This is a genomic window from Agromyces cucurbitae, assembly GCF_058349945.1.
On record NZ_JBYRES010000001.1, the window covers coordinates 1,168,446 to 1,278,086 of the forward strand.

108 protein-coding genes (1 of these 108 cut by a window edge) are annotated in these 109,641 nt (G+C 72.0%); 56 read left to right on the top strand and 52 right to left on the bottom strand.

What is annotated here, in order from left to right; genetic code table 11:
* Positions 1-19: 19 nt before the first annotated feature.
* Together AC3RJ6_RS05370 and AC3RJ6_RS05375 are read right to left on the bottom strand one after the other, a co-directional pair.
* On the bottom strand, positions 20-697 hold the full coding sequence (locus tag AC3RJ6_RS05370; protein WP_491425855.1) for an SRPBCC domain-containing protein: 678 nt from the start codon (positions 695-697) through the stop codon (positions 20-22).
* A 16-nt stretch (positions 698-713) separates the two neighbouring features.
* A complete protein-coding gene (locus tag AC3RJ6_RS05375) occupies positions 714-1,139 on the bottom strand; it encodes an ArsR/SmtB family transcription factor (protein WP_491425857.1) in 426 nt (141 codons plus the stop codon).
* Between the two features lie 69 nt (positions 1,140-1,208).
* Here AC3RJ6_RS05375 and AC3RJ6_RS05380 point away from each other — a divergent pair, with 69 nt between their 5' ends.
* Together AC3RJ6_RS05380 and AC3RJ6_RS05385 are read left to right on the top strand one after the other, a co-directional pair.
* On the top strand, positions 1,209-1,793 hold the full coding sequence (locus AC3RJ6_RS05380; protein ID WP_491425858.1) for a uracil-DNA glycosylase family protein: 585 nt from the start codon (positions 1,209-1,211) through the stop codon (positions 1,791-1,793).
* A 137-nt stretch (positions 1,794-1,930) separates the two neighbouring features.
* The gene (locus AC3RJ6_RS05385) at positions 1,931-2,572 is read left to right on the top strand and encodes an NAD(P)-dependent oxidoreductase (protein ID WP_491425860.1); all 642 of its coding nucleotides are present in this window, start codon (positions 1,931-1,933) and stop codon (positions 2,570-2,572) included.
* On the opposite strand, the gene AC3RJ6_RS05390 is transcribed toward AC3RJ6_RS05385, so the two are convergent.
* The gene (locus AC3RJ6_RS05390) at positions 2,566-3,186 is read right to left on the bottom strand and encodes a dihydrofolate reductase family protein (protein WP_491425861.1); all 621 of its coding nucleotides are present in this window, start codon (positions 3,184-3,186) and stop codon (positions 2,566-2,568) included. The two genes, AC3RJ6_RS05385 and AC3RJ6_RS05390, sit on opposite strands and share 7 nt — an antisense overlap.
* A 92-nt stretch (positions 3,187-3,278) precedes the next feature.
* Positions 3,279-4,076, bottom strand: coding sequence for an SDR family NAD(P)-dependent oxidoreductase (locus AC3RJ6_RS05395; protein ID WP_491425863.1), 798 nt, complete (start codon positions 4,074-4,076; stop codon positions 3,279-3,281).
* A 62-nt stretch (positions 4,077-4,138) separates the two neighbouring features.
* Here AC3RJ6_RS05395 and AC3RJ6_RS05400 point away from each other — a divergent pair, with 62 nt between their 5' ends.
* Positions 4,139-4,768, top strand: a complete 630-nt coding sequence (locus AC3RJ6_RS05400; RefSeq protein ID WP_491425864.1) for a TetR/AcrR family transcriptional regulator — start codon at positions 4,139-4,141, stop codon at positions 4,766-4,768.
* A gap of 35 nt (positions 4,769-4,803) precedes the next feature.
* Here AC3RJ6_RS05400 and AC3RJ6_RS05405 read toward each other — a convergent pair whose 3' ends face one another.
* Complete coding sequence (locus AC3RJ6_RS05405) at positions 4,804-5,211, bottom strand: VOC family protein (protein ID WP_491425865.1); 408 nt, start codon at positions 5,209-5,211, stop codon at positions 4,804-4,806.
* Between the two features lie 95 nt (positions 5,212-5,306).
* Complete coding sequence (locus AC3RJ6_RS05410; RefSeq protein ID WP_491425866.1) at positions 5,307-7,061, bottom strand: L-aspartate oxidase; 1,755 nt, start codon at positions 7,059-7,061, stop codon at positions 5,307-5,309.
* 71 nt (positions 7,062-7,132) lie between these two features.
* Between AC3RJ6_RS05410 and AC3RJ6_RS05415 the strand changes: the two genes are divergently transcribed.
* On the top strand, positions 7,133-8,077 hold the full coding sequence (locus AC3RJ6_RS05415; RefSeq protein WP_491425867.1) for a LysR family transcriptional regulator: 945 nt from the start codon (positions 7,133-7,135) through the stop codon (positions 8,075-8,077).
* Positions 8,078-8,149: 72 nt separating this feature from the next.
* On the opposite strand, the gene AC3RJ6_RS05420 is transcribed toward AC3RJ6_RS05415, so the two are convergent.
* Positions 8,150-9,946 (bottom strand): acyl-CoA dehydrogenase family protein, encoded by a 1,797-nt coding sequence (locus AC3RJ6_RS05420; protein ID WP_491425868.1) that lies wholly within the window; start codon positions 9,944-9,946, stop codon positions 8,150-8,152.
* Positions 9,947-10,113: 167 nt separating this feature from the next.
* On the opposite strand from AC3RJ6_RS05420, the gene AC3RJ6_RS05425 reads away from it, so the two are divergent.
* From AC3RJ6_RS05425 to AC3RJ6_RS05440, 4 genes are read left to right on the top strand one after another with little or no spacing between them, the layout of a single operon-like run.
* Positions 10,114-10,890 carry an electron transfer flavoprotein subunit beta/FixA family protein gene (locus AC3RJ6_RS05425; RefSeq protein ID WP_491425869.1) on the top strand — a complete coding sequence of 259 codons (777 nt, stop codon included), beginning with the start codon at positions 10,114-10,116 and terminating at the stop codon, positions 10,888-10,890.
* A 10-nt stretch (positions 10,891-10,900) separates the two neighbouring features.
* Complete coding sequence (locus AC3RJ6_RS05430; RefSeq protein ID WP_491425870.1) at positions 10,901-11,887, top strand: electron transfer flavoprotein subunit alpha/FixB family protein; 987 nt, start codon at positions 10,901-10,903, stop codon at positions 11,885-11,887.
* Positions 11,888-11,893: 6 nt separating this feature from the next.
* Positions 11,894-13,534, top strand: coding sequence for a cytochrome b/b6 domain-containing protein (locus AC3RJ6_RS05435; protein WP_491425871.1), 1,641 nt, complete (start codon positions 11,894-11,896; stop codon positions 13,532-13,534).
* 1 nt (position 13,535) lies between these two features.
* Positions 13,536-14,120 carry a TetR/AcrR family transcriptional regulator gene (locus tag AC3RJ6_RS05440; protein ID WP_491425872.1) on the top strand — a complete coding sequence of 195 codons (585 nt, stop codon included), beginning with the start codon at positions 13,536-13,538 and terminating at the stop codon, positions 14,118-14,120.
* A 19-nt stretch (positions 14,121-14,139) separates the two neighbouring features.
* Here the strand turns inward: AC3RJ6_RS05440 and AC3RJ6_RS05445 are convergent, their stop codons facing one another.
* The gene (locus AC3RJ6_RS05445) at positions 14,140-15,282 is read right to left on the bottom strand and encodes an acyl-CoA dehydrogenase family protein (protein WP_491425874.1); all 1,143 of its coding nucleotides are present in this window, start codon (positions 15,280-15,282) and stop codon (positions 14,140-14,142) included.
* A gap of 215 nt (positions 15,283-15,497) precedes the next feature.
* On the opposite strand from AC3RJ6_RS05445, the gene AC3RJ6_RS05450 reads away from it, so the two are divergent.
* Positions 15,498-16,430: a lytic transglycosylase domain-containing protein gene (locus tag AC3RJ6_RS05450; RefSeq protein ID WP_491425875.1), complete on the top strand. Its 933-nt coding sequence runs from the start codon at positions 15,498-15,500 to the stop codon at positions 16,428-16,430.
* Positions 16,431-16,444: 14 nt separating this feature from the next.
* Here the strand turns inward: AC3RJ6_RS05450 and AC3RJ6_RS05455 are convergent, their stop codons facing one another.
* Positions 16,445-16,870, bottom strand: coding sequence for a MarR family winged helix-turn-helix transcriptional regulator (locus AC3RJ6_RS05455; RefSeq protein WP_491425876.1), 426 nt, complete (start codon positions 16,868-16,870; stop codon positions 16,445-16,447).
* Between the two features lie 76 nt (positions 16,871-16,946).
* Here AC3RJ6_RS05455 and AC3RJ6_RS05460 point away from each other — a divergent pair, with 76 nt between their 5' ends.
* The gene (locus AC3RJ6_RS05460) at positions 16,947-17,420 is read left to right on the top strand and encodes a peroxiredoxin family protein (protein WP_491425877.1); all 474 of its coding nucleotides are present in this window, start codon (positions 16,947-16,949) and stop codon (positions 17,418-17,420) included.
* Positions 17,421-17,576: 156 nt separating this feature from the next.
* Here the strand turns inward: AC3RJ6_RS05460 and AC3RJ6_RS05465 are convergent, their stop codons facing one another.
* A complete protein-coding gene (locus AC3RJ6_RS05465; protein ID WP_491425878.1) occupies positions 17,577-18,386 on the bottom strand; it encodes an SDR family oxidoreductase in 810 nt (269 codons plus the stop codon).
* A 53-nt stretch (positions 18,387-18,439) separates the two neighbouring features.
* Here AC3RJ6_RS05465 and AC3RJ6_RS05470 point away from each other — a divergent pair, with 53 nt between their 5' ends.
* Positions 18,440-19,096, top strand: coding sequence for a TetR/AcrR family transcriptional regulator (locus AC3RJ6_RS05470; protein WP_491425879.1), 657 nt, complete (start codon positions 18,440-18,442; stop codon positions 19,094-19,096).
* A gap of 6 nt (positions 19,097-19,102) precedes the next feature.
* Here AC3RJ6_RS05470 and AC3RJ6_RS05475 read toward each other — a convergent pair whose 3' ends face one another.
* On the bottom strand, positions 19,103-20,167 hold the full coding sequence (locus AC3RJ6_RS05475) for a cell wall-binding repeat-containing protein (protein WP_491425880.1): 1,065 nt from the start codon (positions 20,165-20,167) through the stop codon (positions 19,103-19,105).
* An 81-nt stretch (positions 20,168-20,248) separates the two neighbouring features.
* A complete protein-coding gene (locus tag AC3RJ6_RS05480) occupies positions 20,249-20,929 on the bottom strand; it encodes an HAD family hydrolase (protein ID WP_491425881.1) in 681 nt (226 codons plus the stop codon).
* A 167-nt stretch (positions 20,930-21,096) separates the two neighbouring features.
* Here AC3RJ6_RS05480 and AC3RJ6_RS05485 point away from each other — a divergent pair, with 167 nt between their 5' ends.
* Positions 21,097-22,479 (top strand): MFS transporter, encoded by a 1,383-nt coding sequence (locus tag AC3RJ6_RS05485; protein ID WP_491425882.1) that lies wholly within the window; start codon positions 21,097-21,099, stop codon positions 22,477-22,479.
* Positions 22,480-22,559: 80 nt separating this feature from the next.
* On the opposite strand, the gene AC3RJ6_RS05490 is transcribed toward AC3RJ6_RS05485, so the two are convergent.
* The 3 genes from AC3RJ6_RS05490 to AC3RJ6_RS05500 are packed head-to-tail and all read right to left on the bottom strand — an operon-like array spanning position 22,560 to position 24,402.
* Positions 22,560-23,237, bottom strand: coding sequence for a YdeI/OmpD-associated family protein (locus tag AC3RJ6_RS05490; RefSeq protein WP_491425883.1), 678 nt, complete (start codon positions 23,235-23,237; stop codon positions 22,560-22,562).
* A gap of 34 nt (positions 23,238-23,271) precedes the next feature.
* Complete coding sequence (locus AC3RJ6_RS05495; RefSeq protein WP_491425884.1) at positions 23,272-24,015, bottom strand: formylglycine-generating enzyme family protein; 744 nt, start codon at positions 24,013-24,015, stop codon at positions 23,272-23,274.
* Between the two features lie 9 nt (positions 24,016-24,024).
* Positions 24,025-24,402, bottom strand: a complete 378-nt coding sequence (locus AC3RJ6_RS05500) for a DUF2255 family protein (protein WP_491425885.1) — start codon at positions 24,400-24,402, stop codon at positions 24,025-24,027.
* A gap of 82 nt (positions 24,403-24,484) precedes the next feature.
* Between AC3RJ6_RS05500 and AC3RJ6_RS05505 the strand changes: the two genes are divergently transcribed.
* The 4 genes from AC3RJ6_RS05505 to AC3RJ6_RS05520 all read left to right on the top strand — a co-directional run bounded on the left by AC3RJ6_RS05505 (position 24,485) and on the right by AC3RJ6_RS05520 (position 30,549).
* Positions 24,485-25,039: a bifunctional nuclease family protein gene (locus AC3RJ6_RS05505; RefSeq protein ID WP_491425886.1), complete on the top strand. Its 555-nt coding sequence runs from the start codon at positions 24,485-24,487 to the stop codon at positions 25,037-25,039.
* Positions 25,040-25,074: 35 nt separating this feature from the next.
* Positions 25,075-25,875, top strand: coding sequence for an alpha/beta fold hydrolase (locus AC3RJ6_RS05510; RefSeq protein ID WP_491425887.1), 801 nt, complete (start codon positions 25,075-25,077; stop codon positions 25,873-25,875).
* Positions 25,876-26,028: 153 nt separating this feature from the next.
* Positions 26,029-29,985: an MSCRAMM family protein gene (locus AC3RJ6_RS05515; protein WP_491425888.1), complete on the top strand. Its 3,957-nt coding sequence runs from the start codon at positions 26,029-26,031 to the stop codon at positions 29,983-29,985.
* A gap of 66 nt (positions 29,986-30,051) precedes the next feature.
* Positions 30,052-30,549 (top strand): recombinase family protein, encoded by a 498-nt coding sequence (locus AC3RJ6_RS05520; RefSeq protein WP_491425889.1) that lies wholly within the window; start codon positions 30,052-30,054, stop codon positions 30,547-30,549.
* 66 nt (positions 30,550-30,615) lie between these two features.
* On the opposite strand, the gene AC3RJ6_RS05525 is transcribed toward AC3RJ6_RS05520, so the two are convergent.
* A complete protein-coding gene (locus tag AC3RJ6_RS05525) occupies positions 30,616-31,494 on the bottom strand; it encodes a hypothetical protein (RefSeq protein WP_491425891.1) in 879 nt (292 codons plus the stop codon).
* Complete coding sequence (locus tag AC3RJ6_RS05530; RefSeq protein ID WP_491425892.1) at positions 31,484-32,047, bottom strand: RNA polymerase sigma factor; 564 nt, start codon at positions 32,045-32,047, stop codon at positions 31,484-31,486. The genes AC3RJ6_RS05525 and AC3RJ6_RS05530 overlap by 11 nt, the downstream gene beginning before the upstream one ends.
* Before the next feature lie 314 nt (positions 32,048-32,361).
* Between AC3RJ6_RS05530 and AC3RJ6_RS05535 the strand changes: the two genes are divergently transcribed.
* Complete coding sequence (locus AC3RJ6_RS05535; protein WP_491425893.1) at positions 32,362-33,735, top strand: flavin monoamine oxidase family protein; 1,374 nt, start codon at positions 32,362-32,364, stop codon at positions 33,733-33,735.
* Between the two features lie 231 nt (positions 33,736-33,966).
* On the opposite strand, the gene AC3RJ6_RS05540 is transcribed toward AC3RJ6_RS05535, so the two are convergent.
* The 4 genes from AC3RJ6_RS05540 to AC3RJ6_RS05555 all read right to left on the bottom strand — a co-directional run bounded on the left by AC3RJ6_RS05540 (position 33,967) and on the right by AC3RJ6_RS05555 (position 36,781).
* Complete coding sequence (locus tag AC3RJ6_RS05540; protein WP_491425894.1) at positions 33,967-34,647, bottom strand: TetR/AcrR family transcriptional regulator; 681 nt, start codon at positions 34,645-34,647, stop codon at positions 33,967-33,969.
* 13 nt (positions 34,648-34,660) lie between these two features.
* Positions 34,661-35,950: a diaminobutyrate--2-oxoglutarate transaminase gene (gene ectB, locus AC3RJ6_RS05545; protein WP_491425895.1), complete on the bottom strand. Its 1,290-nt coding sequence runs from the start codon at positions 35,948-35,950 to the stop codon at positions 34,661-34,663.
* Between the two features lie 83 nt (positions 35,951-36,033).
* Positions 36,034-36,324, bottom strand: a complete 291-nt coding sequence (locus AC3RJ6_RS05550) for a DUF4287 domain-containing protein (protein ID WP_491425896.1) — start codon at positions 36,322-36,324, stop codon at positions 36,034-36,036.
* Positions 36,325-36,385: 61 nt separating this feature from the next.
* Positions 36,386-36,781, bottom strand: a complete 396-nt coding sequence (locus AC3RJ6_RS05555; RefSeq protein WP_491425897.1) for a cupin domain-containing protein — start codon at positions 36,779-36,781, stop codon at positions 36,386-36,388.
* 132 nt (positions 36,782-36,913) lie between these two features.
* Here AC3RJ6_RS05555 and AC3RJ6_RS05560 point away from each other — a divergent pair, with 132 nt between their 5' ends.
* Positions 36,914-37,903: an ArsR/SmtB family transcription factor gene (locus AC3RJ6_RS05560; protein WP_491425898.1), complete on the top strand. Its 990-nt coding sequence runs from the start codon at positions 36,914-36,916 to the stop codon at positions 37,901-37,903.
* 10 nt (positions 37,904-37,913) lie between these two features.
* Here AC3RJ6_RS05560 and AC3RJ6_RS05565 read toward each other — a convergent pair whose 3' ends face one another.
* Both AC3RJ6_RS05565 and AC3RJ6_RS05570 read right to left on the bottom strand, forming a co-directional pair.
* A complete protein-coding gene (locus AC3RJ6_RS05565; protein ID WP_491425900.1) occupies positions 37,914-38,891 on the bottom strand; it encodes a hypothetical protein in 978 nt (325 codons plus the stop codon).
* A 70-nt stretch (positions 38,892-38,961) separates the two neighbouring features.
* Entirely contained in the window at positions 38,962-40,326 is a 1,365-nt protein-coding gene (locus AC3RJ6_RS05570; RefSeq protein WP_491425901.1) for an FAD-binding oxidoreductase, read from the bottom strand.
* Positions 40,327-40,403: 77 nt separating this feature from the next.
* Here AC3RJ6_RS05570 and AC3RJ6_RS05575 point away from each other — a divergent pair, with 77 nt between their 5' ends.
* Positions 40,404-40,934: a GNAT family N-acetyltransferase gene (locus AC3RJ6_RS05575; RefSeq protein WP_491425902.1), complete on the top strand. Its 531-nt coding sequence runs from the start codon at positions 40,404-40,406 to the stop codon at positions 40,932-40,934.
* Positions 40,935-41,006: 72 nt separating this feature from the next.
* Here AC3RJ6_RS05575 and AC3RJ6_RS05580 read toward each other — a convergent pair whose 3' ends face one another.
* Both AC3RJ6_RS05580 and AC3RJ6_RS05585 read right to left on the bottom strand, forming a co-directional pair.
* A complete protein-coding gene (locus AC3RJ6_RS05580; protein ID WP_491425903.1) occupies positions 41,007-44,216 on the bottom strand; it encodes a glycosyl hydrolase family 95 catalytic domain-containing protein in 3,210 nt (1,069 codons plus the stop codon).
* Positions 44,217-44,348: 132 nt separating this feature from the next.
* Positions 44,349-45,269 (bottom strand): LysR family transcriptional regulator, encoded by a 921-nt coding sequence (locus tag AC3RJ6_RS05585; protein WP_491425904.1) that lies wholly within the window; start codon positions 45,267-45,269, stop codon positions 44,349-44,351.
* A 69-nt stretch (positions 45,270-45,338) separates the two neighbouring features.
* Between AC3RJ6_RS05585 and AC3RJ6_RS05590 the strand changes: the two genes are divergently transcribed.
* Positions 45,339-47,108 (top strand): aminotransferase class I/II-fold pyridoxal phosphate-dependent enzyme, encoded by a 1,770-nt coding sequence (locus AC3RJ6_RS05590; protein WP_491425905.1) that lies wholly within the window; start codon positions 45,339-45,341, stop codon positions 47,106-47,108.
* Positions 47,109-47,118: 10 nt separating this feature from the next.
* Here AC3RJ6_RS05590 and AC3RJ6_RS05595 read toward each other — a convergent pair whose 3' ends face one another.
* The 4 genes from AC3RJ6_RS05595 to AC3RJ6_RS05610 are packed head-to-tail and all read right to left on the bottom strand — an operon-like array spanning position 47,119 to position 51,925.
* Positions 47,119-47,694 carry a GNAT family N-acetyltransferase gene (locus tag AC3RJ6_RS05595; protein WP_491425906.1) on the bottom strand — a complete coding sequence of 192 codons (576 nt, stop codon included), beginning with the start codon at positions 47,692-47,694 and terminating at the stop codon, positions 47,119-47,121.
* 56 nt (positions 47,695-47,750) lie between these two features.
* Entirely contained in the window at positions 47,751-49,739 is a 1,989-nt protein-coding gene (locus tag AC3RJ6_RS05600) for a cell wall-binding repeat-containing protein (RefSeq protein ID WP_491425907.1), read from the bottom strand.
* A gap of 50 nt (positions 49,740-49,789) precedes the next feature.
* Positions 49,790-50,911 carry a DNA glycosylase AlkZ-like family protein gene (locus AC3RJ6_RS05605; RefSeq protein WP_491425908.1) on the bottom strand — a complete coding sequence of 374 codons (1,122 nt, stop codon included), beginning with the start codon at positions 50,909-50,911 and terminating at the stop codon, positions 49,790-49,792.
* Positions 50,912-50,920: 9 nt separating this feature from the next.
* Positions 50,921-51,925 carry an Lrp/AsnC family transcriptional regulator gene (locus AC3RJ6_RS05610; protein ID WP_491425909.1) on the bottom strand — a complete coding sequence of 335 codons (1,005 nt, stop codon included), beginning with the start codon at positions 51,923-51,925 and terminating at the stop codon, positions 50,921-50,923.
* A 134-nt stretch (positions 51,926-52,059) separates the two neighbouring features.
* Here AC3RJ6_RS05610 and AC3RJ6_RS05615 point away from each other — a divergent pair, with 134 nt between their 5' ends.
* The 4 genes from AC3RJ6_RS05615 to AC3RJ6_RS05630 all read left to right on the top strand — a co-directional run bounded on the left by AC3RJ6_RS05615 (position 52,060) and on the right by AC3RJ6_RS05630 (position 57,009).
* On the top strand, positions 52,060-53,310 hold the full coding sequence (locus AC3RJ6_RS05615; protein ID WP_491425910.1) for an amidohydrolase: 1,251 nt from the start codon (positions 52,060-52,062) through the stop codon (positions 53,308-53,310).
* Between the two features lie 47 nt (positions 53,311-53,357).
* Positions 53,358-54,737: a DUF3100 domain-containing protein gene (locus tag AC3RJ6_RS05620; RefSeq protein ID WP_491425911.1), complete on the top strand. Its 1,380-nt coding sequence runs from the start codon at positions 53,358-53,360 to the stop codon at positions 54,735-54,737.
* A 29-nt stretch (positions 54,738-54,766) separates the two neighbouring features.
* Positions 54,767-56,185, top strand: a complete 1,419-nt coding sequence (locus AC3RJ6_RS05625; RefSeq protein ID WP_491425912.1) for an L-serine ammonia-lyase — start codon at positions 54,767-54,769, stop codon at positions 56,183-56,185.
* A gap of 329 nt (positions 56,186-56,514) precedes the next feature.
* Positions 56,515-57,009, top strand: coding sequence for an FBP domain-containing protein (locus AC3RJ6_RS05630; RefSeq protein WP_491425913.1), 495 nt, complete (start codon positions 56,515-56,517; stop codon positions 57,007-57,009).
* A 12-nt stretch (positions 57,010-57,021) separates the two neighbouring features.
* On the opposite strand, the gene AC3RJ6_RS05635 is transcribed toward AC3RJ6_RS05630, so the two are convergent.
* Complete coding sequence (locus AC3RJ6_RS05635) at positions 57,022-57,510, bottom strand: hypothetical protein (RefSeq protein WP_491425914.1); 489 nt, start codon at positions 57,508-57,510, stop codon at positions 57,022-57,024.
* Positions 57,507-58,154 (bottom strand): TetR/AcrR family transcriptional regulator, encoded by a 648-nt coding sequence (locus AC3RJ6_RS05640; RefSeq protein WP_491425915.1) that lies wholly within the window; start codon positions 58,152-58,154, stop codon positions 57,507-57,509. The genes AC3RJ6_RS05635 and AC3RJ6_RS05640 overlap by 4 nt, the downstream gene beginning before the upstream one ends.
* 192 nt (positions 58,155-58,346) lie before the next feature.
* Here AC3RJ6_RS05640 and AC3RJ6_RS05645 point away from each other — a divergent pair, with 192 nt between their 5' ends.
* The 3 genes from AC3RJ6_RS05645 (at position 58,347) to AC3RJ6_RS05655 (ending at position 60,824) form a co-directional block, all read left to right on the top strand.
* Positions 58,347-59,717, top strand: coding sequence for an NAD(P)/FAD-dependent oxidoreductase (locus AC3RJ6_RS05645; RefSeq protein WP_491425916.1), 1,371 nt, complete (start codon positions 58,347-58,349; stop codon positions 59,715-59,717).
* A gap of 29 nt (positions 59,718-59,746) precedes the next feature.
* Positions 59,747-60,115: a cupin domain-containing protein gene (locus tag AC3RJ6_RS05650; protein ID WP_491425917.1), complete on the top strand. Its 369-nt coding sequence runs from the start codon at positions 59,747-59,749 to the stop codon at positions 60,113-60,115.
* Positions 60,116-60,245: 130 nt separating this feature from the next.
* A complete protein-coding gene (locus tag AC3RJ6_RS05655; RefSeq protein WP_491425918.1) occupies positions 60,246-60,824 on the top strand; it encodes a VanZ family protein in 579 nt (192 codons plus the stop codon).
* Positions 60,825-60,901: 77 nt separating this feature from the next.
* On the opposite strand, the gene AC3RJ6_RS05660 is transcribed toward AC3RJ6_RS05655, so the two are convergent.
* Positions 60,902-62,479: a PucR family transcriptional regulator gene (locus AC3RJ6_RS05660; protein WP_491425919.1), complete on the bottom strand. Its 1,578-nt coding sequence runs from the start codon at positions 62,477-62,479 to the stop codon at positions 60,902-60,904.
* A 139-nt stretch (positions 62,480-62,618) separates the two neighbouring features.
* Here AC3RJ6_RS05660 and lysA point away from each other — a divergent pair, with 139 nt between their 5' ends.
* The 5 genes from lysA (at position 62,619) to AC3RJ6_RS05685 (ending at position 67,309) form a co-directional block, all read left to right on the top strand.
* Complete coding sequence (gene lysA / locus AC3RJ6_RS05665; RefSeq protein WP_491425920.1) at positions 62,619-63,929, top strand: diaminopimelate decarboxylase; 1,311 nt, start codon at positions 62,619-62,621, stop codon at positions 63,927-63,929.
* Between the two features lie 45 nt (positions 63,930-63,974).
* On the top strand, positions 63,975-64,907 hold the full coding sequence (locus AC3RJ6_RS05670; RefSeq protein ID WP_491425921.1) for an ABC transporter substrate-binding protein: 933 nt from the start codon (positions 63,975-63,977) through the stop codon (positions 64,905-64,907).
* Positions 64,904-65,902, top strand: coding sequence for an amino acid ABC transporter permease (locus tag AC3RJ6_RS05675; protein ID WP_491425922.1), 999 nt, complete (start codon positions 64,904-64,906; stop codon positions 65,900-65,902). Before AC3RJ6_RS05670 ends, AC3RJ6_RS05675 begins: the two co-directional genes overlap by 4 nt.
* A complete protein-coding gene (locus tag AC3RJ6_RS05680; RefSeq protein ID WP_491425924.1) occupies positions 65,899-66,708 on the top strand; it encodes an amino acid ABC transporter ATP-binding protein in 810 nt (269 codons plus the stop codon). The genes AC3RJ6_RS05675 and AC3RJ6_RS05680 overlap by 4 nt, the downstream gene beginning before the upstream one ends.
* A gap of 187 nt (positions 66,709-66,895) precedes the next feature.
* On the top strand, positions 66,896-67,309 hold the full coding sequence (locus AC3RJ6_RS05685; protein WP_491425925.1) for a DUF4231 domain-containing protein: 414 nt from the start codon (positions 66,896-66,898) through the stop codon (positions 67,307-67,309).
* 27 nt (positions 67,310-67,336) lie between these two features.
* Here the strand turns inward: AC3RJ6_RS05685 and AC3RJ6_RS05690 are convergent, their stop codons facing one another.
* The 3 genes from AC3RJ6_RS05690 to AC3RJ6_RS05700 form a co-directional block, all read right to left on the bottom strand.
* Positions 67,337-67,804, bottom strand: coding sequence for a VOC family protein (locus AC3RJ6_RS05690; RefSeq protein ID WP_491425926.1), 468 nt, complete (start codon positions 67,802-67,804; stop codon positions 67,337-67,339).
* 102 nt (positions 67,805-67,906) lie between these two features.
* Complete coding sequence (locus tag AC3RJ6_RS05695) at positions 67,907-68,578, bottom strand: hypothetical protein (protein ID WP_491425927.1); 672 nt, start codon at positions 68,576-68,578, stop codon at positions 67,907-67,909.
* Positions 68,575-69,264, bottom strand: coding sequence for a TetR/AcrR family transcriptional regulator (locus AC3RJ6_RS05700; protein WP_491425928.1), 690 nt, complete (start codon positions 69,262-69,264; stop codon positions 68,575-68,577). Before AC3RJ6_RS05700 ends, AC3RJ6_RS05695 begins: the two co-directional genes overlap by 4 nt.
* 102 nt (positions 69,265-69,366) lie before the next feature.
* Here AC3RJ6_RS05700 and AC3RJ6_RS05705 point away from each other — a divergent pair, with 102 nt between their 5' ends.
* The 4 genes from AC3RJ6_RS05705 to AC3RJ6_RS05720 all read left to right on the top strand — a co-directional run bounded on the left by AC3RJ6_RS05705 (position 69,367) and on the right by AC3RJ6_RS05720 (position 71,578).
* Entirely contained in the window at positions 69,367-70,410 is a 1,044-nt protein-coding gene (locus AC3RJ6_RS05705; RefSeq protein WP_491425929.1) for an NAD(P)-dependent alcohol dehydrogenase, read from the top strand.
* 121 nt (positions 70,411-70,531) lie between these two features.
* Positions 70,532-71,005 (top strand): SRPBCC domain-containing protein, encoded by a 474-nt coding sequence (locus tag AC3RJ6_RS05710; RefSeq protein WP_491425930.1) that lies wholly within the window; start codon positions 70,532-70,534, stop codon positions 71,003-71,005.
* Positions 71,002-71,319, top strand: coding sequence for an ArsR/SmtB family transcription factor (locus AC3RJ6_RS05715; protein WP_491425931.1), 318 nt, complete (start codon positions 71,002-71,004; stop codon positions 71,317-71,319). The genes AC3RJ6_RS05710 and AC3RJ6_RS05715 overlap by 4 nt, the downstream gene beginning before the upstream one ends.
* Positions 71,320-71,416: 97 nt before the next feature.
* On the top strand, positions 71,417-71,578 hold the full coding sequence (locus tag AC3RJ6_RS05720; RefSeq protein WP_491425932.1) for a DUF8730 family Cys-rich protein: 162 nt from the start codon (positions 71,417-71,419) through the stop codon (positions 71,576-71,578).
* A 34-nt stretch (positions 71,579-71,612) separates the two neighbouring features.
* Here the strand turns inward: AC3RJ6_RS05720 and AC3RJ6_RS05725 are convergent, their stop codons facing one another.
* The 3 genes from AC3RJ6_RS05725 to AC3RJ6_RS05735 all read right to left on the bottom strand — a co-directional run bounded on the left by AC3RJ6_RS05725 (position 71,613) and on the right by AC3RJ6_RS05735 (position 75,680).
* Positions 71,613-72,929: a nucleotide disphospho-sugar-binding domain-containing protein gene (locus tag AC3RJ6_RS05725; protein WP_491425934.1), complete on the bottom strand. Its 1,317-nt coding sequence runs from the start codon at positions 72,927-72,929 to the stop codon at positions 71,613-71,615.
* 110 nt (positions 72,930-73,039) lie between these two features.
* Positions 73,040-75,124 (bottom strand): galactose-binding domain-containing protein, encoded by a 2,085-nt coding sequence (locus AC3RJ6_RS05730; RefSeq protein WP_491425935.1) that lies wholly within the window; start codon positions 75,122-75,124, stop codon positions 73,040-73,042.
* Positions 75,125-75,227: 103 nt separating this feature from the next.
* Positions 75,228-75,680, bottom strand: a complete 453-nt coding sequence (locus AC3RJ6_RS05735; protein WP_491425937.1) for an Lrp/AsnC family transcriptional regulator — start codon at positions 75,678-75,680, stop codon at positions 75,228-75,230.
* 101 nt (positions 75,681-75,781) lie between these two features.
* On the opposite strand from AC3RJ6_RS05735, the gene AC3RJ6_RS05740 reads away from it, so the two are divergent.
* Both AC3RJ6_RS05740 and AC3RJ6_RS05745 read left to right on the top strand, forming a co-directional pair.
* Positions 75,782-76,462: a LysE family translocator gene (locus tag AC3RJ6_RS05740; RefSeq protein ID WP_491425938.1), complete on the top strand. Its 681-nt coding sequence runs from the start codon at positions 75,782-75,784 to the stop codon at positions 76,460-76,462.
* 82 nt (positions 76,463-76,544) lie between these two features.
* Entirely contained in the window at positions 76,545-77,615 is a 1,071-nt protein-coding gene (locus tag AC3RJ6_RS05745) for a winged helix DNA-binding domain-containing protein (RefSeq protein WP_491425939.1), read from the top strand.
* A gap of 9 nt (positions 77,616-77,624) precedes the next feature.
* Here the strand turns inward: AC3RJ6_RS05745 and AC3RJ6_RS05750 are convergent, their stop codons facing one another.
* The gene (locus tag AC3RJ6_RS05750) at positions 77,625-78,299 is read right to left on the bottom strand and encodes a CatA-like O-acetyltransferase (protein ID WP_491425940.1); all 675 of its coding nucleotides are present in this window, start codon (positions 78,297-78,299) and stop codon (positions 77,625-77,627) included.
* A 106-nt stretch (positions 78,300-78,405) separates the two neighbouring features.
* Here AC3RJ6_RS05750 and AC3RJ6_RS05755 point away from each other — a divergent pair, with 106 nt between their 5' ends.
* The 3 genes from AC3RJ6_RS05755 to AC3RJ6_RS05765 all read left to right on the top strand — a co-directional run bounded on the left by AC3RJ6_RS05755 (position 78,406) and on the right by AC3RJ6_RS05765 (position 81,914).
* Positions 78,406-79,386 carry a PfkB family carbohydrate kinase gene (locus AC3RJ6_RS05755; RefSeq protein WP_491425941.1) on the top strand — a complete coding sequence of 327 codons (981 nt, stop codon included), beginning with the start codon at positions 78,406-78,408 and terminating at the stop codon, positions 79,384-79,386.
* Entirely contained in the window at positions 79,383-80,135 is a 753-nt protein-coding gene (surE, locus tag AC3RJ6_RS05760; RefSeq protein WP_491425942.1) for a 5'/3'-nucleotidase SurE, read from the top strand. The genes AC3RJ6_RS05755 and surE overlap by 4 nt, the downstream gene beginning before the upstream one ends.
* 186 nt (positions 80,136-80,321) lie before the next feature.
* Positions 80,322-81,914 (top strand): ABC-F family ATP-binding cassette domain-containing protein, encoded by a 1,593-nt coding sequence (locus AC3RJ6_RS05765; protein ID WP_491425943.1) that lies wholly within the window; start codon positions 80,322-80,324, stop codon positions 81,912-81,914.
* A gap of 142 nt (positions 81,915-82,056) precedes the next feature.
* Here the strand turns inward: AC3RJ6_RS05765 and AC3RJ6_RS05770 are convergent, their stop codons facing one another.
* Both AC3RJ6_RS05770 and AC3RJ6_RS05775 read right to left on the bottom strand, forming a co-directional pair.
* Positions 82,057-83,574, bottom strand: coding sequence for a multicopper oxidase family protein (locus AC3RJ6_RS05770; RefSeq protein ID WP_491425944.1), 1,518 nt, complete (start codon positions 83,572-83,574; stop codon positions 82,057-82,059).
* Positions 83,558-84,058 carry a hypothetical protein gene (locus AC3RJ6_RS05775; RefSeq protein ID WP_491425945.1) on the bottom strand — a complete coding sequence of 167 codons (501 nt, stop codon included), beginning with the start codon at positions 84,056-84,058 and terminating at the stop codon, positions 83,558-83,560. Before AC3RJ6_RS05775 ends, AC3RJ6_RS05770 begins: the two co-directional genes overlap by 17 nt.
* Positions 84,059-84,255: 197 nt before the next feature.
* Between AC3RJ6_RS05775 and AC3RJ6_RS05780 the strand changes: the two genes are divergently transcribed.
* Genes AC3RJ6_RS05780 through AC3RJ6_RS05800 form a run of 5 tightly spaced genes read left to right on the top strand, consistent with a single transcriptional unit; the run spans position 84,256 to position 88,670 of the window.
* Positions 84,256-86,313 carry an ATP-binding protein gene (locus AC3RJ6_RS05780; protein ID WP_491425946.1) on the top strand — a complete coding sequence of 686 codons (2,058 nt, stop codon included), beginning with the start codon at positions 84,256-84,258 and terminating at the stop codon, positions 86,311-86,313.
* Positions 86,306-87,019, top strand: a complete 714-nt coding sequence (locus AC3RJ6_RS05785; protein ID WP_491425947.1) for a response regulator — start codon at positions 86,306-86,308, stop codon at positions 87,017-87,019. Before AC3RJ6_RS05780 ends, AC3RJ6_RS05785 begins: the two co-directional genes overlap by 8 nt.
* Before the next feature lie 32 nt (positions 87,020-87,051).
* Positions 87,052-87,588 (top strand): dihydrofolate reductase family protein, encoded by a 537-nt coding sequence (locus tag AC3RJ6_RS05790; protein WP_491425948.1) that lies wholly within the window; start codon positions 87,052-87,054, stop codon positions 87,586-87,588.
* 31 nt (positions 87,589-87,619) lie between these two features.
* Positions 87,620-88,537: an aminoglycoside phosphotransferase family protein gene (locus tag AC3RJ6_RS05795; RefSeq protein ID WP_491425949.1), complete on the top strand. Its 918-nt coding sequence runs from the start codon at positions 87,620-87,622 to the stop codon at positions 88,535-88,537.
* 4 nt (positions 88,538-88,541) lie between these two features.
* Positions 88,542-88,670, top strand: coding sequence for a hypothetical protein (locus AC3RJ6_RS05800; RefSeq protein WP_491425951.1), 129 nt, complete (start codon positions 88,542-88,544; stop codon positions 88,668-88,670).
* A 426-nt stretch (positions 88,671-89,096) separates the two neighbouring features.
* Here the strand turns inward: AC3RJ6_RS05800 and AC3RJ6_RS05805 are convergent, their stop codons facing one another.
* Positions 89,097-91,457 (bottom strand): glycoside hydrolase family 84 protein, encoded by a 2,361-nt coding sequence (locus tag AC3RJ6_RS05805; RefSeq protein ID WP_491425953.1) that lies wholly within the window; start codon positions 91,455-91,457, stop codon positions 89,097-89,099.
* Between the two features lie 388 nt (positions 91,458-91,845).
* Between AC3RJ6_RS05805 and AC3RJ6_RS05810 the strand changes: the two genes are divergently transcribed.
* The gene (locus AC3RJ6_RS05810) at positions 91,846-93,087 is read left to right on the top strand and encodes an ROK family transcriptional regulator (RefSeq protein ID WP_491425954.1); all 1,242 of its coding nucleotides are present in this window, start codon (positions 91,846-91,848) and stop codon (positions 93,085-93,087) included.
* Positions 93,088-93,122: 35 nt separating this feature from the next.
* Here AC3RJ6_RS05810 and AC3RJ6_RS05815 read toward each other — a convergent pair whose 3' ends face one another.
* Positions 93,123-94,094: a hypothetical protein gene (locus AC3RJ6_RS05815; RefSeq protein WP_491425955.1), complete on the bottom strand. Its 972-nt coding sequence runs from the start codon at positions 94,092-94,094 to the stop codon at positions 93,123-93,125.
* A gap of 265 nt (positions 94,095-94,359) precedes the next feature.
* Here AC3RJ6_RS05815 and AC3RJ6_RS05820 point away from each other — a divergent pair, with 265 nt between their 5' ends.
* The gene (locus AC3RJ6_RS05820; RefSeq protein ID WP_491425956.1) at positions 94,360-95,547 is read left to right on the top strand and encodes a T6SS phospholipase effector Tle1-like catalytic domain-containing protein; all 1,188 of its coding nucleotides are present in this window, start codon (positions 94,360-94,362) and stop codon (positions 95,545-95,547) included.
* Here the strand turns inward: AC3RJ6_RS05820 and AC3RJ6_RS05825 are convergent.
* The 3 genes from AC3RJ6_RS05825 to sigJ form a co-directional block, all read right to left on the bottom strand.
* Entirely contained in the window at positions 95,528-96,856 is a 1,329-nt protein-coding gene (locus AC3RJ6_RS05825; RefSeq protein ID WP_491425957.1) for a ComEC/Rec2 family competence protein, read from the bottom strand. The genes AC3RJ6_RS05820 and AC3RJ6_RS05825 overlap by 20 nt on opposite strands.
* Positions 96,843-98,726: a hypothetical protein gene (locus tag AC3RJ6_RS05830; RefSeq protein ID WP_491425958.1), complete on the bottom strand. Its 1,884-nt coding sequence runs from the start codon at positions 98,724-98,726 to the stop codon at positions 96,843-96,845. Before AC3RJ6_RS05830 ends, AC3RJ6_RS05825 begins: the two co-directional genes overlap by 14 nt.
* 135 nt (positions 98,727-98,861) lie before the next feature.
* The gene (sigJ, locus tag AC3RJ6_RS05835; protein WP_491425959.1) at positions 98,862-99,725 is read right to left on the bottom strand and encodes an RNA polymerase sigma factor SigJ; all 864 of its coding nucleotides are present in this window, start codon (positions 99,723-99,725) and stop codon (positions 98,862-98,864) included.
* 79 nt (positions 99,726-99,804) lie between these two features.
* Here sigJ and AC3RJ6_RS05840 point away from each other — a divergent pair, with 79 nt between their 5' ends.
* The 6 genes from AC3RJ6_RS05840 to AC3RJ6_RS05865 all read left to right on the top strand — a co-directional run bounded on the left by AC3RJ6_RS05840 (position 99,805) and on the right by AC3RJ6_RS05865 (position 104,692).
* Positions 99,805-100,245, top strand: coding sequence for a nitroreductase family deazaflavin-dependent oxidoreductase (locus tag AC3RJ6_RS05840; RefSeq protein ID WP_491425960.1), 441 nt, complete (start codon positions 99,805-99,807; stop codon positions 100,243-100,245).
* Between the two features lie 303 nt (positions 100,246-100,548).
* The gene (locus AC3RJ6_RS05845; RefSeq protein WP_491425961.1) at positions 100,549-101,172 is read left to right on the top strand and encodes a carboxymuconolactone decarboxylase family protein; all 624 of its coding nucleotides are present in this window, start codon (positions 100,549-100,551) and stop codon (positions 101,170-101,172) included.
* Complete coding sequence (locus AC3RJ6_RS05850) at positions 101,169-102,044, top strand: RNA polymerase sigma-70 factor (RefSeq protein ID WP_491425962.1); 876 nt, start codon at positions 101,169-101,171, stop codon at positions 102,042-102,044. Before AC3RJ6_RS05845 ends, AC3RJ6_RS05850 begins: the two co-directional genes overlap by 4 nt.
* A gap of 113 nt (positions 102,045-102,157) precedes the next feature.
* Positions 102,158-102,649, top strand: coding sequence for a nitroreductase/quinone reductase family protein (locus tag AC3RJ6_RS05855; protein WP_491425963.1), 492 nt, complete (start codon positions 102,158-102,160; stop codon positions 102,647-102,649).
* Between the two features lie 4 nt (positions 102,650-102,653).
* Positions 102,654-103,550 (top strand): TerC family protein, encoded by an 897-nt coding sequence (locus tag AC3RJ6_RS05860; protein ID WP_491425964.1) that lies wholly within the window; start codon positions 102,654-102,656, stop codon positions 103,548-103,550.
* A 134-nt stretch (positions 103,551-103,684) separates the two neighbouring features.
* On the top strand, positions 103,685-104,692 hold the full coding sequence (locus tag AC3RJ6_RS05865; protein ID WP_491425965.1) for a right-handed parallel beta-helix repeat-containing protein: 1,008 nt from the start codon (positions 103,685-103,687) through the stop codon (positions 104,690-104,692).
* 15 nt (positions 104,693-104,707) lie between these two features.
* Here AC3RJ6_RS05865 and AC3RJ6_RS05870 read toward each other — a convergent pair whose 3' ends face one another.
* The 3 genes from AC3RJ6_RS05870 to AC3RJ6_RS05880 are packed head-to-tail and all read right to left on the bottom strand — an operon-like array spanning position 104,708 to position 106,917.
* Complete coding sequence (locus AC3RJ6_RS05870; protein WP_491425966.1) at positions 104,708-105,940, bottom strand: RNA polymerase sigma factor; 1,233 nt, start codon at positions 105,938-105,940, stop codon at positions 104,708-104,710.
* Positions 105,937-106,266: a YciI family protein gene (locus AC3RJ6_RS05875; RefSeq protein WP_491425967.1), complete on the bottom strand. Its 330-nt coding sequence runs from the start codon at positions 106,264-106,266 to the stop codon at positions 105,937-105,939. The genes AC3RJ6_RS05870 and AC3RJ6_RS05875 overlap by 4 nt, the downstream gene beginning before the upstream one ends.
* A gap of 51 nt (positions 106,267-106,317) precedes the next feature.
* A complete protein-coding gene (locus tag AC3RJ6_RS05880; RefSeq protein ID WP_491425968.1) occupies positions 106,318-106,917 on the bottom strand; it encodes a dihydrofolate reductase family protein in 600 nt (199 codons plus the stop codon).
* Positions 106,918-107,121: 204 nt separating this feature from the next.
* Between AC3RJ6_RS05880 and AC3RJ6_RS05885 the strand changes: the two genes are divergently transcribed.
* Both AC3RJ6_RS05885 and AC3RJ6_RS05890 read left to right on the top strand, forming a co-directional pair.
* Positions 107,122-107,916 (top strand): SDR family NAD(P)-dependent oxidoreductase, encoded by a 795-nt coding sequence (locus tag AC3RJ6_RS05885; RefSeq protein ID WP_491425969.1) that lies wholly within the window; start codon positions 107,122-107,124, stop codon positions 107,914-107,916.
* Positions 107,917-108,218: 302 nt separating this feature from the next.
* Positions 108,219-108,569, top strand: a complete 351-nt coding sequence (locus AC3RJ6_RS05890; protein ID WP_491425970.1) for a metallopeptidase family protein — start codon at positions 108,219-108,221, stop codon at positions 108,567-108,569.
* 7 nt (positions 108,570-108,576) lie between these two features.
* Here the strand turns inward: AC3RJ6_RS05890 and AC3RJ6_RS05895 are convergent, their stop codons facing one another.
* The 3 genes from AC3RJ6_RS05895 to AC3RJ6_RS05905 form a co-directional block, all read right to left on the bottom strand.
* Positions 108,577-109,011 (bottom strand): acyl-CoA thioesterase, encoded by a 435-nt coding sequence (locus AC3RJ6_RS05895; RefSeq protein WP_491425971.1) that lies wholly within the window; start codon positions 109,009-109,011, stop codon positions 108,577-108,579.
* Positions 109,012-109,018: 7 nt separating this feature from the next.
* A complete protein-coding gene (locus tag AC3RJ6_RS05900; protein ID WP_491425972.1) occupies positions 109,019-109,501 on the bottom strand; it encodes a hypothetical protein in 483 nt (160 codons plus the stop codon).
* Between the two features lie 76 nt (positions 109,502-109,577).
* Positions 109,578-109,641, bottom strand: the 3' portion of a protein-coding gene (locus AC3RJ6_RS05905) for a PspA/IM30 family protein (protein ID WP_491425973.1). The gene runs 698 nt beyond the window's last position; 64 of the gene's 762 nt are visible here — the last part of the coding sequence; its start codon lies off the right edge, out of view; it ends in the stop codon at positions 109,578-109,580.

The window sequence follows — 109,641 nt, forward strand, 5'->3', positions numbered from 1 at the left end:
TCCGGCGACGCCGGTCCGCTCACTCCATCTCGGGCGCCGGCGCCTCCCCGGTGTACGCCGCGTAGGTGCGATCGGCCGCCCCCTTCGCGACCTCGGCCGCGACCCCGTCGCGTTCGTGGGCGGCTGCCCACGCGTCGGCCGAACGGCGCATGAAGTTCTTGCCCTCGTCGGAGGCGACCCAGGCTGCCGCCTCCTCGGGCGCGATGCCGTCGTCGCCGCCCGAGAAGTGCAGGGCGAGGCCGAGGAGTCCCTGGTCCCACCCGATGCCGGTCGCCGACGGACCGAACTGCTCCCACATGCCGTCGGGCAGGCTCGCCGCCGTGGCGACGTTCTCGAGCTCGAAACGCGTGTGCGAGGCATCCACCTCGATCAGGCGCACGCTCACGACGGCCGGTTCGCCGGGGCCCATGCCCCAGGTGATCGAATAGCCGGCCGCGCCGTCGCGCGGCGGCTCGCAGGTGCGGATCTCGCCGCCCGCGTTGCCCTCCAGCTGGTAGCGGCCGCCGAGGCGCAGGTCGCCCGAGACCGGCAGGAACCAGCGGGGAATGCGCTCGGCGCTCGTCACCGCGTCCCACACGTCGTCGATGGGGGAGGGGTAGGTCTGGGTGAGCAACTGCACGTACGTGCGCTCGCCGTCGACCTCCTTCGTCTCGATGCTGCGCGTGACGGCGTCGAGCTGGGCGTTCACGTCAACCATGTCGGTACTCCTTCGTTCAGTCGTCGTACGGGTCGTTGCCGGTGTCGTTGTGGGGCGGTCGGGCCGGTGCGGATGCCCCTGGCGAGGCATCCGCGGCCGGCTTCGTCGCGGCGGCCTTGCGCTGCGCGAGGCGCCCGCGCGCGAGCTCGGTGCCGAGGGCGTCGAGCTTCGGCTGCCAGAACCGCCGGAAGTGGTCGAACCAGGCGTCGGCCTGCGCGAGCGGTGCGGGGTCGACGGCGTAGAGCCGACGTGCCCCCTCGGGGCGCACGGTGACGAACCCCGACTCGCGCAGCACGCGGAGGTGCTGCGAGACCGCCGGCTGCGAGATGCCGAACTCGGCCTGGATCACCCCGCCGACCTCGCCGGCAGATGACTCGCCGTCGGCGATCAGTTCGAGAATGCGCCGGCGAACCGGATCCCCGAGGACATCGAGCGCGTGCATGATGCCAATATTTGCATCGAGACTTATATAAGTCAAGCATTAAATAATTGGACGTAGTCTGGAGCGACCATGACCGACGAGATCGAGCAGATCCGCGGCGCGATCGCCGCCGACCCCGAGAACGCGCAGTTCACCGCGCTCGGCTGGCTGCCGGTGTTCGCCGCGTCGCCCGAGTCGCGCGTGCTGCTCATCGGCCAGGCGCCGGGGCGGCGCGCGCAGGAGTCGGGCATCCCGTGGAACGACGCGAGCGGCGACACCCTGACGCGCTGGCTCGGCGTCGACCGCGAGACGTTCCACGACCCGAGTGCGTTCGCGATCGTGCCGATGGACTTCTACTTCCCGGGCAAGGCCGCCTCGGGCGACCTGCCGCCGCGGCGAGGAATCGCGGCCAGATGGCATCCGCCGCTCCTGGAGCAGCTCGTGAACCTGCGGCTGACGGTGCTCGTCGGCGCGCACGCCCAGCGTGCGTACCTGCCGGGCCGGCTGCCCACCCTCACCGAGACGGTCCGGCACTGGCGCGACTACGGGCCCGGCGTCTTCCCCGTCGTGCACCCCTCGCCGCGCAACATCGCCTGGCAGCAGCGCAACCCGTGGTTCGAGGCCGAGACGGTGCCCGAGCTGCGCGCCGCGGTCGCCGCCGCGCTCGGCCGCTGACCGGCCATCGGCAGCCGCACGCGACGCATGGCGGTGCGCGGCGACGCATGGCAACGCCGCGCAACACCGGAATTCTGCGCGCCCCGCCGCGTTGAACCCCCTGGATGCCGCCACCGTGGCGGCCGAAGGAGTGAAGCATGGCCCGCATCGTCGTCATCGGAGGCACCGGATACGCCGGAGGACACATCGCCGCGGAGGCCGCCGCCCGTGGCCACGACGTCGTGTCGGTGGCGCGCAACGAGCCGGCCGAGAAGGTCGACGGCGTCGACTACGTGCAGGGCTCGATCCTCGAGCTCGACGGGCTCGCCGCCCAGCTCGACGGTGCCGATGCGGTGATCTCGGCGGTCGCGCCTCGCGGTGACATGACGGATGCGGTGCCCGGCGCGCTCAAGGAGCTCGCCGACCGGTTGACCGGCACCCCCACCCGCCTCGGCGTCGTGGGCGGCGCGATGGGCAGCCTCTCGGCTCCCGGCGGTCCCAGCCTCTTCGAACTCGGCGTGCCCGAGCAGTACCGTCACGAGGCGGCGGTCGGCGTCGAGTCGCTCGACCTGCTGCGGGCGAGCGAACCCGGCCTCGACTGGTTCCTCGTGCACCCGCCGAAGGTCTTCGGCTCGTGGGAGCCCGGCGAGCGCACCGGCTCGTACCGCGACGGCGGCGAGGTCTTCGTGCAGGCCGAGGACGGCAGCTCGTACATCTCGGGCGCCGACTTCGGCATCGCGGTCGTCGACGAGGTCGAGAGCGGCAAGCACCGTCGCGAGCGCTTCACCGTCGGCTACTGATCATGCGCTGACGAGGCGGATGCCGCCGGTTGCGGCTTCACGACGCGGAAACGCAGGTGCGTCGCGGCATCCGTCTCGATCGCCTGGATGCGTTCGAGACGGACGTGCCGATCGAGCCAGGATGCCTCGAAGAGCGGCGTGCCGCTGCCGAAGAGCACCGGCACGATGTGGAGCGAGATCTCGTCCACGAGCCCCTCGCGAAGGTACTGCCGTGCGAGGTCGGCCCCTCCCATGATGCCGACGTCCTTCTCGCCCGCGGTCGCGCGCGCGGCGTCGAGCGCCGAGCGGATGTCGCCGGCGAACGTGTAGACACCGCCATCGGGCACGTCGTCGGGCGTGCTGTGACTGACGACCTGCAGCGGGACGCGGGCCGGCCCGGTCGGGCCGTCGGCCGCCCACCATTTGATCGAGTTGTCGTAGGTGCGGCGTCCGCAGATGACGGCGCCGAGACGTGCGCCCGCCTGCTCGAGCAGTTCTCGATCACGATCACCACCCCCGAAGGCCCAGTCGTGCAGCACCTCCCCACCGATACCCATGCCCTCGTCGGGGGTCATGCCGCTCGCTGCGATGAAACCGTCGAGCGAGATGCTGATGTCGAAGACGACCGTGCTCATGATGTGCTCCTCTCGGGATCGTGCTTCTACTCGGGCGTCGAACGGGCACGACCTCGATCGACACTCGACGGCGACGAGTGAACGAGTGGCGCTCAGCGCGGCGGCCCGGTGACCACCCGGCCGCTCGCCGCGAGCACGACGCGTCGCGGCATGAACCCGACGAGCGCGCTCGTGATCGCGTTCGCGCGGCCGCCGACGACGCTCGGCGGCGTGCGTCGCCGGTCGAGGCGGTTCAGTGCGAGCGACACGACCTGCTCGGGTGTCTGGAATCTGCCGACGGAGGCATCTTCGGTGCCGACGACATCGAAGAACTCGGTTCGCGTCGCACCGGGGCTGACCGTGAGCACGCGCAGCCCCGACTCGCGGGTCTCGTACGCGATGGCCTCGGTGAAGCTCAGCACGAACGCCTTCGTCGCGCCGTAGACCGCCATGTCGGGGCACGGCTGGTACGCCGCGGTGCTCGCGATGTTCACGAGTGCGCCCCGCCCGTCGTGCACGAGGTCGGGCAGGAACTCGCGCGTGATCGCGACGAGCGCGGCGACGTTCACCTGCACCATCTCGGCGATGCGGGCGGCGTCGGCCGTGGCGAGCGGCCCCTTCATGCCGAAGCCCGCGTTGTTGACGAGGGTCTGAATGCGGATGCCTCGGGCCTCGAGCTCTTCGCGGAGCTTCGTCGCGGCATCGGGCCGGGCGAGGTCGAGGGCGATGGGCGTCGCGCGAACGCCGTGCTCGGCCTCGATGCGTGCGGCGAGCTCGCGCAGGCGATCCTCGCGCCGGGCGACGAGCACGACGTCGGCGCCGCGGCCGGCGAGCATCGTCGCGAACGCGGCGCCGAGGCCCGAGCTCGCGCCGGTGATGAGGGCGGTCGTGCGGTGGAAGTCGATGGTCATGTCCGCAAATGTAGACAGTGACAGCATTGTTGTCAATGTCTACTTTCGGATAGGGTGCAAGAGTGACCGAACGCGCGTACCACCACGGCAACCTGCGCCAGGCCCTGCTCGAGCGCGCCTGGGCGACGATCGACGAGGAGGGGCTCGACGCGTTGTCGATGCGCGGGCTCGCGCGCGAGGTCGGCGTCAGCCACGGGGCATCCGCGCGTCATTTCGCCGATCGCACCGCACTGCTCGACGCCGTCGCGATCACCGGTTTCGAGCGCATGAACGCCGCGCTCGCCGAGGCGGCCGCCGGCGAGGCGACCTTCGCCGCGCAGTTGCGCGCCGCCGGCCTCGCGTACATCGGATTCGCGGTCGAGCACCCGGCGATCCTCGACCTCATGTACAAGGCGAAGCACCACCCCGAGGCATCCGATGAGCTCGTCGGACTCGGCCGTGCGAGCATGGCCGCCGTCGTCGCCCTCGTGGCCGCGGCGCAGGCGCGAGGCGAGACCGCGCCGGGCGACGTCGAACGCCAGGCGCTCGTGATCTTCGCCGCGGTGCACGGCGTCGCCGCGCTCGCGACCGACGACCTGCTCGACGGCGTCGACTGGCGGGATGCCGCGCACGCGACCCTCGAGGCCGTGCTCGGTGCGCTCACCGCCGGCGCCGGCGTCGGCGACCCCCGCGGGGCCTCCGCCTCGCGCTGACGACGGCCGGTCGGTGCCGCCGATGCCGGATCGGGTCAGCCTGCGGCGTTCTCGCGGGGCGGGTTGTGCATGAACTCGAGGCGGATGCCGTTGTCCTCCTCGACGAACGACGCGTAGTAGCGCTCGTTGAAGCGCGGGTACGGCTTCGGGTCGCGCACCGCGGTCCAGCCCGCGTCCATCGCGATCGCGTGCAGGCGGTCGACCTCATCGCGCGACTCGACGGCGAAGGCGAGGTGCTGCCACCCCACCCGGCCGTGCCGGTGCGGCCCGGTGCCCGGTTCGCGGGCGGGGAACAGGATCAGCTCCTCCTCGCCCAGGTACCACGACACGCTGCCGTCGCCGTCCTGTCGCGTGCAGCCGAGCGCCTGCATGACGGGGTCGAACTGGGCGATCGAACGGGGCAGGTCCTCGACGCTGAGGCCGAGGTGATCGAAGAGGGCCATCACGCCATCGTATGGGCGGCGACGCGCCCGCCGGACACGGCTGAGGGCGGATGCCGGGGAACGACATCCGCCCTCGCGTCTGGGCTCGCCGGGGACTACTCCACGAGCTTGCCGACCGTCGACACCTCGCGCATGAGCGACGCGATCTCCTCGGGGATCGCCGGGATCGACTCGCGCGTGACGCCGGTCTGCGGCGACCACACGAGGTTCACCTGCAGCGACTCGTCGATCGACGGGTAGTCGCTGCGGTTGTGGCAGCCTCGGGTCTCTCGCCGCTCCAATGCGGCCTCGAGCGTCGCACGCGCCGCGAGCGCGGCCGACTTGAGGTCGAAGGCGTGCGCGAGGTCTTGATAGCCCGCGATGTCGGGGTGCACGCCGATGCCGGCCATGCGCGCCTCGATCGCGTCGAGCTCGGCGAGGCCGGCCCGCAGGCCCTCCTCGTCGCGCACGACGCCCGCGTGCTCGGTCATGGTGTCGCGGATCGCCCGCTGCAGGGCGCGTACGTTCTCGGCGCCGTCCGACGCGAGCAGGTCGGCGATCTCGTCGCGCGCGACCTGCACCGCGGCGGCCGAGCGCCGCTGCGCCGGCAGGGCGGCCGAGTAGGCCGCTGCGGCCTGGCCGACGATGCGACCGAAGACGAGCAGCTCGATGAGCGAGTTGCCGCCCAGCCGGTTCGCGCCGTGCAGGCCGCTGGATGCCTCGCCGATGGCGTAGAGCCCGGGCACATCGGTGCCGTGGTCGTCGGGGCGGACCCAGACGCCGCCCATCGAGTAGTGCGCGGTCGGCGCGATCTCGATCGGCTGCTGCGTGATGTCGAGCATCTGCAGCTCGAGCATGGTCTGGTAGACGCGGGGGAGCCGCTGCATGATGGTCTCGCGGGGCAGGTGCGAGACGTCGAGCCAGACACCGCCGTTGGGGGTGCCGCGGCCCTCCTTGATCTCGGTGTAGCAGGCGAGCGCCACGCGGTCGCGGGTCGAGAGCTCGAGCCGCTCGGGGTCGTACTTGTGCATGAAGCGCTCGCCGAGGCCGTTGGTGAGGATGCCGCCCTCGCCGCGCGCCGCCTCGGAGATGAGCGTTCCGGCCGCGCTCTCGGGCTCGATGATGCCCGACGGGTGGAACTGCACGAGCTCGGGGTCGCGCACCCGGCCGCCCGCCTCGACGGCGAGGCGCCACGAGTCGCCCGTGTTCTCGTCGCGGCGCGACGACGTGCGCCGCCAGATGCGGTTGTGCCCGCCCGCCGCGAGGATGACGGCGTCGGCGTGGATGAGGTACCGGGTGCCGGTCTCGAGGTCGAAGCCGTAGGCGCCGAACACCGCGCCGTCGTCGTTCACGAGGATGCGCGTGACGTAGACGGTGTCGAGGATGGGGATGTCGAGCTGCACGGCGCGGTTCACGAGCGTGCGCTGGATCTCGAGTCCCGTGTAGTCGCCCGCGAACGCGGTGCGGCGGTACGTGTGGGCGCCGAAGAAGCGCTGCGAGATGCGCCCGTCGGCCTCGCGGGCGAACGGCATGCCGTAGCGCTCCAGATCCTGGATGCCGCGGCCCGCGCCTTTCGTGACGGTCTCGACCGTGCACGGATCGGCGAGCAAGTAGCTCTCCGTGAGGGTGTCGGCGGCGTGCTGCTGCCAGCTGTCGTCGGGGTCCATCGTGGCGAGTGCCGCGTTGATGCCGCCGGCGGCGAGCGAGGTGTGGGCGTCGGACTTGGGGCGCTTGCCGAGGGCGAGCACGTCGACGCCGGCCTCGGCGAGCTCGATGGCCGCGCGCAGGCCCGAGCCGCCGGTGCCGATCACGAGCACGGTCGTCGAGATCCGGCGTTCGGCCGGCAGGGCGGTGGTGGTGGGGGTGGTCATGCGAACGACGGTAGGCGTGTCTCGGCGATTACTCCAATGCATATAAGGAGTAGTCACCATGCGCGTAGAGTATGGATGTGAACCTCGAGCAACTGCAGGGCTTCGTCACGGTCGCCCGCTTCGGCAACTTCACCCGTGCGGCCGAAGAGCTCTACCTCGCCCAGCCCACGCTGAGCCGGCAGATCACCGCGCTCGAGCACGACCTCGGTGCCGAGCTGTTCCGTCGTGCCCGCGGCGGGTCGACCCTCACACCGGCGGGGGAGTCGCTGCTGCCGCTCGCGCGCCGCATGCTCGCCGACGCCGAGTCGGTGCGGCGCGAGCTCGCGGAGCTCGCGGGGCTCGAGCGCGGCCGGGTGCGGCTCGGCGCGACGCCGACGCTCTGCATCAGCCTCGTCACCGAGGTGCTGAGCGTGTTCCACGCCGAGCATCCCGGCATCGACCTGCACCTCTCCGAGCAGGGGTCGCGCCGTCTGCTCGACGAGCTCGTGAGCGGCGAGCTCGACCTCGCGCTCATCACGACCTCCGACGCGACGACGGCCGCCGAGCGCTTCGTCACGACGCCGCTGCTCGTCGAAGAGCTCGTGGTCATCTCATCGGCGGCGCTGCCCCCGGTCACGACCGGCGAGGTGATCGGGCTCGCCCAGGTCGCGGCGCTGCCGCAGATCGTGTTCAGCTCGACCTACGACCTGCGGGGCACGACCGACGCCGCGTTCGCGGCCGCCGGACTCACGCCCGACGTCGTGCTCGAGGGCGCCGAGATGGACGCGGTGCTGCGGTTCGTCGAGCGCGGCCTCGGCGTCGCGATCGTGCCGGCGCTCGTGCTCGTCGATCGTCCGGGGCTGCGCTCGGTTCGGCTCGCGTCGCCGACGCTCGCCCGTACGATCAGCCTCGCACGCCCGGTCGACGTCGAGCCGACCGCGGCGGTCGAGGTCATGCAGCGCACGATCGCCGCCACCGCGCAGGGCTTCGCCGCCCGGGCGGGTGCGACGATGCGGCTCGCCGCGCAGCACCCCTGACCGAAGCGCCCCGGAACAACGACGATGCGCCCGCCCCGGAGGGCGGGCGCATCGTCGTGCGGTCGCGACGCGTCAGACGCGAGCCGCGCGGGCCGCAGCGTCGCCGAGCGCGGCGGCGTCGAGCGCGAAGAGGTCGCGCGAGCCGGCGGTCGCCGCACCGACGAGGCCGGCCGCCTGCGGCAGCAGCTGCTCGGCGTAGAAGCGGGCGAGCGGCAGCTGCGTCTCGGCGATGCCGTCGGCGTCGAGGCCGCGGGCGGCGAGCGCCGACTTCGCGAGCAGCCAGCCGCCGACGACGAGGCCCCAGATGCGCTGGTACGGGGTCGAGCCCGAGAGCACCGCGTTGGGGTCGGTCGCGCCCGTGCGCAGCATCCATGCCGTCGTCTGCTCGAGGGTGTCGAGCTGCTCGCTCAGGTGCGAGCGGATCGAGCCGAACTGCTCGCCGGCCGCGGCCAGCTCGGCGTCGAGCTCGCGCATCGTCGCGATGAACTCGAGCGCGGAGGCACCGTCGCGCACCGGGAGCTTGCGGCCCACGAGGTCGGCGGCCTGGATGCCGTTCGTGCCCTCGTAGATCGCGGCGATGCGCACGTCGCGGTAGTGCTGCGCCGCGCCGGTCTCCTCGATGAAGCCCATGCCGCCGTGGATCTGCAGTGCCAGCGAGGTGAGCTCGTTGCCGAGGTCGGTGCCGAACGACTTGCAGATCGGGGTCAGGAGGCCCACGATCTCATTCGCGCGCGCCCGAACGGCGGGGTCGGGGTTGTGGGTCGACTGGTCGACGTAGGTCGCATTGAGCAGCATCATGCGGCGCATCGCGGCGATGTATGCCTTCTGCGTCATGAGCATGCGGCGCACGTCGGGGAAGTCGATGATGGGCGAGTCCTGCGTCGCGCCGATCGCGCGGCCCTGGACGCGCTCCTGCGCGTAGTCGAGCGACTGCTGGTACGCACGCTCGGAGACGGCGAGGCCCTGGGTGCCGACCGAGAGGCGGGCGCTGTTCATCATGACGAACATGATGCGCATGCCGATGTTCTCGTCGCCGACGAGGTAGCCGGTCGCGTCCTCGTACGAGAGCACGCAGGTCGGCGAGCCGTGGATGCCCATCTTGTGCTCGACGCCGACGGTGTGCACGCCGTTGCGCTCGCCGAGCGAGCCGTCCTCGTTCACGAGGAACTTCGGCACGATGAAGATCGAGATGCCCTTCGTGCCGGCCGGGGCGTCGGGCGTGCGGGCGAGCACGAGGTGCACGATCTGCTCGCTGAGGTCGTGGTCGCCGAAGGTGATGAAGATCTTCTGGCCGGTGATGCCGTACGTGCCGTCCTCGCGCTTGACCGCCTTGGTCGTGAGCGCGCCGACGTCGGAACCGGCGTGCGGCTCGGTGAGGTTCATGGTGCCGGCCCACTCGCCCGACACCATCTTCGGCAGCCACTGCTGCTTCTGCTCGTCGCTGCCGTAGTGCAGCAGGGCCTCGATCGCGCCCTGCGTGAGCAGCGGAGCCAGCGAGAACGCCATGTTGGCGGTCATCATGAGCTCCTGCACCGCGAGGCCGATGGTGCGCGGGAAGTTGCCGCCGCCGTACTCCTCGGGCAGCGGCACCGAGCCCCAGCCCGCGTCGACGTACGCCGAGTAGGCCTCCTTGAAGCCGGTCGCGGTCGTCACGGTGCCGTCGGGGTTCAGCGTCGAACCCTCCAGGTCGCCGGCGCGGTTGGTGGGGGCCACGACCTCGGCCATGAAGCTGCCGACCTCGTCGAGCACTTCGGAGACCGTCTCGAGGTCGGCGTGCTCGAATCCGGGCAGCTGCGCGACGGCGTCGTAGTCGACGACGTGCTCCAGGGCGAAGGCGATATCTGCAACAGGGGGTCGGAATGCGGTCATGCCCGCAGCGTAACCTCGCACCTCGCGCGCGGGAGCGCGAACTGTGGACACCCTACGAACCGTCTCATGATGGATGCGGCGAAACTAGCGGCATCCCACAAGAACCACCGCGACCTCGGCAAGCAAGTGCTTGGTTAGGATGGAGCGAACCGTGTCGAAGGAGCGGAATGAAGATCGTCGTCCTGGTCAAAGAGGTGCCCGACACGTACGGGGACCGCAAACTGAACCTGCAGACCGGCCTCGCCGACCGCGGGGCGAGCGAGACGGTGCTCGACGAGATCGGCGAGCGCGCACTCGAGGTGGCCCTCTCGTACGCCGACGCGAACGCCGGCACCGAGGTGGTCGTGCTCTCGATGTCGCCCGAGGCGGCGGCGGCGACCGTGCGCAAGGGGCTCGCGATGGGTGCGTCGTCGGCCGTGCACGTCGTCGACGAGGCGCTGGTCGGGGCCGACCTCGGCCTCACGGCCGAAGTGCTCGCCGCGGCGCTGCAGCGCATCGGGTTCGACCTCGTGATCACGGGCAACGAATCGACCGACGGATCGGGCGGCGTGCTGCCCGCGATGATCGCCGAGCTGCTCGACCTGCCGAACGCGACGAGCCTCAACTCGGTCGAGATCACCGACGCCGAGGTGCGCGGTGAGCGCGCGAGCGACGACGCCACGATGCAGGTCACGGCCCAGCTGCCCGCGGTGATCTCGATCACCGAGCGCCTGCCCGACGCCCGCTTCCCGAACTTCAAGGGCATCATGGCCGCGAAGAAGAAGCCCTTCGAGACGCTCTCGCTCGCCGACCTCGGCGTCGACGCCGACACCACCGACGCCGCGCGCTCGATCATGATCTCGCTCGCCGAGAAGCCCCCGCGCACGGCGGGCACCAAGATCGTCGACGAGGGCGACGCCGGCGAGCAGCTCGCCGACTTCCTCGTCCAGAACCGGCTCGCGTAAGGGGACCGAGATGACTGACTACAAGGCCGACTCGATCCTCGTGCTCGTCGAACTGACCCCCGCGGGTGAGCTCGCCAAGAGTGCCGCGGGCCTCCTCGGCGCCGCGGCCGGCGTCGGCACCCCCGTCGCCCTGCTCGTCGCCGCGCCGGGTGCCGGCGAGCAGGCCGCGGCGGATGCCGCCGCGCTCGGCGCGACCCACGTGCTCGTCGCCGAGCCCGCCGAGGCGGGTGCGCGGCTGACGGTGCCCGCCGCCGACGCACTCGCGGCCGCCGCCGACCTCGTGCGTCCCGATGCCGTGCTCGTCTCGAACTCGATCGAGGGTCGCGAGATCGCCGCACGGTTCGCCGCCCGCTCGCGCGCGGGGCTCGCAGTCGACGCCGTCGCGGTCTCGCGCGACGACGAGGGCGTCGTGGCCCACCACTCGGTCTACGGCGGCGCCTACAACGTCGACTCGGCGGTCACCTGGGGCGCTCCCGTGATCACCGTGCGCCAAGGCGCTGTCGATGCCCGCGCCAAGGGGCAGCCCGCCTCGGTCGAGCGGATCGCGGTCGAGGCCTCGGGTCGCCGCGCGGCCACGATCGAGAGCGTCGAGGCCGCCGTCGTGACGTCGTCGCGCCCCGAGCTGCGCGGCGCCGCGAAGGTCGTCTCCGGCGGTCGCGGGCTCGGCTCGGCCGACCGGTTCGCGCTCGTCGACCAGCTCGCCGACGTGCTCGGCGCGGCGGTGGGCGCCTCGCGCGCCGCGGTCGACGCCGGCTACGTGCCGCAGTCGTACCAGGTCGGCCAGACCGGTGTCTCGGTGTCGCCGCAGCTCTACATCGCGCTCGGCATCTCGGGGGCGATCCAGCACCGCGCCGGCATGCAGACCGCGAAGACGATCGTCGCGATCAACAAGGACGCCGACGCCCCGATCTTCGAGATCGCCGACTTCGGCATCGTGGGCGACCTGTTCACGGTCGTGCCGCAGCTGATCTCCGCGCTCGAGGCGCGGAAGGCGTAACTCGCGATGGCGACGTACGGGCGAACGACACGGCAGGGACTGCCCCGCATTCCCGGCGGCGAGCCCTGGCCCCCTGCCGGCGAGGTCGCGATCGCGACGGTGGCGACGGATGCCGCGGCCGAGGTCGTCGCGACGGCCGCTGCACCGACCGAGACGGCGATGACGGTGCCCGCCGAGACCACCGCGGCCGTGACGCCGGCGGCCGCCCCGACCGCCGCCGTCACGGCGCCGGCGGCTGCCGCAGCATCGACGCGGTCGATCCGGCGCGGCCTGCCGCGCGTACCCGGCGGCGAACCGTGGCCGGCCGCCGCGACGGTGCCGGCGGCCGAAGCCGTCGTCGCGGCTCCCGCGGCGGACCTCGCGCCGGCTGCAGCCGCACCCGCCGCACCCGCCTCGCCGGTCGCCGCAGCCGCCCCCGCGGCGCGCGCGGCCACGACCGCCCCGAGTGCCGGCGGCATCGCCCTGCGTCGCGGACTGCCCCGCACACCCGACGGCGAACCCTGGCCGCCCGCCGGCACGGCACCCGCTCGACCCGAACGCGTCGCCGAGCCAGTCGTCGCCGCGCCCGAACCGGTGGCCGCGCCCGAACCGGTGGCCGCGCCCGAACCCGTCGCGACCCCCGCACCGGCACCGGCACCCGCACCGGCCCCGGCACCGGCGCCGCGCCCCGCACCCGCGGCGCGGCCCCGGCGAGCGGCGCCGGTCGCGGCATCCGCACCGCCCGTCGCCGAACCGTGGCCGAAGCTGTACGGGCCGTTCTCGCGGGCCGAATGGGCTGCCGTACTCGTGATCGGCGGCTTCGGCCTGCTGCTCGCGGGCACCGGCGTCGTGGTCGTCGTGAACTGGCTGCTCGCCACCGCGCCGATGCAGGAGTTCCTCGCGGCCTACCCGGGCGAGTACCACCTGCCCGAGACGGCGCCGATCGGCATTCCGGCGTGGCTCGGCTGGCAGCACTTCTTCAACGTGTTCCTGATCGTGCTCATCATCCGCTCGGGTCTGCAGGTGCGCACCCAGAAGCGGCCGACCGCGTTCTGGACCCCGCGCTGGAACGCGAAGCGCAAGATCAGCCTCGCCCTGTGGTTCCACCAGTCGCTCGACATCCTGTGGCTCGTCAACGGCGTCGTGTTCGTCGTGCTGCTGTTCGTCACCGGGCAGTGGATGCGCATCGTGCCGACGAGCTGGGAGGTCTTCCCGAACGCGATCTCGGCGCTGCTGCAGTACCTCTCGCTCGACTGGCCGACCGAGAACGGCTGGGTCAACTACAACAGCCTGCAGCAGCTCGCCTACTTCGCGACCGTCTTCATCGCGGCGCCGCTCGCGGCGATCACGGGCGTGCGCATGTCGGGCATCTGGCCGAAGAACGCGAAGACGCTCAATCGCATCTACCCGGTCGAGTGGGCGCGTGCCGTGCACTTCCCGGTGATGCTCTACTTCGTGGCGTTCATCGTCGTGCACGTCGGACTCGTCCTCGCGACCGGGGTGCTGCGCAACCTCAACCACATGTACGCGAGCCAGGACGAGGTGAGCTGGACCGGCTTCTGGATCTTCGCCGCGTCGCTCGTCGTGATCGCGGTGGCCTGGATCGCCGCACGGCCGCTCGTGCTGGCGCCCATCGCGCGGCTGTTCGGCAAGGTCTCGGGGCGCTGACGTGGGCGACGGTACGGGCCGGCGCGAGGAGATCATCGCGATCGCGCGGCGCCAGATCGCCTCGCGCGGGTACTCGTCGACGACTGTGCGCGACATCGCCGACGAAGCCGGCATCCTCTCGGGCAGCCTGTACCACCACTTCGCGTCGAAGGAAGCGGTGCTGCAGGAGATCCTGCGCACGTTCATGGACGAGACGCTCGCGCAGTTCGAACGCATCGTCGCGAGCTCGGGCGGCTACCGCAGCCATCTCGACCAGCTCATCGAGCACGCGTTCCTCACGATCGAGGCACGCCCCGACGACGTGCGCATCTACCAGAACGAGACCGGGTTCCTGATGACCCAGCCCGGGTTCGAATTCCTCGTCGACGGTGCGGCGCGCATCGAGGAGCTCTGGCTGGAGCAGATCGTCGCCGGCCAGCGCGACGGCGTCTTCCGCGACACGATCGATCCCCGGCTCGCGTTCCGGTTCATCCGCGACGCGGTCTGGTCGACGGTGTTCTGGTACCGCCCCGGCGGCAGCCACACGGCGGCGAGCGTCAGTGAGAACTACCTCGAGCTGCTGCACTCGGGGCTGCTCGCCGACTGACGACGCCCGGTTCGGCGGCTCAGCGACCGCCGAGCAGGCGCCGGGCGATGATGAGGCGCATGACCTCGTTCGTGCCCTCGAGGATGCGGTGCACGCGCAGGTCGCGCACGACGCGCTCGAGGCCGAAGTCGGAGAGATAGCCGTAGCCGCCGTGCAGCTGCAGCGCGCCGTCGGCCACGGTGAACGCGGCGTCGGTCGCGAACCGCTTCGCCATCGCGCACCTCGCGGTGGCGTCGGGGGCGTGCTCGTCGAGCGCGGTCGCCGCGTCGTGCACCATGAGGCGCGCGGCATGGAGCTCGGTGGCGAGGTCGGCGAGCGTGAAGCGCACCGCCTCGTGCTCGGCGAGCGGCTGCCCGAACGCCTCGCGCTCCTGCACGTGCCGGAGGGCTCGATCGAGCGCCCACTGCGCCCCGCCGAGGGAACAGGCGGCGATGTTCACGCGACCGCCGTCGAGCCCCGACAGGGCGATCGCGAACCCGCCGCCCTCGTCGCCGAGCCGGTGGTCGACGGGCACCCGCACGTCGTCGAGCACGACCTGCCGGGTGGGCTGGGCGCGCCACCCCATCTTGCGCTCGTCGGGTCCGAACGAGAGGCCGGATGCCTCGGCCGGAACGACGAACGCGCTGATACCCCGTGGTCCGGGCTCGCCGGTGCGGGCGAAGACGAGGTACACGGCTGACGAGCCCGCCCCCGAGATGAACTGCTTCACCCCGTTCAGCACGTAGTCGTCGCCGACACGGCGGGCGGACGTCGTGATCGCCGCGGCATCCGACCCGGCCGACGGCTCGGTCAGGCAGTAGCTGCCGCGGGCGACGAGCGAGGTGAGCCCCGGCAGCCAGCGGTCGCGCTGGGCGGGATCGCCGTACCGGTCGATCATCCACGCGACCATGTTGTGGATCGAGAGGTACGCCGCGATCGTGGTGTCGCCCTTGGCCAGCTCCTCGTACACGAGCGTCGCGGTCAGCCGGTCGAGGGCCGAGCCGCCCACGTCCTCGCCGACGTAGACGCCGCCGAGGCCGAGCCGGCCGGCGTGCTCGAGCGCATCCGTCGGGAACGTCTCGGTGCGGTCGCGGTCGTTCGCGAACGGGGCGAGCTCGGCGGTCGTGAACTCGCGCACGGCGTCGACGATCGCGCGCTGGTCTTCGGTGAGTGCGTTCGACATGGCCGCAGCCCTTCTTCGTGCCGACGCGGCCGAGCCTATCCGCTCGCGGTGCGCCGTCGCGAGGGGTGGACGCGGGACGCCTGTGGAGAATTCCGTGCGGGAGTCGCCCGAGGCGCGTACCGTGGGAGGACGGGTCGTGCGGCCGCGCTCGTTCGAGCGGGCCGGCCGACCCTGCGGGCACGACGAACCAACGCCCGAACGGAGTGAACCACCTGATGTCCTGGGACGACGACGCCGACGACTACGGCGGGCACCGCCGGTCGCCCCGTGAGCGACCGACCGGATGGCGCCTCGTGCGCCGCATCGCGATCTCCGCCGGACTCGTCGTGGGGGCGATCGCCGGAGCGGTCGCACTCGTCGTCGGGGTGGTCTACGGCGTGAACGTCATGGGCACGGCCGCGAACCCCGGCGGTTTCGCCGCGCCCGCCGCGTACGGTGCGCGCGTGGCGCTGCCGCCCGTGGCGTCGGCACCCGGCACCGACGAGGGCGATGCCCTCGGACAGGGCGGCGCGGGCACCGGCGTCGGCGAGGGCGACGCTGCGGGTGAGGAGCCGACGGGGCTCTCGAGCTCGGGCGTGGCGCCCCTGCCGTCGGTCGACCCCGAGTGGCTCTCGCGCATCTCGGAGGCGACCGACATTCCCGTGCGGGCGCTCACGGCGTATGCGTTCGCGCACGTCATGCTCGCCGACGAGGCGCCCGGGTGCGGGGTCGACTGGGCGACGATCGCCGCCATCGGCTCGGTCGAGTCGGGCCACGGCAGTCACGGCGACACCTCGCTCGACGAGTACGGCAACGCGCAGCCGCCCATCATCGGCCCGGCGCTCGACGGCGAGGGCGTCGCGAAGATCGACGACACCGACAGCGGACTGCTCGACGGCGACGACACGTTCGACCGAGCGGTCGGCCCGATGCAGTTCATCCCGTCAACGTGGCAGAAGTGGGGGAGCGACGGCAACGGCGACGACATCGCCGACCCGAACCAGATCGACGACGCGGCCCTCTCGACGGCCCGGTACCTGTGCGCTTCGGGCGCGATGACCGGCCCCGAGGGCTGGCGGGCGGCCGTCTACTCGTACAACCACGACAACGACTACGTCGACAAGGTCGCGCGGATCGCGAACGAGTACGCGGCGGCGGCGGTCGGGTAGCGTCGCGAACCCGGCTACGGCCGGAGGAGCTCGGCGAATGCGGCCCGCACCAGGGCGTAGCGCTCGTCACCGAGCGTTCGCGCGTACGAGGCCTCGATCGACGCGACGATGCGCAGGCAGTCGGCGAGCGCTCGCGTGCCCTTGGGCGTCGCGACGATGAGCCGCGCACGCCGGTCGGCCGGGTCGGCGCGGCGAGTGAGGTATCCGCCGCGCTCGAGGTCGTCGACGAGCTCGCCCATCGCCTGCGGCGTCATGCCCGCTTGGGCGGCGAGCTGCGTGAGGCGCAGGCCCGTCTCGTCGAGCGCGCCCAGCAGCACGGAGTGGCGCACGCGCAGGTCGGGGTAGCCCGCCTGCGTCAGCTCGTCGAAGACTGCGGCCTCGAACTCCTTCGCCAGCCGGGCAGCGAGCATTCCGAGTGGAAGCTCGGGCGAATGCGGCATGGACCAACGCTAGCCGAGGAGCATTTCTTCAAGTACCCTGTTGTTCAGGTTGCCTGAATATATGAGGGAGTGCGACATGATCGACGTGGGAACACCGATGCCCGACCTGCTGCTGCTCGACAGCTCGGGCGAACCGCTCCGGCTGCTCGAGGCGAGCGGCGACGAGGGGCTGCTCGTCTTCTTCATGCGCACGAGCACGTGCCCGGTCTGCAACGTGCACGTCGGCGACCTCGTGCGGAAGGTCGAGTGGCTGGCGGCTCGCGGCGTCGCCGTCGTCGTCGCGGTTCCCGAGGGCGTCGCGGAGGCGGCGGCGCTGAAGGAGCGCCGCGGCATTCCGTTCCCGGTCGTGAGCGGCGACGCGACGACGGCGCACGAGTCGGTGGGCCTCGCGAAGCGCGTGTTCGGCTCGATGCAGGAGTCGGGAACCGTGCTCGTCGACGGTCGCGGCATCGTGCGGTACGCGCACGCGTCGGCGCTGCCGACCGGCAGCTACGACCGTCGTGCGATCGAACGCGCCGTGAGCGAGCTCGTCCCGGTCGACCGCGTGTGAACCTCGAGCCGCCGGGCTCGGGGCACGTGCAGCACGGCGGAGCCCTGCGGCCCCGCCCTGGTCGCGATCGCGAAAGCGACCTCGGGCCCGGCGCCTCGCGAGGAGGCGCCGGGCCCGATGGCGTGCCGGCGCGGCGTCATGCCGGGCCGGAGTCGCCTACGCGGCCGGCTTCGGGTCGTTCCACGACCAGATGTCGTCGCCGCGGAGCGTCGCGTCGGCGCCGCCGTCGCAGTAGATCGTCTGGCCCGCCATGTGCGTGTTCTCGACGCTCGTGAGCCAGACGAGCAGGTTCGCGATCGACTCGGCCGGCTGGTGGTAGTTGAGTGGCATCGGCACCGCGGCGTCGACCATCGCGAGGCCCTCGGGGTTGTCGAGCAGGCCCGCGGTCATCGGCGTGATGACGGTGCCGGGCGCGACGGCGTTGAGCGGGATGCCGGAGCCGGCCCACGCCTCGGTGATCGACTCGCGGCGCACCCAGCGCGACAGCGCCCGCTTCGACGACGGGTAGACGAGGTAGCCCACCTCGGGGCCCTGCTCGGCGAGCTTCGCGGCGACCGCGAGCGCGGCGGGCTCGTCGCCCGCCAGTGCGGACTCGACGAGGTCGGGCGCGACGGGCTGCAGCGAGGCCATCGAGGAGACGACCGCGGCGCGCGGCGCCGACGACGCCCGGAGCGCGGGCAGCAGGCCCTCGAGCACCCCGGTGACGCCGAAGAAGTTGACCGACATCGTCACCGGCGCGGGCGCGGAGAGCCCCGCGCACGCGATGACGCCGTCGACGACACCGCCCGACTGCTCGAGCACGGCGGCGACCGCGGCGGCGCGGCCCTCGGCGGTCGAGAGGTCGGCCTCGACGTCGGCGTTGCGGAGGTCGACGCCGATCACGCGGGCGCCCTGCTCGTCGAGCGCGCGCTTCGTGGCGGCGCCGATGCCCGAGGCCGAGCCGGTCACGACGTAGGTGCGAGTCATGATGATCCTTTCCGAGGGTGTGGTCCTATATTTGACACACTACGACAAAAATCATGGAGGCGGCTGTGGATGCTGTAGGGGGAGCGACGCCGTCGGGTGAGGCCAGCACCACCGGGGAGACGGCGCGGGGGCGCGCCCGCGGCCGGCCGAGCGTCGTCGACGTCGATGCGGTCGCCGAGGTCGCGTTCGAGCTCTGGTCGACGCGGGGCTACGGGGCGACGGGGTGGAAGGAGCTCGCCGAGGCCACGGGCGTGAGCGCCCGCACGCTCATGCGCCATTTCGGCACCCGCGACCGGATCGCGTGGGCCGAGGTCGAGGCGGCGAACGAGCGGCTGGCCGACGCGATCGCGGTGCTCCCGCACGACATCCCGGCGGCCGATGCCGTGCGCCGGGTCATCGTCGCGTCGATCTCGCACGACCGGCACATCCGACGCAGCGCGACCGCGTGGTTCCGCTTGATCGCCTCGGAGCCCGAGCTCGCGGCGACCGCGGCGGCGGCGAACCGCGTGTGGACGACGCAGATCGCGACGTTTCTCGGCATACGGCTGCCCGAGGCGTCGCCGGAGGTGTGCCGGGCACTCGCCGCAGCGCTCGAGGCGGCGACCTTCGCCGCGCTCAGTGCGTGGGCAGAGACGGGTGGCGCCGGTGACCCGGCCGACGCCGTCGACCGGGCGCTCGCGTGGATCGGGTTCAATGCACCCCGTGCGTGATGACGACTACTCGAGCGGCACGCGATAGGCGTCGAGCTGCTGCGCGACCCGGTCTGAGACGGCGCCGCGACCTCCCACGATCACGATGTGGCGCGGCTGCAGTCGCCGGAGCTCCGCCTCGATCGACGCGGGGATGGAGTCGCGCTCGACCAGGAGCACCGGGCCCCGCGAGAGTGCGGCGACGGGAGCGATCGCGAGTGCGTCGGGGTAGTCCCGCCCTGACGCGATGTACACCGTGCTGCTGCCGTTCGGGGCGATCTGCTTCGAGACGGCGACGTTCGTCGTGAACCGGTCGGAGCCGGCGATTCGAGTGACCTTGCCCGTGGTGTAGTGACCGAGTGCCGACGCGACGGCGCTCGAGACGGCGCCGGTGCCGCCGAGGATCACGATGCGCCTGGGCTGCAGATCGCGAAGGCGCACCTTGACGCTCTCGGGCAGGTCGTTCGTGCTCGGCACGAGCAGGAGGGGCGAGCGCGAGTGGCCCGCGAGCGGCGCTCCCGCGAGCGCGTCGGGGAATCGCTGGCCCGATGCGATGTAGACGGTGTCGGCCGGTGTCGCATCGCCGTGGAAGAGCTCGGCCGCCGTCGCGTACCGATCGCTGCCGGAGAACCGCATGACATGTCCGCCGACCAGCGCACCGAGCTGCGCGAAGACCGCCTCGGACACGGCGCCCTGGCCGCCCATCACCTTGATCCACGCCGGGCGGAGGCGTTTGATCTCTGCAACGACTTCGGCCGGGACAGAATTCGGGCGAACGAGCAGGACCGGTTCCTCCTCCATGCGCGAAGCGTCTGCGGCTGCGGCGAGCGCGTCGGCGTAGCCCGTTCCGGTCGCGATGAAGAGTTCGCAGGTACGCGGCTCGAAGCCCGCCTTCGAGACGGCGACGGCGGTCGAGTACCGGTCGGCGCCGGCGATCCGCTCGACGGTGTCCGCCACGGCTCGCGGCATCGAGTTGCAGTAGACCTCCTCCGCATCCGCCTCGTTCGCGGGCGTCACGCTCAGCGCAGCCGACGCGAAGGCGAGTACGGCTGCGGCGGCGAGCAGGCGCGGAAGTCGTCGAGGTCGGGTCACGATGCATCCGATCTGGAGGATGCGGAGACGGCCGCACTGCCGAGACGCGGCGAGGGCGCGTCGAGCGATGCTAACACCCCGTCAGGCGCCGACGAGCCCCCGCAGTTCGGCCATGTCGGTGAACACGAGCGACGCGCCCGCCGCGGTGAGCGCGGCGGGGTCGGTGCGGGTGGGGCCGAGCGGCGCGAAGCCGTAGACGGTCGCTCCCGCGGCGATGCCCGCGGTGACGCCGGCGACCGAGTCCTCGACGACGAGCGCCGTGGCGGGATCGATGCCGAGGGACCTGGCGGCGGCGAGGTAGACGTCGGGTGCCGGTTTCGTGCGGGGCTGCTCGAGGCCGCTGAAGATGCGGTCGCCGAAGAACGGGCGCAGCCCCGTGGCATCCAGCTGCAGCTCGACCTTGGCGCGGTCGGCCCCCGACACGCACGCGACGCGCTCGCCGAAGGTCGCGGTGATCGCCGACAGCGCCGGCGCGACCCCAGGGATCGGTGCGACCTCGGTGGTGAGGGCGGCGTCGCGTCGGCGGCGGAACGTGCCGATCCAGCTGTCGTCGATGCGAACCCCGGTGTGCTCGAGGATGACGGGCCACTCGTCGCGCAGCGACCGCCCGAGGAAGTAGCGCACCACGTCGGCCTCGCCGAGCTCCCAGTCGAGCTCGTGGAGCATCTCGCGCAGCACGCGCAGCGTGATGCGCTCGGAGTCGACGAGCACGCCGTCGCAGTCGAAGAGCACGGCCGAGAACCTGGGGGCGGGGGTCGTCACCACGCAAGGATACGTGGGCGCCGCCGGACGTCCGGCCCGCTCGCCTCCCAATCAGATCTGAAATCGTATATGATCTAGCGCAGGTCGTCGACGACCCTTCGTGGCGGCCTCCTCGGCGGGGTGCTCGGCGCACCGCCGGGCCCCTGAACAGACGAAGGAGTCACGCGATGAGCGCACCCGACCAGCCCGGATTCACCCCCACCGGCACGATCGCCCAGGTCGGCGACCGAAGACGAGTCGTCTTCGCGACCGTCGTCGGCACGACCGTCGAGTGGTACGACTTCTTCATCTACGCGACTGCGGCAGGCACCGTCTTCGCACAGTTGTTCTTCGCACCTGCGGGCGAGCAGTTCGCGCAGATCCTGTCGTTCATCACGGTCGGCATCAGCTTCCTGTTCCGCCCCCTCGGCGCTTTCCTGGCGGGCCACCTCGGCGACAAGTACGGTCGCCGCCTCGTGCTGATGCTGACGCTCGTCCTCATGGGGGCCGCGACGACGCTCGTCGGCGTCCTGCCGACCTACGAGGCGATCGGCATCGCGGCGCCCATCCTGCTGATCCTCCTGCGCATCCTGCAGGGAATCTCGGCCGGCGGCGAGTGGGGTGGTGCGGTACTCATGGCCGTCGAGCACGCCCCCAAGCAGAAGCGCGGCATGTTCGGTGCGTCACCGCAGATCGGCGTGCCGCTCGGACTGCTGCTCGCCTCGGGCACGATGGCCCTCATGGCGTTCATCGCACCGGGCGACGCCTTCCTCGCGTGGGGATGGCGCGTGCCGTTCCTGCTGAGCGTCGTGCTCATCCTCATCGGCTACTACGTGCGTCGCAAGGTCGAGGAGAGCCCGGTCTTCACCGAGATCGCTCAGCGCAAGGAGCAGACCCGCATGCCGATCGTGCAGCTGTTCCGAAAGCACCTGCTGCTCGTGATCATCGCCGCGCTCGTCTTCGCCGGCAACAACGCCGTCGGCTACATGACGACCGGCGGTTACATCCAGCGCTACGCGACCGATGAGAAGGGCCCGATCGGGCTCGGGACCGCCGACGTGCTCACGGCCGTGACGATCTCGGCGGTGTCCTGGCTCGTCTTCACCTGGATCGCGGGCTGGCTCTCCGACAAGATCGGGCGGCGCACGACCTACATCATCGGCTGGGTGCTGCAGCTCGTCGGCGTCCTCCTGCTCTTCCCCCTCGTGAACACGGCGAACATCGCGCTGTTGACGCTCGGGCTCGTGTCGCTCACGATCGGCCTCGGCTTCACGTACGGGCCGCAGGCGGCGCTGTACTCCGAGCTGTTCCCAGCCTCGATCCGCTTCTCGGGCGTCTCGATCTCGTACGCGATCGGCGCGATCCTCGGCGGCGCGTTCGCCCCGACCATCGCCCAGTGGCTCGTGCAGACGACCGGCTCGACCGACGCGGTCACGTGGTACCTCGCCGGCATGACGCTCATCGGCCTCGTCGCGACGTTGCTGCTGCGCGACCGCTCGGGCATTCCGCTCGGCCCCGACCACGAGGCCGAACAGGAGAAGAGCCCGATCTACGGGCTCGCGAAGGCCTGAACCGGGCGGGCGGCCGGCTGCCGCCCGTGCACCAGGCACGATCGAGGGGCGGATGCTGCGCGCATCCGCCCCTCGCCGCGTCACGAGTCTTCGGCTGCTGTTGCGGCCCTCGCCGCCTCGGCCGCTCGCGAGACCCACTTCGGCGTCTCGCCGTAGCGCTGGAACGGCACGACCTCGCCGGCGGCGCTGTCGTCGATGAGCTGCTGCAGCCGGCGCTCGCGCGTCGCCGCCTGCTTCGCCTGCAGCACCCAGTGCGTGGTCTGGCGGCGGTACGTCGGGGTGGCGGCGGCGAGGAACGCGGATGCCGCGGGGTTCGCCGCGATGCGGGCGGCCCACTCGGCGGGAAGTTCCTGGTCGGGGTTCTCGTGCGAGTAGATGCCGGTGCGGTCGGCGCGGCGCCGGTTGTACGCGGCGAGGCCCGCCTCGGTCATGAGGCCCTGCGCCGTGAGCTGCTCGACGAGGGCGATGTTGACCTTCGACCAGGTGCTCGACGGCTTGCGCGGCGACCAGCGCTGGCGCACGGCGTCGTCGTCGATGCGCTGGGCGACCGAGTCGATCCAGCCGTAGCAGAGCGCGACGGGCACCGCGGTCTCCCACGTGATGGGGCGATCGGGCACGTGCTTCTTGTAGAGGCCCATCCACAATTCGGTCTCGGTGTCGTGGTTCGCCTCGAGCCACGCGCGGAACTCGTCGGGCCCGGAGAAGAACACCGCGGGCCGTTCTGGCGTGCCGCCGGGCGTGCCGATGCGCGTCGTCATGACCCGAGTCTGTCAGGTACTGCCGACACGGGGCTCACCGCCGCGGCGTCCACCCCGGCGGCAACGGCCCGTCGATCGCCGCGCGTTCGAGGTCGGCCGCGAGCGACCACCCCTGCGCGGCATCTGGATCGTCGAAGCCGCCCCGTGCGACCCGGAAGCCGACATCCTCGTGGTGCATGCCGGGTGCGCCGCCGCGCCGGGTCGACGCGCGCACGTTCCACGCGTCGTCGGCGTAGCCGCCGCCGCGGAACACCCGGTAGTCGTCGTACCGGGCGGGGTCGAGCAGGTCCCAGCACCACTCCCACGCGTTGCCGAGCGTGTCGAACATGCCGTTGAGGTTCGGCAGCTTGAGGCCGACCCGCTGCGGCGACGTCACGCCGTCGGCGGCCGTCCACGCGACGTCGGCGAGCGGGCCGTAGTGCGGGCCCGTCGAGCCCGCGCGGCACCCGTACTCCCATTCGGCCTCGGTGGGCAGGCGGTAGCCGTCGCTCGTCGCGTCCCAGTGCACGTCGAGCCCGTCGAACGCGTACGCGTGCTCGAGCCCCTCCCACTCGGAGAGGGCGTTGCAGAACCGGACCGCCCGCAGCCAGCTCACGTCGGTCGCCGGGCGAAGGGGATGCCGCGCCGTCTCGCCGATCGCCTCGGCGAGCTGCTCCTGGGTGACGGCGAACACGCCGATCTCGAACGGCTCGAGCTCGACCGTCCAGCGCACCTTGCGGCGGGCGTCGTGCAGGCCGACCGTGCCGGCCGGCAGCCGCACCGTCTCGAGGTCGGGCATCACCCGGCGTCAGTCCTCCGCGTCGAGCCGGACGGTCACGTCGTAGCGGTGCTCGCCGACGACCGTCGCGACGATGTTCTCGGCGAAGCGCGCGTACTTGGCGAGGTACGCGGCGTCGAGCTCGCGCTGCACCTCGGGCGCGGCATCCGCGAACCGCACGTCGCGTTCGACGCCGCCGGCGCGGATGCGCCCCGTGCCGCTCGCGATCGCCCGCCGGTACCAGCCCGCCTCCGGGCCGTACGCCGAGCGCACGTAGACGCCGTCGCCCACGCGGGCCGCCCACATCGTGACGAACGGGCGCAGCGTGCCGTCGGGCCGCCGCGAGGCGAGCTCCAGCTCCTCGGCGGCGCCGATGCGCTCGAGTTCGTCGGGGGTCCAGTCGGTCATCGCCGGCTCCTTCGGTCGCGGATGATGTGTCGGCTGGTGTCAGAGCCTACGCTCGGAGGAGGGCCGCGGAACGGAGGCGCACATGATCCAGGTGCGAGTGCTCGGCATCGCGCTCGACCAGTCGGGGCAGCACCTCGTGCTGCTGCGCCCACTCGTCGACGACCCCGACGGTCCCGTGGTCGTGCCGATCTGGATCGGCCAGAACGAGGCGAACTCGATCCTCATCGCGATGAGCGACGAGACGACGCCGCGACCGCTCACGCACGACCTCACGACGACCCTGCTCGGCACGCTCGGCGCGCGGCTCGAGCGCGTCGAGGTGACCCGGCTCGACGAGGGCACGTTCTACGCCGAACTGACGCTCGTCACCCGGCAGGGGCCCCGCATCGTCGACGCCCGCCCCTCCGACGCGATCGCCCTGGCCGTGCGATCTGAGGCCACCATCTGGATCGCCGAACAGGTGCTCGAGGACGCGGGCATCCCGGCCGAGCTCGCCGGCGAGGCGGCCGCCGAGCCCGCCGAGCCGCCGCACTGGGGGGATGCCTCGGGCGGTGCCGAGGCCCAGATCGACGAGTCGAAGCTCGAGGAGTTCAAGAAGTTCCTCGACGACGTCGACCCCGAGGACTTCGAGGGCTGACGACCCTGCGCACGCGGAGCGGCAGAATGGGCCGTATGGATGCCTCGTTGCCCGCCCGAACCGCGATGCCGAAGCCGCAGTACGTCATGGCGGCCGACGGCACCCGCATCGCGACCTACGTCTGGGGCGACGACGACGCCCCGACGGTGCTGTGCGTGCACGGGTTCGCGTCGAGCTGCAAGGACAACTGGGTCGACACCGGCATGGTGCGCGACCTCACCGCGGCGGGGTTCCGCGTCATCGGCGTCGACCAGCGCGGACACGGTGCGAGCGGCACGCCGCACGAGGCATCCGCCTACCGGATGTCGGCATTCGTCGACGACCTCGTGACCGTGCTCGACACCTACCTGCTCGACGGCGTGCGGTATCTCGGGTACTCGCTCGGCGGCCGAGTGGGCTGGCAGCTCGCGGTGCAGGCCCCCGAGCACGTGTCGCGGGCGGTGCTCGGCGGCATCCCCGACGGTCGGCCGCTCGCGCGCCTGCAGATCGACCAGGCGCGCGCCTACGTCGACCACGGCACGCCCGTCGACGACCAGGTCACCCGCAACTACGTCACGCTCGCGGAGCGGGTGCACGGCAACGACCTTCGCGCGCTCATCGCGCTCGCCGAGGGGATGCGACTCGGCGACGCCGACCCCGATCCGGCCGACCCGCCGCGGCAGGAGGTGCTCTTCGCGACCGGCACCGAGGACGCGATCATCGAGCAGTCGCGCAGCCTCGCCGCGGCGACGCCGCGCGGCACGTTCGTGGAGGTGCCGGGCCGGCATCACTTCAACACGCCCGGGTCGCGGGTGTTCCGGCATGCGGCGACGGAGTTCCTCGGCGCGGACGCCTGAACCGCGGTCGCCCGCGGTCGCCGCGGGGCAGGGTGTCGCTTCGGTCGGGTCTTCGATACCGTGGGGTTCGTGCGCACCCCGGGGGGAACGGGCGTTTCGATTCGCGCGACCGTGCGTCGGTCGCGCCGGAGGAGTGCGCGCACCCGGGCCGCGGTGCTCGCCGGAGCGCTGTTCGCCGCGGTGCTCGTGCCCTTCGGGCTCGCGGCCCCCGCATCGGCCGCGACGCTGCAGCCGTCGGGCCTCACGACCGGCATGGTCATCGACGGCACGACGACGCCCGGCTCGCCGCCGAGCACGTTCAACTGGGGCGACTTCATCACCGACGTGCAGCCCGACAGCTCGTTCACCTTCGCCCCGACCGGTGCGTACACGACGATGCAGGGGCTCCAGTCGACCGGCGTGATCCAGGGCGCGTTCGACTGGGACAACAACGCTCAGGCTGCGGCGTGCAACGCCGGCGCCGAACCGACCGGCGCCCCGCCCAGCCAGGGTCCGAACACGAACCCCTGGGTCCCAGGCACGGCCAAGCCCAACGAGAAGGGCGACCTCTGCTCGACCGGGTACGGACTCGAGGTCGTCGTCGACGGCGCCGGAGTGCGGCACGCGATCCTCTACGGATACTGGACGCGCTACGTCGGCAACGGCGAGGTCAGTATCTACCAGCACCTCGAGGGGCCCGGAGCCGGGCGCTGCAACGACGTGCTCATCGAGTTCGACTACGCGTCTTCGGGCACGACCGCGCGCGTGCTGCGCTGGGTGCCGACCGCCGGCGACGACTGCGCGAACGAGCTCGGGGCGGGCACCTGGCAGGCGCAGCCGGGCACTGCCGACTTCACGTGGGCGACCGGCGTCCGGCAGGAGGGCCCGCCGCTCACGAACCAGTACCTCGACACGTTCGGCGAGTTCGCGATCGACCTCAACACCTCGGGCATCTTCGCGCCGACCGAGTGCCGCACGTTCACGGTCGGCGAGATGTTCACCCGCACCGGCAACTCGGCGCAGGCGAACATCCAGGACTTCGCCGACCACGCGCCCGATCGCATGAGCCTCGCGAACTGCGGTGCGCTCACGGTGACGAAGGCGACCGTGCCCGACGAGGTCGTGGCGGGCGACGAGTTCGGCTTCACCATCGCGCGCGACGGCGGACCGGTCATACCCGGGCCGCCGGCCGTCGAGACGATCGTCGACACCGTCGCGGCGGGCCAGACGAAGACGTACCAGGACGTGCTCGCGAGCTCCCAGTACCACCTCACCGAGACCTCGATCCCGCCGCCGTGGTCGCTGCAGTCGATCATCTGCACGGCGATACCGCTCGGCGGCGGTGATCCGCAGCAGTTCGTCATCGACGACCCGTCCGACACCTTCCTCGTCTCGCCCGAGAACACGACCGACTGCCTGATCACGAACGCCGCGGCCGTCGTCACGGTCGAGAAGCAGACGCTGCCCGACGGGTCCGCGCAACAGTTCGGGTTCGACGTGACCGGCCAGGATCCGGTGTCGCTCGCCGACGGAGGACGGCGGTCGTTCGCCGTGCCCGTCGGCGAAGAGGTGACGATCACCGAGGCGGTCGCCGACGGCTGGCTCGCGCCCGACATCGCCTGCGACGTCGACGGGGCCGAGGTCGACGGCCGCTCGGTGACCGTGACGCCCGAGGCCGGCACGAACATCACGTGCACGTTCACGAACACGCAGCTCGGCACCGTCGTGATCTCGAAGGAGGCGCACGGCGTCGACGGCCGCACGTTCGGGTTCACGAGCGACCTGCCGGGCGGCGAGAGCTTCGCGATCGAGGTGCCGAACGGTGACGGGACCCTCTACGAACGCGTATTCAACGACGTGCCGCCCGGCGACTACACGGTCGGCGAAGACCCCGACGCCGAGACGCCGCCGACTCGCCTGGCCGACCTGTCGTGCACCTACGGCGGCACCGACCACACCGGCGACACCGCCGCGCGAAGCATCGGATTCACCGTGCTGCCGGGCGAGACCGTGCGATGCTTCTTCACGAACAGCCTCCCCGGCTCGATCGCCGTGGTCAAGCGCACCATCCCCGTCGAGTACGACCAGCAGTTCGGGTTCGAGTTCGTGCCGGCCGAGGGCGAACCGACCGGGTTCGCGCTCAACGGCGACTCGACGCCGCCGAACGTCGCCCTCAGGTCGTTCGGATCGCTCGAGCCGGGGCGGTACACGATCACCGAGCCCGTCGACGCCGACGGCTGGACGCTCGACGGCGTCGACTGCAACGGGACGACGTGGATGCCGACCGCCGACGGGCGCGGCGTCGACGTCGACCTCGTCGACACCGACACGGCCGTCTGCTTCTTCACGAACCGCGCGGACACGGCGTCGGTCGCCCTCGAGAAGATCGTCGCGGGAGCCGACCCCGCACTCGCCTGGTCGTTCGGGTTCGAGCTCGTGCAGCCCGACGGCACCGTCATCGGCCGCACCGCGACCGACGCCGCCCCCGGCGTGCAGTGGGACGAGCTCGTTCCGGGCGAGGTCTACACGCTGCGTGAAGCGGGAGCAGCGCAGCAGGGCTGGACAAGAGGGCCCGTCGTCTGCACGGGCGTCGACGACCTCGACCCGTCCGCGGCGGGATTCCAGTTCTCGCCGGCGCCGGGCCAGGCCCTCGAGTGCTCGGCCGAGAACATCGCGCAGACCTCGTCGATCACGGTCGCGAAGATCGCGACGGGCATTGGCGTCGATCTCGCGTGGTCGTTCGACCTGCGCATCGACCCGGTGCCCGACGGCGAAACCGATCCGAAGACGGTCGACGGCATCGGTCAGTCGGGCGAGACCGCGACCTGGACGGGTCTCGTGGCGGGCCGCAGCTACTCCATCACCGAGGACGACGCCCCCGGCTGGACGAATCGGCTCTCCTGCACCGGCGTGACCGACGAGCAGCCCGACGTCGCGGGCCTCCAGTTCACGGCGCCGGTCGGGCGGTCGCTCGCCTGCACGTTCATCAACGAGGCCGTCCCCGGCACGGGCACGCTCACGAAGACCGCCCTCGGCGGCGACGGCGACTTCGAGTTCGTGCTCGTCGACCTCGACAACGCGATCGATCCGGTGCCCGTGCCCGTGACCACGAGCGGCGGCACCGCGTCGATCACGCTGCCGTCGATCTTCCCCGGCGTGCGGTACTCGCTCGTCGAGACCGACCGCCCCGACTGGATCGAGGGCCCGCTGACCTGCACGATCGCACCGGGCGACGGCGGCCCGCCGTTCGTGCTCGACGACCTCGGCGAGTTCTCGGTGAACCCCGGCGACGTGGGCGAGTGCACCGCCGTCAACACCGCGCGCGGACGGATCGTGATCGTGAAGGCGGTCGACGGCGCCGACGGGGAGTTCGACTTCACGGGCGACTGGCGCACGCCACCGGAGTTCTCGATCACCACGAGCGACGGCACCGGTGCGGCATCGTTCGACGGCATCGATCCGGGTGGCTACACGGTCGAGGAGCTCTCGACGGACGGGTACGACGCGACGGGCCTCACGTGCGCGGACGGCGACGCCGACGGAACCCCGTCGACCGTCGACGGCCTCGTCGGCTCGATCGAACTCGACCCCGGCGAGACCGTGACCTGCACCTTCACGAACACCGAGCGCGGCGTCATCGTCGTCGACAAGTCGACGACGCCGGCCGGCTCACCGCAGGAGTTCGGATTCGAGTGGGGCCCCGACGGCGGCCAGACCCGGGCGTTCACGCTCACGGATGCCGCGGAGCCGTTCTCGACCGCACCGCTCGAACCCGGCGACTACCGGGTCACCGAGCTCGCGACCGAGGGGTGGGCGCTCGACGGCGTCGAGTGCACCGGGGCTGCGGCGCCGCCGGCGGTCGACGGTGCGAGCACCCTCATCGCGCTCGGGGCGGGCGAGACCGTCGTCTGCACGTTCGCGAACGTGCAGGAGTCGCCGCCCGAACCGCCCGAGCCCCCGCTGCCGCCGAACCCGCCCGCCCCGGGGCCGCCCGGCCCCGGCACGCTGCCGGCATCGGGGGTCGAGGCGCTGTGGCCCGCGCTCACCGCGATCGTGCTGCTCGTGGCCGGTGCTGCCGCGGTCGCGGCCGGCCGGCCCCGGTCGCGGAGGCCGGGGTCGAACCCGAGCTGATCGCGGGGAGCGGCATCTCCGCCGGGGACCCGTGCGGCGGCTCCCGCGACGGTGGGAGCGCGTACGATGATCACCGGACCGAACGGGCAGGAGCGAGGCGAGCAGATGAGCGACGAGAACCCCACGATGGGCGAGCCGTCGACGCACTCGCACTCGCATGCGCACACCGCGATCACCTGTCCCGAGTGCTTCGTCGAGCTGCAGCGCGACGGCGACTGGTGGATGGCACGGCCCGAGGGGTCGCGGCTCGTGGGCCTCGTCATCCAGCGCGACGACATGCCGCCCATCCTCGAGCAGCGCGAAGACCTGCTCGCGTTCGGCGTCGAGATCGAAGACTTCCGCTACCCGGCGCCCGAGAACCTGCTCGAGTCGTGGGAGCAGCGGCTCGCCCGCTTCTTCGGCACGCTGCGCGACGGCGACGTGCTCGTCGTGGCGAACGTGCACTCGCTCGGCCGCGACGTCGACGAAGAGCTGCGCACGCTCGCCGAACTGCGTCGCCGGGGCGTCGTCGTCAAGGTGCTGAGCCACGGGGCACGGCACCTCGCGGGCACCGGGCTCGACTGACCCGGTCGCCGCCACGCCCGACGGCCCGGTGCGAGCCCCGCGCCCGCACGCGGCCCGCCGGATCGCTCAGAAGCCGAACTGCTGGCCGGTCCCGAGGTTGACGGGCGCGGTCACCACCGAGGGGAGGTCGTCCTCCTCCGCACTGTCGGACGCGACGACGGCGTGCGCGTTCGGAACGCCGTCCGCCGAGGGCGCCCCGAGCGTCGGCCCGGTCTCGAGCGCGATGATCTCGATGCTCTCGGGGTAGGGCGCGTACCTCGGCTCGCTCGCCGCGTACGGCGTGAGATCGTCGCCGGGGGAGACGCCGCGCAGCGTGGTGACCGCGACGCCGTCGCCGACCACGGGAAGGGTGAACCCCATCATCACGTTGGTCGGCATGCGGCCCGGCCCTTCACCGAGGTCGTCGCTCACGCGGACGCCCGGCCACACGTAGGCGAGGTACTCCTCGGCGCCCTCCGTCGTCACGGTCGGCTCGGCGCCGAGCACGGCGGTGAGCGTCCCCACGATGAGGCCGGTCTCGTCCTCGTACGAGACCGAGGTCACGATGTCGCCCTTGGCATCCTCGAAGTCGAGGCCCTCGGCGCGGACGACGATCGTCGTCACGGAGGCGAGCGCATCGGCCCCCTCGGTCGGCGGCGGGGTCGGTGCCCGGGTGGCGGCGGGGTCGTCGGGTTCCGGGGTGGACGTGGTGGGCGGCGCGGAGTTCGTCGCCGTCGCCGTCGGCACCGGCCCCGGGCCTGCGAAGGGCGCGGGTGCGCCGGTGAACGCGATGAGCGCGCCGCCCGTGACGAGCGCGATGAGCAGCACCGCCGCGACCATGCTCCCGACGATCCATTCCACCGGGTGCTGCCGGCGCGGTGAGCGCCGGGCCTCGGCCATGAGCCCGCCCTTGGCGGACGCCAGGAGGCGCGCCATCTCCTCGCCGTTCGGTGGTTCAGTTCTCATCGACGGTCACCGCCTTCCTCAAGCGCATCCGACTGCGGGAGACCCGCTGCTTCACCGCGCCGACGCTGAGGCCGAGCTCGGCTGCGGCCTGCGCGTACGGCAGGCCCTCGAGGAGGCAGAGTTCGCAGACGCGGCGATCGACCGGGTCGAGCCGTTCGAGCGCGTCGAGCACCCAGCGCAGCTCCTCGCGCGCCGACTCGCGGGCCTGATCCTCCCTGACGAGCGACGCGTGCGCCGGCATCCACTCGTCGGGCAGCGCATCGGCGGCGCTTCGTGCCTGCTTGCGCCTGGCGTTCGCGGCGACGTTGCGACAGGTCACGAGCAGCCATGGCAGCAACGAGCGGTCGTGCATTCGGATGTCCTGCGCACGGCGCCACAGGACCATGAACGCGTCCTGCACGATCTCCTCGACGTCCATCGGGGTCGACGCGAGCGCCCATGCGTAGCGGGCGACGGTGCCTGCGTGCCGGTCGAAAGCGAGCGACAGCGCGCGCTCGTCGCCACGAGCGATTCGGCTCAGCAGTTCTGCGTCGCCGGGTTCGTCTTCGTCCACGGGGACCTCCTCACAGCAGGAATGTCGCGCGAAGCGGCGAAGGTCACGGCCGACCGGGAGAAATCTGCGGACTCTCTCGCGATTATGCCCGACGCCCGGCACGGCGGCCCGCGAAAATGAACGTGCGACCCGGTGCCCCCGGCCCGGCTCGGCCCGCCCGCCGAACGACCGAACCGCGTAAATGAATCCGTCCCGCTCGTGGCTCACCGGTCGGCACCGACCGCTCCTAGGCTCCTCGCGACGGCCGCGTGCGCGCGCCGCCGTCGAAGGCCCGGGGAACGGGCCTTCCGAAGACTCGATGAGGAGCAGCGAACGTGAGAGAGATCACCCGGGATGTCGTCGTGATCGGCGGCGGGGTCGCAGGACTCGTGACCGCCCGACGACTGGTCGAGGCGGGGAAGTCGGTGGCCCTGCTCGAGGCGCGCGACCGCGTCGGCGGCCGCACCTGGTCGGACACTGTCGACGGCGAGTGGTTCGAGCTCGGCGGCCAGTGGATCTCCGAGGGGCAGGACGCGCTCGTGAGCCTGCTCGACGAGCTCGGCAAGGAGACGTTCCCGCGCTACCGCGAGGGCCGCTCGGTCTACCTCGCACCCGACGGGCGCCGCACTGAGTTCGAGGGCGACGACTTCCCGACCGCGCCCGAGACGGTCGCCGCCATGAACACGCTCATCGCCGCCCTCGACGAGCTCGCCGCCGAGCTCGACCCGGCAGCGCCGTGGGCGCATCCGCGCGCCGCCGAGCTCGACGCGATCGCCTTCAGCGCGTGGCTGCGCACGCTCAGCGATGACGAGGAGGCGATCCGCTCGTTCGACCACTTCATCGCCGGCGGCATGCTCACGAAGCCCGCGCACACGTTCTCGGTGCTGCAGGCCATGCTCATGGCCGCCTCGGCCGGGTCGCTGCACGACCTCGTCGACGACGGGATGCTGCTCGACCGCCGCGTCGTCGGCGGCATGCAGTCGGTCTCGACGCAGCTCGCCGACGAGCTCGGCGACGAGGTCGTGCTGCTGTCATCGCCCGTGCGCAAGCTGACCTGGACCGACGAGGGAGCGGGTCGCGCGGCATCCGTCGTCGCCGAGAGCGACGAGCTGCGGGTGAACGCCCGCTTCGCGGTCGTCGCCGTGCCGCCGAACCTGTACTCGCTCATCCGCTACGAGCCGCACCTGCCGCGCGAGCGCATGGTCGCGCAGCAGCACCAGTCGATGGGTCTCGTCGTCAAGGTGCAGGCCGCGTACGAGACGCCGTTCTGGCGCGAGCAGGGGCTCGCCGGTACGGGCTTCGGCCGCAATGAGTTCGTCTGCGAGGTCTACGACAACTCGACGCACGATTCGACGCGGGGCATGCTCGTCGGCTTCGTCGTCGACGTCGAGGCCGAGCGGCTCTGGGCGATGCCCGACGAGGAGCGGCGTGCCGCGGTGCTCGACTCCTTCGCGGCGTACTTCGGCGACGAGGCGCGCCGGCCCGTCGCGGTCGCCATGTCGGACTGGGGCGACGAGGAGTGGACCCGCGGCGCCTACGCCTGCAGCTACGACCTCGGCGGCCTCAGCCGCTGGGGCCACCTGCAGAACGAGCCCGTCGGTCCGATCTTCTTCGCGTCGAGCGACATCCAGGGCGTGGGCTACCTGCACGTCGACGGCGCGATCCGCATCGGTGCCGACACGGCCGCGCGCATCGTCGAGGCCGGGTAGGTCGGGCCGGGCCCCTCGGGCCGGCGGCCCGGTATCGGTGCGGATGCCGCGGGGCGGCGCCGTACGCCGGCGAGGCATCCACTTCGACGGCGCACCCCAACCCGCCGGCCGGGGTAGACCCGGTCGTCGGATCGCTCTGCAACTCTGCTCCACCACCGATTCTCCGGGGCGTCCCTCCCGTCGGCGCCGCCGCCAGCGTCGCGGTAGGCGCTGGCGTCGCGGCGTGCGGCCCTACGCCCTCGTCCGCCCGGGGTTTCCGTACCGCGCGGCGAGCCCGTCGAGCAGCAGACCGAGCGCGAGCTCGAACGCCCGGTCGGCGACGAGTGCGCGTTCGTCGACGAGCTGCCTGCGGTGCAGCACGTAGGCCTGCGCGACGATGCCGGGCGCCTCGGGCGCGTAGACGTCTTCGGGGCCGAGCGAGTCGATCGCGCCGCCGAACACGAGCTGCTCGATCGCCGAGATCGACGCGAACACCTCGGGCGGCGGAAACCCGGCCGCCTGGAAGCCGACGATCACGCGCTGGTACATCTGCGTCGCCTCGGGGGTGTCGCGGATCGGCAGGTGCGCGTAGATCGCGACGCACTCGCGGTGCGCACGCAGCACGCGCAGGTAGCTCCACGCCCACCGCTCGGTCGCCGCGCGCCACGGCAGCGCACCGAAACCGGAGACGTCGACCTCGCGCACGAGGCGCTCCTGGATCCACGCGAGGATCACCGCGCGGGACGACGCGTGGTTGTAGATCGCGCTCGGCACGACGCCGAGCCGCTCGGCGAGGGCCTGGATCGTGAGCGCACCGGCGCCCCTGCGGTCGACGAGGCGCAGCGCCTCGTCGGTGATGCGCTCGCGGTTCAGCACCGCGACGCGCGGTCGACCGGCGCCGCGCCGCGGTGCTCGAGGCGCGTCGCCGGTCATCGCGTCGGGTCGGTCAGCTCGCGGCGACGGCGGTCGCCGTGACCGCGGCGAGGCTCTCGCGCACGATCGCGAGGCCGCGCAGCAGCTCGTCGTCGGAGATCGTGAGGGCGGGCAGGAACTTGAGCACCTCGTCGAACGCGCCCGAGGTCTCGATGACGAGGCCCCGCGTGAAGGCCTCCTTCGAGATGCGGCCGGCCAGGGTGCGGTCTCCGTCGGCGACGAGGCCGTACATGAGTCCGCGTCCGCGCACCGTGAGGCCGAGCGACGGGTTCTCGACCGCGATGAGCTCGAGCTCGGCGGCGAGGAGCGCCGACTTGCGGGCGACCTCGTCGACGAACGCCGTGTTCGCCCAGTAGGTCTCGAGCGCGACGCGCGCCGACACGAAGGCGAGGTTGTTGCCGCGGAACGTGCCCGTGTGCGCGCCCGGCTTCCACACGTCGACCTCGGGGCGCAGCAGCACGAGCGACATCGGCAGGCCCGAGCCCGAGATCGACTTCGAGACGGTGACGACGTCGGGCACGATGCCCGCGGCCTCGAACGCGAAGAACGCGCCCGTGCGGCCGACGCCCGCCTGGATCTCGTCGAGGATGAGCAGGATGCCGCGCTCGGCCGTGATGGCGCGCAGGCGCTGCAGCCACGGCACGCTCGCGACGTTGATGCCGCCTTCGCCCTGCACCGCCTCGACGATGACGGCGGCGGGCAGGTCGAGGCCCGAGCCCGGGTCGTCGAGCATCTTCTCGAAGAGGTCGAGGGTGTCGACGCCGTCGCCGAGGTAGCCGTCGTAGGGGAGGCGCACGACGTTGTCGAGCGGCTGGCCCGCCGCGCTGCGGTAGTGGCTGTTGCCGGTCGCCGCGAGGGCGCCGAGGCTCAGGCCGTGGAACGCGTTCGTGAACGCCACGACGGTCGGGCGGCCGGTCGCCTGGCGGGCGACCTTGAGCGCCGCCTCGACGGCGTTCGCGCCGGTCGGGCCGGTGAACTGCAGCCGGTGGTCGAGGCCCCGCGGCGCGAGGATGAGCCGCTCGAACGCCTCGATGAACGCGCGCTTGGCCGATGTCGCCATGTCGAGCCCGTGGATGATGCCGTCGCGCTCGAGGTACTCGATGATCGCGCGGGTGAACGCCGGGTTGTTGTGGCCGTAGTTCAAGACGCCGGCGCCGGCGAAGAAGTCGAGGTACTCGCGGCCGTCGGCGTCGACGAGGGTCGAACCGGTCGCCCGGTCGAACACCGTCGGGAACGAGCGCACGTAGCCGCGCACCTCGGACTCGCGGCGGTTGAAGACGTCAAGGTTCGCGGCGTCGCTCATGGCAGGCGGACTCCTCTGCAGATCACGGAAGGCGGTGCATCGAGCCTACGGCCTCGGGCTGGGAGCCATCGACGAAACCGGCGTCACCGGTTCGGGTTCGTCGCCGCGCCGTCGAGCCAGAGCGTCTCGCTGACGTCGCGGTGCACGCCGTCGGTGCCGACGTGCTTCGTGCTGATCTGCGGGCCCTTCGTGATGACGTGCACGAGCGCCATGGCGTGGCCGCGGCCGAGGCCGTAGTCGTCGGCGAGCCACGTGATGATCGGGGTCGCCTTCGTGGTCTCGTCGAAGCCGCGCTCGTGCGCGAGCTCGACGAACTGGCGCGGGGTGAGTCCGGTCTTGGTCTCGATGTTGTCGAGGTAGGCCTGGAACGACATGGTGGATGCTCCTTCGCTCTGGTGGTTCGCAGTGGTCGATGCGGCGCGCGGCGCGGGCGCGTCAGGCCGACTCGTCGGCCCAGGTCTGCACGATCGTCTCGGCGGCGTGGATGCCGATGAGCTGCAGGCGCCCCTCGCCGACGTTCGTGAATCCGTGCCAGACGCCGGCCGGCGCGGTCGCCGTGTCGCCGGCGCGGGCGATGAGCTCGGTGTCGCCGACCGTGATGCGCGCGGTGCCCTCGAGCACGATCCACGTCTCGCTGTAGGGGTGCCAGTGCAGGTCGGCGCCCTGGCCGGGCTCGTTGTCGACGAAGAAGTACGAGATGCGGGCGCCGTGCTCGAGCCCGACGAAGCGGCGCGTGCGGCCCGTGCCGATGCGGAGTTCGTCGGCCGGCACGACGCGGGGCGTCACGGGCGGGGTCGTGGTGGGCGTGAGGGTGATCTCGGCGGCGTTCACGGGGTGCTCCTCGGTTCGGTCGGTTCGGTGTCGGGATGCCGCGGCGCGAGGCTCCCGGTCGGTTCGGGCCGTTCGTCGCTGCGTCTGCGAACAGCCTCCGCCCGAGGCATCCGCAGCCGTTAGAGTTTCGATGTGGATCGAAACTTCGTGGAGTTCCGGCTCGTGCCGGGCGATATCTCGGCGATCCGGTTCGGCGTCTCGCCGGGGCACGAGCTCAGCCACGCCGTGCGGGTGCTGCAGCGGCCCGAGGCGCACCCGCTGCAGTGGGGGTGGCTGCGTGCGGTGCGCGGGCGGGTGCCGCGCGAGGCGTTCGAACTGCTCGCCGTGGTCATCGGCGTCGACGGGTACATGCCCGACTTCCTGACCTCCGAGCCCGGCTGGGACCTCGAGCCCGAGGAGGAGGCGGCCCGGATGCGGGTCGCACCGGTCGAGCCGATGCTCGTCGACCTGCACAAGATGGTCGTGCGGTCGGAGGGGGCGCGGCAGCAGGCGATCCGGCGCATGATCGACGAGCCCGAGCGGGCGCGCGCGATGATCGCCGACGCGTGGAGCGACGTGTGGGCCGCCGTGCTCGCGCCCGTGTGGACGCAGCTCGAGCGGCTGCTGCGCGCCGACATCGCGGTGCGGTCGCGACGGATCGCGACCGCGGGCGTGGGGGCGATGGTCGGCGAGCTGCACCCCTCGGTGAGCTGGAGCGACGACGCCGTGCGCGTCGAGCTGCGGCTGCATCGCGAGGCGCTCGACTGCCGCGGATCGGGGCTCGTGCTCGTGCCGTCGGTCATGTCGTCGTTCGGCTGCATGGTGCTCACCGAGCCGCCGGCGCAGCCGACCGTGTTCTACCCCGCCCAGGGCGTCACCGAGACCTGGGCGCGCGACCCGGCGTCGACGGCCGCGGCGCTCGGGGCGCTCATCGGCCCGGCGCGAGCCGAGATCCTGCTCGGGGCCCACACCGCGCGCACGACCTCGCAGGTCGCCGCCGACACGGGGCTCGCGATCTCGACCGCCTCGCACCACCTCTCGGTGCTGCGCGAGGGCGGGCTCATCACGTCGTCGCGCGACGGCGCCCGGGTGATGCACCTGCGCACGCCGCTCGGCGAGGCGCTCGTCGGGGCGATGCTCTGAGGCGGCAGACCTAGACCGCCGCCGCGTCGACCCAGCGCAGCACCCGCAGGGCCCGCAGCGTGTTCCAGCGGCTCGGCTCGCCCTCGGGGGCGTCGAGCGCGAAGTACACCTCGCCGTGCCAGGGCTGCCCGGCGAGCCAGCGACCGTCGGCGCTGCGCGTGGAGACCAGCAGGTCGACGGCGTCGGCGATGCGGGCGTCGGGCGCGTCGCCCGTCGACCGGAAGTAGTCGAGCGCCCGCAGCACGTCGTAGAACCAGTAGGTGGGGAACGCGAAGTTGCGGTACCGGGGGAGCACGATCTCGCCCGTCGACCGCCGACGGAACAGGTTGCGCTCGAGCAGGTACTCCTCGCCTCGACGGCGCGCCGCGGTGACGGCGGCGAGGTCGGCGGTCGGCGGGGCGGCGTCGTCTCCGGCGGTCGCCGTGCCGGTGCCGCCCACGATCGCCTGCTCGTACCCGAGGAGCCCCTCGAGCACGCAGAGGGTCGAGTCGAACGACGAGCGCTCGGACTCGTCGCGCGGCTCGCAGTTCCAGCCGCCGTCGGGCAGTTGCTCGTCGAGCAGTCGCGCGATGATGCGATCGCTGCCGGCGCCCAGCACGCCGAAGTAGGCACCCGCCGCGAGCACCCCGCCGTTGATGCACTCCTCGACCTCGCCGTGGAAGAACGGCAGGTCGCCCCAGTAGTGCCAGGTGACGCCGTCGCGAACGCGTTCGATCGCGCGGCGCACCGGCGGCGCCTCGGGCTCGGCGCCGAGTCGGCGCAGCGACTGCAGCGACCACATGACGCTGCGCCGATCGCCGTCTTCGCCGTACTCGTCGTCGTTCCAGTACCCGCGCTCGTCTTGGAGGGCGAGCAGGCGCGCGCCCCAGCCCTCGGCGGCGACTCGTCGGCGCTCGGCGGCGGCACCCTCGGGGTCGTCGCGCAGGTCGTGCAGCACCTGCCAGCGGATCGCGGGATCGGAGTCGAGCAGCCAGTCGATGGCGTCCATGCGGTCATCATCGCCGACGCCTCCGACAGCCGCCACCCGCTGCGGAATCCCCGCCATGTCGCGCGGCGGGTCAGCCGAGCGGGCGGTTGCTCCGGATCAGCCCGTCGGGATCGAGGCGGCTCTTCACGCCGGCGAGCCGCTCGAGCACCGCAGGTGCGTAGGCGTCGGCGAGGCTCGTCTGCCCGCCGAGGAAGCTCGGCACCGTGCCCTCGGCCGGGTACCTCGCCGCGAGCTCGCGCAGCGGTGCGAGGGCGGCGGCCGCGTCGACCGCCGCATCGAGGAGCAGCACGCCCGAGCTGAGGAGTCCGGGGGCGTGCACCGCGCCGACGACCGAGAGCTCGGCACCGAGCTCGTCGGCGATCGCGCCGCCCATCGCCCGGATGCTGCAGCGGGTCAGGCCGTGCTCGGCGCCGCGCACGAACGCGTCGACGAAGTCGCGTGCGAAGGTCTCGTCGAGTGGGCCGATCGCGGTGCCGAAGTCGGCGATCGGCGCGGGGTCGACGGGTTCGGCGGCCACCGCCGCGAGCTGGCCGATCGTGAAGGGGGTGAGCGCGTTCGCGATCGGCTCGGCGACGGCGAGCAGCCGATCGGCGAAGCCGCGCCCGGTCGCCTCGTCGCCGACGTGGACGAGGCCGACGGTCGCGACGGTGCGGCCGCGCAGGTGCGGGGGCATGACGGGCAGGTCGGGGAAGCGCATCATGCCGATGTCGAGCCCGAGCCGGGGCTCGTCGTGCGCGAGGGCGAACGCCGCGGTGAGCACGGGCACCGCCTCGTCGGCGGGGAACACGAGGCCGCCGCCGTAGAGCTCCTCGCCGGGGAACAGTTCGAGCTCGATCGCGGTGATCACGCCGAAGAGCCCGCCGCCGCCGCGGAGCGCCCAGAGCAGCTCGCCGTCGTCGGCGTCGGTCACCCGGCGCAACTCGCCCGCCGCGTCGACCAGTTCGACCGCGATGATCGAACGCGCGGTGAGCCCGTACCGGCGGCTGAACATCGACTGGCCGCCGGCGATCGCGAGCGCCACGACGTTCACCTCGGGGTTCGAGCCGGCGAGGCCGATCAGGCCCGTGCCCTCGAGGGCCGCAAGGGCGCGCCCCCAGTTGACGCCGGCACCCGCGCGAAGCACCCGGGCCTCGACGTCGACGTGCAGTTCGTCGAGCCGGCGGGGTCGCACGAGCACGACGCCGTCGAGGTCGTCGGAGGCTCCGTGCCCGTTGGGCTGCGTGGTGACCCCGAGGCCGGCGTCGCGGGCGGCGCGCACGACGGCGCGCACGTCGTCGACGTCGGCGGGCTCGGCGATCGCGGCCGGGCGCTGGTCGACCGAGCGGTTCCACGGGGCGCGCGCGGCGTCGTAGCCGGCGTCGCCGGGCAGCAGCAGCGTGCCGCGAAGCACGGCGCGGAGCGGGTCGAGCAGGGCGGGGTCGTGCGAGGCGGTCATCGGTGTCCCTTCGTCGCGCACAAGCTAGCGCCCACCGCCGACACCGGGCGCGGCGCGGCGGCTGGCAGACTGGCGGCATGCCCCCTGCAGCATCCGTCCGCCCCGCCGTGCCCGCCGACCGCCTCCCCGTCGACCTCGAGATCCGCGGCGACCGCTACACGTTCCGCCGCACTCGTCGCGACGATCTGCCCGGCCTCGTCGCGATGATCGCGGCCGACTCGATCCGCCGCGACGACGAGTACGCCGACCCCGAGCACCTCGGACGCTACGAGCGCGCCTTCGACGCGATCGACGTCGACCCGGCGCAGACGCTCGTCTCCGTCGACGACGCCGACGGCCGGCTCGTCGGCACGATGCAGCTCACGATCATCCCGGGGCTCGCGCGCGGCGGCGCCTTCCGCCTACAGATCGAGGCCGTCCGCGTCGCCGACGACCTGCGCGGTCGCGGGGTCGGCAGCGCGATGATCGGCTGGGCGGTCGACGAGGCCCGCGCGAGCGGGGTGGCGCTCGTGCAGCTCACCTCCGACGCCCGACGCGAGGATGCGCACCGCTTCTACGAGCGGCTCGGCTTCGCGGCATCCCACGTGGGGTTCAAGCTCTTCACCTGATCGTCCGCGAACACGACGGATGCCTCGGGCCGAGCCCGAGGCATCCGTCATCGGTGCTCGTGGACCGAGCCGTCAGTCGGCCGGCCCGAGGTCGCGCATCGCGTTGCCGGCCGTCGGGTTCGCGGGCTTCACCTTGCGGCGATCGCCGTTCACCACGACGGTGACGTTCGACATGTTCGGCGCGCGGTCGGCGACGACGTCGTACGACACGACCTCGCCGTCCTTCCATTCGCAGCTCACCCGGTAGCCGCCGCGAGCGCGCAGGCCGGTGAACGACCCCGATGCCGCCCAGTCGGCCGGCAGCGCCGGCAGCAGCCGGATCGCGCCGTCGTGGCTCTGCAGCAGCATCTCGGCGATGGCGCCCGTGATGCCGAAGTTGCCGTCGAGCTGGAACGGCGGGTGGTTGCACCACAGGTTCGAGAGCGTGTTGTAGGTCAGCAGGCCCCGCACCATGACGCCGGCGCGCTCGGCGTCGCCGAGGCGGGCGAACAGCGCGGTGCGCCACGGCCACGTCCACGAACGACGGCTGTCGCCCGAGACGGTGCCCGCGGTGAACGGCACGCCCTCCTTCTCGCCGCAGCGCGCCTTGAGCGACACGAGGGCGGCCGCCGCGAACTCGGGCGACGACGGCGTGATCTGCCGGCCCGGGTACACCGCGAACAGGTGCGAGGTGTGCCGGTGGATGTCGGTCGGGCTGTCGCGGTCGGCCTGCCACTCCTGCAGCTGGCCCCAACTGCCGATCTTGTTCGGCGCGAGCCGCGACTGCAGGTCGGCGATCGTCGCCCGGTACTCGACGTCGGCGCCGAGCTCCTCGTCGCCGAGCGCGTCGGCGCAGTCGAGGTAGTTCTGGAACAGGTCCCAGATGATCTGCTGGTCGTACATGACGCCGTCCTCGCGGGGGCCGTGCTCGGGCGACCAGCCGTCGGGCGCCACGAGGGTGCCGTCGGGCCGCTCCTTCAGGCGGTCCTGCCAGAACTCGCAGATCTCCTTGATCATCGGGTACGCGACGTCGCGCAAGTACGTCTTGTCCTGCGTGAACGCCCAGTGCTCGTACACGTGCTGCATGTACCAGGCGCTCGCGACCGTGTTCCACTCCCACGAGTTGCCGCCGAAGATGCTCTGCGAGGTGCGCGCCGTCCAGCCGCGGGTGTTCTCGCCGAAGGCGTTGCGGGTGGCGACCCGGCTCGGCACCGCGACCTGTTGCACGAACGCGATGAGCGCCTCGTGCGACTCGGGCAGGTCGGTCGTCTCGGCGCCCCAGTAGTTCATCTGCACGTTGATGTTCGTGTGGTAGTCGCTCGCCCACGCCGGCTGGTTGCTGTTGTTCCAGAGCCCCTGCAGGTTCGCGGGCAGCCCGCCCGGCCGCGACGAGCTCAGCAACAGGTAGCGGCCGAAGTCGTACATCGACTGCTCGAGCGTCGGGTCGGACTCGCCCGCGCCGTAGCGGGCGAGCCGCGTCGTCGTGGGCAGCGCCAGCACCGAGGCATCCGTCTCGCCCCACTCGACCGCCGCACGCGACATGAGCTCGGAGACCTGGGCGACGTGCTCGTCGAGCAGGTCGTCGAAGCTGCGGGCGGCCGCGGCGTCGAGCGCGGCGTCGATGGCCGGCTGCGGCGCGGCGCCGCGCCAGCCGTCGGCGGCGCTCAGCTTGTAGTCGGTGCGCGCATCGAGGAGGAGCGTGATGCTCGACGCCCCGGTCACGCGGAGCCCGGCGCCGTCGGCCGTGACCTCGCCGTCGGTGTCGGCGATGCGCACGGTCGCCGCGTGGCTGAGGTCGTTCGCCATGGTGCCCGCGAAGCCGATGCGGCGTGCTGCGGCGTCGGACGACGCGGGGGAGTTCTCCTGCTCGGAGGCGAGGGTGATCGTGCCCGTCAGCGCGCCGGCGGTGTCGCTCGTGTAGCGCAGCACGACGACGTCGGCCTCGCGGCTCGCGAACGCCTCGCGCAGCACGGTGCCCGCGACGGTCGCGAAGTGCGCGGTGTGCACGCCGACCGTCGGGTCGAGCGCCCGGCGGTAGCCGACCACGTTGCGCTGGCCGCGGGTCGTGTAGCCCGAGCCCGTGAACGCGACGCCGGCGAGGCGGAACGCCCCCGGCGCCGTGAACGTCAGCCGGTACTGCGAGTAGGCCGTCGAGTTCTGGAACGAGAAGCTCTTCGCCTCGCCGCGGCCGCCGAACGCGACGCCCGACCGCGTGTCGAGGGCCTTCCACGTGAGCCCGTCGTTCGAGGCGGCGAGCACCCAGTCGCGCGGATCGGCCTCGGGCGCATCGGGCCCGCTCGTCAGCACGTAGCCCGTGAGCGCCCGCTTCGCGCCGAGCTCGAGCTGCCACGCGGCGCCCGACCCGGCGTCGGCGACCTGCCAGACCGTGGATGCCTCGCCGTCGACGCTGCCCACGAGCGAGTCGTCGTGCCCCGTCGGCGACGAGACGTACACGCTGCCGCCGGCCGCGAGCTCGACGCCGCCCAGTCCGATCTCGGCGACCTGGAAGTGGCTCACGCCCGCCTTCGGCACGAAGTCGACGCGGTAGAAGCGGTAGGCGGTCGCGTTCGGGAACTCGTAGGTCTTCGTCTGGAAGCGCTGCTCGAACGCTGCGCCGGTGCGCGAGTCGAGCGTCGCCCAGGTGCTGCCGTCGTTCGAACCGAGCACTCGCCACTCCTGCGGGTCGCGGGCGGGCACGTCGTTCGCGCTCGTGAAGCTGTACGACGTCACCACGGCGGCCGTCGGCAGTTCGGCCTGCCAGAGCACGTGCGCGGGCGGGCCGTCGATGCACCACTTCGTCTGGCTGTTGCCGTCGTAGCTCTTGTCGACGTCTTCGGCGCCCCAGATCTTGTACGGGCCGCCCGGCGCGGTGACCTTCGGCCGCGCGCCGAACCCGATCGTGAGGGTGCCGAAGTCGCGGTACGAGCCGAACCCGGTGACGCTCGTGTCGTACGCGCCGTCGGGCTTGCCGGCGAGCGCGTTGTCGTAGTCGTTGAGCCCGCCCCAGAGACTCTGCTCGTTGAACTGCACGACCTCTTCGTCGGGGTTGCCGAAGAGCATCGCGCCGAGGCGGCCGTTGCCGATCGGCAGCGCCTGCGTCTCCCAATCGGTCGCGGGGGTGCCGTACCAGAGGGCCTTGGGCGAGAGATCGGGCACCGGGATGCCGCGGCCGGCCGTGGCCATCCGGCCGCCGACGAGCGCGGCCGCGGGCTGGGCGGCGAGGAACTGGGGGACGAGCGGGGCCAGTGCGACGAGCCCGCCGAGCTGCAGGGCGCGACGGCGCGGAATCTCGCGTTGGAGCATCGGGGGAACCTCCGGAGCATCATTGATCTGGTGTTTGACACGGCAGTGCCCGCCGCTCATCACGAAACGGCGCGGCGCGACCCATCCTGCCGGATTAAAGATCGGATGTATAGGGCGGGTTTGCGACGTCAATCATGCAAGCGCTCTCACCATGAGCGCGACGAGCCCGGGGTCGAGCGTCGGCGCCGTCGCGAGCGACACGGTGCGCGAGAGTTCGAGGCCGGGTACCTCGAGCACGGCCAGGTCGCCGCGCACGGGCGGCAGTGCGAGCTCGGGCACGAGGGCGACGCCGAGGCCCGCGGCGACGTACTCGACGACGACGCGGTAGTCGTCGCTGCGCGGACCGATGACCGGGTCGAAGCCCGCTCGCAGCGCCGCGGTGCGGAACGCCGAGTCGATCGGATCGTCGTCGAGCGTGCCGACCACCCATCGGTCGCCGGCGAGGGCGCGGAGCGGCACCCGGTCGGCGTCGGCGAGCGGATGCCCCGTCGGCACGACGAGCGAGAAGCGCTCGGTGAACAGGGGAGTGCTCGCGTAGCCGGGCGCCGCGCGAGGCGTCTCGCCGGGCGCCGAGTAGACGACCGCCGCGTCGAGGTCGAGCCGCACGAGCGCCGACTGCAGTACGTCGAGCTCGGCCTCGGTGACGCGCGCGACGAGCCCCGCCGCGTCGAACTCGGCCACGAGCGCGGGCAGCAGCCGGGCGGCAGCCGTCGGGAACACGCCGAATCGCACCGTGCGCCGGGCGTCGCCGAGTGAGCGGCGCACCTCGTCGAGCGCCCGGTCGGCGCGGTCGACGATCGCGGCGGCGTGGGGCAGCCAGAGCCGGCCCGCCGGGGTGAGCTCGGTGCCCGCCGCCGAGCTCTCGACGACGGCGGCGCCCGTGGCCCGGGCGAGACCCGTGAGGTGGTGCGCGACCGTGGGCTGGCTCCACCCCAGCTCGCGGGCGGCGGCCGCCACCGAGCCGTGCTCGGCGATCGCGCGGAGTGCACGCAGCTGGCGCAGGTCGATCACGTCGGCTCCCGTCGTCGTCGTCGCGGGCTGGCTTGGAGTCAATAGCTGCTATTGATCATTCCAGAACATCAGCTATTCCGTATGGAGTCGAGGCACGGAACGATGGAGGACATGCCCACCCCCTATGCCGACGCCGTCGCCCGCTACGCCGAAGCCGACCGCGCCCGGGTCTACGTGCCCGGCCACGCCGCCGACCCCGCCGCCGCTCCCGGCCTCGCCGAGTGGTTCGGCTCCGACCTGCTGCAGCGCGACGTGCCGCCGCTCCTGGCCGGCATCGACAAGGGGCCGGGCAACCCGCTCGCCGAGTCGCTCGCGCTCGCCGCTCGCGCCTGGGGCGCGCGACGCACCTGGTTCCTCACCAACGGGGCCTCCCAGGGCAATCGCGTCGCCGCGCTCGCGCTCGGCGCGTACCGCGAAGCCGCCGCGCCCGTCGTCGGACAGCGCAGCGCGCACTCGTCGTTCATCGACGGCGTGATCCTCGCCGGCCTCGCGCCGCGATTCGTGGCACCGGCCATCGACGCGCGGCTCGGCATCAACCACGGGGTCTCGCCCGAGTCACTGCGTGCCGCGCTCGCCGAGGTCGACACGCCCAAGGGCGTCTACCTCATCTCGCCGAGCTACTTCGGGGCCGTCGCCGACATCGCCGCGCTCGCCGAGATCGCGCATGCCGCCGGTGCACCCCTCATCGTCGACGCCGCATGGGGCGCGCACTTCGGCTTCCACCCCGACCTGCCCGAGAACCCGCTGCGGCTCGGCGCCGACCTCGTCATCTCGAGCACGCACAAGCTCGGCGGCAGCCTCACGCAGTCGGCCATGCTGCACCTCGCCGACGGCCCGTACGCCGACGAGCTCGAGCCGCTCGTCGAGCGCGCCTTCATGCTGACGCAGTCGACGAGTGCGAGCTCACTGCTGCTCGCCTCGCTCGACCTCGCCCGCGACGCGCTCGAGACCGGGCACGACCGCATCGCCGCGTCGATCGCCGCGGCCGACCGGCTGCGCGACGAGATCCGGGCCCGCGGCCGGTTCGGCATCGTGAGCGACGGCTTCGGCGACTTCGACGACATCGTCGACGCCGACCCGCTGCGCGTCTCGATCGACGTCGCCCGCGGCGGACTGCACGGGCACACCGTGCGCGACCGTCTCGAGCACGAGGGCGTCTCGTTCGAGATCTCGACCGACTCGGCCGTCGTCGCCGTGCTCGGCGCCGGCGTCGTGCCCGACGTCGACCGCATCGTCGAAGCGCTGCACGCGATCGCGCCCGAGGTGGGCGCGAGGGAGGCATCCGCATCGACCGCGGCCGGGGCGACCGCGGTCGAGGCGACCGCCGGCCAGGTGGCGCTGCCCTCGCCCGGCCGGCTCGCGATGCTGCCGCGGGAGGCGTTCCTCGCCCAGGGCGAGGCGGTGCCGGTCGCCGAGGCGATCGGCCGTGTCTCGACCGATGCGCTCGCCGCCTACCCGCCGGGCATTCCGAACGTGCTGCCCGGCGAGGTGATCACCGCCGAGGTCGTCGCGTTCCTGCAGCGCATCGCCGCCACCCCGGGCGGCTACGTGCGCGGAGCCGTCGACCCGTCGCTCGCGACGCTCCGCGTCGTGCGGGCCGACGCCCCCGCCGCCGCCGCCACTGCTGCCGGCGACGCCGACGCCGCCCACGACCACGAGCCGGTCCGCCGGCGCTCGACGTCGCACCTCGACGCCGCCCCCGCCGAGGGGCTCTCCGCGGTGCCGGCCTCGCGTCGCTCGGCCGCACCGTCGCGTTCGGTCGTCGCCGGTGCACAGGTCGTCGCCGGCGCACAGGTCGTCTCGGGCGCTCCGATCGTCTCGGGCGGCCGGGCCGACGTACGTGAACCGGGCGCGGCGCCCGAAGCGGCGCTCGTCGGCTGACGCGCTCCGGTCAGGCGAGGTCGAGCCGCATGATCACGCGGGGGTGGCCGGAGAGCACCGACGTGGTGTCGGAGGCCTTCGTGAACCCGGCCTCTTCGAAGACGGCGCGCGTGCCGACGTAGGCCATCGTCAGGTCGACCTTCTCGCCGCGATTGTCGACCGGGTAGCCCTCGATCGCCGGTGCGCCGTGATCGCGGGCGAACTCGACCGCGCCGGCCAGCAGATGGTGCACGAGGCCCTTCTTGCGGTGCCCCGGTCGCACCCGGAAGCACCAGACCGACCAGACGTCGACGTCGTCGACGTGGGGGATGCGCCGGTTCTTCGAGAAGCTCGTGTCGGCGCGCGGATGCACCGCGGCCCAGCCGACCGGCTCGCCGTCGTCGTAGGCGAGCACGCCGGGAGGCGGCTCTTGCGCGCAGAGCTCGCGCACCCGCGCCGAGCGGTCGGGCTCGCGCAGCGCGACGTTCTCTTTCGAGCTCAGCAGGCGGTAGCTCAGGCAGAAGCACACGTTCGACGTCGGCTTCTTGGGACCGATCACCGCCGCCACGTCGTCGAACACGTTCGCCGGACGCACCTCGATCGTCATGAGATCAGTCTGGCATCGACCACCGACGCGCGATCGCCGCTGCACCCCCGGGGGGTCTACTGCTGCGGCAGCATCCACTCCGACTGCGCCCGCTCGAAGCTCTGCGCCGGGTTCTGCGGCGTCCAGTCGGCGCGCAGCCGGTCGGCCCACACGGTGAACGCGTCGTCGCCGGTGAGCCGGGCGAGCGTGTCGAGCTGCCACGAGTGGATGGGGTGGTAGTTCGCGTTCTGCCACTTCGACGACTGGCAGTACTCGGCCTGCACGCAGTAGTACGACACCCCGCCCGGGACCCGCACGAGCGGCATCATGCGGTCGAGCACGGTCGTCGCACCGCCGTCGAGGTAGGCGGCCACGGCGGGATCGCCCGTGCGACGCCAGTAGTCGTAGAGCCCGAACATCGCGAACACGTGGCCGTTCAGCACGAGCAACGGCGGCTGGTTGCCGGCGTACTCCTCGAAGTAGAGGTGGTCGTCGATGACGAGGCTCGACCACGGGGCCGACTTCGAGTACGACTGCGTGAAGCTCTTCCAGGTGCGGTCGGCCGCATCGTCCCATTTCGCACGACCCGTCGTCTCCGCGAGCCGCGTGAACAGCGAGAGCGCCTCGCCCTGGGCCATCGCCGAGTACCACGGCGCCTTCAGCGTGCGCTGGTAGTAGCTCCACGGGAACCGGTAGGGGTACCACCACGCGCCAGTGCGCTCGGTGCGAATGGCGATGAGGCGGTCGGCGTGCCGCACGGCGCGGTCGAGCCACACCCGTTCGCCCGTGCGCTCGTACTCGAGCAGGGCCGAGATGCCGTACTGCGCGTAGGCGACGGGATGGTCGGCGCGCACGCCGTTGTCCAGCCGGCGGTAGATGAGCAGTCCGCTCGAGTCGAGCTTGACGCTGCCCGATCGCACATCGACCGGCGGCCGGTCGCTGTAGGGCGCGTCGGCGTCGACCGAGAACGAGAACGCGCTCGTGGACCAGTCGGCGAGCGGCTCGTTCGTGACCGGGTAGACGCATCGGGCCGCATCGGCGGCCGCCGACGAGACGACGGCCGTTCCGCCGAGCACGACGCGGCTCGGCGCGCCGACCGAGGCGATCGAGTCGCCGACCACCGGCGGCACGCACGTGCGCTGGGTGAGGTCGAGCGGGGCGGCGAGCCGGCCGGCGAGCGCGCCCGCCGACAGCGCGTCGGGGAAGTCGAGCCCCGTCGCGAGGAACCCGACCTGGGCCGACCCCGGCGCGAAGTACGCACGGTTGATGGCGGCCGCCGTCTCGTAGCGGCTCGCGCCGCCGTAGCGCTTCACGGTGTACCCGGCGTTGCGCAGCTGCGTCTGGATCGCCCCTGTGACCGCACCGGTGCCGCCGGCGATCGAGACCGAGGTCGCGCCGAGCCGGTCGAGGGTCGCGAGCGCCGCGGCACCGACGCCCGAGCCGGCACCGTCGACGAGCACGACGGGCGCCTTGCGCGCACCGGCTGCACCCGTAGCGGCAAGGGCGTCGGGAAAGGTGCGCCCGGTGGCGATGATCGCGTGCGACGACCGCGAGAACGCCGCGTCGAGCACCGCACGGCCGGTCGCGTAGCGGTCGCGGCCCGCGAGGCGCGTCGTCGGCGCGATGCCGCGCAGCGTGCGCTCGACGCCCGCGCCGACGACGGCGGTGCCGCCGACGACGTAGATGCGGGCGGGCTTGAGGCGCGCGATCTCGGCGCGCACGGCATCGGGCAGTCGCGTGGCCGGAGTGAGCAGCAGCGGGCCGCCCTTGAGTGCGGCTGCGCTCGCCGCGGAGAGCGCGTCGGGGAAGTCGGCGCCCGTTGCGACGAACACCGCCGGCACGCCGGGGGAGTAGCGCTTCGACACCGCGACGGCGGTCTCGTACCGCGAGGCGCCGCTGAGGCGGGTGACCCCCGCCGGGAACGGCGAGATCGCGGCGGGTGCCGCGGCGACCCCGGTGCGCGCGCCGGTCGGTGCGGCGGCGGTCGCTGCCGTCGGTGCGACGAGCAGCGTTGCCAGCACGGCACCGGCGGCGAGGACGGCGGCTGGGAGCAGGCGAGGACGCATCGGAGGACTCTCCATCGGGTCGAGGGCGCGTTCGGGGCGCCGCATCGATGCTAACCGCGACCGGCCCCGAACCCGATCCACTCGGCGAGGGCGGCCACCTCGTCGTCGACCGCCTGCCGCATCGCACGGTCGAACGGCACGTCCTCGTGCACGGCGTTGACGACGAGCACGCCGGCGGCGCGATCGGCCTTCGCGTCGAGCTTGCCGACGAGCCGGTCGCCGTGCAGGATCGGCAGCGCGAAGTAGCCCCAGCGCCGTTTCGCGGCGGGCTTGTACATCTCGAGCACGTACTCGAAGTCGAAGAGCTGCTGCGCGCGCACCCGGTCGTAGACGAGCCGGTCGAAGGGCGACAGCAGTGCCGTGCGCCCCTCGAACGGCCGGCCGGATGCCTCGTCGCGGAGCCCGGCGAGCAGCGCCGGGTCGACCCGCCACTCGCCCGGGACACCGTCGACGACGGCCGGTTCGCCGGCGAGGCCGACGTCGACCGGTTCCAGCGGCATCTTCGTGCTCTTCGACCGGGCGATGCCGAGCGAGCCGAGCCGAAGGGCGTTGCGCTCGGCGGTCGCGGCCTCGGGGGTGAGTGCGGTACGGTCGCCCTCGGCCGGCGGGTAGACCCGCTCGGCGAGGCTCCACAGCCGCTCGCGGCCCTGCCGCCCGGCGATCGCGATCTCGCCGGCGAGCGCGAGCGCTTCGAGCATGCGCCCGAGGTTGCGGTCGTGCGTCCATCCGCTCGACTGCCAGGGCACCGTGCTCGTGTCGGGGATGTCGCGCGAGAGCAACGGCTCGGTCGCCGATGCCAGCCGTCGCAGGACGTCTCGGCGGAACCCGTCGTTCTGCTCGAGCCAGTCGCGCAGGCGCGGCCACTCGGGGAAGGCCGCCATCTCGGGGCGGAGCAGGCGGAGGTCGTCGATGGGCCGGATCAGCGCGTCGAGTTCGAACAGCGCACGGTCGCGCTCGAGCGCCGCGGTGAGGTCGCTCGGCCGGTAGGACCCGCCGAGCCGGCTCCATGCGACGAGGTCGGCGTTCGGCGCGATCGCCGCGGTGGGGTCGACCTGCAGCAGGTTGAGGTCGCGCACGAGCTCGACGAGATCGGCCGGCCGGGCGGCTTCGAGCCGCTGCGCGCGCACCGCGAGCCGGCGCGCGGTGGTGCGGTCGAGACGGTGCGGCTCCATGGCTCGACGCTACTGCCGGCCGCCGACGAACCCGGTGGCCCGAGTGTCGGGGCCGACGGTGTGCCCCATGAGCTTCGCCATGCGCAGCACGACCGAGCGGTCGGCGATGCGCGATCCCTGGAGCGCCTGTTCGAGCGCCATCTCGAAGCGGTTGACGTCGGCGATCTGCCGCAGCCACACCGCGAGGATCAGGTTGTACCGACTCGACGCCGTGAAGGCGAGGCGCACCTCGGGCACCGCCGTGATCGCGGCGCGGGCCGCCTCGATCGTGCGCGCGGGCGCCTCGACGAAGTACCAGGTGTACACGGGCCAGCCCGAGACGGCGCGGGCGATGTCGGTGCGGAACCGCAGTTGCCGGTGCGCGCGGAGGGTCGCGATGCCGTCGGCGACGCGCTGCGGGGTGAAGCCGTGCCGCTCGGCGATCGCGGCGACGCTCACCCGGCCGTCGGCCCACACCTCGTGCTCGATCGCCTCGCGCAGGTCGTCGGGAACGTGCCTCGCCGCCCTGGCGCGCGGCGGGCGCGGCGGGCGCACCCGTGCGGCCTCGTCGGGCGCGAGCGCGCGCAGCCGCCAGTCGCCGCCCTCGATGAGGATCTCGTTGACGAGGTGGGTGCGCACGGTGCGCACGCCCTTCATGACGCCGATCCGCTGCACCGCCCATTCCGAGAGCGCCGCCATGTCGGGGGCGAAGACGAGCGCGAGCAGGTCGCGCGAGCCCGAGCAGAAGTCGAGCACGAAGACGAACGGGTCGCGCTGCAGGGCCGAGATCGCCTCGTCGATGCGGGTGAGGTCGCACTCGATCTCGAGGAAGGCGGCCTGGCCCCGACGGCTGTACCCGGTGATCCACACGATGCCGTCGTCGCGCAGCCTCGTCCAGCGGCGTGCGAGCGTGGCGGCGTCGACGCCCACGACGGGGGCGAGCTCCGACCAGCTCGCGCGCGGCTCGATCTGCAGCCCGTGCAGCAGGCGCAGGTCGGTCTGGTCGAGATCGAGCGAACCGGGTTGACGACTCATGGTGGCCCCCTCATCGCACGAGCGGCATCGAATCATGCAAGCCGATCCGATTCTACGCGGATTCGGCGCAGCAGAACGTGGTGAGTGCACGCATGGCTCAGGATTCCCTCCATCCAGCAACCGAAGGATGCCTCATGACTCTCACGAACCCCGTCGACTCGCTCGCCGCGACGAACGCCGTCATCGACGCCGGCAAGCGCCGCGCGGCCGCCGAGGCCGACGACCGCCGGGCGCAGCTCGTGCGGCTCAGCCACGACATCCACGCCGACCCCGAGCTCTCGTGGCAGGAGCACCGCGCCGCCGCCCGCATCGCCGCCGACCTGCGCGAGGCCGGTTTCGAGGTCGAGGTCGGCGCCTACGCCATCCCGACCGCGATCAAGGCGACGATCGGCAGCGGCGACCTCACGGTCGCGATCTGCGCCGAGTACGACGCGCTGCCGGGAGTCGGCCACGCGTGCGGCCACAACGTGATCGCCGCGGCGGGCGTCGGCGCCGCCCTCGCGCTCGCCCCGCTCGCCGACGAAGCGGGCCTGCGCATCAAGCTGCTCGGCACCCCCGCCGAGGAGCACGGCGGGGGCAAGGTCTCGATGCTGCGCGCCGGCGCCTGGGAGGACGTCGACCTCTCGCTCATGGTGCACGGCATGACGGGCGTCGACCGTTCGGCGACGTCGTTCCGCTCGACGGCGGTCGACCGCTTCGAGGTCGAGTTCACGGGCCTCACGGCGCACGCGGCGGGCGCACCCGAGCAGGGCGTCAACGCCGCCGCCGCCTCGACGCTCGCGCTGACCGCCATCGCGCTGCTGCGCCAGCAGTTGCCGAAGGACACCAACCTCAACGCGTTCACCTCGCTCGGCGGCGAGGCGACGAACATCATCCCCGACCGCACCGTCGTCCAGGTCGAGGCCCGCGCCTACGACCTCGACGTGTGGCGCGACATGAAGCGACGGGTGCTCGCCTGCTTCGAGGGCGCCGCGATCGCGACCGGCTGCGGCTGGTCATGGCGGGCCACGGAGCATCCCTACGCCCCGCTCGACCCCGACCCGACGCTCGCCGGCCTGTGGGACCGCAACCTCGAGGACCTCGGACGCACGATCGTCGCCGGTCCCTCGATCGGGGGCGGCTCGACCGACATGGGCAACGTCTCGCAGGTCGTGCCCTCGATCCACCCGATGATCGCCTTCCTCGGGCACGACGACGTGCCCCACAACCCCGCCTTCGCGGCCGCGGCCGCGACCCCCGAGGCCGACGACGCCGTCATCGACGCCGCCGTCGCCATGGCTTGGACGGTGCTCGACGTCGCCTACGACGCCGAACTCCGCGCCGACTTCGCCAGCCGCACCGCCGAGCGTCCCGCCGGCGCCACCCGCATCACCCTCGAGGCCTGAACGGCTCGACGACGAGTCGCCGCCTCCCTTCCCCCAGGAGTACCGTCATGTCCACGAAGCACGAACCGAGCGTCGCCGCCTCGAGCGATGCCGCGCGAAAGGTCGCCGCTGCTGTGACCCTGTCCCTGCGCAGTCCCAAGCTGTGGGTGCTCATCGCGCTCATCATCGGCCTCGCGGCCGGTGCGCAGGCGATCGGCCCCGTCGTCATCCCGATCGGCGCCGCGGCGGTCACGCTGCTGCCCATGATCTGGGGCCTCATCGCCGGCACCGTCGTCTCGGGCCAGAAGCTCAAGCCGATGCCCGCCGATCTGCAGCGCGCCGCGACCGTCGTCATGGGCGTCGCCGTCCTCGTGCTCTGCGCCCGGCTCTCGTTCACGATCGGCCCGAACATCCCGCTGCTGCTGCAGGCCGGACCCGCGCTCCTGCTGCAGGAGGTCGGGCACCTGTTCGGCACGATCGCGCTCGCGCTGCCCCTCGCCGTGCTGCTGCGCATGGGCCCGGCGACGATCGGCGCGACGTTCTCGATCGACCGCGAGTCGTCGTTCGCGATGGTCTCCGAGAAGTACGGCTCCGACACCCCGCAGTACCGCGGCGTGCTGTCGATGTACGTGTTCGGCACGATCTTCGGTGCCGTGATCGTGAGCCTCGTCGCCTCGCTCTGCGTCTCGATGGGGGTCTTCGACCCGATCGCCCTCGCGATGGGTTCGGGCGTCGGCTCCGGGTCGATGATGGCCGCCGCCTCCGGCGTCATCGTCGCCGCCCACCCCGAGCTGCAGGACCAGGTGCTCGCGGTCGCCGCGACCTCGAACCTCATCACGGGCGTGCTCGGCCTCTACATCGGCGTGTGGGTGTCGCTGCCCCTCGCCGACCGCTTCTACAAGCTGCTCACCCGCAACCGCGACGCGAAGCTGCCCGGTGCCGAGAAGCTCAGCGAGCAGGACCTCGCCGCGACTCGCGCGACCGCCGCCGTGCTGCTCGAGACGCCCAAGGTCAAGGTCGGCCTGTGGAGCTCGCTCACCATCATCGGCGTCGCCGGCGTCATCGTCACGATGATCGCGGTCAAGGGCTTCCAGTGGGAGATGATCGCCACCTACGTGCTGCTGTCGCTGCTGACCGCGCTCGGGGTCGGGGTGGCGAAGCTCACCCGGGGCAAGGTGCCGGCCATCATCGTGGTCATCACGGTCGGCGCCCTCATCACCTCGCCGATCTCACCGGTGGCGGCGTGGATCGCCCAGGCGTCGGCGAGCGTCGACTTCCTCTCGGTCATCACGGTGATGCTCACGATCGCCGGACTCAGCCTCGGCAAGGACCTGCCGATGCTGAAGAGCATCGGCTGGAAGATCATCCCGGTCGGCACGGTCGCGATCATCGCGTCGTTCCTGCTCTCGACGGTCGTCGCCGAGTTCGCGCTCGGGTTCTGGTCCTGACCGGTGCGGCACTGATCGGGGTTACGGCCATGTTCACGGATGCCGCCACCGCGGTCGAGCGCGGGGTCTACGTCTCCGCGCTCGACCTCTTCTCGATCGGCATCGGACCGTCGAGCTCGCACACGGTCGGGCCGATGCGGGCGGGGCTCCGGTTCCGCAGGGCCGTCGAGGTGCTCGGCTTCGCCGGTCGCGTCACCCGCTACGAGTGCCGGCTGCACGGCTCGCTCGCCTCGACGGGCATCGGCCACGGCACGCCCGACGCGGTGATCGCGGGCCTGCGCGGTCACGCACCCGAGACGGTCGACCCGGTGCTCGTGCACGGCGAGTGGGAGCGGCTCGCCGCGGGCGAGACGCTGCTGGTCGACGACGCCCCGCTCGTCGCGGGCGACCTCGTGTTCGAGCCGTTCGCCCGCGAGCACGGGCACCCGAACGCGCTCACGCTGTCGGCCTGGGCGGGCGGGGAGCACGTGCTCGAGGCGACCTACCTGTCGGTCGGCGGCGGCTTCATCGTGCGGGCGGGCGCGCACGGCGTGCCCGACGTGCCGGTGGCCGCGATGCCCGCGTCGGGCTATCGCAGTGCGGCCGAGCTGCTCGCACGGTGCGCCGCGGAGGGTCGCACGATCGCGGAGCTCGCGTGGCGCGACGAGGTCGCGCTGCACGGGGCGCTCGGCGCCGCTCGCGGCTTCGACGCGATATGGACGACGATGCGCGACTGCATCGCCCGGGGGCTGCGCACCGAGGGCGTGCTGCCCGGCCGGCTGGGGGTGCCGCGGCGCGCGGCCGCCGCCTGGCGCGAGCTCGAGGCACGCGATGCGGCCGCCCGCACGGGCGCGGGCGTCGCCTCGACGGGTGCGGAGGTCTCGGCCGAGGAGCGTCTCGCCGTCTATGCGATGGCCGTCAACGAGGAGAACGCCGCCGGCGGCCGGGTCGTGACCGCACCCACCAACGGGGCGGCGGGGGTGCTGCCGGCGGTGCTCCACCACGCGGCATCCGGTCGGTTCGACGACGTCGCGTTCATTCGGCGCTTCCTGCTCACCGCGACCGCCATCGGGTCGATCATCAAGGCCAACGCGACGATCTCGGGCGCCGAGGGCGGCTGCCAGGCCGAGGTCGGCTCGGCGTGCGCGATGGCGGCCGCCGGGCTCACCGCGGTGCGCGGCGGTACGCCCGCCCAGATCGAGAACGCGGCCGAGATCGCGATCGAGCACCACCTCGGCCTCACGTGCGACCCGGTCGGCGGGCTCGTGCAGATCCCGTGCATCGAGCGCAACGCGGTCGCGGCGTCGACGGCCCTCACCGCGAGCCGGCTCGCGCTGCTCGGCGACGGGTCGCACATCGTGAGCCTCGACACGGCGATCGAGACGATGCGGCAGACGGGCGCCGACATGTCGAGCCGCTACAAGGAGACGAGCGAGGGCGGGCTCGCGGTCAACGTCGTCGAGTGCTGACGGCCGCGACCCGCGCGGACGAGATGGAGGAACTTCCGGGCCGCACCCGGCGTGTCGCGCGCCCCCGGGCGGCGTGTCGGACGGTTCTTCCTCCGGTTCGAACACCGGGGTAGACTCGGCGACCGTGAATCACGCTGACCTGCCCGCGAACGCTCGCGGGTGCGAGGAGGTACCGGGCGCCGTGCGCGCCACGATGAGATGACCCCGCCCGCGGTCCACGGCTTCGCGCCTGGGCCGCCGTCGGTCGCGCCCCGAAACGCCCGCGGCCGTCGTCGTCTCCGAGTCAGCGTGCCGCCACATCGGGCGGTGAACAGAACAGGTTCCGATTCATGCTTCCCATCTCCGATGCGCAGATCCGCGCATCCTTCGTCAACGCCACCGTCCGCGAGCGCAACACGCTCACCCTGCCCGACGGGTTCGCCGAGCTCGACTGGGAGCGCCGCGACTTCCTCGGCTGGCGCGACCGCAAGCTGCCCAACGTCGCCTACGTCGTCGCCGAGGTCGACGGCGAACTCGTCGGCGTCATGCTGAAGCGCGCCGAGGGCCGCATGCGGGCGCGTCCGCAGTGCGCCTGGTGCGAAGACGTGCACCTGCCGAACGACGTGCTGTTCTTCATCGCGCGGCGCGCGGGCCAGGCCGGCCGCAAGGGCGACACGGTCGGCACCCTCGTCTGCGCCGACTTCCAGTGCTCGGCGAACGCGCGCAAGCGGCCGCCGACCGCGTACGTCGGCTTCGACGTCGAGGCGGCCCGCGACCGCCGCGTCGAGGCGCTGCGGCAGAACGTGCTCGGCTTCATCCGCGCCGTCGGCGCGGGCGCCGACTGACGCGGGGCGGCCTCACTCCGAGGCAGGCTGCTCCGACGCCTCGGGGGAGCCGGCCTCGCAGTCGCTGCCGCCCGAGATGAACGACCCCTCGGTCGACATCGCGAAGACGAGCTGCGAGCGCCGGTCGTTCTGCGCCGTGAGGCGGCGACCGAGTTCGCCGCCGTCGACGATCTCGGTCTCGTAGCCGTGCTCGCCCCACAGCTCGGCGACCCTGTCGAGGTTCGCGTCGATCGCCGCCTCGTCGCTCGCACCACCGCCGAGCCGGGAGAGGGCGTACTGCAGCCCGCTCTCGCCCTCGACGGTTCGGCATTCGAATGGCGAGGGGTCGTCGCGGTTCTCCCATTCGCCGCCGATCAGGTTCTCGGTGTCGGCGAAGAGGGCGACGAGCTCATCGCGGGCGGTCTCGGCGGACGCATCCGGTGGTGCTTCCGCCGTGCAGCCGGTGATCGCGAGGCTCGCGGCGAAGGTCGCCGCGATCAGGGTGCCGGCACGGGCGGTCATGACCGCTCCGCTTCGTTCGCGCGGCGGGCGACCGACGACCCCGTCCGCCGGCCGAACACGAGCGCGTCGAGCAGCACCTCGAGCGAGGCCTGCACCCGGGCGTCGGTCCACGCCTCGGGGTCCTCGATGGCCTTGACCTCGTACCCGCGGCAGTAGAGGTACAGGATGTCGGCGATGTGCGCCGCCTCGTCGCGATCGACGGGTTCGTCATCGACCACGACCTGCTCGGCCCCCGCGAGGAACTTGCCGTAGGTGGCATCCGTCACGCCCTTCACGACCTCGTAGGCGCGCCGGTTCGCGCCGCGCACGTCGGCGATGACCTCGATCCAGAGGCTGCGCAGCACGTTCTCCTCGGGGGAGGACGAGCACATCCAGCGGGTGAGCTCGGCGAGGCGCTCGACGCCGACGAGGTCGCCGAGGTGGGCGGCGCGCGACTCGTCCCACTGGGCGCGGGCGTGGTCGAGCGCGTTCGCCATGAGGAGCGCCCGCGAGGGCACGAAGTTCGTGATGTAGGCGGTCGAACGGTCGAGCCGCTCGGCGACCGCGCGCAGCGTCACGGCGCGGGTGCCGCGCTCGCGCGCGACCTCGACCGTCGCGCGGGCGATGTCGGCGAGCCGCTCGTCGGGGTCGACCTCGATCGGCACGGGCCCTCCCTCCGTTCGGTCGTTCGCTCGGTCTGCTCGAAGCGTCGTTTGACAGCCTGACACGTCGAGGGTACGTTTCAAAACACTGTTGTACAACACGCCGACATTTCAGATCGAACGGGATGCCTCGGCGGCGCGCCGCTCGCGAACCGGGCGGCCGCAACCCCTCGACGAAGATGGAGAACTCCCCACATGACGGTCAACGGCGGCGTCTCGTTCTGGCTGCAGCAGGTCGGCGTGCCGACCCCCAGGCCGGCACTGCCGGGCGACCTCGAAGTCGACGTCGCGATCGTCGGCGGCGGGTACACCGGACTCTGGACGGCCTACTACCTCAAGCGCGACCAGCCCGACCTTCGGGTCGCGGTGCTCGAGCGCCGGTTCGCGGGCTACGGCGCCTCGGGGCGCAACGGCGGCTGGCTCACGAACTCGGTCACCGGCGGCCGTGCCCAGTACGTGAAGACGCACGGTCGCGAGGCCGCGATCGCCCAGCAGCGGGCCCTCAATGCGACGGTCGACGAGGTCATCGCGGTCGCCGCGGCCGAGGGCATCGAGGCCGACATCCACAAGGGCGGCGAATTCGAGGTCGCGCTCAACCCCGCGCAGCTCGCCCGGCTGCGGGCCGCAGCCGCGTCGGAGCAGTCGTGGCCCGCGACCGACGTCGAGGTGCTCGACGCGAAGGCCGCAGCGGCCCGCGTCAACGTCGCGGGCGTGCAGGGCGGCATCTGGCACCCGCACTGCGCGCGCATCCACCCCGCGAAGCTCGCGCTCGGGCTCGCCGCGGCGGTCGAACGCCTCGGTGTCGCGATCTACGAGGGCACGACCGTCACCGAGATCGTGCCGGGCGAGGCGCGCACCGACCACGGCACGGTGCGCGCGGCGCACGTGCTGCGCGCGACCGAGGGCTTCACGCCCGACCTCAAGGGGCTGCACCGCACCTGGCTGCCCATGAACTCGTCGCTCATCGTGACCGAGCCGCTCGCGCCCGCCGTCTGGGACGAGATCGGCTGGAACGGGCGCGAGACCCTCGGCGACTTCGCGCACGTCTACATGTACGCGCAGCGCACGGCCGACGACCGCATCGCATTCGGCGGCCGTGGCGTGCCGTACCGCTACGGCTCGCACGTCGACCAGGACGGCGAGACCCAGCAGCGCACGATCGAGAGCCTCACCGCCCTCCTCAACCGCTTCTTCCCGTCGACGCGAGAAGCCGCGATCGACCACGCCTGGTCGGGCGTGCTCGGCGTGCCGCGCGACTGGGCGGCGACCGTCGGCCACGACCGGGCGACCGGACTCGGCTGGGCGGGCGGGTACGTCGGCACGGGCGTCACCGCGACGAACCTCGCCGGCCGCACGCTGCGCGACCTCGTGCTCGGCCAGGACACCGAGCTCACCCGCCTGCCCTGGGTCGGCCACAAGGCCCGCAACTGGGAGGTCGAGCCGCTGCGCTGGCTCGCCGTGCAGGCCATCTACACCGCGTACCACGCCGCCGACCGCGGCGAGCAGCGCGGACGCACCACGACCTCGCCGATCGCGAAGCTCGCCGACCTCGTCGCCGGCCGCTGAGCCCCGAAGAAGCTCACCAGGAGGAATTCGTGACCGACCAGCCCACCCCCTCGACCGTCGCGGGGCTCGCCCCGCTCGCGCGCGACCTCGGCCCCGCCGCGCCGAAGCCCACGGCCCTGACCGACGGCGTGCTCGAGGCATCCGGTTCGCTGTGGGAGGTGCCGGGCGTCGACGTCGGCTACTGGGAGTGCACCCCCGGCCGGTTCGCCGCCACTCGTGACGGCTACACCGAGGTGTGCCAGTTCCTGTCGGGGCGGGTGACGATCGAGGTCGACGGCGAGGAGCCCGTGACCTTCGGCGCAGGCGACACGCTCATCACCCCGAGCGGCTGGCGCGGCGTGTGGGACGTGCACGAGACCGTGCGCAAGCTGTACGTCATCATCGACGACGCGCGCTGACGGACCCGCCGGGCACCCTCGGGGCCATGGCGCCAGGTCTCCCCGGCCGCGCCCTTCGCCGGGTATCGGAGAACAACGGAACCCGCTTGGAGACGGAGACGATACACGCTGCGAGACAGAATGGTGCGCTATGACGTCTTCACCGGTGCAGCCGCGCACGCGGGTCCGCGGCATCCTGATCGCCGCCTTCGCGGTCTACCTCGGGCTGCTGGCGTGGGTGGTGCTGTGGAAGCTCGAGATGCCGTGGGTCGGCGATGCCGCCGGGCTGCCGCGACCGTTCAAGCTCGTGCCGTTCGTCGCGAGCGGCGACGCCGGGGCCAGCGCCCCCGCCGAGCTCCTCATCAACCTGGGGCTCTTCGCCCCGCTCGGCCTCTTCCTGGGCGCACTGGCGCCGACCTGGGGGTGGTGGAAGGCCGCGGGGGCGATCCTCGGCACGAGTCTCGTGCTCGAGACCGTCCAGTACCTGATCTCGACGGGCAGCTTCGACACGACGGACCTCATCGTCAACACCGTCGGCGGCCTCGCCGGGTACGGCGTCTTCTCGATGCTGCGTCGTCGACTCGGGTCTCGGGCTCCGGTCGTGACTGCGCGCGCCTGCGTCGTCGTCACGGCGATCGCCCTGGCGGCCGTCGTCGCGTTCGTGGCGTCGCCGCTGCACTACGGCCCGCAGCGCGACGTCGTCGTGCAGCAGCCCGGTTCGGGGCGCTAGACGACACGCCCGCCGGTGCCCGGGATGCCGCGACCGCGCGGCCACGTGCGCGCGAGCACCGACGGACGAGCTCGGCCTCACCGCGCGAGCGTGCGCAGCTGCAGCCAGGCGGCGAGCCGGTCGTCGGGTCCGTCGAGGCGTACGCCGTGGGCCTCCGACGCCCGGCGCAGCCGGTGGCGCACGGTGTTCTCGTGCACGCCCAGCTGCTCGGCCGCCTGGGCGACGTTGCCGAAGCACTCGAGCCAGACGAGCAGGGTCTCGGCGACGACGCGCGTCGCGTCGCTCTCGTGGAGCTCGTCGAGGGCGGGATCGCGCAGCTCGGCGGCCCCCGCGAGGAGCCCGGCGGCCCGCTCGACGACGAGGAGCGGACGGAGGCTCGAGGCGGTGACGATGCGCGGGGCCGGCGTCGTGCCGGGCATCGAGCCGTGCACCGGGACGCCGGCCGCGACGTCGAGCAACCGGTCGGCGAGCTCGCGGGCTCCGGCGACGTCGCCCGACCGGTGCGCGGGCCCCGTGACCGCGATGCGCGTGCCCGCGCCGACGAGTCGGTCGACGAGCGGCAGCAGCGGCTCGGCGAGCGAGGTCGCCTCGTCGACCGTGCGGGCCGCGAACAGGGCGTAGACCCGTGACCGGTGGGCGACCGCGACGGCGTCGGGCCGGTGCAGCACGAGGTGGCGGATCACCGTCGAACGCAGCTGGGCGATCGCCGTCGGGCCGGCGCTCGGCACCTCGAACGCGAGCAGGGCCGCGCCGCGCTCCTCGTCGATGCCGAGCTCGGCGAACTCGGTGCCCGTGAGGTCGAGACCCGTGAGCAGGGTGCGCAGGCGGTCCTCGCGCGGCCGCTGGTCGGCGGCGTGCGCACGTAGGTCGTCGAGCAGGTGGGCGCCGGCGAGGGCGCTCGCCCGTCGCATCCGCGCCTCCTGCTCGGCGGTGACGGGCCCCTCGCCCGACGCGTCGATGGCCCAGATGCTGCCGAGCGGCAGCGCGCCGGCCCGGATCGCGAAGGCGACCCGCGGCTCCTCGTCGCCGAGTCGCGGGTACTTGATCGGGCGCTCCGAGCGCAGCACGGTGCGGTACTGGTCGTCGTTGTACGGCGACGCCGGCACCTGGCGGGCGAGGATGCCGTGAGTGCGCAGGCGGTCGATGAGCTGCCCGGGCACCGACGAGTAGGCCAGGATGTTGCGGCTCAGGTCTTCGACGGCGACCGAGCCGCCGAAGAACTCGGCCAGCTCGTTGGCGATCGCGAAGAGCGGCTCGGCGCCGCGCTGCTTCGGCGTGTCGAGCGGCGCCTCGGCCTCGCCGAGCAGGTGGGTGAGCTGTGCGTCGAGCAGGCGCCAGCTGATGCGGTCGGCCACGCGCACGAGCGGCAGGCCGGTCGACTCGACGATCGCCGCGAGCGCGGGAACGCGGTCGTTGCTGCACTTCAGCGCGAGTCCCGCGGCGCCGAGCTCGGCGGCCGTGTCCGCGAGCGCGGCGATGCGCGACGTGCTGAGCGAGGCCGTCGAGGGCGCGAGCAGGAGGGTCGACGCGACCTCGACGAGATCCTCGGCGATGTCGACGAACTCGGTGCCCGTGACGGGCGTCGCCGGCAGGGCGGGGCCGATCGGCGTCACCGTGCGGGGCCCCAGTTGGTCGGCGAGGTCGGCGAGTGTCACCTCGGGCCTCGGTGGGACCGCTATTAGAGAAATCCCTGCATCCACCTCGCAAAGCTATCTGAAATCGACAACCAATCGCGACCCCGATCTTTCTAGGCTGGCCACCGCGACGGCGAAGACGCTGCGCGAAGGAGGAACGATGACCGCGAACCGCCCCGCACCCGCGGGCACCCGCCTGGGCGAGCTCTGGCGCATCCTGCCGGAGGAGTCGACCGCGAGCGCCGACGGCGTGCTCGAGATCGGCGGGGTCGCCGTCACCGAGCTCGCCGAGCGGTTCGGCACGCCCCTGCACGTCTACGACGAGACCGGGCTGCGCCGGCAGATCGCCCGATTCGTCGACGGGCTGCGCGAACGCTGGCCGAACTCCGAGGTGCTGTTCGCGTCGAAGTCGCTGCCCGCCGTCGGCATGTACCGGCTCGCGCACGAGGAGGGGCTCTCGATCGACGTCGCCGGCGGCGGCGAGCTGCGGCTCGCGCTCGCCGCGGGCGTCGACCCGGCCCGGCTCTACTTCCACGGCAATGCCAAGACCGACGCCGAGCTGCGGCTCGCGCTCGAGGCGGGGATCGGCGCGATCATCGTCGACAACGACGACGAGCTCGACCGGCTCGAGCGGTTGCTCGAGCGGCCGCAGCGGCTGCTCCTCCGCGTCATCCCGGGCGTCGAGGCGAAGACCCACGCATCGCAGGCGACCGGCGGCCTGAACTCGAAGTTCGGCCTGCCGATCGACCAGGCCGCGCGCGCGATCGCCCGCATGCAGGCGCACCCGCTCATGGAGTTCGAGGGCGTGCACCTGCACATCGGCTCGCAGATCCTCGATGTCGCGCAGTTCGGCGAGGCGGTCGAGAAGATCTCGAGCGTCGGCACGTTCGGCACCTACGACGTCGGCGGGGGTCTCGGCATCGCCTACACCTACGACGAGGAGGCGCCCGAGGTCGGCGCCTACCTCGACGCGATCGTCGCCGCGGCCCGGGCCCACCTGCCGGCCGACGCCAAGCTCATGATCGAGCCCGGTCGGTCGATCGTCGCCCGCTCCGGCGTCACGCTCTACCGCGTCACGACGGTCAAGCGCACCGGCCGCACGTTCGTCGCGGTCGACGGCGGGCTCGCCGACCAGATGGACGTCGCGCTCACCCAGCAGCGCTACGAGGCCGTCGTCGCCGACCGGCTGCTCGAGCCGTGGACCGAGACGGCGCAGCTCGTCGGACGCCAGTGCGAGTCGGGCGACCTGCTCGTCGACGGCGCCCCACTGCCGCCCGCGCAGGTGGGCGACCTCGTCGTCATGGCGGCGACCGGCGCCTACGCCTACACGATGTCGAACAACTACAACGGCGCCCTCAAACCCGCGATCGTCTTCGCGAGCGAGGGCGACGCCCGCCTCGTCACGCGCCGCGAGACGTACGACGACCTGCTCGCCACGCACGCGCCGGCCATGGCCGACGCACTCGTCTGAGGCATCCCGACCGATCACCCCCCCACCACGACAAGGAAGTCACCGATGATCGCACGCACCACCCTCCTGTTCGGCGCGACGGCCGTCGCCGCCGCCCTCGCCCTCACCGGCTGCTCCGGCGCCGGGGGCTCCGGCGCCGAGGCGGCCGCCGGCCCGAACGTGCCCACGGGCGACGAGGTCTCGACGACCGCCGACGAGTCGCTGACGGCGCTGCTGCCCGACGACATCGTCGCGAAGGGCAAGCTCGACGTCGCCGTCGACATCCCCTACCCGCCGATGGCGATGTACGGCGACGACAACCGCGAGATCGGCTTCGACCCCGAGCTCGCCCGCCTCATCGGGCAGAAGCTCGGCATCGACGTGTCGCTCAACAAGCAGGCGTTCGACTCGGTGATCCCGTCGCTGCAGGCCGACAAGAACGACCTCATCATGAGTGGCATGAACGACACCGCCGAACGCGAGGAGACGCTGAGCTTCGTCGACTACACGTACGGCGGCTTCGCGATCGTCGTGCCCGAGGGCAACCCGAAGGGCATCGGCACGCAGCAGGACCTCTGCGGCAAGACGGTGTCGATCCAGAAGGCGACGGCGCAGGGCGAGATCCTGCGTTCGATGGACTGCGGCGGCGACCCCGTGAACGTCACCGAGCTGCCGAGCGACCTCGACGCGCAGACCGCGCTGCGGGCCGGCAAGAGCGACGCGTACGTCGCCGACGCCCTCGTCGCCGGTTACGTGGCCGACACGGTCGAGGGCGGCGACGCCTTCGACATCGTGCAGGACCCCGAGAACCCCGCCGGTTTCAGCCCGGTGTACAGCGGCATCGGCATTCTCAAGGAGGAGACCGAGCTCGTCGACGCGGTGCAGCAGGCCCTGCAGGCGCTCATCGACGAGGGCGCGTACCAGCAGGTGCTCGAGCGCAACAGCCTCGCCGACTACGGCGTCGAGGCGGCCGAGGTGAACCAGGGAGGCGAGGGATGACGACCGCGCCCGCTGCACCGGCCGCGCCCGGCGCCACGCTCGGGCAGCCGGCGCCCGAGTCGACCGACGACGACGTCCGCGCCATTCCGCTGCGTCGCCCGTGGCGCTGGATCAGCGCCGCCGTGGTGCTGTTCTTCGCCGCCGCGTTCGCCTACTCGGTGCTGACGAACCCGAACATCGACTACGCGGCGATCGGGCAGTTCCTCGTCGATCCGCGCATCATCGACGGCGTGTGGCTCACGCTGCTCATCACGTTCGTCGCGATGGTCGTCTCGACCGTGCTCGCGATCGTGATCGCGGCGATGCGGCTGTCGTCGAACCCGGTGCTCACGTCGGTCGCCTGGTTCTACGTGTGGGCGTTCCGCGGCACGCCGCTGCTCGTGCAGATCGTGCTGTGGGGCTACCTCGGCCTCCTCTACGAGAAGCTCTCGATCGGCATCCCGTTCACCGACATCGTGTTCTGGCAGGCCGACACGAACCTGCTGATCACGGCGATGGTCGCCGGCATCCTCGCCCTCACCCTGAACCAGGCGGCATACTCGTCGGAGATCGTGCGAGCCGGCATGATCTCGGTCGACGAGGGCCAGCGCGAGGCGGCGTACTCGCTCGGCATGTCGCCGCTGTACACGTTCCGCCGGGTGCTGCTGCCGCAGGCGATGCGCGTGATCATCCCGCCGATGGGCAACGAGACGATCTCGATGCTGAAGAACACCTCGCTGCTCTCGGTCATCGCCGTGCTCGAGATCTACACGCAGGCGACGGTCATCTCGTCGCAGAACCTCAAGCAGGTGGAGCTCCTCATCGTCGCGAGCATCTGGTACCTGCTCATGACGAGCATCCTGTCGATCCCGCAGTACTACCTCGAGCGGCGCTACGGGCGCGGCACGAGCCGCAACCTCCCGCCGACCCCGTTCCAGCGCGTGCGTCGGGCGTTCGCCTCGCGCCGGCCCGGTCCCGAGCCCGCACCCGAGACGAAGGCGGTCAGCGCATCATGAACACCCTCACCACCACGCAACCGATCGAGGATGCCGCGACCGAGGCGCGACCCCTCGTCGAGATCCGCCGGGTGCGCAAGAGCTTCGGCGCCCACCAGGTGCTGCGCGACGTGTCGCTCGCCGTGCCGAGCGGCACCGTGACCGTGCTGCTCGGCCCGTCGGGCTCGGGCAAGTCGACGCTGCTGCGCTGCATCAACCACCTCGAGTCGATCGACGGCGGCCGCATCATCGTCGACGGCGAACTCATCGGCTACCGGCAGGCCGGCCACGACATCCACGAGATGACGCCGAAGCAGATCGCCCGGCAGCGGCGCGAGATCGGCATGGTCTTCCAGAAGTTCAACCTCTTCCCGCACATGACGGCGCTCGAGAACATCACCGAGGCGCCCGTCGGCATCGCGGGCATGCCGCGGGCCAAGGCGCGTGCGCGAGCGGCCGAACTGCTCGACCGGGTGGGGCTCGCCGACTTCGCGGGACACTACCCGGCGCAGCTCTCGGGCGGCCAGCAGCAGCGCGTCGCGATCGCCCGGGCGCTCGCGATGGAGCCGAAGCTCATGCTGTTCGACGAGCCGACGTCGGCGCTCGACCCCGAGCTCGTCGGCGACGTGCTCGACGTCATGCGCGAGCTCGCGAACGACGGCATGACGATGATCGTCGTCACCCACGAGATCGGCTTCGCGAGGGGCGTCGCCGACCAGGTCGTGTTCATGGACGGCGGCGTCGTGGTCGAGGCGGGTCGCCCCGAGGACGTGATCGACCGCCCGCAGCGTCAGCGCACGCGCAACTTCCTGGAGAGCGTGCGCTGACCCGGGCAGCGCTCGGCCGGCCGGCCGGCGAGGGGGAACGAGGCCGGCCGCCCGAGCCGTCCGCACCGTCGCGACGACGCGCCCTCGGGCCGCAGACCTCGGTGCTGTTCCGGATGCGGAACGTGGCGGGATCCGCGAGGATCCGGGGCATCACACCGGTGTCGGCGATGCTCTGGAGGTGGCGACGATGCGTACTGCGATGGCCGAAGCCGAACGACTGCACGGCTGGTACGCCCGCAAGGCGGCGGCGAACCGTCGGATGTACTGGGGGAGCGAGGTGATGGTCATTCTCGTGTCCGCCTCCATTCCGATCGTCGCGATCATCGCGCCCTCGGACGCACTCGTGCCTGCGGTGCTCGGCGCGGTCGTCGTCGTGGTCGCGGGTCTGCGGGGCCTCTTCCGCTGGCAGGAGAACTGGATCCGCTACGTCTCCGCCCGCACTGCGCTGGGAGCCGAGATGCGCTCGTTCGCGACGGAGACGGGCAGGTACCGCGCGGCGGCGAGCCGCGAGGGACGTTTCGCCACCCGGGTGAGCGAGATCGAGGCGTCGGAGACGGCGAACTGGGTGGCGCTCCGCTCGCCGGGCCACGACGACGACTGAGCGCCGCGGCGTGCCCGATCGGTTCGGCTACGCGTTCTCGAGCTCGGCGATCACGACCTTCTTCTGCCGCATCATCACCTGGATCTGCTCGGGCCGCTTCGTCAGCTCGCCCATGTTGGCGGGAATCACCTGCCAGCTGACGCCGAAGCGGTCCTTGCACCAGCCGCACTGCTCCGACTCGGGCACGTGCGAGAGCGCCGCCCAGTAGCGGTCGATCTCGGCCTGGTCGGCGCACGACACGACGAACGAGATCGACTCGGTGAACGTGAAGAGCGGCCCGCCGTCGAGGCATACGAAGTCGACCCCGTTGAGGGTGAACTGCCCGTTCAGCACCTTGCCGCTCATGCCCGCGAAGTGCTCGTCGAGCGATTCGTCGGGATATTCATCGATCCGCCTGATCCGTGAGTCGGGGAACACGCTCACGTAGTACTCCATCGCCTCGCGCGCCTGGTCGTCGAACCACAGGCACGGCTGGATGGGTGCGAGCTCGGCCATGTCGGAACCCCCTTGTTCGGCCCTTCGCTTCCGGCGGCCACGTTACGCCGGTCGGCCGCTGCGCGGAACCGGGGATGCCTCGGGTACGAGCCGGTCGGTGCGCTACAGGTACCGCAGGATCATGAGCCCGAATCCGAAGCCGAGCACGGCGCACACGACCCATGCGACGGCCGCGCCGAGGTACCAGGCCTGCACGATCTTGAGACGCGTGCGCTCGGGATCGTCGGGCGCGCGTCGGCGCAGACCCCGGTCGGTGAACCAGAGCACGGGCACGACGAGCGCCGACATGAGGAGGAATGCGCCGAACTGCAGCGCGAGCCACCACGAGCGTGCGCCCGCGCTCGCGGCGTCGAGCGCGCCGAGCAGCGCGAGCGTCACCTGCTGCGGCCCGCAGATCGCGAGCAGGCTCGCCGCGCCGAGCGCGAGGATCGCCGCGCGACCCCAGCTCTCACCGGTCGTCAGGCGCGTCTTCGGCACGGGCGCGGTCGGCTCGGCGCCCCACCGCACCGGCTCGCCCGGCCGCCGGCCGCGGCGGTGCCAGACCTGGCGCTGCGAACCGTACACGGCGATCGGCCAGAGCACGAGCGCGACGAGGGCGGCTGCGATCCACGCGAAGAGCTCGTCCGCGGTGAGGGTCCAGCCGAGCCGGTCGCCGAGCAGCACGAGCCCGATCCACGTAGCGATGCAGAGCGGAACGCCGACGCCGACGGCGAGTACGGCCCAGACGACCTGTTTCGCGATCGACGGGCGGGTGCGTTCGGGCGCCCGCGTCACGGTCGGCGCTGCTCGGCCGCGCGACGACGCTCGAGGCCCTCGAGCAGGAGGTCGAGCCCGAACTCGAACTCGGTCTGGTCGTCGCACCAGCCGAGGGTCGAGTCGGGGTCGTCGTGCACGACGTCGGCGAGCATGGCGGCGAGGTGCGGGGCGAGCGCGGCGAACTCCGCCGGATCGGCGGGCGGTTCCGCCGCGTTGTCGTCGTTGAGCTCCTGCACGAAGCCGTACATGCGGCTGCCGATCGCATGCAGCCCGTGGTGGATGAGGTCGTGCGACAACCCGCCGTCGCGCATGATGCCGACGATGCCGTCGGCATAGCGGACGGCGAGCAGTCCGGGCGTGCCGCGCGCGTTCATGATGCCGGGTGCCCAGGGATGCCGCAGCAGCACCCTCCTCGCGCCGAGGACGCGCTCGCGGAGCGTCGTGGTCCAGGTCGCGGCATCCGTCGACGGCGGGGAGAAGCCGCCGACCTCCGACTCGATCTCGGCGAAGACCTGCTCGACGAGGCCGTCGAGGATCGCGTTCTTGTTGGGCAGGTGGTAGTAGATCGACATCGCCTCGACGCCGAGCTCGTCGGCGAGGGCTCGCATGGTCAGCGCTTCGATGCCGTCGCGATCGGCGATGCCCATCGCCGTCTGCAGCACGCGGTCGCGGCTGAGCGGAGTGCGCGTGGTGGTGCCGGCCATGGTCTCACCGTACAACGTCAGGTGGTCGGGAGGCGGGTCTGGACGCGCGGGCCCGACCGGTGTATCTTACGTCGTAAGACTTACAACGTAAGGGAGACGATGATGTCGATCGCACCGAAGTCCGGGGAGTCCACGGCGGAGCCCGCCGCCGCGACGGGGGCCGCGACCATGCGCGCCGCGTACCTCGATCGCTTCGGTCCGCCCGAGGTCGTGCGCGAGGTGCGACTGCCCAAGCCGGTACCGGGGCCGGGCGAGCTGCTCGTGCGGGTGCGCGCCACGACCGTGAGCGTCGCCGACCAGCGACTGCGCAGCCGGCGGCTGCCACGCGGGTTCGGCCTCATGGTCGCGCCGACGGTCGGGCTGTTCCGGCCCAGGCGGCACGTGCTCGGCATGGAGGCCGCGGGCGTGGTCGAATCCGTCGGCAGCGAGGTCACGCGATTCGCGCCGGGCGACGAGGTGATCGTGATGCGGGGTTCGCGCATGGGCTGCCATGCCGAGTACGTCACGATCGCCGCCGACGGCGAGGTGGCCGCCAAGCCCGCGAACCTCTCGTTCGACGAGGCCGCCGCGATCGTGTTCGGCGGCCACACCGCCGTGCGCTACCTCGACCGGGTGTCGATCGAGCCGGGCACCGACGTGCTCGTCAACGGGGCCGCCGGTGCGGTCGGCACCGCGGTCGTGCAGCTCGCCGCCTCGCGCGGCGCGCGGGTGACCGCGGTCACGAGCGGGCGCAATGCCGAGCTCGTGCGCTCGCTCGGCGCCGGCCGCGTCGTCGACTACACGCGCGAGGACTTCGCCGCTCCGGGCGAGCGGGCGCGCTACGACGTCATCGTCGAGTGCGTCGGCAACGCCCCGTTCGCGAGGGTCGCGCCCCTGCTGCGGCCCGGCGGGGCGCTGATGCTCGTGATCCTCGACCTGCGCGGACTGCTCGCCGCGAAGCGGCAGTCGCGCCGCAGCGGACTCGTCGTCGATCACGAGGGCGGGCGCATGGGTGCCGAGGGCATGGAGCGGCTCGCCGCGCTCGCGGCGTCGGGCGCGCTGCGCCCGGTCATCGACCGCACCTACGGGTTCGACGAGATCGTCGAGGCGCATCGCCACGTCGACGGCGGGCACAAGCGGGGGAGCGTGGTGCTGCGGGTCGGGTGAACTCGGATGCAACCGAAGGGTTGCGCTTGCTCCCGATTAATGCAACTATCAGGTTGCAGGTGATCGACCGATCGCCGAGACATCCACCACAGCAGGTGAAAGGAACGCGATCATGGTGAGCATGACCGAAAACGGAGCATCGATCATCGAGGAAGACGCCTTCGTCGTGCGCCGCACGATCCGCATCGCCGCACCCGTCGAGAAGGTGTGGCGTGCCGTCACCGAGCCCGAGCACATCTCGCGGTGGTTCGGGCAGACGGTGCTCGACGGCACCGGGCCCGGAGCGTCGGGCACGATGACGTTCGAGGGGTACGGCACGATCCCGATCCGCGTGGAGGCGATCGACGCCCCGCGCTCGGTGTCGTACCGGTGGTCGAACGACGACGCAGTCCGCCGTGCCGGCGACCTGCTCGACGAGATGGTCACGACGGTGTTCACGTTCACGCTCGGAGAGGTCGACGGCGGCACCGAGCTCACGGTCGTCGAGACCGGGTTCGATCGCACGAGCAACCCGGCCGCGAACATGGCCGACCACGCCGAGGGCTGGGTCTCGGAGCTCGACAAGCTCGTCGCCCTGCTCGAGGGCGACGCATGAGCACTGCGACGCTGGTTCCCGTGTTCGCGGCGCTCGGCGACGAGACGCGCTGGAGCATCCTCGCAGCGCTCGGCGAGGGCGATGCCTCGGCATCGGCCCTCGCCGGGCGCCTGCCCGTCTCGCGACAGGCGATCGCGAAGCACCTCGCGGTGCTGCAGGAGGTCGGTCTCGTCGAGGCCGTGCGGGTCGGCCGCGAGGTGCGCTACCGCGTGCTCGGGTCGGAGCTCAGTGCCACTGCGGCCCGGCTCGACGCCGTCGGTCGTGAGTGGGAGCGTCGCCTGGTGGCGATCAAGGAGATCGCGGAGGGGCTGTAGGCGTTCACCGCGTCTTCACAGATACCCCCGGGGTATTGTTTCGAGTGGGTCGCGAGCAGTTCGCCCGACCCTCACCCGAACCCCTGGAGGAATCCCCATGTGCAGTGCCGTGACGTGTCGCAAGTGCGGCAAGACGACCTGGGCCGGCTGCGGCCAGCACGTCGACCAGGTCATGCGCGGCGTGCCGCGCGACCAGCGCTGCGCGGGCCACGAGAACGAGCCCTCGACCGGATTCTTCGCGCGCCTGTTCGGGCGCTGAGTCCGCGCCGCGGCGTGCGTGCCGCGCCGGCGGATCAGGTGCCGACCGACCCGGTGCTCGTGCCGGTGCTCGCGCCCGCCGCGTCGAGCCGTTCGAGCTCGTCGAGCAGTGCTCCGCTCGCGGCATCCCGCCTGATCGACGCGCCCAGCCGCTCGGCGGCGACCCGGTAGCGGTCGTCGCCGAGCACCTCGGCCACCGCATCGGCGATGCGGGCCGCAGACGCCTGCCGCGGCACGGCGATGCCTGCGCCGCGCTCCGTGACCCGTACGGCGTTGTCGACCTGGTCGCGGCCGTGATGCAGGATGACGAGCGGGCGGCCGGCGGCGAGCGCCTTCATGACGGTGCCGTGCCCGCCGTGGGTCACGACGACGGTCGCGTGCCGCATGGCCTCGCGGTGCGGGGCGGATGCCTCGACGGCGAATTCGGCCGGGGCGTGCAGCTCCTCGGGCTCGATCGCAGGCCCGGTCGTGACGAGGCCGCGCACCGGCAGGGTGCCGAGTGCCTCGACGATGCGCCGGAGGCAGTCGGCCTGGTTCTGGAACGTCGATGACATCGCGACGAGCACGAGCGGGTCGTCACCGGGCGGCGGGGTCCAGTCGTCGTCGGTCGCCCACGACGGGTCGTCGAGCACGGGGCCGACGTATCGCACGTTCTCGCCGAACCCGCCGGCGAAGTCGAAGTCGGCCGAGGTCAGCACGAGCTCGCGCCGAGCGCGGTGCACCTGCCGCCAGGTCGAGGTGATCGGGCCGAGTCCGTGCGCCGCGCGAACCTCGTTGAGCGGCGCGAGCGTGTACCGGTCGAGCAACCGCGTCGTGCCGGTCGAGGCCACCCCGTCGCGCAGGGCGCCCAGTGCCCCGCGCATCGGCTTCATCCCCGCGCCGCCGGGCGGGCGTCCCGGTGCCGGTGCGATGTAGATGTTCGGCATGAGCACGTCGAACGGCACACCTCGGGCCTCGGCGCCGATCATCGCGCCGATCGTGAAGAACGTCGTCACGACGAGATCGGGGAGCACGACGTCGATCGCCGCGACCGTGTCGGCCGCCTGCCCGGCCGCGGGCCCGCTGAGGTAGTGCTCGGCCATGCCGCGGGCCAGGCCCAGTGGATTGCGGATCTCCCAGTCGCGGTAGACGCCCTCGGGTCGCGCGCTCCACGTGCCCACGTCGGCGCCGGTGCGTCGTGCCGCGTCGAGCATGCTCTCGTCGACGACCGCCGTGACCCGGTGACCGCGCTCGACGAGCCGGCGCACGACGCCGAGCTCGACGGGCACGGTGCCACCGCCGTCGGCGAGGGCGAACAGGTACGTGTGCGCGGCGGCGGCGCCCGGCGACGTCGCCGGCGGGTCGGCGTTCATGGTTGCGAGCCTACGAACGGCTTCCGGCCGAGGCATCCGGGCTGGCGCTGAGAACGCGGCCGGGCCGCCGCCCGCCCGATGGCGGACGACGGCCGGAGCGAGGCGGCGGCTCAGCCGCCGTAGACGCCGACCTCCCAGATCGAGTAGCCGTAGTCGGTGGTGCGCTCGGTGCAGAGCACGCGCACGTACCGCGCGCTCGTGGGCGCGAACGACGCCGTGTCGAGGCCGCCGTCGCCCGTCGTCGTCGACCACACCGTGCGCCAGGTCTCGCGGTCGTCCGAGAGCTGCACCGCGAACTTCTTCGCAGCTGAGCGCTCCCAGTTGACGGTGACGCGGCTGATGGGCTGCGAGTCGCCGAGGTCGATGCGCAGCCACTGCGGGTCGACCCCCCAGTTGCCGCTCGCCCAGCGGGTGTTCGACTTGCCGTCGACCGCCCGGCCGGGTGCATAGCTCGTGAACGGGTTCCACTCGCTCGAGCTCGCGTACGCCGCCTTGCCGGTCGCGAGGTTCTGCGTGCTCTCGTGGTCGAGCGTCGCCTGCCACGTCTGCAGGTACGACTCGGCGCCCGACATGAGGTCGTCGACGATGGCCTGGCCGCCGCCGGCGAGCCGCAGCTGCTCGATGTAGTCGGGCGTGAGGCCCGAGTGGGCGAACCCGTCGGTGTTGATGTCGAACGTGCGCTCGCCGCTCACCTGCCGGTCGACGGTCGTGCGGCCGTCGGCCGCGGTGAACGGGTACGAGACGGTCACGGGCGCGGTGCCGCCCGCCGGGTGGCTGCCGACGCCGTTGAAGTCGAGGCCGAATCCGTAGCCCTTGCCGTACTGCTCGCGCAGCGCGGCGCTCGCGCGCCACTCGCCGAGGAAGCCCTCGGCCGCGTGCGGGTAGCCCGTCTTGAAGCCGCCCAGCCGGTAGAGGCGCTCGGTCCAGGTGTCGTCCATCCAGCTGTGGCTCGACAGCACGCCCGGGTAGTCCTCGGCCTCGAGGATGTCGAGGGCGCGTCCGGCGGCCTTCACGCTCATGTGGTCGAGCTCGATCATCATGTTGCGCGACATCGCCGCCCGCAGGGCGTACTCGCCGAGCGACGTGAGCCCGCGGGTGTTGCACTGCGCGCCCGACGGGTAGGTCGGCGGGTCGGCGCCGGGCAGCTCCTCGGGCACCTCGGCGTTGCCGATCGGGTTGTCGTGCGCCGCACCCGTGCAGGCCTCGGTCTGCCAGTAGGTGCCGGTCGAGTAGAACTGGCCGACGTTGATGATCGTGCCCTGCGTGCCGGTGTCGAATCGCACGCCGCAGAGCGCGTTGTCGAACTTGTGGCAGAGGAACATGCTGCTCACGCCCATGGCCGTGAACTCGTCGAGCCCGCGGTCGATGTCGGCCTTCGAGCACTGCGCCACGTCGAGGATCATCTTGCAGCCGAACGGCTCGCTCATCTCGACGCCGAGCACGACGGCGAGCCGCCCGCTCGCGATGACCTCGCGCGCCTGGTCGGGCGTCGTCACGATGCGGAAGAAGCCCTTGCCGGGGCCGCCGTAGATGCCGTCGATGTACGACTCCATCTCGCGCACCTTCTGCGCCTCGAGGCGGATCGCGTCCATCTCGTCGCACCCGCGGTCCTTCGGCATGATCGGCAGCGAGCAGATCACCCCGTTCGTGACGAGGTCGTTGACGAGCACCCGCTGTCCGGCGCGCCACGAGCGCTCGATCCAGGCGTAGTACGAGGCCTGGTGGCTCATCGAAGTGGTCTTCGGCCAGTCGGTGAACGTCGGCCAGCCGACCGGGTCGTGGTGCCCGTCGGGGTCGCTCGTGAGGTTCTCGAAGAGGGCGCCGCTGCCGTCGGGGTAGTGCTCGGGGCAGTCCTTCAGCGCGTCGGCGACGCCGTTCGGCGAGAACGGTGCGCCGCAGATCATGCGGCCGCCGAAGCCCTCGTTCGAGTTGAGGTGCGTGTGCGAGTCGATGAAACCCAGTACCTCGCCGCCGGGGGCGCCGGTGATCGGTGCCCCGTCGACGTTGAGCTCGACGTCGACGGCGGGCCGGTTCGGGGCGTCCCACCAGTTCTCGGCGGCGGATGCCGGGGCGACGGGGAGGGAGGGGAGCAGAGCGCCGATCGCGGCGATGCCGAGGATGGAGCGGATGGAGCTTCGTCGCCGACGGTCGGCGAGCGGTGTTGCGGCGGATCTCGAGTGAACGTGGTGCGCCATATGAGCCTCCTTGCTCGTTGGCACGCAGCGTATTGTGGGTCACTCGTCCCAGTCAAGCGTCCCAGACGACCCCGTCAGGCAGCGTCGTCCCGGCTCTGCCGCCTCAGACCGGCAGCGGGCGATCGTCGACGATCGTCTTCATCACGAGGGTCGAGGCGACCCGGCGCACGCCGGGCAGGGCCGAGAGGCGTTCGTCCCACAGGCGCTGGTACGCCGCGAGATCGGGCACCGCGACGCGCAGCAGGTAGTCGGGGTCGCCGAAGAGGCGCAGCGCCTGGATGACCTCGGGGATCTCGGCGACGGCGGCATCGAATGCCGGCACCGTCGCGCGGTTGGCCTGCTCCATGGTGACGAAGACGAGCGCGCCGAAGCCCAGGCCGACGCGCTCGGCATCGATGACCGCCCGGTAGCCGGTGATCGCGCCGGACTCCTCGAGCGCGCGCAGCCGACGGTGCGTCGGCGACATGCTGAGCTGCACCCGCTCGGCGAGCTCGGTGAGGCTCAGCCGGCCGTCCTGCTGCAGTTCGGCAAGGATTTTCCGATCGATGGCGTCCATGGGGTGGATTCTTCCACGGCAGGCGCTTCTCGGGCGTGAATACGGCAGCGGCTTCCAACGCGATTCGCCTACCGTCGAGTTGCCGGAACGAAGGGGGCCCCATGGACGTGCAACTGCTGCTCGCGTGCTCGGTCATGATGACGCTCATGGTGCTGCTGCCCGGGCCCGACTGGGCGTACCTGATCGCCGCGGGCACGAGCGGCCGCAGCATCGTGCCGCCGCTCGTCGGCGTGCTGCTCGGGTACGTCGCCGTGGTCGCCGCCGTCGCGGTCGGCGTCGGTGCCGCGGTCGCGGCGGTGCCGTGGATCATCGTCGTGCTGACGTTCACCGCGGCCGCGTACCTCGTGCACCTCGGCGTGCGGGTGCTGCGCGATCCGCCGGTCGTCGCCGTCGCAGCGGGTGCGGAAGCGGCCCGAGGTGGGGCCGAAGCGGCCGGCGCGGCGCCGGTGGCGGCATCCGACCGGCCATGGCTGCGCCTCGCGCAGGGTGCCGGCGTCAGCGGGCTCAATCCGAAGGGCCTGCTCGTGCTCGTCGTGCTGCTGCCGCAGTTCACGGATGCCTCGGGCACCTGGCCCGTCCCGGTGCAGCTCGCCGTGCTCGGCCTCATCTTCGTCGGCTGCTGCGCCCTCGTCTACAGCGTGGTCGGGCTGGGCGCCCGGGCCGTGCTGCGGCTGCGCCCGTCGGCGATGAAGGTCGTCTCGCGGGTGTCGGGGGCCGCGATGATCGTGCTCGCCGGGGTGCTCGTCGTCGAGCAGGTTCCGCACCTGGCGGGGTGGGCCTGACGGCGCGCCGCGCGGGCTGCGCGGGCCGAGCCCGTGCGCGGTCGTCCGAACCCGTGACGGCGGATCGCCCTAGGCTCGGAGCATGATCGCCGATCGTGACCTCGCCCGCTGGCGGCTGCGGTCGCAGTCGCTCACGGCGCCCCTCGACGACGCCGAGCAGGTCGTGCGGTCGCTGCTCGCGGTGCAGGCCGAGAACCCGTCGCAGTCGGCATGGGCGGTCGCGACCCGCACGACGATGCCCGACGCGGCCGACCTCGCCGGGGCGCTCGCGGCCGGACGCATCATCCGCACCCACGTGCTGCGGCCGACCTGGCACTACGTGCACGCCGACGACGTGCGGTGGCTCACCGAACTCACCGCGCCCCGCGTGCTGCCGGTGTTCGACCAGCAGCTGAAGCCGCTCGCCGAGCACCTGACGGCGATCGGCGACGCCGTCGAGGCGACGCTGGGCGCGGCATCCGACCGCACCCGTGCCGAACTGGGTGCGGCCCTCGCCGATCGCGGGTTCGAACTGACGGGGCAGCAGCTCATGCTGCTTGTCGGGCGGCTCGAGATGCTGGGACACGTCTGCAGCGGGGTGCCGCGCGACGGCGAGCACACCTACGCCCTCATGAGCGAGCGGGTGCCGGCGGCGCGGCCGTTCGACCGCGACGAGGCGCTCGCCGAGCTCGCGCTGCGCTACTGCACCGCGCACGGGCCGGCGACCGAGCGCGACCTCGCCTACTGGGCGACGCTCACGGTGACCGACGCCCGTCGCGGCATCGCGGCGGTCGCCGGCAGGCTCGAGTCGTTCGAGCACGACGGGCGCACCTTCTGGCACGCGCCGGGCGCAGCGCCGACCGAGGCGGCCGAGCCCGCGGGCCACCTGCTGCAGGTGCTCGACGAGATGTACCGCGGGTACCAGGACTCGCGGTGGGTGCTCGACGGCGAGGGCGTGGTGCCGCGCGAGCGCGAGACGGCGATCGGCATGGCGCTCGTCGACGCGCAGCTCGTCGCCGCGATGAAGCGCACCGTCACGGCGAAGGCGGTCACGTTCTCGCTGCGGCCGCATCGTGCGCTCGCGGCGCACGAGCGCGACGCGATCGACGACGCGGCCGAGCGCTATGCCGGTTATCTCGGACTCGAGCCGCGGATCGCGTTCGACCCCTCGTGAACCGCCGGCTCAGCCGTCGACCCACGACGGGTCGGCGAGGAGCCGCTCGAGCTCGCCGACGAGGCGTGCCGTGTGGAACCCGTCGGCCGACGCGTGGTGGATCTGCACCGCGACGGGCAGCAGGGTGCGCCCGTCGCGCTCGACGTATCGGCCGAGGGTGAAGATCGGTGCGAAGTGGTTCGAGCCGCCGTCGATCTGCAGCGCGAACCCGCTGAAGCTCGTCCACGGGATGCTCGACACGTCGAACCCGTTCACCGGCAGGCCGCCCTGCGGGAACATGTCGGTGGCCGTCGCCGCGGTCGCGAGCACCTCGACGGCCGTCTCGTGGAACCGCTCGAAGTCGGGGTCGTACGGCACCGAGACCGCGGCGAACGTCTCGCGCGCGGGGTTGAACACGGTGAAGGCCGGGTGCACGACCGGCCAGGTCGCGGGCGCGCCGTCGTCGGTGAGCGTCATGCGGAACTCGGGATGCCGGTTGACGACGTTCGCGATCGCCCAGATCTGCGCCGGATAGGTCTTGCGCGACGATGCGCGCACCGCGGCGACGAACGCCGTGACGTCGAGCTCGACCGTCATCGCGTAGGTGCACGGAACCCGGTGGCGGTAGTGCTCGAACGTCTGGCGGCGCGGCCAGTCGTCGAGGTCGATCGGCACGGGCGTCGGGGTCGGTGTCGAGGCGGGCATGGGTTCGATCCTCGCATTCGCGCGATGATAGGCGGTCGGCCTCGCGAGGGGAACCCGCTGGGCAGGGGCCGATGGGAGGCGTACCGTCGCACGAGAGGGGAGACCGATGGCCGACGTACTCGTCTTCGCGCCCGCGCCGCTGCTCACCGTCACCGTCGAGAGCGACGATTCGGGCGGAGCCGACCTGCACATCCACGCCGGGGGGCAGGGAGTCTGGCAGGCGCGCATGCTGCGCACCCTCGGCCGCAGCGTCGCCATGGTCGCCTCGTTCGCCGGCGAGGCGGGCGGGATCGCCCGCGACCTGCTCGCCGCCGACGGCATCGAACTGCACGCCGTCATGCGCGAGGGCAAGGGCGCTGCGTACGTGCACGACCGGCGCGAGGGCGAGCGGTCGGTCGTCGCCGAACTGCCCGGCGACCCGATCTCGCGGCACGACCTCGACGAGCTCTACACGCTCGTGCTGCGAGAGTCGATGACCGCCGGCATCGTGCTGCTGAGCGGGCCCGCCGACGAGGAGGTGCTCCCCGACGACGTCTACCGCCGGCTCGCGGCCGACCTCCGGGCGGCGGGCCGCACGGCCGTGGTCGACCTCGCGGGCGACCGCCTCGCCGCAGCGCTCGAGGGCGGCGTGCGACTCGTCAAGGTCAGCGAGAGCGAGCTGCGCGATGAAGGGCAGGTGTCGGGCGATGCCGCCGACGAGCTCATCGACGCCGCGCGACGGATCCGCGACGCCGGGGCCGAGGCCGTCGTGATCACGCGGGCCGGCGACGCGACCCTCGTGCTCGACGGCGACGAGGCCTTCACCGTCACGGGCCCGAAACTCGAGGAGCTCGACGTGCGAGGCGCAGGCGACTCGTTCGTCGCGGCGCTCGTCTCGGCGCTGATCGACGGCGACCCGGTGCCCGAGGCGGCCCGCCTCGCCGCGGCGGCGGGGGCGCTCAATGTCGCGCGGCACGGGCTCGGCACGGGCGACGCCGAGGCCATCCGGCGGTTGCGCGACCGCATGACGGTGCATCCGATCGGCGACGACGCGGCCGTCGTCACCCTCGACGACCTCGCCGCGCGCACGGAGGTCGACGAGCCATGACGACCGTGCTCGTGACGAACGACGACGGCATCGACTCGCCGGGACTGCACGCGCTCGCCGCCGCGGCGGTCGCCGAGGGGCTCGACGTGTTCGTCGCCGGTCCGGCCGCCGAGTCGAGCGGCTCGAGCGCCGCCATCCTGGGCGCCGACCGCGAGGGTCGCATCCGCATGGAGCGGCGCGAGGTCGACGGCCTCGACGTGCCGTGCTGGGCGGTGCAGGCCGCACCGGCCCTGATCGCGCTCATCGCCGCGCACGGCGCGTTCGGCGCCGTGCCCGACGTCGTGCTCTCAGGGGTCAACCGCGGCGCGAACATCGGGCACGCCATCCTGCACTCGGGCACCGTCGGCGCCGCGCTCACGGGCGGCTCGAACGGCGCGCGCGGGCTCGCGGTCTCGCTCGACGTGGGCCTGCATCCCGATACCCATGAGTGGGATGCCGCGGCGAGCGTGGCGCGACGGTTGCTGCACGAGCTCGTCGCCGCGCCGCCGGGAACCGTGCTGAACCTGAACGTCCCGAACCTGGCGACCGCCGGGGAGCTCACTCCGCAGAGCGCCACGCTCGCCGAGTTCGGCATCGTGCAGACGACGGCGACCGAGGCGGGTGAGGGCGGCGTGCGTCTCACCGTCGCCGACCTCGCGCACGTCGACGACCCGCGCTCGGACGCCGCACTGCTCGCGGCCGGGCATGCGACCCTGACCGCGCTGCGGGCGCTCGGCGAGACGGCGCTGCCCGATCCTCGCGCGACGTGAGCGCGTCGGTCGGCCTCAGGGCGAGCGCCGCCGGAAGACGCGACGCCATGCGACGGCCGTTCCGCGAAGAGGCCGCCATCCCTTGCGCAGGACCTCGTCGGTAGACTCGTCGCCGGCTCGAGGCATCCGTCTCGCCACCTCATCGCACCGCGCGCAACGCACCCCACCCCGAAACCGAGGACCCACGTGAGCCTGATCCGCCTGAACGACGTGAGCATCGAGTTCGACGGGCGGCCCGTGCTGAAGGAGGCGTTCCTCAAGCTCAAGCAGGGCGACCGGGTCGGGCTCATCGGCAAGAACGGCACGGGCAAGTCGAGCCTGCTCGAGGTCGTGCTCGGCCGACGCGAACCGTCGAGCGGCACCCGCGACGTCACGCTCGGCACCACGATCGGGTACTTCTCGCAGTTCTCGGAGCTCGACGGCGAGCAGTCGATCGCGCAGACGCTGAGCGCGCACTTCGCCGACGTGCACGAGACCCAGGCCCGCCTCGACGAGATCGGGCTCGCGCTCGCCGAGCCCATGGCCGACGACGAGATGACGCGCCTGCTCACCGAGCAGGGCGAGCTCTTCGAGCGCATGGACCACATCGGCGGCTGGACCTACGAGACCACGATCGACACCGTGCTCACGCGGCTCGGCTTCGACGACGAGCGCCGTGCCCTGCCCGTCGACCGGCTCTCGGGCGGATGGCGCAATCGGGCGGCGCTCGCGCAGATCCTCGTGCAGGCGCCCGACGTGCTGCTGCTCGACGAGCCCACCAACTTCCTCGACCTCGACGGCGTCAAGTGGATCGAGAACTGGCTGCAGGGCTTCGCCGGCGCCGTGCTCGTCGTGTCGCACGACCGGCAGTTCCTCGACGGCGTGGTCGACCGTATCATCGAGATCGAGAACTACCGCCTGCAGGAGTACGAGGGCGACTACTCGGCGTACGTGCACGCGAAGCAGTCGCGCCTGAAGATGCTCGAGAAGCAGTTCGCCCACGAAGAGGAGCTGCTCGCCTACGAGCAGGCCGCCGCCACCGCCCGTCGCGAGGCCGCACGCAACCCGTCGAACGCGGTCGCGCGCCGCCTCGCCGACATCAAGAAGCGGCAGGCGCCGCGCCCGATCGACCAGATCATCACGTCGATCTACGACGGGCTCAAGGTCTCGAACGACCTGCTCACCGTGACGGGGCTCGCGAAGGGCTTCGGCGGTGCGCCGTTGTTCGAAGGCGTCTCGTTCGACTTGCAGCGCGGCGACCGGGTCGCGATCATCGGCTCGAACGGGTCGGGCAAGTCGACCCTGCTCGACGTGCTGACCGGGGATGCCGCGGCCGACGCCGGCTCGGTGCGCTGGGCGAAGGGCGCGAGGTTCGTGTCGTACAACCGGGTGTACGCCGAGCTCGACCTCACCGACACCGTCGGGCACGCCGTGAACGCCTACCCCGACTCGCTCGCGTTCACCGCGACGAAGAAGAGCGTCGGCAGGTTCCTCGCGATGCTGCAGTTCTCGGAGGCCGACCTGCAGCAGAAGATCGGCAACCTCTCGGGCGGGCAGAAGGCGCGCGTCGCGATCGCGCAGTGCCTGCTCTCGGGCGCGGCGGTGATCGTGCTCGACGAGCCGACGAACCACCTCGACATCACCTCGACGCAGGTGATGGAGCGGGCGCTCACGCACTTCCCGGGCGCGGTCGTCGTCGTGTCGCACGACCGGTTCTTCGTCGACAAGCTCGCCGACCGCCTGCTCGTGTTCGAGGGCGACGGGCGGGTCGTCGAGAAGCCCGCCACCGGGGCGCTGTAAGGGGATTCCGCGCGACCGGCCATTGCGGCCGCCGGCCCCGTAGTGTCGTCCGGACGAGCTCTGCCGGTTCCGCCTCATCGTGAGGCGGAACCGGCAGAGCTCGAACGAGAACTTCCCGGGCAGTTCCGAGGCGCGCGAGAGCTCACTCCGGCCGATTGCCCGCCGCGCCGTTGATCGTGAACGGGGTCGTGACGCCCTCGTACATGAGGTGGGCGACGAGCCCGTCGACGGCGTGCGGGAGGTTGTGGCAGTGGTCGCTCCAGATGCCCGGGTTGTCGGCGACGAACGCGACGTCGTAGCGCTCGCCGGGGCGCACGTCGAGCGAGTCGACGATCCACGGGCTGCCCGACGCCGCGACGCCGTCGCGCGACAGCACGACGACGTGGTGCCCGTGCAGGTGCATCGGGTGCACGTCGCCCGAGTCGTTGCGCACGTGCATGACCACGACGTCGCCCTCGGTGACGTCGAACATCGGCACGTCGGGGAACATGCGCCCGTTGATCGTCCAGAAGTTGCCGGGGCGGCCGTCGATGATGCCGAAACGGCGTGCGATCGCGTACTCGAACGACCGGTCGGGGTTCGCCGGGTCGAAGCCGAGCGGAGCCGGCTCGCCGTAGGCGAGCAGGTCGAGCGTCGCCGAGGGCTGCGGCACGGGCGGGGCGGATGCCTCCGGCGCCCGGGCGTCGCCGATGAGCAGGCTGCGCGCGCCGCCGGTGTGCAGTCGCACGAGCCCGCCGTCGGCCGGTGCCCGCACCGTGAGGTCGACGCGCCCGCCCGCAGGGATGAGCACGCGCTGCCCGGAGAACTCGGCGGGGCGGTTCACCTCGTGGCCGTCGGTCGCGACGACGCGGAGCGGGGAGTCCGACCAGACCGAGGCCGTGCCCTGGTCGGTGTTGACGACGCGAACGCGCACGGTCGACCCGGGCGCCGCGTCGACGCGTTCGTCGCGGGCGGCGCCGTTGAGCGTGTGCTGACCGCCGTACACGTGGAGCAGCGCGACGACGTCGTGCACGGCGTCGGTCGCCGCAGGCCGCCCCTCGGCCGGTTCGATCACGACGGCGCCGAGCAGCCCGCCGACGACCTGCTCGTGCGACAGCTGATGCGAGTGGTACCAGTAGGTGCCGGCGTCGACGGCGACGAAGCGGTACACGAAGCGTCCGCCGACCGGCTCCGCGTCCTGCGTGATGCCCGCGACCCCGTCGGCCGCGTTCGGCACGTCGATGCCGTGCCAGTGCAGCGTCGCGCCGCCGTCGACCGACTCGTTGACGAACACGACCTCGACGAGGTCGCCCTGCCGGGCGCGGATCTCCGGCCCCGGAGACGTGCCGTTCACCGTGTAGCCCTCGACCGGCCGGCCGCCGGGCACCTCGACCGTGCCGCGCCGGGCCACGAGCTCGACGCGCACGTCGGGCGCCCGGTCGGGGTCGGCGGTGAGCGAGGCGACCTCGACCGCGGTGCCGGGGCTCGACGGGGCGGCCGCGCCGCCGGCGCCGCCGTGTCCGGCGTGCCCGTCGGCGCCCGCACCGGCCTCGCCGCCCATGTCCATCACCGAGTATTCGCCGAGCAGCGTGGAACTCCATGCGAGTGCGCCGGCGCCGAGCGCGGTCGCGACCGCGACGCCGACGACGGCGCATCGCAGGAGATCACGCCGAGACGGCATCGGTCGTCGCCCCCTCGGCAGACGCTGCGTCGTCGGTCCCTGCGGCACGCGCATCGGCGCGCGCGGTGCGCCGCACGCGCAACGCGGCGGTCACCGCGGCGGCGACGATCGCGAGCGCGTTCGCGCCGTGGATGAGCCCGAGGTAGGGCACGTCGGTGATCGAGAACCCGAGCGTCACCTGCAGCACGACGAGCGCGAGCGTGACCGCCGCCCAGAGCCGGGCGCCGCGGGCGCGCACGAAGAACGAGACGACGAGCAGTGCGAGGGCGACGAGCGGCAGCGTCACGCCGCCGACGATCCCGTGGATCCAGAAGCCGAGCTCGCCGGTGCCGGCGGCACCGCCGCTCTCGAGCAGCGCCTTGTCGACGACGTCGCCGTTCGACACGCGATTGAGCACCCCGCCGAAGGCGAACGCGATGGCGGCGGCCTGCACGACCACGCCGCCCGCGATGATCCAAGCCAGAGCCGAGTAGACCTTGCGCATGATGTCGCTCCCTGTTCGTGCGGCGCCCGACGGGGCATCCGCTCGTCGACGACGTTCGCGGACCCGGCCGCGCGCCGGAACGCGGCGGGCCGGATGCCTCGTGGCGGCGCTCCGTCCACCGCATCGGGGCGCGCCGCAATCGGCGGGGTGGGGCTGGCCCCCTCCCCAAGCCCGGCCGACAGGAGGACGATGGAACCGTGGACCGCAGGTGGGTGTGTCTCGCGACGCTCGGCCCGATCGGGGTCGCCGCGCTCGTCTACATCGTCGTGCAGCGCGGCTTCGTCGAGGCCGACGCCGATCACGGGCTCGCCTGGCCCATCCTCGGGGCGGTGCCGCTGTTCGTGCTCGGCCTGTGGCTGCTCACCGTGTCGAGGTCGCGCACCGCGGTGCTCATCGCGCTCGCGGCGACGGCCATCCTCGTCGGGTCGGCGTACGAGACCTTCGTGCAGCGCAACGTGGAGCTCATGGTCGAGCCGTGGTTCCCGCTCTTCAACATGATCGGCCTGACGGCCGACGCCGCCGCGACGTCGGCGTTCCTCATCGTCTTCGCGACCTTCCCCGACGGCGTGCCCGAGCGGCGGTGGCAGCGCATCATGGTCGCGTTCCTCTGGACGCCGATGCTCGTCGGGCCGCTCACCCTGATCACCTCGCCGCACCTCGTCATGTCGCCCTACATCGGCGTCTCGGGCGAGGGCATTCCGAACCCCTACGCGGTGCCGTGGCTCGAATGGGCGGCGCCGTTCGTCTACGCCGTGTTCCTCCAGTCGTGGCCGGCGGTCGCGCTGGCCCTCGTGGTGCTCGGCTCCCGTGCGCTGTTCGGGGCGCCCGAGGTGCGTGCCCGCACGCGGGTGATGGCGATCACGATCGCCGCCTCGGTGGCCGCGTTCCTGCTGTGGCCGGTGCTGCCCTGGCCCGGCGTCGGCGAGGTCATCGTCTACGCGACGCTCATCGCGATCCCGATCGTCGCCGTGCACGGCATCTTCCGCTACGGCGCCTTCGACGTCGCCCCGGGCGATCGGGGCCGGGCGGTGGTGCGCTCGTCGAACCTGCTCATCACCGTCTTCTACGGCATCGCGGTCGCGACGCCGGCGATCCTGCTGTCGGACCGGTTGCGCGTCGTGCCCGCGGTGCTCGTCACCGCGCTCGTCGCGATCGCGCTGCTGCCGGTGCGCACGTGGATGCAGCGCTGGATCCACCGCCGCCTCTTCGGCGACCGCGAGCGGCAGCTCGAACTGCTGAGCGAGCTCGGCGCGAGCCTCGAGGAGGCGGGCGAGCCGCGCGAACTGCTCGACCGCCTCGCCGAGGCCGTGCGCGACGGACTGGATGCCTCGTGGGTGCGGATCCGGCTGGCGTCGGGCGACGGCGAGCTCGACGCGGAACCGCTCGGTGTCGCCGGCGAGGACGGGGGAGCCGCCTCGCCGGCGCTCGCCGCCGAGCTCGTGCGCGGCGACGAGACCCTCGGCGCCATCGAGGTCGGGCCTCGCCACCACGGCGACTACAACGACGCCGAGCGTGCACTGCTGCGCACCGTGTCCGGCCAGGCCGCGGCGGCCGTGGCGAACGTGCGGCTCACCGCGCAGCTCGCCGCGCAGCTCGACGAGCTGACCGCCTCGCGGGCGCGACTCGTGGCCGCGCAGGACGACGAGCGACGCCGCCTCGAACGCGACCTGCACGACGGCATCCAGCAGAACGTCGTCGCGCAGATCGCGGGCCTGCGGCTCGCGCGCAACCGCCTCGAGCGCGGCGAGCTCAGCCCGGCCGAGCTCACCGAGCTGCAGGACCAGGCCCGAGAGACGCTCACCGACCTGCGCGAGCTCGCCCGCGGCATCCACCCGCCGGTGCTGAGCGACAACGGGCTCGTCGCCGCCGTCGAATCGGGTGTCGCCCGGTTCCCCATCCCGCTCTCGATCGAGGCCGACGCCGCCGTGCGCGCCGAACGGTACCCCGACGACGTCGAGACCACCGCGTACTACGTCGTGCGCGAGGCGCTCGCGAACACCGCCAAGCACGCCGACGCGCGGCACGCGACGGTGTCGCTCGCACGATCGAACGGCCACCTGCGGATCTCGATCAGTGACGACGGGCGCGGCATCGCGCCCTACGCGGCCGGGCCGGTGCCGCACGGCGGGCTCGCGAACATGCGCGATCGGGTCGCCGCGCTGCGGGGCACCGTGCGTGTCACCGCGGGCGAGCCTGCGGGCACGACGGTGCTCGTGGACCTGCCGATCGACGGGGGAGCGGGCGCGGATGGCTGAGACCGGTGTGCTGCGGGTCGTCATCGCCGAGGACAACTACCTCGTGCGCGAGGGGGTGCGGCGCCTGCTCGAGGACTCGGGCGAGGTCGAGGTCGTCGCCTCGGTCGGCACCGGCACCGAACTGCTCGACGCGGTGCGCCGGCTGTCGCCCGACGCGGTGCTGACCGACATCAGGATGCCGCCGGGCCACCACATGGAGGGGATCGAGGCGGCCCACGCGATCCGGGCGTCGTCGCCGTCGACCGGGGTGGTCGTGCTCTCGCAGCACGCCGACGAGAGCTACGCGCTCGCCCTGTTCGCCGACGGCTCGGCGGGCCTCGGATACCTGCTGAAGGACCGCATCGGCGACCTCGAGGACCTCGTGCACGCGCTGCGCGAGGTGTGCGCCGGCGGCTCGGTGATCGACCCGCAGATCGTCGACACCCTCGTACGCCGGCGCAGCGCCGCGGGGGCGTCGAGCCCGCTCGCGCGACTGTCGGCGCGCGAGCTCGACGTGCTGCGCGAGATGGCCGCCGGCAAGACGAACGCCGGCATCGAGCAGTCGCTGTACCTGTCGACCTCGACCGTCGAGAAGCACGTGAACGCGATCTTCACGAAGCTGCAGCTGCCCGAGACGGGCGTGCACCGGCGGGTCGCGGCGGTGCTCGCGTTCCTCAAGAACGACGACGCCGGTCTCGGCGACGGCGCCCGTGCCGATCGTCCGTGACATCGACGGGTGACCGGGGCAGGCTGGGGCGCATGGGCAACGTGACGATCTCCTTCGAAATGACCCTCGACGGCGTCTTCGACCAGATGGAGTACTGGTTCGACGAGAACGACCCGGCGCTCCAGCGCGCGAGCGACGAGCTCGTGTTCGGCGCCGACGCCGTGCTGCTCGGGCGCAAGAGCTACGAGTTCTTCCGCGAGTACTGGCCGGCGCAGACCGACGAACGCGGCTTCGCCGCGCACTACAACGCGCTGCCGAAGTACGTCGCGTCGACGACGCTCACCGGCCCCCTCGACTGGAACTGCACCCTCATCGAGGGCGACCTGCCCGAGTACGTGCGCGGCCTCCTCGACCGGTACGACTCGATCATCTCGCACGGCTACGGCGGCGTCGCGGCCGCGCTCGTCGACGCCGACCTCGTCGACGAGGTGCATGCGGGCATCCACCCGTTCATCGTCGGCAACGCCGAGGACCGGTTGCGCACGCCGCATCCGATCGGCCTGACGCTGCTCGACGCGCAGACCTCCGACACCGGCATCATCCAGGCGAAGTACTCGCCGCGCCGCTGACGTACCCGCCCGTCGACGGCAGAATGGGCGGATGCCCCTGCACGACGACGAGCTCCACATCGACGAGGCACTCGTCGCCGACCTGCTGCGTCGCGAGCACCCCGAGTGGGCCGACCTGCCGATCGTCGAGGCCGGCGGCGGTACCGACAACCGCATGTTCCGGCTGGGCGACGACCTGCTGGTGCGGATGCCGCGGACGAGTGAGAAGGCGGCGTCGCTGCGCAAGGAGCGGGAGTGGGTGCCGCGGCTGGCGCCGCGGCTGACGCTTCGCGTGCCGTCGGCCGAATTCTCGGGATCGCCGAGCGCCGAGTACCCGGCCGGGTGGGCGGTCGTGCGCTGGATCGAGGGGGCCGTTCCCGACGCGCACAACGTCGCGGACTGGTCGGCGTTCGGCACCGACCTCGCTGGATTCGTGCGCGAGCTGCACGCGATCGACCTCATGGGCGCGACCCGTGCGGGCGACCTCAGCTGGTATCGGGGCGGCCGACTGCGCGACGCCGACGAGTGGATCGCCGAGTACTTCGACGGTTGCCGGCCGCTCGTCGGTGACGAGCTCGACATCGACACACTCGAACGGTGGTGGCGTGAGGCGGTCGAGATGCCCGACTCGACCGCCGGTCCGGTGTGGCTGCACGGCGACCTGCGACCCGGCAACCTGCTCGTGCGCGACGGCCGGCTGCACGCCGTGATCGACTTCGGCGCGCTCTCGATCGGTGCCCCCGACGCCGAGCACGCGCCCGTGTGGGACCTGCCGGCTCCGGCGCGCGACGGCTACTTCGAGGCGGCGCAGCTCGATGAGGCGACGTGGCGGCGCGCCCGGGCATGGGCGATCGGCGTCGCGGTGTCGGGCATCCCGTACTACTGGGAGACCTTCCCCGAGTTCGTGGCGGAGTGCCGGAGCAGGCTGCGTGCCGTGCTCACGTCGGGTGCCGCCGACGCCGTACCGTGAGCGTATGAACGGGTTGCCTCTCATCGGTGCGAAGATCGTGCACCTCGACAAGAACACGTTCATGTGGGTGCAGACGACGCACTTCGGCGATCCGCGTAGACAGCTTCCGACGGACCATAGCGACCGAGGCTGAAGCACGAATCCGATCATGGGCCGACGATCAGGACTGGGACGACGACCGGTGAACTGGGTTTCCACGAATTCGTGGTCATCGATCGCACCAGAAACGCCGTGCACGTCGTCGTCGCTTCCGACGACTGAGCGCGCGCAGTTCGGGACCGCGAGTCATCCAACGCCGTGGAGGTGTGTCGAGAACGCCTATGCCAGTTCCGCCTCATCGTGAGGCGGAACTGAAACAGCGCGAACGGCGGCACCCCGATCGGCCGGCCAGAGCGGGTTGACAGTCGGGGCGCTCGTTGCGACGACCGCGGCGCGACATCGCAGCGAGAACGCTGACGGCCGCGACATCCCCGACGGCGCGAAGCGCACATGACGGTGCCCTCCCGCTCACGAGAGCGGAAGGGCACCGGGCAGGTTCACCCCGTCGGGGCGGTCAGCGTCACTTCGCCGCGTAGATGCCGAGCTCCCAGATCGAGTAGCCCCACGTCGTCTTGCGGTCGATGCCCTGCATGCGCACGTACTGCACCGGGTCGGCCTCGTCGAACGTGAAGAGGTCGAGTGCGCAGGTCGAGTCGTTCACCGTGCGGATCGTCGTCCACGTCACGCCGTCGTTCGAGGTCTGCAGCTCGTACGCATTCGCGCACGCCGCCTCCCAGTTCACGGTGATGCCGCGCACGACCGTCGGCTCGGCGAGCTTGACCTGCACCCACGAGTCGTCGCTGTAGCCCGAGGCCCAGCGCGTCGTCGCCTTGTCGTCGTTGACGTTCGCCGCCGCGAACTGCGGCACCTCGACGCTCGACGCGGTCGCCGTGCCCTTCGGGGCCACGTTGACGACGTCGCCGGCCTCCCACATCGCGAGGGTGAAGCCCATGCGGCCGTGGAACACGTCGAGCACGCCGTCGGCGATGCGCACCTTGGCCTTGCCCCAGGTGTTGTCGGCCGGGTCGACGACGACCGAGGCGGCCTGCGCGGCCGTCGCCTTCGCGGATGCCGCGAGCTCGGCCGAGGAAGCCTCGTCGCCGTCGATGCGCGCCTGCACGGCGTCGAGCAGTTCGACCGTCGCGTCGCCCCAGAGGGCGGTCGCATCGAGCCAGGGGCTCGCATCCGACAGGAACGCGGGGTCGGTCGGCCCGCTGCGGATCGCGTCGGGCGCGTCGGCGATCGCGACCGCGTACTCGCGCAGGTCGGCGACCGCGCCGGCCTTGTCGCCCGCGTCCCAGCTCGCCCAGAACGCGGCGATGCGGGCGGCGAGCTCGGGCGACTGCGGCTGCCACGGCGCCCCGAAGCTCGGCGCCAGGTGGTTCAGGTCGGCGAAGACCCGCAGCGCAGCGGCCGTCGCGGCATCCCCGTTCGCAATGAATCGCAGGGCCTGCGACCAGTTGTGCTCGGCGCTGTAGGCCTCGTCGTTCCAGGTGAAATCGGCGACGCCGAAGATCGCGATCTTGCTCGCGGCGGCCTGGTTCATCGGGTTCGAGACGATGCCGGCGAGGTACTCGCCGAGCCCGGCCTCGCGCTTGTCGTAGGGCGCGAGCAGCAGGCGGCCCGAGGTCTGGCCGTAGTCGTTCACGGGGTAGTTGTCCCACAGGAAGGTCGGCCCGCCGAACACGGTCGCGGCCTTCTTCGCCTGGTCGACCGTCACCGACTGGGGCACGACGCCCTCGCCGGTCCACATGACGACGATGTCCTCGTCCATTCCGCGCAGCGCGGTCTTGTAGCCCGAGTCGGTCGTGTTGTAGTACTCGGTCGGCACCATCTGCAGCGGGTAGGCGCCTTCGTGGGTCTCGATGAACTCCTTCTGCACCCGGTCGAGGAACGTCGCCTGCGCGCGCCCGGCCGTCGACGCGCTCGGCGCGCCGAACGCGGTGCGGTCGGCGTCGCAGTGCCAGCTGCCGAGGTTGATGTCGTCGAGCGGGATGTTGAAGGCGCGCACCCCGAGGTCGTACATCTGCTGCATCTTGCCGGTGAGCGCCTGGTAGTCGGCGTCGCTCGAGTAGCAGACGGTGTTGCCGGGGGAGAGCGCGAAGGTGAACCGCACGTGGTTGTCGGTCGCCGTCTGCACGAGGTCGCCGAGCTCGGCGAGCTTGTCGGCGGGGTAGGGATCGCGCCACTTGTCGCGGTGGTACGGGTCGTCCTTCGGCGCGTAGATGTAGGTGTTCGCCTTGACGTCGCCGTAGAACTCGAGCTGGTCGAGCCGCTCCTCGTGGGTCCACGGGTTGCCGTAGAAGCCCTCGATCGTGCCGCGCAGCGGCATCGACGGGTAGTCACTCACCGAGGCGCCGGCGATGCGGTAGCCGCCGTCGTCCTTCGGCACGAACAGCTGCTCGAGCGTCTTCACGGCGTAGAACTGGCCGGCCGCGTCGACGCCGCCGAGCGCGACGGTGCCGAGGGGGCCGCCCGCACCGGCGCGGATCGCGTAGCCCTCGGTGTGATCGGGCACGTCGGTGCCGCCGAGCGCGGCGCGGATGTCGGTGCGGGTCGCCGCACCGAGCTCGATCGTGAGCGGGGCGGTGCCCGTGGCCTTCGCGCGCTCGTCGATGCGGTCGACGCCGTGGGCGGTCAGCGTGTCGCGCAGGGCCGCGAGGGCGGCGGCATCGGTGCCGTCGTCGACGACGACCTCGACGCGCCCGGGCACGTTGAGGTCGGAGCCGGCTCGGTCGATCGACTGCGGGGTGGGGCTCACCGCGGGCAGGTCGCCCGCGGGTGGGGCGGCACTGGCCGGAAGCGGCATCAGCACCCCGGCGAGGGCGACGGCGCAGACTCCCGCCGCGGCCATCAACGTCTTGCGAAATGTTTGCATCATTGCTCCGATTCCTCGACGACACGGTCGGTCCGGCGGGCTGGGCGCAGCGCCGCCGCTCGGGGTCGGATGCCGCCGCTCGCGTCGCCCGGACGTCGGCGCGCAGCACGGCGGAGGTCGCGGTAGGGCGCGCAGACGGAGCCGGGGTCCCGCGGCCAATCCCCGACCGCGGGACTCGCGAGGCGGGAGGGGAATCCCGCGCATCAGGCCCACTTTGTTGACTTAGTAAACTAAGTTGGTTCGAACCTAGGCGATTCGCGGTGGAGGCGTCAAGGGGCAAGATGTTCTCGAGCCCGACGGCGCGACCCGAGACCGCGTCGCGGGCAGCAGCAACCGCCCGAGACGCCGGCCCCACCCGCGACCGCTTCGCCCGATCGAGGAGACCATGACCGTGAGCACCGCCAGCCCGCAGCGCAAGCGCGACCTCCTGCGCCGATTCGAGACGACGGGCGTGCTCGACGCGCAGACGGCGATCCGCCGCGAGAACCTGCTGCGAGCGCTCAGCCTCATCGCCCGCGAGCCGGCCCCGGTGACCCGTGCGGTCATCGCCCGGCGCACGGGACTCACGTCGGCGACGGCGTCGTCGCTCGTCGCCGAGCTCATCGAACTCGGCCTCGTCACCGAGACCGGCCAGGCCGAGAGCACGGGAGGCAAGCGCGCGACGAGCCTCGCGATCGACACCGACGAGCACCTCATCGTCGTCGCGGTCGTGCGCACGCGCGCGATCGACGTCGCGCTCCTCGACCTCGCCGGTCGCACCGTCGCGAGCAGCCGCGTCGAGCTCACGGGCGCGGTCGAGGTCGCCGCGGTCGTCGACGCGGTGCGCGCGCTCGCCGCCGGCGTCGAGCACCGCCTGCTCGCCGCGTGCGTGCAGGTGCCCGGCGTCACGGCCGACGGCGTGGTCGTCGACAGCGTGCAGCTCGACTGGTACGGGGTTCCCGTCGCGCAGATCCTCGAGGAGGCGATCGGCGTGCCGACCTCGGTCGTCAACGACGTCGACGCCGAGGCGCTCACCGAGGCGGCCGACGCCGCCGACGGCGCCATCCGGCTCGTCGTGCACCTCGGCGAGGGCGTGGGCGCCGCGGTCACGAACGGCGGCACGCTCATGGCGGGCGCGACCGGTCGTGCGGGCGAGATCGGCCACGTGCGGGTCGTCTTCGAGGGCTCGCGGTCGACGTGCCGGTGCGGCCTCTCGGGATGCCTCGAGTCGGCGGCCTCGATGAGCGCGATGCTCGGCGACGCGTACACCGACGAGCTCGACGAGCACGACACGAGCCTGCTGGCGTCGACCGCCGAGTCGCGCGAGCGCATGGCGTTCGGCGCCCGCGCGCTGTCGCGCGCGCTGCGCATCATGGCGGCCCTGCTCGACCCGCAGGAGGTCGTCATCGCCGGTGCTGCCCCGGCGCTCGGACCGCACTTCCTCGGCACCCTGCGCGACGAGTACGAGATGTATCCGGCGAAGGGCACCGCGCCCGTGCCGATCCGCTACGGCCGCCCCGAGCTCGGGCGGTACCTCGGGCCGGCGCGGTCGGCGCTCGCGCCCGTGCTCGGCGACGCGCTGCCGCTCACCGAGCGTGCGGCGGCGACCGGAACGGCGACGCCCGCGGTCGTCGGGGTCGCGCCGGTCGAGTAGCGCCGACGCGAACTCGCCGCATCGACCTGTTGACGTCAGTCGACCGGCAGTTCCATGGACTGATCACCGAGGAGCGAGTTCTTCTCGAGGTGGTACACCTTCACGTTGAGGACATGGCGGCCCGCGGCCGCGAGGTCGGGCACCCAGATGTACGCGGTACCGCTGTCGTGCGCGGTGGTCGGAGTGAATCGAACCCCGAGGCGGTCGGACGCCCAGGCGCTCTCGGGATCGTCACTGCTCACCGACCACGTCAGGACCAGGGGCTCGCCGCTCAGCCAATCGAGCCGGTAGTTCACGCTCACCTTGTACCCGTACGGGTTCAGGGTGCCGTCGTCCTCCGAGGACTCGACCTCGTCGAGCGCGGCGGCCAACTGCGTCGCAGCCTCGTCGGGCGACAGGGCCTCACCGGCAGGATCGCCGAGATCGATGTTCTCGCCCGTGGCGATCATCATCGCCTTGGCCGCCTCAGGGGGCGGGTCGTAGCGCTCGAGGGCAGGACTGTCGGAGATCGCCTCGAGCACCTCGGCATTCGGCACGGCGTCGAAGCGATTGCCGGGCGTCGGCGTCGGCGTCGGCGATCCGCTGCTGCCGCTCGGCGACGGGGTCGACGGGGTCGGGGTCTCCGACGAAGCCGGGGCATCCGACGGGGGCGGGGGCTCCGACGGCTCTTCGGTGGCATCGTCGGGTGCCGTCGTCGGGTCGTCGACGACGTCATCCGACGCCGACGATCGGGTCGTCGTGCCGATGAGCTCCATCGTCGTGCTGCCCGACGGCATCCCGGCCGGCACGTTCGGCAGCCCCGCGGTCGCCTCGCCGAAGTCGAAGTCGTTCAGCTTCTGGTCCTCGAGCCTCGTGAGCTCGAGCGAGATCTGGTCGCCTTGGTCGGGCGCCGCGATGAGATTCCACACCCCCACGACCGCGAGGACGGCACCGGCGACGGCTCCGATCGTGAGCACCTTGGCCTTGATCCGCTGCCAGACGGTCTCCGGTTCTGCGTCGGCAGACATGACTGCCACCTCCAGCACCGGGCTCGACCGTCGGGTGGCCGTCTGCGACGTCGAGCTTCTTGCCCGCGGCCGTTGCCCGTTTCTCGCAGCGTGCGCGCATCCGACGTGTCCGTCAACAGGGCTGGTACTGAACACTGCGTCGGGCAGCCCGAGCGCCCACCCGAACTCAGTGTCAGCGCTGAGGAGCGCCGGTCGCCCGCGGCGTAGCGTTCGCTTGATGACGGGCTCGGCCCGAGCCCCGTGCGATGGCGGAGGGGGAGCGATCGTGAAGAACATCGTCATGTGCTTCGACGGCACCGGTGCGCAGGTTCGGGCGACGAGGAACTCGAACGTCGTGCTGCTCTACGGCATGCTCGATCTCTCCGATCCGGCGAAGCAGGTCGCCTACTACGACCCCGGCCTCGGCACGCAGGCCGCCACCGGTGCCTGGTCGCCGCCCGCCCGCGCGCTCTCGAAGCTGTTCGGCCTCGCGTTCGGCACCGGCATCAGGCGGAACCTCGGCGAGGCCTACCTCTGGCTCGCGAACCACTGGGAGCCGGGTGACCGTATCTATCTCTTCGGCTTCAGCCGCGGGGCGTACACGGCGAGGGCGCTCGCCGGCATGCTCAGGAACGTCGGCCTCGTGCGCCCCGGCTCCGAGAACCTCGTCGAGTACGTCGTCGCCACGTACACCCGCCGGCACGATGACCGGCGCAAGCAGCCGGTGGGTGCCGCCGGCACGGCGAAGGACGAGGCATTCTGGGGCGACGCCCACAAGACCGCCGAGCTGTTCGGCCGGCCGGTCGACGACGAGGGTCGCACCACGCCGCCGATCGCCTACCTCGGCCTGTGGGACACGGTGAAATCGGTCGGGATGCTGCGGTGGGAGGTGCACTGGCGCGACACGAACAAGCTCGGCATGGCCGACCACGTGCGCCACGCCCTGTCGATCCACGAGTGGCGGCGCCCGTTCCTGCCTGCGGCGGTCACGCCCGACCCCGACGCGCAGCGGCCGCGGCTCGAGCAGATGTGGTTCACGGGCGTGCACACCGACGTCGGCGGCGGCTTCCCCGACGACCGCCTGAGCCGTATCTCGCTCAAGTGGGTCGTCGACGGGGCGATCGACGACGGCATGGTGCTCGCCGAGCGCGGGCGCAACCGTTACGAGCGGAGCTGCCGGGTCGAGGTCGGCGACGTGCAGGGCGGCGTCGGGGCCATGAGCGGATGGTGGCGGCTGCTCGGGGTGGCGCACCGCCGGATCCCGGCATCCGCCGTCGTGCACGAGAGCGTGCGCCTGCGCCGCGACGGGGGCGGGCGTGACCTGCCCGAGTTCGGGCCGGGCGTGACATGGGGCGACCCCGACTGGCTGACCCCGCGGGCGGGCGGCGCGCCGAAGGCGCAGAAGGTTCCGTCCGAAGCGCCCGAAGCGCAGGTGCCGGCCGCCCCCGGCGCGCTCACGACGCCGGGATCGTGAAGGTGATCTGGGTCCACCGCTGCTCGGGGTCCTGGCTCACGATCGGATCGTCGATGAGCGCGTCGGCCCGCACGATCTTCGCGGCCCTGTCGCCGAGCGCGCTGATGAGGTGGGGTTCGGGAATGGTGTCGTCCCACTCGGGCACCGAGCCCCACGGCAGCATCGCGTAGACGGGCTGGTGGGCGAGCACCTCGTCGACGAACCGCCGGGGGGTCGCGTTGTGCGAGCCGTGGTGCCCGATCTTGTAGAAGATGAGGCCTTCGAGGTGCGCGCGGGCCTCGGCGTCGTCGAGCACGTGCCGCCACGCGCCCTCCTGCGAGTCGCCGACGAACAGCAGGCGGTGCCCGAGCACGTCGAGCACGAAGAACACGCTCGTGTTGTTGACCGCACGCTCGAGCACGGCGGCCGCGGCGAGCAGCGGATCGAGCTCCGAGCCGAGCTCGTCGAGGTCGGCGTCGTCGGCGACGGCGAGCAGGGTCGCGAGCGTCGGATCGTCCTCGGCGTGGGCGGCGATCGCGCTCGCCTCTACCGCGAACGACGGGGCGAAGAGCGGCAGCGGGGCGTGGGGCTTCGCGGGGTCGAGTGCGTCGCTGTAGGCGATCCAGTGGTCCTTCTTCGGCGGATCCATCCGCTTGAGGTCGGCCGGGTCGCGCGACGGGCCGAGCACCGTGACGCTCGCGCCGGTCACCGTCGTGGAGATGCGGTTGCGGTCGGGCTCGCGGTCGGGGAGGAACCGCACCGTCGGGTCCCCGGCGAATCGGCGATCCCCGGCGCTCAGCAGGCGCGACATCGCCTTGCGGTTGGGGCCGTCGAACATCGAGTTCAGCGCGAGGGCCTCGGCGAGGGCGCGCCGGTGCGAATCGCGACCCGGACGATCGCTCGCGGCCAGGGTGCGCGCGGCGACGTGGATCGCCTCCGCGCTCTCGACCTGCGCGGTGCGCAGCGCGACCGCGTCGGTGTCGTCGGGGTTCTCGACGAACGACACCCACACCTCGCCGACCTCGACGGAATCCCATTCGGTGTCGGCGAAGCCGCTCACGTGGTCGGTGTGCCGGTGCGTCGCCACGACCACGTCGAGACGGGGCGGGTCGCCGTTCACCGAGGCCGAGCGCAGGTCGGACACGATCGTCGAGACCGTCTCCCCGATCTCGCGTGATCGGCCGTCGACCTTGAACCGCCCGTGCGAGTGCACGCCGCAGTCGACGAGCATGCGCCAGACGTCGTCGTCGTCGGCGACCGTGATGAGGAAGGCGTCGCCGAATCCGACGTTGTACATCCTCACGCTGACCGTGGTGTCATGCGTGCTCATGAGCCTGCTCCGTCGTGCTCGGTGCCGGGCCGCCGTCTGGCGCGGCCGACGGCTCGCTCTCGGGTTCGGCCGCCGCATCGGCCGCGAGGTGCAGGTGCGCGAAATCGATGCGCAGTGCCGCGTTCGGCAGCCAGGCCGCGAGCGGATCGTCGTCGACGATGCCGTCGGCGAAGTCGAGCATCCTGGCGAGTCGCCGGGTGCCGATCCCGTGCTGCTGCTCCGCGAACTCGCGCAGCGGGCCGGCGGGTTCGGGCAGGGGACTCGACCGTGGCAGCGGCTTGCTGACGATCGCCTCGACCGCCCCGTCGACGCGCGCGATGACCGTGCAGGCGGCGCGGAGGGGCATCCCGTTCGTGTCCATGGTCGCTTCGAGGTCGTCGCGCGTCTGCACGAACTGGAGGACGAAGATCGGACGCGGCTGGCGGTCGGCGGCCGACAGGTACGACACGTGCGCGCCCTTCATCTCGACGTCGTGCCCCGGGTCGAGGCCCAGCGCGTCGGCGTTGGCGGCGCCCCACGCCTCGAGCTCGACCGCGATGCGCCCCCACCGCACGTCGGCGGGGTTCCCGTGCACGTCGAGGTCGAGGGTGGTGGCCACGACGAGCGTCTCGAGTTGCTCGAGCGGTCCGTTCTCGAGGGTCAACGGAACGGGCGGGTCGGGCCACGCGAGCGCCTCGTCGGCGAGCGAGGCGACCGAGTCGGGGTAGATCCCGCGCTGCCGCAGCGATTCGACGAGGGTCGCCCGCAGCCGCATCGCGTCGCCGGGGTAGAGCGCACGGTCGGCGGTGACGATCGCGCGGACGACGTCGCCGAACGTGACGTCGACGACGGGCAGATACTCGAAGGCCCGCACGACCATGCCGAGCAGGCGGTCGGCGTTGCGCACGGCCTCGGCGGCGACGCGGTTGACGAGGTCGGGGTGCAGCGCCCCCGGCGGGAGCACCCCCGTGCCTCCGCTCGCGATGCGCCGGAGGTCGGCCGTGCTCGACCGGAACACGTCGAGGAACGCCTCGAACACCGCGGTCACGAAGAACGCGCCGCGCTCGTGCGGTTCGACCGCTGCGGCGAACGCCGCGGGCGTGCGCTTCGAGTCGAGCGCGCTGCGCAGGGCCTTGCCGCGTGCCGTCGTCGCGCCGAACTCCTTCGCGAGGTCGAGCAGGGCGTCGGCCGATCTGAGGTCCCCCTGCGACGTGGCCACGGCACTGGCGACGATGTCGGCGAACGCGAAGTGGTGGAACAGCGCGACGAGGTCGGCGAAGGCCTCGTGCCAGGCGAAGACGTCGGGATTCGTCGCCTCGGTGAAGTGCTCGCGCAGGCGGTCGACGAGCGCGTGCGTCACCTCGTGGGCGATGATGTCGGTCGAGAGGCACGTGAACACGAGCTGGCGTGGCAGGTTGGCGCCGGGTTCGTCGTCGGCGAGGAAGTAGCCGAAGAGCACGGCGCGCCGCTTCGGGTCGAAGTAGGCGTTGCGGCCCTCGAATGCGTGCGGCACGAGGCGCAGCGGCTTGCTGCCCCGCCACTCGAAGCGCCGCCCGAGAAACCGCTCGAACCGTTCGATGACGCTCATCGCGACGCCGTAGACGATCTGCTGGTGAGAACGGGGGTCGCGCTCCGACGGCGGCAGGCCGCCCTGGGCGAGGATCGCCGGATGGTCGAGATCGACGGGGTGGTACAGCACACGGCGGGTCGGGTCGTAGTCGACGACCTGGATCAGCTGGCCCATCGGGCCCGGCGCGAGATCGCGCTCGAACGGGATGTCGAGGGTGAGGGTCGACCCGCCGAGCCGGCTCGACATCGGGTCGAAGGCGTAGGCGCGCAGCCGCCGTCGATCGGGCAGCTGGATCAGCGGTGTCTCGCTCGTCGGCAGCATCGCAACCTCCCACGGGAGTCGAACGATGCTCACGTTATGGGTGCGGGCGAACCGCCGGAACAGTGGTGACACTGAGTTGCCGGGCGCGGCACGTCGCCGGGCTCGGCACGCGCCGCCTGGCGCGGCACGCGCCGCCTACTGCAGGTGCTCGAGCTTCTTCGGGTTGCCGACGCCGTGGATCACCGAGATGCGATCGCCGTCGAACTCGAGCGCGAGCACCGAGACGACGCGGCCGCGTCGGCGCACGACGATGCCCGGCGCGGCATTGACCTCGGCGGTCTCGAAGTCGAGGCCGCGCCCGCCGACACCGCGCAGCAGCTGCCGGGCGACCGTCTCGGCGCCGACGACCACCTCGGTGGAGGCATCCGGGTAGAAGCCGTTCGAATCGAAGTGCCCGCGGGCGTCGACCGCGAGCGCCGAGACGAGTCCGTCGAGGTCGCCGTCGGCCGCGGCGCGGGCGAAGCGGTCGGCGAGTCGTCGGGCCTCGGCGGCGTCGACCGAGAACCTCGCCTCGCCGTGCGCCGCGATGCGCCGGCGTGCGCGCGACGCCGACTGCCGCGCGCCGGCGGTGCTCACGCCGAGCACCTCGGCGACCTGGTCGAAGCCGAGGTCGAAGACGTCGTGCAGCAGGAACGCCGTGCGTTCGGCCGGGGTGAGCTGCTCGAGCACGACGAGCAGCGCCATGCGCACCGAGTCGTCGAGTGTGACGCGGTCTTCGGGCAGCGTGCGCTCGTCGGTGACGATCGGTTCGGGCAGCCAGGGGCCGACGTAGGCCCGCCGCGAGTGCTCGTGCGCGCGCAACCGGTCGATCGACAGCCGCGACGCGACCGTCACGAGCCAGGCCCGCGGATCGTCGAGCGGTTCGTCGCCGCGCGCGAGCAGGCGCACGTAGGTCTCCTGCGTGACGTCCTCGGCGTCGGCGACCGAGCCGAGCACGCGGTAGGCGACGTCGCGCACGACGCGTCGGTGCTCGTTCCACAGGTCGGCGAATTCGGTCATGACAGTACGACGATCCACCCGCACGGAGTGTGACGGCAAGGCCCTGTCACGTTCGGGGCGGCTCGATCGTCTCCCTTGCATGAACGAGACGAGTTCCGACCGACGACCGCATGGCACGGATGCCTCGGGCCGGCGTCCGCCCAAGGGGCTGGTCCACGCGACCGAACCGGTCGCACGGGCGCTCGCGGGCCGCAGGTGGATGCCGATCTGGGCCGTGATCCGCCATCGGGGTCGCAAGAGCGGCACCGCGTACCGGACGCCGATCGCGGTCGTGCCGACGACCGACCCGGCGATCGTGATGATCGGCCTGCCGTGGGGCGCGCACACGAACTGGGCGCGCAACGTCGTCGCGGAGGGCGGCGCATCGCTGCGCTGGAAGGCGCGCGACGTCGACGTCGTGCACCCGCGCATCATCGAGGGCGTCGAGGCCGAGCGGCTCGCGAAGCCGCCGTTCCGGGCCGTGGTCAAGCGGTTCCCGGCCGCGATCGTGCTCGACCGGGCCGCGCCGCCGGTCGAGTAGCGCCGGCGCGCGGCGACGACCCCATTCCGCCGGTCGAGTAGCGCGGGCGCGCTGCGACGACGCGTATCGAGACCGCGCGAGGTGTCCTCCGAACCACTGCCAGTTCCGCCTCATCGTGAGGCGGAACTGGCATTGCCCGAATGAGCACCCATCGCCTCCGCCGGCACGCCGCGCGCCCGCGCAATCGGCAGATCTCAGCGGTTCTCGCCGAACGTGTCACACGATCGCGCCGACCGGTGTCTGCATGTCGACGGAATGATCCGGAGACCGACCCTCCGGCCGTCACGATCCCAGGAGGACACGATGACCACGCAGACCCGCATCCCGCCGACCGAGCTCACGGGCGTCTTCGGCAGCGTCGTGAAGGTCGCGGCGAAGCGCATGATCGGCCGGGTGCCCGACTCGATGGGCGTGCTCGCCCACCACCCCGCCCTCATGCGGGCGTCGATGGGCATCGGCCGCAAGATCGAGGCGCTCGATGAGCTCGACGCGAACCTCGCGAGCTACGCCGTGATGGCGACCGCGGCGTACATCGGCTGCAGCTGGTGCCTCGACTTCAACTACTACAAGTCGCACAACGAGGGTCTCGACGAGGCGAAGGCCCGCCAGGTGCCGGTGTGGCGCGAGTCGTCGGCGTTCACGCCCCTCGAGCGCGACGTCATGGAGTACGCCGAGGCGATGAGCCAGACCCCGCCCGCGGTGACCGACGAGCTCTCGAAGGCCCTGCTCGACGCGCTCGGACCGGCGGCGCTCATCGAGCTCACCGCGAAGGTGGCGTTCATGAACATGAGCTCGCGCATGAACGTCGCGCTCGGCATCCACTCGGAGGGGTACGCCGACTCCTGCCAGCTGCCGCCGCTCGCGGTGCGTGCCGGGGCGATGACGACCGAGGATGCCGCGGCCGAGGTCGTAGGCTCGGCATCATGACCGACGATCCGTTCGTCACCCACCGCAGCCTGCTCTTCACCGTCGCGTACGAGATGCTCGGGTCGGCGGCCGACGCCGAAGACGTGCTGCAGGAGACGTGGCTGCGGTGGAGCACCGTCGACCGCTCCGCGGTGCGCGACGAGCGCGCGTACCTCGTGCGCATCGTCACGCGCCAGGCGCTCAATCACCTGCGCACGATGGCCCGCCGCCGCGAGTCGTACGTGGGCGAGTGGCTGCCCGAGCCGCTGCTCACGAGTCCCGACGTGGCCGACGACGTCGAGTTCGCCGAGAGCGTCTCGATCGCGATGCTCACCGTGCTCGAGACGCTCGGCCCGACCGAGCGCGCCGTATTCGTGCTGCGCGAGGTGTTCGACGTGTCGTACGACGAGATCGCCGACGCCGTCGGCAAGACCCCGGCGGCGGTGCGCCAGATCGCGCACCGGGCGAAGGAGCACGTCTCGGCCCGTCGGCCGCGCATCGCGGTCGACCGGGCCGAGCAGGAGGCCGTGATCACCCGGTTCATGGACGCGGTGAACTCGGGCGACCTGCAGGGGCTCATGGACGTGCTCGCCCCCGACGTCGTGTCGGTCGCCGACGGCGGCGGTTTCGTGAAGGGCGCGGCGCGGCATCCGATCGTCGGAGCCGACAAGATCGCGCGCTACCTGCTCGGCGGGCTCGCGAAGCTCGGGCTTCCGTTCGAGGCGCGGCCGACGTGGGTCAACGGGCATCCGGCGATCCGCGGCGAGATCGACGGATCGCTGGCGGGTGCGATCTGCTTCGAGATCGAGGGCGGCCGCATCACCCGCATCTTCTCGATCGCGAACCCCTACAAGCTCGGCCGGCTCGACGAGGAGGCGGAGCTCGCGCGCTGATCGCGATGAGGCCGGTCGAGTAGCGACGAAGGAGCGTATCGAGACCCCCACACACACCCGATTCGCGGGAAGATGGACGCAGCAGCACTCGCCACCTCGAGGAGGCGATCCCCATGTCCTTCGACACCCGCAACGGCACCCGCGGCGCGCGTCAGCCCGGCCGCGGCCGGCTCGAGCAGTGGGGCAACCGCAAGATGGTGGAGCGCATCCGCCGCAAGGGCAGCCGTCACGGCGACAAGCTCGTGCTCGTCACGATCGGCAAGCGTTCGGGGCTCGAGCGGGCGACGCCCGTGCGGTGGTTCGCGGGCGAGGGCGGCGGCACCCGCTACATCGTCGCGTCGGCGTCGGGCGCGCCGCGCAACCCGTCGTGGTACTACAACATCGCGGCGCACCCCGACCAGGTGCGCATCGAGTTCGCCGGACGCAGCATCCTGGTGCGTGCCGAGCAGTTGCACGGCGACGAGCGCGAGCGGATCTGGATGCGCATCACCGCGCTCGCACCCGGTTTCGCGAAGTACGAGCGCACCACCGACCGCGAGATCCCGGTGATCCGGCTCACGCCGCGTTCCAACGCGGTGGGCGGGGCGACCGGCTCCCTACGATGAACGGGTGGACTTCTCCTTCGCCCTCACACCCGACCTCATCGCCGTCTTCCTCACGCTGTTCGTGCTCGAGGTCGTGCTCGGCGTCGACAACGTCATCTTCATCTCGATCCTCGCGTCGAAGCTGCCGAAGGAGCAGCAGGCGAAGGCCCGCAACCTCGGCCTGACCCTCGCGATGCTGATCCGCGTCGTGCTCGTGTTCTTCGCGGGGTGGATCATCACGCTGAAGGAGGACGTCGTCGAGCTCTGGGGCATGGGCTTCTCGATCAAGGACTTCATCCTGATCGCCGGTGGCCTCTTCCTCGTCTACAAGGCGGTCACCGAGATCCACCACAAGCTCGAGGGCGCCGAAGAGGAGCACGGCGCGGCACCGCGCCGCATCACGTTCGGGTCGGTGCTCGCGCAGATCCTCGCGCTCGACATCGTGTTCTCGCTCGACTCGGTGATCACGGCCGTCGGCATGACCGAGAACCTGCTCGTCATCGTGACGGTCGTCGTGCTCTCGTTCGGCATCATGCTGTTCGCGGCGCGCTTCATCTTCACGTTCGTGAACCGCCACCCCACGGTGAAGATGCTCGCCCTGTCGTTCCTGCTGCTGATCGGCGTGTTCCTCATCGCCGAGGGCTTCGGCGTGCACATCGACAAGGCGCTCATCTACGCGCCGATGGCGTTCGCGATCCTCGTCGAGGCGCTCAACCTCATCGCCGCGTCGCGCAAGGCGAAGCGCGAGCAGCGCCGCCGCCAGCCGGTGCAGCTGCGCCCGCAGTACCCCGACGTCGACGAGTCGGTCGCGGTCTCGGCGGCGCTGTCGAAGGGCGAACCCGGCGCGGGCTCGGTCGGCCTCTCGGGCCGCCCGGTCGAGGGCGAGCGGGATGCCGCGGAGGAGCGCGCCGGCCTCGGCTGATCGGCCCGCGCAGTCGACTCAGAAGTTGAGGAAACCCCAGTTGTGGGGGTCGCGCTCGAGTGCGCCGCGGAGGAGACTCCCAGCCGCCGCCGCCGCCGCCGCCGCCGGCGACGACCGAGGCGAGCGCTCCGCTCGTGACGCTCGATGCCGACGGTGCGGAGCTCGCCGGGCTGGTGGTCCAGGGCGTCGTCGATCAGACGCCGACGATGGACGGTACCTTCGCGCTGTACGTCCCGGCGGTGCAGACGACCGACGCCCACTCCGGCTACCGCGTGCATCACAACCTCATCCGTTCGAACACGCTCGGCGTGGAGTTCGGCGCCGACGGCGAGGCATCCAGCCGCCTCGACGACAACTGCCTGCGGGAGAACCGGTTCGCCGCCGCGAACCAGCGATTCGGCCTCGAGCGTGCATCGATCGAGGACAACGAGGTGTTCCGAACCGCTGTCGTCGGACTCGAGGTCGGTTGGGGTTACCGAGCGGCGGATTCGCTCGACGTCGTCGGCAATGCCGTGCGCGAATCCGTGAACGGCATCACCGTGCAGAACACGAGTGATGTCCGCGTGGCTGGCAACCACGTGGCCGCGTCGTCGAACCGCGCGATCACGATCTCCGCGGGCAACACGGCGACCGAGGTGAACGACAACCTCGTCGAGGGCGGACCCTCGCTCACGACCGTGTCGGCCGGGATCGTCACGGCCGGGCTCGTGCCCGGTCTGGCGCCGAGCTCGGGCGTCGTCATCCGCGACAACACCGTCTCCGGCATCCGGTTCGTGAACTCGGCCGGCAGCCCGTTCGGGTACGGCGTCGCGATCGCGAACTCGTCGGTCGACGGTGCACAGGTCGTCGACAACGTCGCGACCGGTAACGGCCAGGCGGGCATCATCCTCTTCACCAACACGAAGAACGTGCTCGTGCGCGACAACGTCGCCGACGACAACGGCCTCTTCGGCATCAGGGCGCAGGGCACCGGCCTGGTCGGCAACGTCATCGAGGACAACCACATGACGGGCAACGGTTCGTTCGACGCGAGCGACGTCACGGACCCGAACCCGGCGGACGGCATCCAGTTGCTCAACGTCTGGTTCGACAACCACTGTGTCACCGATCAGCCCGCGGGCCTGCTCTGCGGGGCCGGGTAGTGCTCGGATCGAGATTCAGCCGAGCTCGTCGCGGCGACGCGAGAGGTGCGCCGTCTCGGCCGTGTTGCCCGCGAGGGCGATGGCGCGGTCGTAGGCGTCGCGCGCCTCGGCGACGCGACCCAGGCGGCGCAGCAGCTCGGCCCGGGTGGCGTGGAACGCGTGGTACCTCGAGAGCGCATCGCCGAGGCGATCGACGATTGCGAGCGAGGCATCCGGCCCCTCGAGCTCGCCGACCGCGATCGCCCGATTGAGCGCGACGATCGGCGAGCGGTCGAGCCGCACCAGCTGGTCGTAGAGGGCGACGACCTGCGACCAGTCGGTGTCACGGGCATCTCCGGCGTCGGTGTGCACGGCGTTGATCGCGGCGAGCAGCTGGTACCGCCCGGGTGCGACGCCCGAGGCGAGCCGCTCGCGAACGAGCCGGTGGCCCTCGTCGATCAGGTCGCCGTTCCAGTCGTCGCGGTGCTGCTCGGCGAGCGGAACGAGCTCGCCGTCGGCCGACACGCGGGTGGCACGACGCGCCTCGGTGAGCAGCATGAGCGCGAGCAGGCCCGCGACCTCCCCGTCGTCGGGCAGCAGGGCGCGGATGAGCCGGGTCAGCCGGATCGCCTCGGCGGTGAGGTCGGCGCGCACCGGGTCGGTGTCGGGCCCCGTCGCGAGGTAGCCCTCGTTGAAGACGACGTAGAGCACGGTGAGCACCCCGTCGACCCGGGCCGGCAGGTCGGCGGCGGTCGGCAGCCGGTACGGGATGCGGGCGGCCGCGATCTTGTCCTTCGCACGGGTGATGCGGCGCGCCATGGCGCCCTCCTGCACGAGGAACGCGCGGGCGATCTCGGGCACGGTCAGCCCGCCGAGCATGCGCAGGGTGAGCGCGACGCGCGCCTCCATCGCGAGGGCCGGGTGGCAGCAGGTGAACACGAGCCGGAGCCGGTCGTCGTCGATGGCGCCGAGCGGCTCGGGCGGGTCGTCGTCCGAGAGCATGAGGGCCTCCCGTTGCTTGTCGTCGCGCTTGTGCTCGCGGCGGATGCGGTCGATCGCCTTGTGGTTCGCCGTCGTCGTGAGCCACGCGCCGGGGTTCGGCGGCACGCCGTCGCGAGGCCACCGCTCGACCGCGATCGCGAACGCCTCCGCCGCGGCATCCTCGGCGATGTCGAGGTCGCCGAAGCGTCGCGCGAGCGAGGCGACCACCCGCGCCCACTCGTCGCGGTGGGCGCGGGTGATGGCGGCGTGCGCGTCGGTGGTGCTCACCCGAGCAGCATGGGCCGCACTTCGAGGCGGCGGTTGCACGCCTTCGAGCCGTCGGCCATGAGCGCCAGGGCGACGTCGAGGTCGGGCGCGTCGATGATCCAGAGGCCGGCCATGTGCTCCTTCGACTCGATGAACGGGCCGTCGGTGAACACGGGCTCGTCGCCCCGGCCGTCGATCACGGTCGCCGTGCTCGGCGCGGCGAGGCCCGCGGCGAAGACCCAATGGCCGCCCGCCCTGAGGCGGTCGTTGAACGCGTCGATCGCGATCATCTCCTCGTCGGTGCCGGAGTTCGTGCGGTCGTCGATCACGGAAACGAGATAGTGCATCTCACACCTCCACGGAGTGGTTCACGGACATTCTCTCGGGAGGATCCGGCTCTACGCATACTCCGGGCGCCCGGCCGGACGGAAGGTCTGCGCCGTGATGCCCGAGTCGAACGTGCGCGACTCGAGGAGTTCGAGCGCGAAGTCCTTGCCCTCGTCGGGGAACAGTCGGGTGCCCGCGCCGACGATCACGGGAAAGACGATGAGCGTCAGCTCGTCGACGAGCTCGTGCTCGAGCAGCCAGCGGATGAGCTGCCCGCTGCCGTGCACCTGCAGCTCGCCGCCGGGTGCGGCCTTCAGTTCTCGGATCGCGGTCTCGAGGTCGCCCGACAGCACCGTCGTGTCGGCCCACTGCGGCTCGGTGATCGTGTTCGACGCGACGAACTTCGGGCGGGTGTTGAGCGACCGCACGAACGGGTTGTCGAAGTCGTGCTGCACGCCCCAGTAGCCCGCGAAGAGCTCGTAGGTGCGCCGGCCGAACAGGAAGGCGTCGGCGCGCAGGTAGAAGTCGCCGATGTAGCGCTCGGACTCCTCCTCGCCGAGCGGCATCGCCCAGCCGCCTCGGTCGAATCCGGGGTCGAGTTCGGGGTTGTTGCCGCCGTTCGCCTGCATCACGCCGTCGACGGTGACCTGGGTGTTGGTGACGAGCTTCATGACCGTGGGTTCCCTTCTCGGTCGCCCCGCGTGGGCGGCCCTCACCGATGCCACGAACGGGGATGCCACGATCGGACACGTCTCGCGGATTCGAGCGCCGAATCATGGTGACACCGAATTGCAACCAATGGGTTGCGTGTGCGTGGACCAACATGCAACCATAGGGTTGCATTCTTCGTATTCGAGATCACACAGGGAGACATCATGCTGCTCGAGCACAAGGTGGCCGTGATCCACGGCGGTGGGGGATCGATCGGGAGCGCGGCGGCGCGCGTGTTCGCCCGCGAGGGCGCGAGGCTGTTCCTCGCCGGCCGCAGCCTTCCCCGGCTCGAGGTCGCGGCCGCCGCGGCTCGCGCGGAGGGCGCAGAGGTCGACCTCGCGGTCGTCGACGCCATGGACCAGGCGGCCGTCGACCGGCACGTCGATGAGGTGGCGGGGGAGGCCGGCCGCATCGACATCGCCCTCAACGCGGTCGGCTTCGACCACGTGCAGGGGCTGTCGATCGCCGAGACCTCGCTCGACGACTACCTGCACCCGGTGGTCGGCTACCTGCAGACGAACTTCGTCACCGCGAAGGCGGTGGCGCGGCACATGATCGCGCAGCACGACGGCGTGATCCTCACGATCTCGACGCCGGGTGCGCGGCTCACCGGGCGCGGGCTCATCGGCAACGCGGCCCAGTCGGCGGGGCTCGAGGGGTTCTCGCGCGCGCTCGCCGGCGAGCTCGGCCCCGACGGCGTGCGCGTCGTCTGCGTGCGCCCGCACGCGATGGCCGACGCGCTCGAGACGTCGTACACGCGCGACATGTTCGGCCGCATCGCGGAGGCGGGCGGCATCCCGATGGACGAATGGGTCGCCGGACTCGAGGGCACGACCCTGCTCGGGCGCCTGCCCGCGCTCGACGACGTCGCCGAGTACCTCGCGTTCGCCGCCTCCGATCGCGCCGGCGCGATGACCGGCGCGATCGCGAACCTGTCGGCGGGCGCGCTCGTCGACTAGGCCGGGCCGCGGCAGGCGGCAGGCGGCAGCGGCAGGCGGCAGCGGCAGTGGCAGGCGGCCGCACGCGGAGCACCGGGGGGAAGCACGGCGGCCGTCATCTGCGGGCGGCACGGCGCGTGAGAGATTCCCGAAAGAGCTATGCCAGTTCCGCCTCATCGTGAGGCGGAATTGGCATTGCTCGAACGGGAACCGGCCGGTCGAGTTCGGGGCCGGCGCCGCTCGCATTCCGTCGACAGCGAACGGGATGCCTCGGATGCGCGCATTCCGGCCGCCTGAGCCGAAACGGGGTTCAGAATCGGAACATGGTCGAGATCTCCGACGACGACTTCGAGCAGATGGTCTCCGAGGTGTACGACGCCCTGCCCGACGACATGGTGCGGGGCATCGAGAACGTCGCGGTGCTGATCGCGAACCAGCCGCCGGGGGAGTGGCCGCGGCTCTACGGGCTCTACAGCGGGCGTCCGCTGAAGACGCGCGGGGTCTACGGCTACGGCGAGCTGCCCGACCGCATCACGCTCTTCAAGAACAACATGCAGGCGCACAGCAACGACCTCGACGCGCTCCGCACCCGGGTGCGCATCACGCTCGTGCACGAGATCGGCCACTACTTCGGGCTCGACGACGCCAAGCTGCGCGAGCTCGGCTGGGCGTAGCGGACGATCACGTCGACGGCTCGGCCGCGGGTTCGAAGAACAGTGCTTGGAGGTCGTCGGGCCAGTCGGCGCCCCGTCGTGTGCTCGCGTCGACGTAGGTCGCGATCATGAGGCACGTCGAGACCGTCGTGCCCGAGGCATCCGCCATCGTGCACTCGATCATCGCGTCGTGCCCCCGGAACTCGCGCACGAACGACGTGATCGTGACCGACTGGTCGCCGTCGACCGGGCGCAGGAAGTCGATCTCCAGTCGCCGCACCCAGATCATGAAGCCGAGCGTGCCGAGCGTCGGCAGGTCCCAGCCGGCGTATCGCGCGAGGCCCTCCATGCGGTGGTCGGTGAAGTACCTCGCGTAGTTGCCGGTGCTCAGGTGCTGGAACGGGTCGAGCTCGGAGAACGCCACCTGGTGGGTGGTCTTGTAGATGATCGGCGCCCTCGTCATTGCAGCGCTACCGAACGACCTCGACGTCGACGACGCCGAACGTGAACGGGATCATGAACGACTCGCCCGGGGCCGGCGGGTCGAGGGGAATAGCGAAGAACGAGACCATCGTCAGGACCGTCCAGGCGAGCGTGCCGGCGATGATCACGATCACCGCGCGATCGATGATCCGCAGGGCGGATGCCTCGGTGCGACCCGACCGCAGCACGAGGCTGATTGCCACGATGATCGTCACCGCGATCGCGATGAACACGATCGGGCTCGGGCTGAGGGTGACGTTCACGCACGTCGGGGCGACGTCGCCCGGGCCGCCGTTGGTCTCGATGGAGCCGCCGCCGGCGCAACCGCCCTTGCTCGCGTTGCCGATGAAGCTGTAGACGAGCGCCGTGCCCATCGCCGAGAGCAGCATGCCCCGGATGCGGCGGATGACGGTCGCACCCGGCAGCGTCGAAAGCGTGCCGGTGGGCGGTCGGTCGAGCGTCTCGGACATCCGGTCTCCCCCTCGAGTCGGGTTTACCGGCATCGTGGCAGCCGGAGGCTCCGCTCCGCTACCTCCAGTTCGCGCCTCACCCCTGCCCGATGCCCAGCCACCCGTCGGGGCCGTCGCCTCGCGGCTGCGTGCTGCTGCCG

Bases quoted from the DNA above. Each gene is read 5' to 3' on its own strand.
- AC3RJ6_RS05795 (WP_491425949.1), top strand. From the start codon at position 87,620: ATGCCCCTGCACGACGACGAGCTCCACATCGACGAGGCACTCGTCGCC.
- AC3RJ6_RS05405 (WP_491425865.1), bottom strand. From the start codon at position 5,211: ATGGCCCTCTTCGATCACCTCGGCCTCAGCGTCGAGGACCTGCCCCGT.
- AC3RJ6_RS05800 (WP_491425951.1), top strand. From the start codon at position 88,542: ATGAACGGGTTGCCTCTCATCGGTGCGAAGATCGTGCACCTCGACAAG.
- AC3RJ6_RS05875 (WP_491425967.1), bottom strand. From the start codon at position 106,266: ATGCACTATCTCGTTTCCGTGATCGACGACCGCACGAACTCCGGCACC.
- AC3RJ6_RS05395 (WP_491425863.1), bottom strand. From the start codon at position 4,076: ATGACCATCGACTTCCACCGCACGACCGCCCTCATCACCGGCGCGAGC.
- AC3RJ6_RS05575 (WP_491425902.1), top strand. From the start codon at position 40,404: ATGCCCCCTGCAGCATCCGTCCGCCCCGCCGTGCCCGCCGACCGCCTC.
- AC3RJ6_RS05720 (WP_491425932.1), top strand. From the start codon at position 71,417: ATGTGCAGTGCCGTGACGTGTCGCAAGTGCGGCAAGACGACCTGGGCC.
- AC3RJ6_RS05775 (WP_491425945.1), bottom strand. From the start codon at position 84,058: ATGCGCAAGGTCTACTCGGCTCTGGCTTGGATCATCGCGGGCGGCGTG.
- AC3RJ6_RS05645 (WP_491425916.1), top strand. From the start codon at position 58,347: ATGACGGTCAACGGCGGCGTCTCGTTCTGGCTGCAGCAGGTCGGCGTG.
- AC3RJ6_RS05465 (WP_491425878.1), bottom strand. From the start codon at position 18,386: ATGACTCGCACCTACGTCGTGACCGGCTCGGCCTCGGGCATCGGCGCC.
- AC3RJ6_RS05415 (WP_491425867.1), top strand. From the start codon at position 7,133: ATGGATGTGAACCTCGAGCAACTGCAGGGCTTCGTCACGGTCGCCCGC.
- AC3RJ6_RS05885 (WP_491425969.1), top strand. From the start codon at position 107,122: ATGCTGCTCGAGCACAAGGTGGCCGTGATCCACGGCGGTGGGGGATCG.
- AC3RJ6_RS05655 (WP_491425918.1), top strand. From the start codon at position 60,246: ATGACGTCTTCACCGGTGCAGCCGCGCACGCGGGTCCGCGGCATCCTG.
- AC3RJ6_RS05380 (WP_491425858.1), top strand. From the start codon at position 1,209: ATGACCGACGAGATCGAGCAGATCCGCGGCGCGATCGCCGCCGACCCC.
- AC3RJ6_RS05895 (WP_491425971.1), bottom strand. From the start codon at position 109,011: ATGACGAGGGCGCCGATCATCTACAAGACCACCCACCAGGTGGCGTTC.
- AC3RJ6_RS05845 (WP_491425961.1), top strand. From the start codon at position 100,549: ATGACCACGCAGACCCGCATCCCGCCGACCGAGCTCACGGGCGTCTTC.
- AC3RJ6_RS05840 (WP_491425960.1), top strand. From the start codon at position 99,805: ATGAACGAGACGAGTTCCGACCGACGACCGCATGGCACGGATGCCTCG.
- AC3RJ6_RS05540 (WP_491425894.1), bottom strand. From the start codon at position 34,647: ATGACCGGCGACGCGCCTCGAGCACCGCGGCGCGGCGCCGGTCGACCG.
- AC3RJ6_RS05815 (WP_491425955.1), bottom strand. From the start codon at position 94,094: ATGTCTGCCGACGCAGAACCGGAGACCGTCTGGCAGCGGATCAAGGCC.
- AC3RJ6_RS05850 (WP_491425962.1), top strand. From the start codon at position 101,169: ATGACCGACGATCCGTTCGTCACCCACCGCAGCCTGCTCTTCACCGTC.
- lysA (WP_491425920.1), top strand. From the start codon at position 62,619: ATGACCGCGAACCGCCCCGCACCCGCGGGCACCCGCCTGGGCGAGCTC.
- AC3RJ6_RS05590 (WP_491425905.1), top strand. From the start codon at position 45,339: ATGCCCACCCCCTATGCCGACGCCGTCGCCCGCTACGCCGAAGCCGAC.
- AC3RJ6_RS05525 (WP_491425891.1), bottom strand. From the start codon at position 31,494: ATGAGAACTGAACCACCGAACGGCGAGGAGATGGCGCGCCTCCTGGCG.
- AC3RJ6_RS05490 (WP_491425883.1), bottom strand. From the start codon at position 23,237: ATGACGACGCGCATCGGCACGCCCGGCGGCACGCCAGAACGGCCCGCG.
- AC3RJ6_RS05710 (WP_491425930.1), top strand. From the start codon at position 70,532: ATGACCGAAAACGGAGCATCGATCATCGAGGAAGACGCCTTCGTCGTG.
- AC3RJ6_RS05550 (WP_491425896.1), bottom strand. From the start codon at position 36,324: ATGTCGTTCCAGGCCTACCTCGACAACATCGAGACCAAGACCGGACTC.
- sigJ (WP_491425959.1), bottom strand. From the start codon at position 99,725: ATGACCGAATTCGCCGACCTGTGGAACGAGCACCGACGCGTCGTGCGC.
- AC3RJ6_RS05705 (WP_491425929.1), top strand. From the start codon at position 69,367: ATGTCGATCGCACCGAAGTCCGGGGAGTCCACGGCGGAGCCCGCCGCC.
- AC3RJ6_RS05605 (WP_491425908.1), bottom strand. From the start codon at position 50,911: ATGGAGCCGCACCGTCTCGACCGCACCACCGCGCGCCGGCTCGCGGTG.
- AC3RJ6_RS05620 (WP_491425911.1), top strand. From the start codon at position 53,358: ATGTCCACGAAGCACGAACCGAGCGTCGCCGCCTCGAGCGATGCCGCG.
- surE (WP_491425942.1), top strand. From the start codon at position 79,383: ATGACGACCGTGCTCGTGACGAACGACGACGGCATCGACTCGCCGGGA.
- AC3RJ6_RS05730 (WP_491425935.1), bottom strand. From the start codon at position 75,124: ATGGCGCACCACGTTCACTCGAGATCCGCCGCAACACCGCTCGCCGAC.
- AC3RJ6_RS05790 (WP_491425948.1), top strand. From the start codon at position 87,052: ATGGGCAACGTGACGATCTCCTTCGAAATGACCCTCGACGGCGTCTTC.
- AC3RJ6_RS05470 (WP_491425879.1), top strand. From the start codon at position 18,440: ATGGAGGCGGCTGTGGATGCTGTAGGGGGAGCGACGCCGTCGGGTGAG.
- AC3RJ6_RS05610 (WP_491425909.1), bottom strand. From the start codon at position 51,925: ATGAGTCGTCAACCCGGTTCGCTCGATCTCGACCAGACCGACCTGCGC.
- AC3RJ6_RS05500 (WP_491425885.1), bottom strand. From the start codon at position 24,402: ATGACCGACTGGACCCCCGACGAACTCGAGCGCATCGGCGCCGCCGAG.
- AC3RJ6_RS05565 (WP_491425900.1), bottom strand. From the start codon at position 38,891: ATGGACGCCATCGACTGGCTGCTCGACTCCGATCCCGCGATCCGCTGG.
- AC3RJ6_RS05685 (WP_491425925.1), top strand. From the start codon at position 66,896: ATGCGTACTGCGATGGCCGAAGCCGAACGACTGCACGGCTGGTACGCC.
- ectB (WP_491425895.1), bottom strand. From the start codon at position 35,950: ATGAGCGACGCCGCGAACCTTGACGTCTTCAACCGCCGCGAGTCCGAG.
- AC3RJ6_RS05825 (WP_491425957.1), bottom strand. From the start codon at position 96,856: ATGAGCACGCATGACACCACGGTCAGCGTGAGGATGTACAACGTCGGA.
- AC3RJ6_RS05450 (WP_491425875.1), top strand. From the start codon at position 15,498: ATGTCCTGGGACGACGACGCCGACGACTACGGCGGGCACCGCCGGTCG.
- AC3RJ6_RS05485 (WP_491425882.1), top strand. From the start codon at position 21,097: ATGAGCGCACCCGACCAGCCCGGATTCACCCCCACCGGCACGATCGCC.
- AC3RJ6_RS05430 (WP_491425870.1), top strand. From the start codon at position 10,901: ATGACTGACTACAAGGCCGACTCGATCCTCGTGCTCGTCGAACTGACC.
- AC3RJ6_RS05435 (WP_491425871.1), top strand. From the start codon at position 11,894: ATGGCGACGTACGGGCGAACGACACGGCAGGGACTGCCCCGCATTCCC.
- AC3RJ6_RS05805 (WP_491425953.1), bottom strand. From the start codon at position 91,457: ATGATGCAAACATTTCGCAAGACGTTGATGGCCGCGGCGGGAGTCTGC.
- AC3RJ6_RS05455 (WP_491425876.1), bottom strand. From the start codon at position 16,870: ATGCCGCATTCGCCCGAGCTTCCACTCGGAATGCTCGCTGCCCGGCTG.
- AC3RJ6_RS05520 (WP_491425889.1), top strand. From the start codon at position 30,052: ATGATCACCGGACCGAACGGGCAGGAGCGAGGCGAGCAGATGAGCGAC.
- AC3RJ6_RS05625 (WP_491425912.1), top strand. From the start codon at position 54,767: ATGTTCACGGATGCCGCCACCGCGGTCGAGCGCGGGGTCTACGTCTCC.
- AC3RJ6_RS05855 (WP_491425963.1), top strand. From the start codon at position 102,158: ATGTCCTTCGACACCCGCAACGGCACCCGCGGCGCGCGTCAGCCCGGC.
- AC3RJ6_RS05460 (WP_491425877.1), top strand. From the start codon at position 16,947: ATGATCGACGTGGGAACACCGATGCCCGACCTGCTGCTGCTCGACAGC.
- AC3RJ6_RS05675 (WP_491425922.1), top strand. From the start codon at position 64,904: ATGACGACCGCGCCCGCTGCACCGGCCGCGCCCGGCGCCACGCTCGGG.
- AC3RJ6_RS05390 (WP_491425861.1), bottom strand. From the start codon at position 3,186: ATGAGCACGGTCGTCTTCGACATCAGCATCTCGCTCGACGGTTTCATC.
- AC3RJ6_RS05680 (WP_491425924.1), top strand. From the start codon at position 65,899: ATGAACACCCTCACCACCACGCAACCGATCGAGGATGCCGCGACCGAG.
- AC3RJ6_RS05595 (WP_491425906.1), bottom strand. From the start codon at position 47,694: ATGACGATCGAGGTGCGTCCGGCGAACGTGTTCGACGACGTGGCGGCG.
- AC3RJ6_RS05580 (WP_491425903.1), bottom strand. From the start codon at position 44,216: ATGCTCCAACGCGAGATTCCGCGCCGTCGCGCCCTGCAGCTCGGCGGG.
- AC3RJ6_RS05670 (WP_491425921.1), top strand. From the start codon at position 63,975: ATGATCGCACGCACCACCCTCCTGTTCGGCGCGACGGCCGTCGCCGCC.
- AC3RJ6_RS05740 (WP_491425938.1), top strand. From the start codon at position 75,782: ATGGACGTGCAACTGCTGCTCGCGTGCTCGGTCATGATGACGCTCATG.
- AC3RJ6_RS05510 (WP_491425887.1), top strand. From the start codon at position 25,075: ATGGATGCCTCGTTGCCCGCCCGAACCGCGATGCCGAAGCCGCAGTAC.
- AC3RJ6_RS05900 (WP_491425972.1), bottom strand. From the start codon at position 109,501: ATGTCCGAGACGCTCGACCGACCGCCCACCGGCACGCTTTCGACGCTG.
- AC3RJ6_RS05745 (WP_491425939.1), top strand. From the start codon at position 76,545: ATGATCGCCGATCGTGACCTCGCCCGCTGGCGGCTGCGGTCGCAGTCG.
- AC3RJ6_RS05425 (WP_491425869.1), top strand. From the start codon at position 10,114: ATGAAGATCGTCGTCCTGGTCAAAGAGGTGCCCGACACGTACGGGGAC.
- AC3RJ6_RS05600 (WP_491425907.1), bottom strand. From the start codon at position 49,739: ATGCGTCCTCGCCTGCTCCCAGCCGCCGTCCTCGCCGCCGGTGCCGTG.
- AC3RJ6_RS05420 (WP_491425868.1), bottom strand. From the start codon at position 9,946: ATGACCGCATTCCGACCCCCTGTTGCAGATATCGCCTTCGCCCTGGAG.
- AC3RJ6_RS05715 (WP_491425931.1), top strand. From the start codon at position 71,002: ATGAGCACTGCGACGCTGGTTCCCGTGTTCGCGGCGCTCGGCGACGAG.
- AC3RJ6_RS05890 (WP_491425970.1), top strand. From the start codon at position 108,219: ATGGTCGAGATCTCCGACGACGACTTCGAGCAGATGGTCTCCGAGGTG.
- AC3RJ6_RS05700 (WP_491425928.1), bottom strand. From the start codon at position 69,264: ATGGCCGGCACCACCACGCGCACTCCGCTCAGCCGCGACCGCGTGCTG.
- AC3RJ6_RS05615 (WP_491425910.1), top strand. From the start codon at position 52,060: ATGACTCTCACGAACCCCGTCGACTCGCTCGCCGCGACGAACGCCGTC.
- AC3RJ6_RS05635 (WP_491425914.1), bottom strand. From the start codon at position 57,510: ATGACCGCCCGTGCCGGCACCCTGATCGCGGCGACCTTCGCCGCGAGC.
- AC3RJ6_RS05750 (WP_491425940.1), bottom strand. From the start codon at position 78,299: ATGCCCGCCTCGACACCGACCCCGACGCCCGTGCCGATCGACCTCGAC.
- AC3RJ6_RS05630 (WP_491425913.1), top strand. From the start codon at position 56,515: ATGCTTCCCATCTCCGATGCGCAGATCCGCGCATCCTTCGTCAACGCC.
- AC3RJ6_RS05770 (WP_491425944.1), bottom strand. From the start codon at position 83,574: ATGCCGTCTCGGCGTGATCTCCTGCGATGCGCCGTCGTCGGCGTCGCG.
- AC3RJ6_RS05755 (WP_491425941.1), top strand. From the start codon at position 78,406: ATGGCCGACGTACTCGTCTTCGCGCCCGCGCCGCTGCTCACCGTCACC.
- AC3RJ6_RS05375 (WP_491425857.1), bottom strand. From the start codon at position 1,139: ATGCACGCGCTCGATGTCCTCGGGGATCCGGTTCGCCGGCGCATTCTC.
- AC3RJ6_RS05385 (WP_491425860.1), top strand. From the start codon at position 1,931: ATGGCCCGCATCGTCGTCATCGGAGGCACCGGATACGCCGGAGGACAC.
- AC3RJ6_RS05505 (WP_491425886.1), top strand. From the start codon at position 24,485: ATGATCCAGGTGCGAGTGCTCGGCATCGCGCTCGACCAGTCGGGGCAG.
- AC3RJ6_RS05830 (WP_491425958.1), bottom strand. From the start codon at position 98,726: ATGCTGCCGACGAGCGAGACACCGCTGATCCAGCTGCCCGATCGACGG.
- AC3RJ6_RS05445 (WP_491425874.1), bottom strand. From the start codon at position 15,282: ATGTCGAACGCACTCACCGAAGACCAGCGCGCGATCGTCGACGCCGTG.
- AC3RJ6_RS05570 (WP_491425901.1), bottom strand. From the start codon at position 40,326: ATGACCGCCTCGCACGACCCCGCCCTGCTCGACCCGCTCCGCGCCGTG.
- AC3RJ6_RS05725 (WP_491425934.1), bottom strand. From the start codon at position 72,929: ATGAACGCCGACCCGCCGGCGACGTCGCCGGGCGCCGCCGCCGCGCAC.
- AC3RJ6_RS05690 (WP_491425926.1), bottom strand. From the start codon at position 67,804: ATGGCCGAGCTCGCACCCATCCAGCCGTGCCTGTGGTTCGACGACCAG.
- AC3RJ6_RS05495 (WP_491425884.1), bottom strand. From the start codon at position 24,015: ATGCCCGACCTCGAGACGGTGCGGCTGCCGGCCGGCACGGTCGGCCTG.
- AC3RJ6_RS05785 (WP_491425947.1), top strand. From the start codon at position 86,306: ATGGCTGAGACCGGTGTGCTGCGGGTCGTCATCGCCGAGGACAACTAC.
- AC3RJ6_RS05880 (WP_491425968.1), bottom strand. From the start codon at position 106,917: ATGAAGCTCGTCACCAACACCCAGGTCACCGTCGACGGCGTGATGCAG.
- AC3RJ6_RS05735 (WP_491425937.1), bottom strand. From the start codon at position 75,680: ATGGACGCCATCGATCGGAAAATCCTTGCCGAACTGCAGCAGGACGGC.
- AC3RJ6_RS05410 (WP_491425866.1), bottom strand. From the start codon at position 7,061: ATGACCACCCCCACCACCACCGCCCTGCCGGCCGAACGCCGGATCTCG.
- AC3RJ6_RS05370 (WP_491425855.1), bottom strand. From the start codon at position 697: ATGGTTGACGTGAACGCCCAGCTCGACGCCGTCACGCGCAGCATCGAG.